This window comes from Cobetia sp. UCD-24C, assembly GCF_001306765.1.
GTDB lineage: Bacteria > Pseudomonadota > Gammaproteobacteria > Pseudomonadales > Halomonadaceae > Cobetia > Cobetia amphilecti.
Genome location: NZ_LJTD01000008.1, coordinates 1 through 115,343 on the forward strand (window position 1 = coordinate 1; position 115,343 = coordinate 115,343).

General features: G+C 61.9%; 97 protein-coding genes (1 of these 97 running past the window's edge). 44 read left to right on the forward strand and 53 right to left on the reverse strand.

Annotation, left to right across the window (positions count from 1 at the left end; translation table 11 throughout):
- On the forward strand, positions 1-1,220 hold a 1,220-nt coding region (locus AOG28_RS12065; RefSeq protein WP_054556572.1), incomplete at its 5' end, for an aminotransferase-like domain-containing protein.
- Positions 1,221-1,272: 52 nt separating this feature from the next.
- Here AOG28_RS12065 and AOG28_RS12070 read toward each other — a convergent pair.
- From AOG28_RS12070 to AOG28_RS12085, 4 genes are all read right to left on the reverse strand, one after another.
- Positions 1,273-2,358 (reverse strand): hypothetical protein, encoded by a 1,086-nt coding sequence (locus tag AOG28_RS12070; RefSeq protein WP_054556573.1) that lies wholly within the window; start codon positions 2,356-2,358, stop codon positions 1,273-1,275.
- A 213-nt stretch (positions 2,359-2,571) separates the two neighbouring features.
- On the reverse strand, positions 2,572-3,594 hold the full coding sequence (locus AOG28_RS12075; RefSeq protein WP_054556574.1) for a patatin-like phospholipase family protein: 1,023 nt from the start codon (positions 3,592-3,594) through the stop codon (positions 2,572-2,574).
- A gap of 306 nt (positions 3,595-3,900) precedes the next feature.
- Positions 3,901-4,755: an SDR family oxidoreductase gene (locus AOG28_RS12080; protein WP_054556575.1), complete on the reverse strand. Its 855-nt coding sequence runs from the start codon at positions 4,753-4,755 to the stop codon at positions 3,901-3,903.
- A gap of 200 nt (positions 4,756-4,955) precedes the next feature.
- Positions 4,956-5,309 (reverse strand): hypothetical protein, encoded by a 354-nt coding sequence (locus tag AOG28_RS12085; RefSeq protein ID WP_054556576.1) that lies wholly within the window; start codon positions 5,307-5,309, stop codon positions 4,956-4,958.
- A 443-nt stretch (positions 5,310-5,752) separates the two neighbouring features.
- Here AOG28_RS12085 and AOG28_RS12090 point away from each other — a divergent pair, with 443 nt between their 5' ends.
- Positions 5,753-6,562 (forward strand): hypothetical protein, encoded by an 810-nt coding sequence (locus AOG28_RS12090; protein ID WP_200906784.1) that lies wholly within the window; start codon positions 5,753-5,755, stop codon positions 6,560-6,562.
- A 228-nt stretch (positions 6,563-6,790) separates the two neighbouring features.
- On the opposite strand, the gene AOG28_RS12095 is transcribed toward AOG28_RS12090, so the two are convergent.
- Complete coding sequence (locus AOG28_RS12095) at positions 6,791-7,231, reverse strand: hemerythrin domain-containing protein (RefSeq protein ID WP_054556577.1); 441 nt, start codon at positions 7,229-7,231, stop codon at positions 6,791-6,793.
- A gap of 341 nt (positions 7,232-7,572) precedes the next feature.
- Between AOG28_RS12095 and AOG28_RS12100 the strand changes: the two genes are divergently transcribed.
- Complete coding sequence (locus AOG28_RS12100; protein ID WP_054556578.1) at positions 7,573-10,023, forward strand: FdhF/YdeP family oxidoreductase; 2,451 nt, start codon at positions 7,573-7,575, stop codon at positions 10,021-10,023.
- Positions 10,024-10,571: 548 nt separating this feature from the next.
- Positions 10,572-11,873: a cytosine permease gene (codB, locus tag AOG28_RS12105; protein ID WP_054556579.1), complete on the forward strand. Its 1,302-nt coding sequence runs from the start codon at positions 10,572-10,574 to the stop codon at positions 11,871-11,873.
- Between the two features lie 73 nt (positions 11,874-11,946).
- On the opposite strand, the gene AOG28_RS17810 is transcribed toward codB, so the two are convergent.
- Positions 11,947-13,518 carry an RNA-directed DNA polymerase gene (locus tag AOG28_RS17810; RefSeq protein WP_082388738.1) on the reverse strand — a complete coding sequence of 524 codons (1,572 nt, stop codon included), beginning with the start codon at positions 13,516-13,518 and terminating at the stop codon, positions 11,947-11,949.
- Positions 13,519-13,642: 124 nt separating this feature from the next.
- Here AOG28_RS17810 and AOG28_RS12110 point away from each other — a divergent pair, with 124 nt between their 5' ends.
- Positions 13,643-13,843: a HigA family addiction module antitoxin gene (locus tag AOG28_RS12110; protein ID WP_268750736.1), complete on the forward strand. Its 201-nt coding sequence runs from the start codon at positions 13,643-13,645 to the stop codon at positions 13,841-13,843.
- Positions 13,844-13,969: 126 nt separating this feature from the next.
- Here the strand turns inward: AOG28_RS12110 and AOG28_RS12115 are convergent, their stop codons facing one another.
- The 4 genes from AOG28_RS12115 to AOG28_RS12130 form a co-directional block, all read right to left on the reverse strand.
- Positions 13,970-14,950 (reverse strand): DMT family transporter, encoded by a 981-nt coding sequence (locus AOG28_RS12115; protein WP_054556580.1) that lies wholly within the window; start codon positions 14,948-14,950, stop codon positions 13,970-13,972.
- 186 nt (positions 14,951-15,136) lie between these two features.
- The gene (locus AOG28_RS12120) at positions 15,137-16,357 is read right to left on the reverse strand and encodes a DMT family transporter (protein WP_054556581.1); all 1,221 of its coding nucleotides are present in this window, start codon (positions 16,355-16,357) and stop codon (positions 15,137-15,139) included.
- A gap of 176 nt (positions 16,358-16,533) precedes the next feature.
- Positions 16,534-17,265, reverse strand: coding sequence for a helix-turn-helix domain-containing protein (locus AOG28_RS12125; RefSeq protein ID WP_054556582.1), 732 nt, complete (start codon positions 17,263-17,265; stop codon positions 16,534-16,536).
- 74 nt (positions 17,266-17,339) lie between these two features.
- Positions 17,340-17,804 (reverse strand): hypothetical protein, encoded by a 465-nt coding sequence (locus AOG28_RS12130; protein WP_054556583.1) that lies wholly within the window; start codon positions 17,802-17,804, stop codon positions 17,340-17,342.
- Between the two features lie 580 nt (positions 17,805-18,384).
- Here AOG28_RS12130 and AOG28_RS12135 point away from each other — a divergent pair.
- The 4 genes from AOG28_RS12135 (at position 18,385) to AOG28_RS12150 (ending at position 23,137) form a co-directional block, all read left to right on the forward strand.
- The gene (locus AOG28_RS12135; protein ID WP_082388740.1) at positions 18,385-18,933 is read left to right on the forward strand and encodes a sugar dehydrogenase complex small subunit; all 549 of its coding nucleotides are present in this window, start codon (positions 18,385-18,387) and stop codon (positions 18,931-18,933) included.
- Positions 18,934-19,089: 156 nt separating this feature from the next.
- A complete protein-coding gene (locus tag AOG28_RS12140) occupies positions 19,090-20,703 on the forward strand; it encodes a GMC family oxidoreductase (protein WP_054556585.1) in 1,614 nt (537 codons plus the stop codon).
- 2 nt (positions 20,704-20,705) lie between these two features.
- The gene (locus AOG28_RS12145) at positions 20,706-22,247 is read left to right on the forward strand and encodes a c-type cytochrome (RefSeq protein ID WP_054556586.1); all 1,542 of its coding nucleotides are present in this window, start codon (positions 20,706-20,708) and stop codon (positions 22,245-22,247) included.
- A gap of 356 nt (positions 22,248-22,603) precedes the next feature.
- The gene (locus AOG28_RS12150) at positions 22,604-23,137 is read left to right on the forward strand and encodes a hypothetical protein (protein ID WP_054556587.1); all 534 of its coding nucleotides are present in this window, start codon (positions 22,604-22,606) and stop codon (positions 23,135-23,137) included.
- 121 nt (positions 23,138-23,258) lie between these two features.
- Here AOG28_RS12150 and AOG28_RS12155 read toward each other — a convergent pair whose 3' ends face one another.
- From AOG28_RS12155 to rbsD, 8 genes are all read right to left on the reverse strand, one after another.
- The gene (locus AOG28_RS12155) at positions 23,259-24,305 is read right to left on the reverse strand and encodes a hypothetical protein (protein WP_152965412.1); all 1,047 of its coding nucleotides are present in this window, start codon (positions 24,303-24,305) and stop codon (positions 23,259-23,261) included.
- A 320-nt stretch (positions 24,306-24,625) separates the two neighbouring features.
- Entirely contained in the window at positions 24,626-25,837 is a 1,212-nt protein-coding gene (locus tag AOG28_RS12160) for a dicarboxylate/amino acid:cation symporter (RefSeq protein WP_054556589.1), read from the reverse strand.
- Between the two features lie 298 nt (positions 25,838-26,135).
- Positions 26,136-27,278 (reverse strand): MFS transporter, encoded by a 1,143-nt coding sequence (locus AOG28_RS12165; RefSeq protein ID WP_054556590.1) that lies wholly within the window; start codon positions 27,276-27,278, stop codon positions 26,136-26,138.
- Between the two features lie 299 nt (positions 27,279-27,577).
- Positions 27,578-28,693: a LacI family DNA-binding transcriptional regulator gene (locus AOG28_RS12170; protein ID WP_326998971.1), complete on the reverse strand. Its 1,116-nt coding sequence runs from the start codon at positions 28,691-28,693 to the stop codon at positions 27,578-27,580.
- Between the two features lie 93 nt (positions 28,694-28,786).
- Positions 28,787-29,689, reverse strand: coding sequence for a ribose ABC transporter substrate-binding protein RbsB (rbsB, locus tag AOG28_RS12175; protein WP_054556592.1), 903 nt, complete (start codon positions 29,687-29,689; stop codon positions 28,787-28,789).
- Between the two features lie 145 nt (positions 29,690-29,834).
- Positions 29,835-30,812 carry a ribose ABC transporter permease gene (rbsC, locus tag AOG28_RS12180; protein ID WP_054556593.1) on the reverse strand — a complete coding sequence of 326 codons (978 nt, stop codon included), beginning with the start codon at positions 30,810-30,812 and terminating at the stop codon, positions 29,835-29,837.
- Positions 30,812-32,443: a sugar ABC transporter ATP-binding protein gene (locus AOG28_RS12185; RefSeq protein ID WP_082388741.1), complete on the reverse strand. Its 1,632-nt coding sequence runs from the start codon at positions 32,441-32,443 to the stop codon at positions 30,812-30,814. The genes rbsC and AOG28_RS12185 overlap by 1 nt, the downstream gene beginning before the upstream one ends.
- A complete protein-coding gene (gene rbsD / locus AOG28_RS12190; RefSeq protein ID WP_054556594.1) occupies positions 32,443-32,862 on the reverse strand; it encodes a D-ribose pyranase in 420 nt (139 codons plus the stop codon). The genes AOG28_RS12185 and rbsD overlap by 1 nt, the downstream gene beginning before the upstream one ends.
- 389 nt (positions 32,863-33,251) lie before the next feature.
- On the opposite strand from rbsD, the gene fliD reads away from it, so the two are divergent.
- The 11 genes from fliD (at position 33,252) to AOG28_RS17815 (ending at position 46,184) form a co-directional block, all read left to right on the forward strand.
- Positions 33,252-34,694, forward strand: coding sequence for a flagellar filament capping protein FliD (fliD, locus tag AOG28_RS12195; RefSeq protein WP_054556595.1), 1,443 nt, complete (start codon positions 33,252-33,254; stop codon positions 34,692-34,694).
- A 193-nt stretch (positions 34,695-34,887) separates the two neighbouring features.
- Positions 34,888-35,289, forward strand: coding sequence for a flagellar export chaperone FliS (gene fliS / locus AOG28_RS12200; protein ID WP_054556596.1), 402 nt, complete (start codon positions 34,888-34,890; stop codon positions 35,287-35,289).
- Between the two features lie 2 nt (positions 35,290-35,291).
- On the forward strand, positions 35,292-35,657 hold the full coding sequence (locus tag AOG28_RS12205; protein WP_054556597.1) for a flagellar protein FliT: 366 nt from the start codon (positions 35,292-35,294) through the stop codon (positions 35,655-35,657).
- A gap of 176 nt (positions 35,658-35,833) precedes the next feature.
- On the forward strand, positions 35,834-37,753 hold the full coding sequence (locus tag AOG28_RS12210; protein ID WP_152965413.1) for a hypothetical protein: 1,920 nt from the start codon (positions 35,834-35,836) through the stop codon (positions 37,751-37,753).
- Between the two features lie 928 nt (positions 37,754-38,681).
- Positions 38,682-39,014 carry a flagellar transcriptional regulator FlhD gene (gene flhD / locus AOG28_RS12215; protein ID WP_054556599.1) on the forward strand — a complete coding sequence of 111 codons (333 nt, stop codon included), beginning with the start codon at positions 38,682-38,684 and terminating at the stop codon, positions 39,012-39,014.
- Positions 39,011-39,577 carry a flagellar transcriptional regulator FlhC gene (flhC, locus tag AOG28_RS12220; protein WP_054556600.1) on the forward strand — a complete coding sequence of 189 codons (567 nt, stop codon included), beginning with the start codon at positions 39,011-39,013 and terminating at the stop codon, positions 39,575-39,577. The genes flhD and flhC overlap by 4 nt, the downstream gene beginning before the upstream one ends.
- Before the next feature lie 269 nt (positions 39,578-39,846).
- Complete coding sequence (gene motA, locus AOG28_RS12225) at positions 39,847-40,716, forward strand: flagellar motor stator protein MotA (RefSeq protein WP_054556601.1); 870 nt, start codon at positions 39,847-39,849, stop codon at positions 40,714-40,716.
- 131 nt (positions 40,717-40,847) lie between these two features.
- The gene (gene motB, locus AOG28_RS12230) at positions 40,848-41,789 is read left to right on the forward strand and encodes a flagellar motor protein MotB (protein WP_054556602.1); all 942 of its coding nucleotides are present in this window, start codon (positions 40,848-40,850) and stop codon (positions 41,787-41,789) included.
- Between the two features lie 122 nt (positions 41,790-41,911).
- Positions 41,912-43,255 (forward strand): flagellar biosynthesis protein FlhB, encoded by a 1,344-nt coding sequence (gene flhB, locus AOG28_RS12235; RefSeq protein WP_082388743.1) that lies wholly within the window; start codon positions 41,912-41,914, stop codon positions 43,253-43,255.
- A 159-nt stretch (positions 43,256-43,414) separates the two neighbouring features.
- A complete protein-coding gene (gene flhA / locus AOG28_RS12240) occupies positions 43,415-45,511 on the forward strand; it encodes a flagellar biosynthesis protein FlhA (protein WP_054556603.1) in 2,097 nt (698 codons plus the stop codon).
- 232 nt (positions 45,512-45,743) lie between these two features.
- Entirely contained in the window at positions 45,744-46,184 is a 441-nt protein-coding gene (locus tag AOG28_RS17815) for a flagellar protein FlhE (RefSeq protein WP_054556604.1), read from the forward strand.
- Between the two features lie 251 nt (positions 46,185-46,435).
- On the opposite strand, the gene AOG28_RS12250 is transcribed toward AOG28_RS17815, so the two are convergent.
- From AOG28_RS12250 to flgA, 3 genes are all read right to left on the reverse strand, one after another.
- Positions 46,436-46,909: a flagella synthesis protein FlgN gene (locus AOG28_RS12250; RefSeq protein WP_054556605.1), complete on the reverse strand. Its 474-nt coding sequence runs from the start codon at positions 46,907-46,909 to the stop codon at positions 46,436-46,438.
- Positions 46,906-47,184 carry a flagellar biosynthesis anti-sigma factor FlgM gene (gene flgM / locus AOG28_RS12255; protein ID WP_054556606.1) on the reverse strand — a complete coding sequence of 93 codons (279 nt, stop codon included), beginning with the start codon at positions 47,182-47,184 and terminating at the stop codon, positions 46,906-46,908. Before flgM ends, AOG28_RS12250 begins: the two co-directional genes overlap by 4 nt.
- A gap of 305 nt (positions 47,185-47,489) precedes the next feature.
- Positions 47,490-48,119, reverse strand: coding sequence for a flagellar basal body P-ring formation chaperone FlgA (gene flgA / locus AOG28_RS12260; protein WP_054556607.1), 630 nt, complete (start codon positions 48,117-48,119; stop codon positions 47,490-47,492).
- Positions 48,120-48,753: 634 nt separating this feature from the next.
- Between flgA and flgB the strand changes: the two genes are divergently transcribed.
- From flgB to flgL, 11 genes are all read left to right on the forward strand, one after another.
- Positions 48,754-49,149 carry a flagellar basal body rod protein FlgB gene (gene flgB, locus AOG28_RS12265; protein WP_318833290.1) on the forward strand — a complete coding sequence of 132 codons (396 nt, stop codon included), beginning with the start codon at positions 48,754-48,756 and terminating at the stop codon, positions 49,147-49,149.
- Complete coding sequence (gene flgC, locus AOG28_RS12270) at positions 49,149-49,625, forward strand: flagellar basal body rod protein FlgC (protein WP_054556609.1); 477 nt, start codon at positions 49,149-49,151, stop codon at positions 49,623-49,625. The genes flgB and flgC overlap by 1 nt, the downstream gene beginning before the upstream one ends.
- A gap of 54 nt (positions 49,626-49,679) precedes the next feature.
- Positions 49,680-50,369 (forward strand): flagellar hook assembly protein FlgD, encoded by a 690-nt coding sequence (locus tag AOG28_RS12275; RefSeq protein WP_054556610.1) that lies wholly within the window; start codon positions 49,680-49,682, stop codon positions 50,367-50,369.
- A 132-nt stretch (positions 50,370-50,501) separates the two neighbouring features.
- Positions 50,502-51,764, forward strand: coding sequence for a flagellar hook protein FlgE (flgE, locus tag AOG28_RS12280; RefSeq protein WP_054556611.1), 1,263 nt, complete (start codon positions 50,502-50,504; stop codon positions 51,762-51,764).
- Between the two features lie 171 nt (positions 51,765-51,935).
- Positions 51,936-52,703, forward strand: coding sequence for a flagellar basal body rod protein FlgF (locus tag AOG28_RS12285; protein WP_054556612.1), 768 nt, complete (start codon positions 51,936-51,938; stop codon positions 52,701-52,703).
- A 26-nt stretch (positions 52,704-52,729) separates the two neighbouring features.
- On the forward strand, positions 52,730-53,512 hold the full coding sequence (gene flgG, locus AOG28_RS12290; protein ID WP_054556613.1) for a flagellar basal-body rod protein FlgG: 783 nt from the start codon (positions 52,730-52,732) through the stop codon (positions 53,510-53,512).
- 148 nt (positions 53,513-53,660) lie between these two features.
- Positions 53,661-54,311, forward strand: coding sequence for a flagellar basal body L-ring protein FlgH (locus AOG28_RS12295; protein WP_235507024.1), 651 nt, complete (start codon positions 53,661-53,663; stop codon positions 54,309-54,311).
- A 146-nt stretch (positions 54,312-54,457) separates the two neighbouring features.
- Positions 54,458-55,597, forward strand: a complete 1,140-nt coding sequence (locus tag AOG28_RS12300; RefSeq protein WP_054556615.1) for a flagellar basal body P-ring protein FlgI — start codon at positions 54,458-54,460, stop codon at positions 55,595-55,597.
- Positions 55,597-57,060: a flagellar assembly peptidoglycan hydrolase FlgJ gene (gene flgJ / locus AOG28_RS12305; RefSeq protein ID WP_054556616.1), complete on the forward strand. Its 1,464-nt coding sequence runs from the start codon at positions 55,597-55,599 to the stop codon at positions 57,058-57,060. The genes AOG28_RS12300 and flgJ overlap by 1 nt, the downstream gene beginning before the upstream one ends.
- A 158-nt stretch (positions 57,061-57,218) precedes the next feature.
- Positions 57,219-58,850 (forward strand): flagellar hook-associated protein FlgK, encoded by a 1,632-nt coding sequence (gene flgK / locus AOG28_RS12310; protein ID WP_054556617.1) that lies wholly within the window; start codon positions 57,219-57,221, stop codon positions 58,848-58,850.
- A 10-nt stretch (positions 58,851-58,860) separates the two neighbouring features.
- On the forward strand, positions 58,861-60,120 hold the full coding sequence (gene flgL, locus AOG28_RS12315) for a flagellar hook-associated protein FlgL (protein WP_054556618.1): 1,260 nt from the start codon (positions 58,861-58,863) through the stop codon (positions 60,118-60,120).
- 120 nt (positions 60,121-60,240) lie between these two features.
- On the opposite strand, the gene fliR is transcribed toward flgL, so the two are convergent.
- From fliR to fliF, 13 genes are all read right to left on the reverse strand, one after another.
- Positions 60,241-61,038, reverse strand: coding sequence for a flagellar biosynthetic protein FliR (gene fliR, locus AOG28_RS12320; RefSeq protein WP_054556619.1), 798 nt, complete (start codon positions 61,036-61,038; stop codon positions 60,241-60,243).
- A 60-nt stretch (positions 61,039-61,098) separates the two neighbouring features.
- On the reverse strand, positions 61,099-61,368 hold the full coding sequence (gene fliQ, locus AOG28_RS12325) for a flagellar biosynthesis protein FliQ (RefSeq protein ID WP_054556620.1): 270 nt from the start codon (positions 61,366-61,368) through the stop codon (positions 61,099-61,101).
- Between the two features lie 133 nt (positions 61,369-61,501).
- A complete protein-coding gene (fliP, locus tag AOG28_RS12330) occupies positions 61,502-62,299 on the reverse strand; it encodes a flagellar type III secretion system pore protein FliP (RefSeq protein ID WP_082388746.1) in 798 nt (265 codons plus the stop codon).
- Positions 62,296-62,907, reverse strand: coding sequence for a flagellar biosynthetic protein FliO (gene fliO / locus AOG28_RS17820; protein ID WP_082388747.1), 612 nt, complete (start codon positions 62,905-62,907; stop codon positions 62,296-62,298). The genes fliP and fliO overlap by 4 nt, the downstream gene beginning before the upstream one ends.
- Positions 62,908-62,920: 13 nt before the next feature.
- Positions 62,921-63,391, reverse strand: coding sequence for a flagellar motor switch protein FliN (fliN, locus tag AOG28_RS12340; protein WP_054556622.1), 471 nt, complete (start codon positions 63,389-63,391; stop codon positions 62,921-62,923).
- Positions 63,384-64,400 (reverse strand): flagellar motor switch protein FliM, encoded by a 1,017-nt coding sequence (fliM, locus tag AOG28_RS12345; RefSeq protein ID WP_054556623.1) that lies wholly within the window; start codon positions 64,398-64,400, stop codon positions 63,384-63,386. The genes fliN and fliM overlap by 8 nt, the downstream gene beginning before the upstream one ends.
- A gap of 6 nt (positions 64,401-64,406) precedes the next feature.
- The gene (gene fliL / locus AOG28_RS12350) at positions 64,407-64,895 is read right to left on the reverse strand and encodes a flagellar basal body-associated protein FliL (RefSeq protein WP_054556624.1); all 489 of its coding nucleotides are present in this window, start codon (positions 64,893-64,895) and stop codon (positions 64,407-64,409) included.
- Positions 64,896-65,073: 178 nt separating this feature from the next.
- Entirely contained in the window at positions 65,074-66,546 is a 1,473-nt protein-coding gene (locus tag AOG28_RS12355; RefSeq protein WP_054556625.1) for a flagellar hook-length control protein FliK, read from the reverse strand.
- 26 nt (positions 66,547-66,572) lie between these two features.
- Positions 66,573-67,022: a flagellar export protein FliJ gene (gene fliJ, locus AOG28_RS12360; protein WP_054556626.1), complete on the reverse strand. Its 450-nt coding sequence runs from the start codon at positions 67,020-67,022 to the stop codon at positions 66,573-66,575.
- A 40-nt stretch (positions 67,023-67,062) separates the two neighbouring features.
- Complete coding sequence (fliI, locus tag AOG28_RS12365; protein ID WP_054556627.1) at positions 67,063-68,421, reverse strand: flagellar protein export ATPase FliI; 1,359 nt, start codon at positions 68,419-68,421, stop codon at positions 67,063-67,065.
- Positions 68,422-68,431: 10 nt separating this feature from the next.
- Entirely contained in the window at positions 68,432-69,292 is an 861-nt protein-coding gene (locus AOG28_RS12370) for a FliH/SctL family protein (protein WP_054556628.1), read from the reverse strand.
- Positions 69,285-70,283 (reverse strand): flagellar motor switch protein FliG, encoded by a 999-nt coding sequence (gene fliG, locus AOG28_RS12375; protein WP_054556629.1) that lies wholly within the window; start codon positions 70,281-70,283, stop codon positions 69,285-69,287. The genes AOG28_RS12370 and fliG overlap by 8 nt, the downstream gene beginning before the upstream one ends.
- A complete protein-coding gene (fliF, locus tag AOG28_RS12380) occupies positions 70,276-72,174 on the reverse strand; it encodes a flagellar basal-body MS-ring/collar protein FliF (protein ID WP_082388748.1) in 1,899 nt (632 codons plus the stop codon). The genes fliG and fliF overlap by 8 nt, the downstream gene beginning before the upstream one ends.
- Positions 72,175-72,343: 169 nt before the next feature.
- On the opposite strand from fliF, the gene fliE reads away from it, so the two are divergent.
- Entirely contained in the window at positions 72,344-72,706 is a 363-nt protein-coding gene (fliE, locus tag AOG28_RS12385) for a flagellar hook-basal body complex protein FliE (protein WP_235507025.1), read from the forward strand.
- A 205-nt stretch (positions 72,707-72,911) separates the two neighbouring features.
- Here the strand turns inward: fliE and AOG28_RS12390 are convergent, their stop codons facing one another.
- On the reverse strand, positions 72,912-73,991 hold the full coding sequence (locus AOG28_RS12390) for a FliC/FljB family flagellin (protein WP_054556631.1): 1,080 nt from the start codon (positions 73,989-73,991) through the stop codon (positions 72,912-72,914).
- A gap of 423 nt (positions 73,992-74,414) precedes the next feature.
- Here AOG28_RS12390 and AOG28_RS12395 point away from each other — a divergent pair, with 423 nt between their 5' ends.
- Positions 74,415-75,173, forward strand: coding sequence for an RNA polymerase sigma factor FliA (locus AOG28_RS12395; protein WP_054556632.1), 759 nt, complete (start codon positions 74,415-74,417; stop codon positions 75,171-75,173).
- 200 nt (positions 75,174-75,373) lie between these two features.
- Here the strand turns inward: AOG28_RS12395 and AOG28_RS12400 are convergent, their stop codons facing one another.
- Entirely contained in the window at positions 75,374-76,975 is a 1,602-nt protein-coding gene (locus AOG28_RS12400) for an MFS transporter (protein ID WP_082388749.1), read from the reverse strand.
- Positions 76,976-77,714: 739 nt separating this feature from the next.
- On the opposite strand from AOG28_RS12400, the gene AOG28_RS12405 reads away from it, so the two are divergent.
- The 7 genes from AOG28_RS12405 (at position 77,715) to AOG28_RS12435 (ending at position 85,198) form a co-directional block, all read left to right on the forward strand.
- Positions 77,715-78,704 carry a DctP family TRAP transporter solute-binding subunit gene (locus AOG28_RS12405; RefSeq protein WP_054556721.1) on the forward strand — a complete coding sequence of 330 codons (990 nt, stop codon included), beginning with the start codon at positions 77,715-77,717 and terminating at the stop codon, positions 78,702-78,704.
- A 232-nt stretch (positions 78,705-78,936) separates the two neighbouring features.
- Positions 78,937-79,443 carry a TRAP transporter small permease gene (locus tag AOG28_RS12410; protein WP_234368177.1) on the forward strand — a complete coding sequence of 169 codons (507 nt, stop codon included), beginning with the start codon at positions 78,937-78,939 and terminating at the stop codon, positions 79,441-79,443.
- Complete coding sequence (locus tag AOG28_RS12415) at positions 79,433-80,728, forward strand: TRAP transporter large permease (protein WP_054556633.1); 1,296 nt, start codon at positions 79,433-79,435, stop codon at positions 80,726-80,728. The genes AOG28_RS12410 and AOG28_RS12415 overlap by 11 nt, the downstream gene beginning before the upstream one ends.
- 424 nt (positions 80,729-81,152) lie before the next feature.
- Positions 81,153-81,395: a DUF1656 domain-containing protein gene (locus AOG28_RS12420; protein WP_054556634.1), complete on the forward strand. Its 243-nt coding sequence runs from the start codon at positions 81,153-81,155 to the stop codon at positions 81,393-81,395.
- 105 nt (positions 81,396-81,500) lie between these two features.
- A complete protein-coding gene (locus AOG28_RS12425) occupies positions 81,501-82,481 on the forward strand; it encodes an efflux RND transporter periplasmic adaptor subunit (RefSeq protein WP_082388751.1) in 981 nt (326 codons plus the stop codon).
- A 3-nt stretch (positions 82,482-82,484) separates the two neighbouring features.
- Positions 82,485-84,734, forward strand: a complete 2,250-nt coding sequence (locus tag AOG28_RS12430; RefSeq protein ID WP_054556635.1) for an FUSC family protein — start codon at positions 82,485-82,487, stop codon at positions 84,732-84,734.
- Between the two features lie 140 nt (positions 84,735-84,874).
- A complete protein-coding gene (locus tag AOG28_RS12435; RefSeq protein WP_054556636.1) occupies positions 84,875-85,198 on the forward strand; it encodes a hypothetical protein in 324 nt (107 codons plus the stop codon).
- Between the two features lie 151 nt (positions 85,199-85,349).
- Here the strand turns inward: AOG28_RS12435 and AOG28_RS12440 are convergent, their stop codons facing one another.
- From AOG28_RS12440 to AOG28_RS12485, 10 genes are all read right to left on the reverse strand, one after another.
- Positions 85,350-86,549 carry a GntP family permease gene (locus tag AOG28_RS12440; RefSeq protein WP_054556637.1) on the reverse strand — a complete coding sequence of 400 codons (1,200 nt, stop codon included), beginning with the start codon at positions 86,547-86,549 and terminating at the stop codon, positions 85,350-85,352.
- Between the two features lie 535 nt (positions 86,550-87,084).
- A complete protein-coding gene (locus AOG28_RS12445) occupies positions 87,085-89,073 on the reverse strand; it encodes a beta-galactosidase (protein WP_054556638.1) in 1,989 nt (662 codons plus the stop codon).
- 70 nt (positions 89,074-89,143) lie between these two features.
- A complete protein-coding gene (locus AOG28_RS12450; protein WP_082388752.1) occupies positions 89,144-91,366 on the reverse strand; it encodes an alpha-galactosidase in 2,223 nt (740 codons plus the stop codon).
- A gap of 44 nt (positions 91,367-91,410) precedes the next feature.
- Positions 91,411-92,337, reverse strand: a complete 927-nt coding sequence (locus tag AOG28_RS12455) for an SMP-30/gluconolactonase/LRE family protein (protein WP_054556640.1) — start codon at positions 92,335-92,337, stop codon at positions 91,411-91,413.
- 104 nt (positions 92,338-92,441) lie between these two features.
- Entirely contained in the window at positions 92,442-93,074 is a 633-nt protein-coding gene (locus tag AOG28_RS12460) for a 2-dehydro-3-deoxy-6-phosphogalactonate aldolase (RefSeq protein ID WP_054556641.1), read from the reverse strand.
- A gap of 10 nt (positions 93,075-93,084) precedes the next feature.
- Positions 93,085-94,140, reverse strand: coding sequence for a 2-dehydro-3-deoxygalactonokinase (locus AOG28_RS12465; RefSeq protein ID WP_082388753.1), 1,056 nt, complete (start codon positions 94,138-94,140; stop codon positions 93,085-93,087).
- Positions 94,137-94,928, reverse strand: coding sequence for an SDR family NAD(P)-dependent oxidoreductase (locus tag AOG28_RS12470; RefSeq protein ID WP_054556642.1), 792 nt, complete (start codon positions 94,926-94,928; stop codon positions 94,137-94,139). Before AOG28_RS12470 ends, AOG28_RS12465 begins: the two co-directional genes overlap by 4 nt.
- Positions 94,929-95,024: 96 nt before the next feature.
- Positions 95,025-96,173: a galactonate dehydratase gene (gene dgoD, locus AOG28_RS12475; protein WP_054556643.1), complete on the reverse strand. Its 1,149-nt coding sequence runs from the start codon at positions 96,171-96,173 to the stop codon at positions 95,025-95,027.
- A gap of 97 nt (positions 96,174-96,270) precedes the next feature.
- Positions 96,271-97,068 carry a FadR/GntR family transcriptional regulator gene (locus tag AOG28_RS12480; protein WP_235507027.1) on the reverse strand — a complete coding sequence of 266 codons (798 nt, stop codon included), beginning with the start codon at positions 97,066-97,068 and terminating at the stop codon, positions 96,271-96,273.
- Positions 97,069-97,403: 335 nt separating this feature from the next.
- Positions 97,404-99,770, reverse strand: coding sequence for a cache domain-containing protein (locus AOG28_RS12485; protein WP_054556644.1), 2,367 nt, complete (start codon positions 99,768-99,770; stop codon positions 97,404-97,406).
- 464 nt (positions 99,771-100,234) lie between these two features.
- Here AOG28_RS12485 and AOG28_RS12490 point away from each other — a divergent pair, with 464 nt between their 5' ends.
- On the forward strand, positions 100,235-100,534 hold the full coding sequence (locus AOG28_RS12490; RefSeq protein WP_054556645.1) for a hypothetical protein: 300 nt from the start codon (positions 100,235-100,237) through the stop codon (positions 100,532-100,534).
- A gap of 351 nt (positions 100,535-100,885) precedes the next feature.
- Here the strand turns inward: AOG28_RS12490 and AOG28_RS12495 are convergent, their stop codons facing one another.
- Complete coding sequence (locus AOG28_RS12495; protein ID WP_054556646.1) at positions 100,886-101,245, reverse strand: hypothetical protein; 360 nt, start codon at positions 101,243-101,245, stop codon at positions 100,886-100,888.
- Between the two features lie 301 nt (positions 101,246-101,546).
- Between AOG28_RS12495 and AOG28_RS17825 the strand changes: the two genes are divergently transcribed.
- A complete protein-coding gene (locus AOG28_RS17825) occupies positions 101,547-101,720 on the forward strand; it encodes a DUF2970 domain-containing protein (RefSeq protein ID WP_082388754.1) in 174 nt (57 codons plus the stop codon).
- A gap of 189 nt (positions 101,721-101,909) precedes the next feature.
- Here the strand turns inward: AOG28_RS17825 and AOG28_RS12500 are convergent, their stop codons facing one another.
- From AOG28_RS12500 to metH, 6 genes are all read right to left on the reverse strand, one after another.
- Positions 101,910-102,461, reverse strand: coding sequence for a DUF934 domain-containing protein (locus AOG28_RS12500; RefSeq protein WP_082388755.1), 552 nt, complete (start codon positions 102,459-102,461; stop codon positions 101,910-101,912).
- A complete protein-coding gene (locus AOG28_RS12505; protein WP_054556647.1) occupies positions 102,454-104,106 on the reverse strand; it encodes a nitrite/sulfite reductase in 1,653 nt (550 codons plus the stop codon). Before AOG28_RS12505 ends, AOG28_RS12500 begins: the two co-directional genes overlap by 8 nt.
- Before the next feature lie 290 nt (positions 104,107-104,396).
- The gene (locus AOG28_RS12510; protein ID WP_054556648.1) at positions 104,397-106,841 is read right to left on the reverse strand and encodes a putative bifunctional diguanylate cyclase/phosphodiesterase; all 2,445 of its coding nucleotides are present in this window, start codon (positions 106,839-106,841) and stop codon (positions 104,397-104,399) included.
- A gap of 55 nt (positions 106,842-106,896) precedes the next feature.
- The gene (locus AOG28_RS12515) at positions 106,897-108,237 is read right to left on the reverse strand and encodes an ABC transporter substrate-binding protein (protein WP_082388756.1); all 1,341 of its coding nucleotides are present in this window, start codon (positions 108,235-108,237) and stop codon (positions 106,897-106,899) included.
- A 199-nt stretch (positions 108,238-108,436) separates the two neighbouring features.
- Positions 108,437-109,765 (reverse strand): MATE family efflux transporter, encoded by a 1,329-nt coding sequence (locus AOG28_RS12520; protein ID WP_054556650.1) that lies wholly within the window; start codon positions 109,763-109,765, stop codon positions 108,437-108,439.
- A gap of 363 nt (positions 109,766-110,128) precedes the next feature.
- Positions 110,129-113,854, reverse strand: coding sequence for a methionine synthase (metH, locus tag AOG28_RS12525; protein ID WP_054556651.1), 3,726 nt, complete (start codon positions 113,852-113,854; stop codon positions 110,129-110,131).
- Between the two features lie 391 nt (positions 113,855-114,245).
- On the opposite strand from metH, the gene nfuA reads away from it, so the two are divergent.
- Both nfuA and AOG28_RS12535 read left to right on the forward strand, forming a co-directional pair.
- Positions 114,246-114,836 carry a Fe-S biogenesis protein NfuA gene (gene nfuA, locus AOG28_RS12530; RefSeq protein WP_054556652.1) on the forward strand — a complete coding sequence of 197 codons (591 nt, stop codon included), beginning with the start codon at positions 114,246-114,248 and terminating at the stop codon, positions 114,834-114,836.
- 322 nt (positions 114,837-115,158) lie between these two features.
- Positions 115,159-115,343, forward strand: partial view of a sensor domain-containing diguanylate cyclase gene (locus tag AOG28_RS12535; RefSeq protein WP_054556653.1) — the start only. Its footprint extends 1,615 nt past the window's final position; the window shows 185 of its 1,800 coding nt (coding positions 1-185); its start codon is at positions 115,159-115,161; its stop codon lies off the right edge, out of view.

Sequence of the window (115,343 nt, forward strand, 5' to 3'; positions counted from 1 at the left end):
AGTCAGGGGGGGTCGCGGCGGGGGCAACACCGGCACCGCTGCCGTTGTCGGCGCGGGCCCGCAAGGTGCTGGGCGGGCAAGGGGCGAGTCTGATCCAGAGTGGCGCCTTCGTGCCGGGTATTCCGGACATCGCACGCTTTCCGATGCGCAAGTGGCGTCAGCTGTATGCCAGCGTGACGGTGCCGCACAACGCGCTGCTGCTGTCCTACTCCAGCGGCGGCTATGGTCCGCTCAAGCGTGAGATCCGCGATTTTCTGCGTCGTTGGCGCAATATCGATTGTGATACCCAGCAGATCATCATCACCGAGGGCACCCACCACGGCATCGAGCTGTGCGCGCTGGCGCTGGCGGATGCTGGGCAGCGGGTGGTGATGGAGTCACCCTGCTATTGGGGCGCGCGCAATGTCTTCCTGGCCGCAGGCCTCGAGACCCGCCAGATTCCGTGGCGGCCGGTGAGCGATACGACGAGTGATACGACAAGTGAGGCAGGACACGATCTCACCTCGCTTGCCGACGGGCCGGTGCAGATTGCCTACTTCACCGGCTCGCATCACTATCCGCTGAGTGTGCCCACCTCGCGGCGTGACAAGCAGAGGCTGTGCGAGGCCTGTCAGCCCGACTATATCCTCGAGGATGATTACGAGTTCAGCGGTGATGATCACGGTGAGCTGCTGTTTGATCCCGATTCCGGCAATCGCCTGCTGGTGGGCTCGTTCTCCAAGCTGATGTTCCCCGGGCTGCGGCTGGGCTATCTGGTGGTGCCGCGCGCGCTGGCTGGGCCGATGAACCGCCTGCGCAGCGAGGTGTTCCGCGAGGGGCGCATGCTGGATCAGGCGGTGCTGGCGCAGTTCATCGCCGATGGCGATCTGGATGCCTGGTATCAGCGCATCCAGCGCGATTATCTCGGTCGGCAGCAGGTGGTGCATGACCAGCTGTGTCAGGTGAAGGGCGTGATCAGCGTCTCGCCGCCGTCGCGCGGCATCAGCCTGTGCGTGCAGTTCGCCCCCGAGATCGACGACCAGCGCGTCGCGCAGCTGATGGTCAAGGAGCATCTGATCGTGCGGCCACTGAGCATGGTCTGCAGCCGCGAGGATTCACGACGTGGGCTGGTGCTGGGGGTCGGCATGCTGGCGGGCGAGAGCCTTGTCAGCGAGGTGGCGCGCCTGAGGCGCACGCTGGAGAGCATTCTGAGCATGCGGGATATTCGCCGCCACAACTGAAAACGCCTCCGCCGGCAGGGCGAAGGCGTGGTGTCGACACTGGTTGCGCGCGTTATTTTGCCTGCTGCATGCGCTCGGTCAGCTTGCGGAATTCCTCGCGCATGGCGCTGTTCTCGAAGCTGGTGGCGACCGGTACCTGCAGGCCGGCGAGGGTGTCGAAGGTCTTGACGCCCTGGCGGATCAGGTCGGCGACGTGGGCGCTGAGCTTGACGGTGCGATAGGTATTGGTTGCCACCGCAAGCTCGCGCTGACTCTTGGTCAGAGAGGTCGTGACGCGGTCACGCTGCTCGGTCACCAGCGAGCGATACAGGTTGATCGTCCTGAGCGTCAGCGCATTGGCGCGGATGTTGTTCTCCAGACTCTCGCGTGACCCGCCTTGCTTGATCAGCGTGCGAGCTTCGCGCGTGGTGGCCTCGGCTTCGTCGGCGAAGCCTTGCAGTTGCGGCAATACCTCATCATTCACGCGCGTGATGAAGTCCTGCTGCATGGTCACGATCATGCGGTGAAGCATGACGACCATGCCGTAATAACGCCGCGCATAGTCGAGGTTCTCGCCGCTGTCGCGGGTCAGCTCGGCGAGCTGCTGGGCCGCCGACTTGATGCTGGCGAACACGACACTCATGGTCAGCACATCATCGCCGACCACCGAGGACAGCCACACCTGGACCTGGTCCGGCGTCAGGGTGATGCCGATCTCCTCGAGTCGCGCGGCCAGCTTGCCTTCCAGCGTGGTCAGCTCGCCTTGATAGGCGGCGATGTTCTTCTCATGCGCGGCGATCAGCAGATCATAATCGCCGCGCGTGCTGGCGGTGAATTCGCGCAGGGTATCGGTGGGCGTGAGGCGCGTCAGCGTCGAGACATCAGTGTCCGGCGCGAGGATGCGCTTTTCCTTCAACTCGGAAATCTCGCTACGCGATTCGCGAATCTTGTCCTCGACCTGGCGATAGGTGCTGCGCAGTGTCGAGAGTTGTGGCACGTCGAGGGCCTGCATGGCTTCCTCGATCATCTCGTCCATATCGCTGCGCGCAGACGCTTGATCGCGGCTGATCCAGGCCTCTTCCGGCAAGGTATCCATTTCATCGAAATAGCTGACCGCCTTCTTCAGGGTGGCGAAGGCTTCCGGCTGGTCAAAGCGCATATCATCGTCTGACTGCGCTGTAGTGGGTACGAGAATCGCCAGAGATAAAGTGAGAGTTACCAGCATTCGCCATGTTGAGGTGGCGGGGCGAATGCGAGTGTCTTGCGGTGTGCCATATGTCATTAAATAAACTCGGGTCAGCGTGAAGCACGGCAGCGCAGAGTAGCAAAATCGCTGACAGACGTCTCCGAGTGCAATGTGTGAAAGGTTTGGTCAGTGCGGTTGATAGGCTTGCGGCCGGCCGGTGAGGGGGTCGATGCGATCCAGCGACGGGCCTTGATAGCGGTCGGTGATCAGGGCCACCACGGCGTCACCGTATTGCTCGAACCAGAAATCGCCCATGGCCTTCAGATGCTTGATGTTGGTGGTGCTGATGTCGTCCATCGCGTCATCAGGCGCCTTGAGCATGCCGGGCTGTGGGCGCATCTCGGCATTGACGCGGATGTAGCTGCCCGGCGGCGAGATGGTGATGGCCTGATAGCCGACCACCTTCTCATCGGAGAGCACGTCGATCAGGCTGCCTTCCAGTACCCACTGCACTGCGCCCCAGTGCTGGGAATCCGGGCCATTGATCTTGCGCGTGCGTGTTCCGGTGCCGATCGACAGCACGCGACGCGGCTCATGCGGCCACAGGCGACAGGCTTCGGCGATGGCGCACATGGTGGGATTGTTGGCGATGACGCCGCCATCGATCAGCCAGGTCTGCTCGTTGTCCGGCCCGAGCTTCATGTCGCGGGTCGGGAAGTAGGTCGGCGCCGCGCTGGAGGCGTCCGCGACCTGCCAGGCCAGCAGCTTGTGATGCTCGCGCTTGCTCGACTTCAAGACATGCGGGCGGCGTCGCTCGATGCCGTAGGTGACGACAAGTACCTGCTTGCCAGCGGGCACATCCCTGAGCTTGGCCTGACCGAGGTGCTTCTTGAGCATCGTGCTCTTGCCCTTGGCCTCGTACTTGGGCGCATTGATGCCATCGAGTTCGAACCAGCCGCGGTTGTCGGCGAAGATCTGTTTGGCGCTGGTCGCGCTGTAGAGCCCGCTTATGTCCTCGAGGCTCATGTTGGTGGTCGCCAGCGCCAGCGCGATCAGACTGCCGGTACTGGTGCCCGCATAGAAATCGACCCGCTCTCGCAGGCTGGTCTGGTGGTCATTTCTGAGTGTCGCGTCGACACGCATCAGAAACTGCGCGGTGGCCGCCCCGCGTATGCCGCCGCCATCCAGTGAAAGAATCAGCTTGGACATGCTTGCCTCCTGCAGAGCGGGTAACGCTCAGTCCTGTCCACAGGCAATGCCGGTGGCTGCTACCAGAATAGAGAGGCTATTGGCTTTCAGCCGACTGAAATGACTGATACGGACAAACAGCAGGGCCTGATACTGGCGGGGAGAGCAGAGGTGATGTGAACGCGGCACAAGCGCTGAGGCGCGGCGCGTCTTCCATGAGCAGACCTCTATGCGAAACAGGCCGCCCAAGATGGGGCGGCCTGTTTCGTATCGAGCATGTCGCATCACACCCGGCTTGCTACTTAGGTGTGTGCTGAAGGGCTGCGATCAGGTGTTGAGCACGACGCCACCATTGAGGTGAATCGTCTGGCCTGTCATGTAGCTTGAGTCTTCGCTGGCCAGATAGACGTAGGCCGGGCCCATTTCGCTTGGCTGGCCGGGGCGTTCCATCGGTACCTGCTGGCCGAAGTTGGCGACCTTTTCATCCTCGAAGCTGGCGGGGATCAAGGGAGTCCACACCGGGCCGGGCGCGACGGCATTGACGCGAATGCCGCGGTCCATCAGCGTGCCGGACAGTGAGCGTACCAGCCCCTGGATGGCGCCCTTGGTGGCGCTGTAATCGATTAGGCTGTCATTGCCCTTGAAGGCGTTGACGGACGAGGTGGCGATGATGGAATCACCTTTGGAGAGGTGCGGCACGGCGGCCTTGATCATGTAGAAGTGACTGAACAGATTGGTCTTGAAGGTGCGTTCGATCTGCTCGTCATCGATCTCGGTCACGTCATCCCAGTCGTACTGCTCAGCGGCATTGTTGACCAGAATATTGAGCTGTCCGAATTCTTCCATCGCGCCCTCGACGACCTTGCGGCAGAAGGCCGGGTCGCCGATATCCCCTGCGATGCGGCGTCCGCGTCTGCCTTCGGCTTCGATCAGACGGATGGTCTCCTGCGCATCGACTTCTTCACTGCCCAGGTGCGTGATCAGACAATCGGCACCTTCGCGTGCGAAGTGCACGGCGGCGGCGCGACCGATACCGCTGTCACCACCGGTGATGACTGCCACCTTGCCCAGCAGCTTGCCGCTGCCGCGATAGCTCTCGCGGATGTACTCGGGCTTGGGGTCCATGCGATGTTCATCGCCCGGTTGATGGTTCTGATGCTGTGGGGGCTGTTGCTGAGTCATGCCGTCACCTCCGGTTCGTTGATCGTGAATGCGCTGCTGCGCGTTCAGACGCTGAACGTCTACCCACAGATCTGTGGACGATCGTTGCGGATTAAACCCCCTTGATCATTATTTTCTTGTTTAGCGATATAAAAACGCCCAGCCCCGTGTGAACGGAGCTGGGCGTCAGAATGTCTCGTCATCGGCAAGCCTGACGGTTGTCAGGAGGCGATATCCTCATGCTTGTCATGCATGGTGGCTGGCGTACTGGCGCCCGCTGCCATGGCCTGCGCAAGCGGAACACGCGGCTCGCTTTTCTCGGTCTGTTCTATTCCGTGCAGGCTCGGCAGATTGGCAGGATCATGCCCGGGGCCGGTTTCGAGGCTGGGCAATGCCTTGCGAATGATGCTGGCGCACAGGGCACGGTGTGCATGCAGTGTCAGACCTTCCCGTTCGAGGAATTGCAGCAGCCGAGTGGCTGAGACCAACGCCACGATGGGATGGAGATCGCGAAAGTGTTCCTCGACCTGGCTGGCACTGATCGTCGCGAGTCGCTCCGGGTGGGTATGCGGCATCGAAATATCCTCTTTTCGGGTTCCGATGAGTCGGAATCTTGGGTGCTACTTCAGGTGTCACACTGCCTCGACGGCGGTGGGGCTTGCCCATCTGCCGGCGTGACCGCTGCGCTTTCCTTGGCGCAGCGGTCATCGGTCTTGCGGTGACAGCTCGTACTGAGAGTGTTCGTGCTGAGAGTCTTTGCTTTACGACGGTGTTGCGTTCTTCAAAAGCTAGTATTAGAGAATTCGCGAATATCTTCCAGCCTTGATGTGCGCATGCTCTCATTTTTATCGTGCTTTCGCGAAACTTCATGCCTTCGCGCAGGCGGATACCTGCCACGGGGTTCTGACTGTTAGACTAACGCTCTCCCATGTCGTACAGATGTCCGTCATGTTGAATATAGTCAGGATGGCCACGAAGCCACCTGACAGATGATCATTTTTCCTTCTATGGATGTGCCATGAAACGCTTTGTGCTGCTCGATACCGCGCCGATTCCCGGCACGACGGATTCGTTGTGTCTGTTCGAGTATGGCGAGGACTTCGTCATCAAGATCGAGAGCGGCAAGGGCGGGCAGCTAATGAATACCCGCATGCATGGTTCGGAAGATGCGCTGGCTGAGATTCCTGCCGGTCTGCTCAAGAGTCGCGGCACGGCCTCGGCGCCGCAGCGCGTTCTGATCGGCGGGTTGGGGATGGGCTTCACGCTGGCCGCCGCACTCAAGCACTTCAAGGCCGATGCCGAGGTGGTCGTCGCCGAGCTGGTGCCGGGAGTGGTGGCCTGGAATGACGGCCCGCTGGGGGCCAAGGCGGGCTACCCGATTCGGAATCCGCGCACGACAGTCGAGAATCGCGATGTGGCCGAGGTGCTGCGTGAAGCGCCCGGCGGCTTCGATGCCATCATGCTGGATGTGGACAATGGCCCGGAAGGCCTGACCGCGGATGACAACGACTGGCTCTACAGTGCTGAGGGGCTGGCGGTGTGTGCCAAGGCCTTGCGCCCGGCCGGCATTCTGGCGGTGTGGTCGGCCACGGCCGATGCGCGCTTCTCGCAGCGCCTGTCGCGAGCCGGTTTCAAGGCCGAGGCGCGTCAGGTCTACGCGCATGGCACCTCGGGGGCCAAGCACACGATCTGGATCGCGCGTTACGTAGGACGCTCCGAGGCACCTGATGCCAGGCCGAAGGCCGGGAAAGGCAATGGCAAGCGCTCAGGCAGTTCGAGCAGAAAGCCGGCATCGAAAGGTGCCGCACGCCCGCCGCGCCGCAAGTAGCTAAGTGTCTCGTTGCTGATGAGGTGATGGATGACTCTTCGCCTCATTTGCTATGACACACGCCTTGAGAGACGGCATCGCCTTCACCGCAGGGTGAACGCATGACAAAACGGGCTGGCCACATGATGTGGTCAGCCCGTTTTGGTGTGCCTCATCGGCGCTTATCGATAGCGTTCAGCCTGTCACAGCGCCAAGCGCTTTCAACTAGGCCCGATGCTGGATTCTGGCTCAGGCCGCTTCGCGTGCCTTCATGTCCTGGTGATATTCCTCGGCGAGGCGCTTCTTGGTGGCGTCATCGAAGACGCGGCCTGCCAGCTGGAAGACTTCCTGCTCTTCCTCATCCAGGTGGTGGGTCACCAGGTGCTCGAGCTGCTTGGCAGTGGCCAGCCAGCCCGGTGAGCTGTAGTCGGTCGCCTCGAGCTTCTCGACCAGCTCATCGATCTCATGGTGCTCGGCGACACTGTGACGCGCCTTCTCCTGCGTCATGTCGTGTTCCATCATCGGGATGTAGAGCGCACGCTCCTCAGCTCCCGCATGGTTGGTGAGCGATTCCTTGAGGCGCTTGAACAGGTCATCGCGAGGCTCGCTGTCACCTTCGGTCTTGAGCAGCATGTCCAGCAGGCGGCGCTGTTCGTCGTGGGTCTCGCGCAGGGCTTCAAATACGGTCATGTTCCAGCTCCTCATCATGTCTGGCGTGTTGAGTGGCTGGGCGAGACGCGTGGCCTGTCTCTCTTCTTGCCGGACTTTCAGCTTTCTAACTTCAAGCTTTGGAGTTCCAGCTTTCCAGAAGACGGCTCACGTCTGTCAGGGTCTCGCCGTGTCAGCGCATTTTCTCGAGCTCATTGTGTCAGGTATGTACAACTCTGGTGGCGGATCGAAAGAACTTCAAGGGCGCAACGCCGGATCCCCTTGAAAATCCCCCGCGCGAGAGCAAGAGATGAGGTATCGCTCATATCTCGCCTGCTACTTTCTCTTTCTTGATCGAGCACGCACCGCGCAGGAGTTCTGACATGTCACACGACGCGCCCACGTCCCGGCCCGCTTCTTCCAGCACCTTCGGCCACAAGGGTTCCCATGCGCCTGACCTTTCCCGCGAGCTTTCCGGCAGCCAGCTTGATCGTCCGCCGGGCGGCGGCTGGCCATCGCTCAAGGCAGTGGAGACCTTCCTCTGGCAGGAGCACCTGCCGATCGCCGGGCATGTCAGCCTGATGAAGATTAACAAGCCGGATGGCTTCATCTGTCCGAGCTGCGCCTGGCCGAATGGTGACAAGCCCAAGGGGGCCAATTTCTGCGAGAACGGTGCCAAGGCGCTCGCGTGGGAGGCGACGCGTGAGCGCGTCAGCGATGAACTCTTCGCTCAGAACACCGTGAGCCAGCTTCGCGAGTGGACGGATCATCATCTGGAGAAGGAAGGGCGCCTGACGCACCCGCTGCGCTACAACGCCGAGCAGGACCGTTACGAGGTCACCAGCTGGGAGGCGGCCTACGCCGAGATCGGTGAGCGTCTCAAGCAGTATGAGGACCCGAACCAGGTCGAGTTCTATACCTCGGGGCGCACCTCCAACGAGGCGGCCTTCCTGTTCTCGCTGTTCGGGCGCATGTACGGCACCAACAACTTCCCCGACTGCTCGAACATGTGTCACGAGACCACCTCGCGGGCACTGCCGGAATCCATCGGCATCGGCAAGGCCACGGTGAATCTCGAGGACTTCAAGCAGGCCGATGCCATTTTCATCTTCGGCCAGAACAGCGGCACCAACAGTCCCCGCATGCTGGGCGATCTCCACGAGGCGCGTGGCCGTGGTGCCGAGGTGGTGAGCTTCAATCCTCTGCGCGAGCGGGCGCTGGTGAGCTTTGCCGACCCGCAATCGCCCAGGGACATGCTGAGCGGCAAGGGCGTCGAGATCAGCACCCAGTACCATCAACTGCGCATCGGCGGGGATCTCGCTGCCGTGCAGGCGATGTGCAAGTACGTGATCGAGGCCGACGATGCGCTGCGTGAGCGCAATCCTCATGCGGTGGGGCTGCTGGATCATGACTTCATCGCCCAGCACACCCACGGCTTCGAGGCCTTCGCCGATCACTGCCGCAAGCTTGACTGGCAGGATTTGGTCGAGATGTCCGGCCTGTCACGGGAGTCACTGGAGCAGGCGGCGCAGACCTATCTTGAGGCCGAGCGCGTGATCTGTTGCTGGGGCATGGGCATCACTCAGCATGCGCGGGGTGGCGATACCATCCAGCAGATCGTCAATCTGTTGCTGTTGCGCGGCAATATCGGCAAGCCGGGCGCCGGGCCTTGTCCGGTGCGCGGCCACTCCAACGTGCAGGGCGATCGCACCGTCGGTATCGAGAACCTGCCCAACGGCGCGATGCTGGATGCCTTCGATCGCGTCTTCGACATCAAGTGTCCGCGCGAGAACGGCCATGATGTCGCTGAATGCTGCGAGGCGATTCTGCGCGGTGAGGTACGCGCCTTCATCGGCATGGGCGGCAACTTCTTTCGCGCGATTCCCGATCAGAAGCGCGTGGTCGAGAAGGTGCACGAGATGGACATGACGGTGCATATCGCCACCAAGCTCAATCGCAGCCACCTGCACCCCGGCAAGCATGGTTGGGTGCTGCCCACGATCGGCCATAGCGAGCGTGACCTGCAGGCCGGCGCCGATGGCAAGGGCGCGGAGCAGACCACCAGTGTCGAGGACGGCATGTGCAATGTCTCGCCCTCGCGCGGCGTGATGGCGCCGGCGGATGCCAGCCTGCACTCCGAGATCGCCATCACCTGTCAGCTGGCCAAGGCCACTCTGCCGGCGCATCCCACCCTGGACTGGGACTGGTTGCAGGCGGATTACGCGCGCATTCGCGACCGTATCGAACAGGTCTTCCCGCAGATCTTCCCGGACTACAATGCTCGCCTGGCGCAGGGTGGCTTCCACATCCGCATCGCGCCGCGCGAGCGCATCTGGCACACCGACTCCGGGCGCGCCAACTTCCTGTTCCCCGAGGGACTTGGCACCGATGAACAGGGCCTCGACAAGGTCACCCACGAGACGCTGGACATGGACAGTACCTTCCTGCTCAGCACCATGCGGGGCCATGACCAGTTCAACACCACCGTCTATTCCAATGATGACCGCTATCGGGACGTCTACGGGACGCGCATGGTGGTGATGATCAGCCCGCAGGATCTGGAAACGCTCGGCCTGTCCGAGGGCCAGCGCGTGCGTATGGAAACCGTGAGTGAGGATGGTGTCGAGCGCAGCATGGCCGGCTTCAAGCTCAAGGCCTACGATATCCCGAGCGGCTGTCTGGCAGCGTATTACCCGGAAACCAATGACCTGATTCCGCTGGATCACCGTGATGCGCGCAGCAATACGCCGGCCTCGAAATCGGTGCCTGTCAGATTGCGTCTGATGGACAGCGAAGAGGTCAATGCCAGTGAAGGAGTGCTGGCAAGCGCTTGAGGCCCCTCTGACCGGGAATGTCTGAAAAAAATTTGCATCCTGCACTCGGCGTCAGGTTATGACGTGAGGGAAGGACGATGCGATCAACGCCACGCGCTGCACTGAAAGAGTGCGCCGCGTGGCGTTTTTGTGGATCACTGCCATATTGAGGGCATCTTACGGGGATCTTGCGCCATCACCGGCCAAGTGACGCAAGCGATACGTCAGAGAGGGCATTGCTGCGCAAATGGCTGCCTCACACCCCCTCCAGCGCGGGATCCTGACGCCAAGGACAAGTTATGGTGCCGGGCAGTCCGCGGACAGGTACGCGGGCATCTCAAGGACTGGCGCGTTTCTTGCGTGGTGGTAGGGTGGCGACCGCCAGTCCCGCTCATCCGCACTTCGCCAGCGGTTGGCAGGCTCTCATCGACCGACGCGCTGCCCGTCAAGCGCAGCGTTCCATGAGAGCTACCTGCCAGGTGGCGAGAGAGCATGGCACCTTAACTCCGGCTGACACGGCCTCACACGAAGAGACTCGGCGCGATGCACGAGTCCGAGGGATACCCCGCATGGCAGATGACCGCTCATCAACTTCACAGACCTCACCGCTGGCTTCGGCCGCAGGCAATGACTATCCCTTGAGCGAAGTGCCCGCCTCGGCACGACGGGGACTGCTCTCCACCTCGATGGTGTTGCTCGGCTTCACCTTCTTTACCGCCACCATGTGGGCGGGTGGGTCACTGGGCGCGGCCTTCGAACTCAATGAGCTGATGTGGATCATCGTGATCGGCAATCTGTTGCTCGGCGGTTACGCCGCCGCCCTGGCCTATATCGCCTGCAAGAGTGGCCTCAACTCGGTATTGATGGGCCGGCTGTGCTTTGGCGAGAAGGGCAGCCGCCTGTCTGACTTCGTGCTCGGGTTCACCCAGATCGGCTGGTACGCCTGGGGCACCGCGACCATCGCCATCGTGCTGGTCAAGACGCTCGGCTTGCCGGAGTGGCTGACCACGCCGCTGATGGTCATCTTCGGTTTCGCCTTCTGTCTGACGGCGATGATCGGTTATCGCGGGCTGGACATGCTCTCGCGCATCGCCGTGCCGGCCATGCTGCTGTTCATCCTGTTCAGTCTCTACACCGGCATGGTCGATGTCGGTGGCGTGGCAGGCCTTGCGGCACTGACGCCGACGGATTCCATGAGCTGGACGGCCGCCATTACCGCGGTGATCGGCACCTTCATCAGTGGCGGCACCCAGGCGACCAACTGGAGCCGCTTCGCGCGCTCGCCGAAGATTGCCGTGATCGCCACGCTGGCGGCTTTCTTCGTCGGCAATGGTCTGATGGTGCTGACCGGTGCGCTCGGCGCGATGATCTATCAGCAGGCTGATATCGTCGATGTGATGATTGCCCAAGGGCTGGTCAGCCTCGCGGTGTTGATGCTGTTTCTCAATATCTGGACCACCCAGGACAACACCATCTACAACTTCGCCATCGCCGGCTGCAACCTGCTGCGCACACCGCATCGTCAGCGTGTCACCCTGGGCGGCGCGGCCATCGGCACGGTGCTGGCGGTACTCGGCATGTATGAGTGGCTGATTCCGTTCCTGATTCTGCTCGGCACCTTCATTCCACCGATCGGCGGCGTGATCATGGCCAACTTCTGGCTCGGCCACAGAGGCCAGTATCCGCGTCTCGCCGAGATGCCCAAGGTGGATTACCACTGGCCGGGCCTCGCCGCCTACGCCATCGCCTGCCTGTGTGCCTGGAGCTCCCCCTTCATGCCGCCGGTCGTGGGTGTCGTGGTCGCCTTCGTCGTCTACGGCGGGCTGATCAAGCTTGCCAAGGTCGAACTGGCCGACAAGACGGCGGCATAAAGTAAAAATTAATTTACAATTGCCACGAGATAGAATAACTCATGCCTATCTCGTGGCTTTGTTTAACGTTGGGCTAATACCAGAAAAAATCTCCTTCATTATCCTCTTCTTTATCTTTGTTTTTGAACAGTTTAAGGTGCTCTAATAAGCTCGTTTTTTCTCCAGATGATATGCTGTTTTCGAAGAGTATAAAGTCAGAATATTTTTCAAAAAGATGGTTTTTATTTTGTATGATGCATTTAGTAATCAAGTCATTTGTATGTAATTTTTTGACTTGTTTCTTCATCAATTTATTGCTTACTAAAAAATAGGCTAGCCAGGAAATTAAATAGTTGTTTTTATTGTGCTCGCGGGTAAGCTCCTCCAGATAGGAGTATAAATATTGAGTTATTTCTGTTGTCGGCACGCCTTGTGTTTGTTCTCTGTATATACTTTCAATAATCGCTATTATCTTGGGGAATGCTCTTGCTCTAAGGTTTCCTAGCATAAGGAGCATGCTTATTGTTTTTTTAGTGTTTCTATCATTTAGTTCAAGCTTAAGTTTGCCGTCAGGGTTGACTATATCGGATAGAAACTTATCGACAACTCCAGTATTAGGGTATTCCTTGTCGATGGATATTATTGATAAATAGGTTTCTCGAAATTCTAGCCAAGTATAATTTTCGTCTGCTATTTTTGTGGCTAAATGATATTTAGAGACCCATTGTCGGAATAAGCCAGATGGTAGAGATAAAAATTCTGTTTTCGCACCATTAAGCTCAAGTTGATAACTTCTCAAAGCTTCATATACTGTGCTGATAATAACTTTTCCATCAGCTTCGTTTTTGACTAAGAATCTATAATCATCTTTAAATCTCGCGGCTTTGTATGTAATATCATATTCTTTCAGTTTTTTAGATATTCCAATATCTATGGATGAGGCGATTAGTTCCGATATTATATCTGAAACTACTGGGCCAACCGGAATTCCATTTGTTTGTCCATCGCTAGCATGCTGAAATAATTTATCCAGTCTGTTGCCAAGAAAATTAAAATCATTTTTGTGGTTTTTTGAGAACTCTTTGTCATGAATAGCCCAAGCTATACTATGAGTATATATGGAGCCGTAAAAGTTTTTGATATCTAATTTTACAATACTTTTGAAATTGTATGCAGCAGATGTTAAGTCGTTTTCCGTCATTTCAAGGAATTTAAAAATCATACTCCCCGAGCGTGATTCTGATATGTTGGTTCCAAATGGCTCAGAAACTAGCGGAAGCGGGAAGCTATAGCTATAGATGTCACTATTTTCTGGTATTAGCCGATCTAATAAAGTGTCCCAGTTCGTAGCGATTTCTTGTGCTATATCGTGATGTATCTTGGGGTTTATGATACTGAATGTTCTATCTGAGTATTCATTTATAGGAAATTTTATATCTATACGCTCAACTGTGTCTAGATTATAGTGTGTCCCGTCAGCCTTAGGATTTTTGTATGGCTTAACTTTTTGTGGCTTTTTTTTCACTTTGAAACATGGAGGAAGTACATACTCTTCTGGAAAATACCCTGTAGTTAGGAGCCAGTCCAATAAAGTGTTGGGTGATAGTTCTTGGGCTAATTGTTTGGTTTTATTTTTGTGCTCTTCCATGGGCGAGATTTCGAACATGTGACTACTTCCTTAGCATATTTTTTATGAGTCGTAAATTATCAAGGTAAACTGTATGGAAAATTTTGTCATTCTATAATTTTAGCTAGTTTCTATTGCTGTTGCTTAGGGATTAGTTAACTGTATCGTACATGACAAGGGGACCTTGACGGCCCCGATGGCCATCAAGCTGGCGGCTTCGCTAGGCAATACGCCGGAGTTCTGGCTCAACATCCAGCATGCTGTGGAGCTTTGGGATGTGCGCCATCGTGCCTACGCGCAGGATGCCAAGGGCGTACGTCGCATAACGCCGCAAGTCGATGCCGCCGAGCTTGCCTCGCATTGACGTCGCGCGCTCTTCACGGCGAGTGATCGAGACGGCGTGAGGCCGAGAGCTCATGCCCAGTAACACAGAAAGCCCCAGCCTGATCCTCAGGCTGGGGCTTTCTGTTGTTCAGGCTCCAGGCATTCTTCAGATCGTTTTCGGCCTCACCTGAATCACCAGGCAGACGGCAATCAGTACCATGCCGAGCCAGCCGAGCGGGGCGATATGCTCGCCGACGATGGTGACGGCGAGCAGGGCAGCGACCAGCGGCTCGAACAGCGTGAGCAGGGTGGCCTTGCTGGCGGCGATGGTCTTGAGGCCGTAGCCGAAGGCGAGATAGCCGAGGAACATCGGTACCAGTGCCATGTAGAGTGCCACGCCTGCGTTGCCGGGGGTGGCGAACAGGCGCGGGTCTGTTACCAGCATGCTGAGGCCAAGGCCTGCGATCAGCGCGATGCCGGCGACGCCAAACAGGCTGCCCATGGCCGCGCGAGCGTGGATACCACCTTCCATCATGCGCCGTGCGATCAGCGAGTAGGCGGCGTAAGTCACCCCGGCGATGATGCCCAGCGCGATACCCGCCAGGCGCGCCAGTTCATCAGTGAAGGCAAGGCGACCGTCAGCACTCTGCCCCGCGGCGAGGGGCGTCGGCATGCCCTGATGGCCCGTTTCGCCCAATGCCATCATCACCACCCCGGCGATGCCCAGCGCGAGGCTGAGATACCAGCTTGGCGTGAGTCGATGGTGGCCGAACAGGCGCTCCAGTATCGCGGCCGCCAGGGGTGCCGTGGCGATGGTGATCACCGTGCCGATGGCAACGCCGGCCAGGTGCATCGAGGAGTAGAAGGCCAGCGGGTAGATGACGACACATACGGCGCCGAGCAATACCCGGCACTTCTGCGCCATCAAAAGGCCCAGGCAGCCCAAGATATTGGGCCGTGCGATCACTGCCTGAAGCAGGCCACCAACGCCCATGGCGAAGGCACCGGTCGCCAGCGGACTGACGTCCTGATTGAAGTGGGCCGCCGTGCCGGTGGTGCCCCACAGCAGCGCCGCAAACAGCACCGCCAGGCTGCCCAGCACTCCCGACTTCGAGGGTTGGGTAGTCAGAGGAGAGATCGTTGTCATCCAGGTATTCCTTTGGCGTGGGAGGTGCGCTCTTTCTCGTCGGCTCGCCATGCATGCCGCGAGCACGCAGAGTGTGCTGAAACCACTTTCTGTCATGATCACGACAACGCGGCGAGTCACTGCGGTATGCGCCCCGTCGTCAGCTCAGTGCAACCGGCTCAGTGAGGCCAGTTCAGTGAGATCCGTTCAACGTGGTGTCCTGTCGCCGGACTCCACTGCCGCATGGGACCAGCCGTGCTGGCTCTCTGTGGGGTAGTCGAGCATTGCGACGCTTTCGCAAACGGACTCCTGCCCGCTATCGCTGCCAGTCCAGAGCCCCGTCGCCAGGTCAATCTCCAGATCAGACGCCCGCTCTGCCTCAAGGTCAGGGCGTCGTGATGCGTGGGAGGCCCTTGCCCATGCGGTGGGCGCTGGCTGCGGACTGGCCGTCGGGGTCCTGGGGGCACGGGAGCGAAGCTGCAGCATCAGGCAGGTCATGATCAACAGCATGCCGATCGCCCCCATCATGGTGAACTGCTCGCCGACCACCACGACCGCCAGAACGCCTGCCACCAGCGGCTCGAACATGGTCAGCATGGTGACGCGACTGATGGGCACGCTGGCCAGTCCACGCCCGAATACCAGGCTGGCCAGCAGCATGGGAATCAGCGCCATGTAGATGGCGACACTGGCATTCACCGGCGTGGCGAACAGGCGCGGGTCGTGGATGAGGCTGGCGGCTCCGAGGCCGAGCAGCAGCACCACACCGGCGGTGCCGAACAGGCAGCCCATCGCCGCACGCCCGTGGGTGCCTTGCAACATCATGCGTCTGGCGAGCAGCGAATAGGTGGCGTAGCTTGCGCCGGCCACGATCCCCAGGATGATGCCGATGAGCTTGCGCTCATCCATTAGCATTGCCTCCTCGCCACGCGCTTCCAGCAGTGGCGTGGCCTCAGGCAACGCGGTCTCGCCGATGGCCATCAGCGCGACGCCGATCATTCCCAGCGTCAGTGCGACATACCAGCTGGCAGTGACCTTCTTGCGGTCCAGCAGATATTCCAGTGCGGCGGCTGCCAAGGGGGCCGTGGCAATGGTGATGACGGTGCCCATCGCGACACCGGTGTATTCCATGGCCGAGTAGAAGGCCAGGGGATAGCAGATGATGAACAGAGCGCCCCAGGCCACCAGATGTTTCTGTGCGAGCAGCTTGTGTGCCTCGGCGCGAAGGTGGCGGCGTGACAGGATGGCCTGGAGTACGCCGCCCACCCCCATGGCGAAGGCGCCAGTGGCCAGCGGGCTCACACCCTGATTGAAGTGGGCGGCCGTGCCGGTGGTTCCCCACAGGCAGGCAGCCAGCAGTACGCACAGGTTGCCGGTCTGACGTTGGAGCAGCGGGGAGAGCGAAGCGTTCGCGATGCGGTGTTGCATGGTTGATGGCTCGCAATGAAAGGTGATTCGGTGACCACGAGATTACGCTTCATTGCGAATCGATATTGTGCTGAAACTACGCTTCGTTCTGCTGGAGACAGCCAAGTGAGCCAGCAGGCGTCTGAAACGCCGTGACAAGGGCGGGAGAGGTGCTGAAGAAGGTCAGGGGAAGACGCTCAGCTGGAGATGGTCAGGCTGGAGTACTGGCGAGTCATCTCGCGCGGCGTCATGCCGAAATGGTGAGAGAAGCGCCGCGTGAAGGCCGACAGGTTCTGATAGCCCACTGCCTCGGCGACCTGCTGGACACTGAGGTCGGAATGGATCAACTGCGCACGGGCGCGCTCCATGCGCCGGGCTGTCAGGTACTGTTTGACGCTGACGCCCAGGTTGTCACGAAAGATCTTGTGGAACTGGGTAGGACTCAGATGCGCCAGGGCCGCCAATGATGCCACGTCATGCGGATGATCCAGCTGCTCGTTCATGACATCCAGCACTCTGAGCAGACGCCGATCGACACGCTTGTCGCAGGTCTGCCGCTCCAGCAGGCCCAGAAACAGCTCGATGGCCAGACGGTCGATCTGGGCATCGACCTTGCCCTGGAGCTGGGCTTCGAGAAACAGCAGATAGTTCATCAGCAGGGTACTGATGGAGAACACCACGCGCCGAGTAGCGGCGAGATTGTCGGGCAGGTAGTCCAGGTCCGCGACGATGAAGCGTGCCGCGTCATGGGCCTGGAACTGATGGGTCTCGCCCGAGCGGATGATCACGCATTCGCCGGTGACCACGGTACCGGTGTAGCCGCCGACCTGGATGTCGAGATGGCCCCGGATCGGCAGCACCAGCTGCGGATATTCGTGATCATGCACATCGGCGCGTGGCGTGTAGGAACGTAACGAGAGTGCCGTCATGGTGTCGTGGTCATTCGTCGATCATCCCTCAGGGTGGCAGGCCTGGGGCTCGCGGGAGTCTGGGCTCAGCACGCTCAGCGGCTCAGTTCGATATTGCGTGTCTGACCACGCCCGACCTGCACCTGGCTCAGGATGAGCGGGCTGCGGGTGCCATCGGGCAGTTTGATGACGCCGGCGACATAGAAGGTGCCGGCGGGCAGGCCGGTGGCATTGAAGTAGCCATTGCTGTCGGTGCGCACGATATGGGTATAGGCCTGGGCACGCGGGTCGGCGCGCTCTGCCGTCTTGCCGGCCAGTGCCAGTTCCGCGGCTTCCGCGGAGTAGGTGGTGACGGGGGCAATGGAGATGCCGGCCCGGTTGGCATGGATCGTCTGACCCTGCCAGTCATAGGACATGCGGCCCTTGATGACCGAGGTTCCCGTCTTGTCGAGCTTGGCGTACTCCGCCTCCGGAAAGGCCACTGTCCGCTTGACGCGCTGATCATCGTTCTCGGAGGCAGTGGTGCTGCCGAAGTCCGGAAGGGAAATGCTGTCGGCCATGCGCGAGGCGCTTTCACACCCGGCAAGAACGGCGGTACACATGAATAGAGCAAGCGGAGTACGCAAGTGACGAAGCATGGCGAGTCTTCCCTGAAGTCGAGTGATGGGCGGCGCGGGCGTCGGCTCGTGAGCGAGCCAGTCTGGCCACAGCTACTGCCTTTGCCCCACATCCTACTGCGACAAGCACAGTCAGGGAACTGTCGGCGAGCGGGAGACAGGCGCGGGTGACTCTTCCGTCAGGCATCGGCATCCGTGGGCATCCGCTGGTAACTCTCGCGGTTTCGACCGACCCTTGTCAGTAGGCCAGCAGCAAGCGTTTACCCGTGAGTGGGCTGGGTTGCGCGAAGCATGCCTCTGGAGTTGCTTAAACAGGAACTTCTTGTTCATTATACGTTTGTCTATAACGTGATGGCGCTTGTTACCATGCTGTTCATCAAACCCTGTGCAAGGGCTGCGCAAGAGCTGTTCAAAACCGCTCGAGGTCTGCTTGTGTGCTGTTCGAGTGCAGCTCAGATGGCATTACCGCCTAGCGCGCGGTGCGCTGGCGTCGGGTGAACCATTCATTGTCCGGGAGGGCCGCATGTCGACATCCCAGAGCGCTACTGATCCTTCACGTCGCCAGCTATTGAAGTTGGGGCTCGGTGGGGCAGGCATTGCCGTGTTCGGCGGCCTGTCCCTTCAGGCCCTGGCCGAGACGGTCGCTGACGAGCAACAGACGCAGGATGACAGTGCCTTCGCGACGTTCATGGTCCTGTCGCGCTGGTTGCTCAGCGACAAGACCCTGGATGAGCGGCTGGGCCAGCGCTACTTCGAGGCGCTGGCGAGAATTCCGGCCGAGGGAGTGCCCGGTGTCGGCAGCTTGCCGGCCCTCAAGAGCCGCTTGCTGGCCTTGGGCGAGTCGCGAGAGTACGTGAAAAAGGAAGACCTGAGTGACGGCGAGATGGCGCTGGTGCGCCGTCTGCTGCAGGCCTGGATGCTGGGCACGGTCGGCAGGTCGATCAGTGACCCCGCCGCCGAGGTCATCGCCTTCGAGCGCGCTGGCATGTATGCCGGGCCGCGCGATGTGCAGGTGGTGCGTACCTATTGCCCCAATCGCCCGGGGTTCTGGGCAGAGGCACCCAAGGCCTGAGTGGGCACGCTTTCTCCCCAGGCTTGCGCGTGGCGGATGGTCGGGCCTTGAGTCCGTGCTTAGACCTCAGCTCCTGACATCGCCTGCATGCCAGACCTTCTAGGGGCGTCTTGACCGCCCCTGTTGCTGTTCCCAATTTCCCGAGGAGAATCCTGCATGGCCGAGGAATCCCGTGCGTATGATGCCGATGTGATCGTGGTCGGGTCTGGTGTCGCCGGTGCCCTGATCGCACATCGCCTGGCCGAGGCCGGCAAGTCGGTCATCATGCTGGAAGCAGGCCCGCGCATGCAGCGCTGGCAGATCGTCGAGCGCTTCCGCAACCAGGCCAACAAGATGGACTTCATGGGGCCCTATCCTGCCAGCAAGGCAGCGCCCCATCCGATGCTCTACGGCGAGAATGCCGACTATCTGGTGCAGAAGGGCGAGCAGGCCTACGACGCCCAGTACATTCGCGCGGTCGGTGGCACTACCTGGCACTGGGCGGCGTCTTCCTGGCGTTTCCTGCCCAGTGATTTCGTGCTCAAGAGCGAGTATGGCGTCGGGCGCGACTGGCCGATCGGCTATGACGACCTGGAAGACTATTACTTCCGGGCCGAGGTCGCGCTGGGTGTCTGGGGGCCGAATGATGTCGATCTGGGCAGCCCGCGCAGCGCCGAGTATCCGATGGCACCTCTGCCGCTGTCGTGGAACGAGCGGCGGGTCAGCGAGCGCATCAGTCCCCACGGCTTTGACATGGTCACCGAGCCGGTGGCGCGCAACAGCCGCCCCTATGATGAGCGCCCGACCTGCTGCGGCAACAACAACTGCATGCCTATCTGCCCGATCGGCGCGATGTATTCCGGCATCATCCATGTCGAGAAGGCCGAACGTGCCGGTGCCAGACTGATCGACAATGCCATCGTCCATCACCTGGAAAGCGACGCCAGCGGCAAGATTCGCGAGGTGCGTTATCTGGACCCCGACGGCAAGCAGCATCGCCTGAGCGCGGCGCGGGTGGTGCTGGCGGCCAATGGCATCGAGACCCCCAAGCTGATGCAGATGTCGGTCAACGCCCATACCCCCGATGGGGTGGGTAACCAGAACGACATGGTCGGTCGGCATCTTATGGACCATCCCGGCACCGGGGTGAGCTTTCTGGCCGATGAGCCGCTGTGGGCCGGGCGTGGCCCTCAGGAGATGACCTCGATCATCACCTGGCGCGACGGCGACTTCCGCAAGGACTTCGCGTCCAAGAAGCTGCACCTGTCCAACATTGCCCGCACGCAGCAGATGACCACGGAGGTACTGTCGGAAACACCGCTCAGGCTCGGCGCGGATCTGCAGGCGCAGATCGATAACCGCGCCAGTCGCTATGTGCAGTTCGACAGCTTCCACGAGCTGTTGCCAGAGGCCGCCAATCGCATCACGCCGTCAAAAAAACGTGACGCTCTCGGCCTGCCGCGCCCGGAATTCCGTTATGCTATCGATGATTACGTCAAGCGCAGCGCCGCGCATACCCGTGAACAATATGCGCGTATCGCTCAGCTGATGGGAGGCACCGACATCGCGTTTCGTGATGAGTTCTCCAACAACCAGCATATCTGCGGTACGACCCTGATGGGAGACAACCCCAAAGACTCCGTGGTGGATCGCGATTGCCGAGTGCATGGCCATGACAATCTGTTTGTCGCCAGCTCCGGCAGCATGCCCACCGTCGGGTCGGTCAATTGCACCCTGACCATCGCGGCGTTGTCTCTGCGTATTGCCGATCTGCTCGAACAGGAAATATAAGCATGGTCCCGCACGTCCGTACTGCTGGCACCCGTGATGCCATTGATGAGAAAGGTCGCGGTGCCCGCCCGATCCTTCGCCCCGCACGCCTGACCCGTGCCGTCCGCCTGGCCGCCATTGCGGGCACCAGCGCCTTGTTGCTCAGCGCCTGTGGTAGCGGCGAGGACGAGCACGCCAGCCAGGTGGAAGCTGACAAGGCCGCCACCAATGACCCCGCGCTGATCGAGAAGGGGCTGTACATGGCGCGCGCCAGCGATTGCGCGGCCTGTCACAGCACCGAGGACGGCGATGAATACGCCGGTGGCCTCGGCTTCGAGACCCCGGTGGGCGAGATCTACGCCACCAACATCACCCCGGACACCGAGCACGGCATCGGCAACTACACCCTCGAGGAGTACACCCGTGTGCTGCGCGAGGGCGAGGCCGCCGACGGCCACAACCTCTATCCGGCGATGCCGTTCCCGTCCTATGCCCGTCTGACGGATGAGGACATCAAGGCGCTCTACGCCTGGAACATGCATGAGGTGACGCCGAGCAGCACGCCCAACCGCGAAAGCGAGATTCCCTTCCCGCTGAACATGCGCTGGCCGATGGCGCTGTGGGAAGAGATCTTCTCACCGCTGGAGCCGTGGCAGGACCACGACGACAAGAGTGCCGACTGGAACCGTGGCGCCTATCTCGTCCAGGGGCCGGGCCACTGTGGCAGCTGTCACACCGAGCGTGGCTTCGCCTTCCAGGAAACGGCACTGACCGGTGATGAAGAAGGCTATCTCGGTGGTGCGATGATCGAAGGCTGGCGCGCCTTCAACCTGACGCCGGACATGCAGGATGGTCTGGGCAGCTGGAGTGAGCAGGATATCCAGACCTACCTCGCCACCGGCAATCTCAAGGGCAAGGCGCAGGCCGGCGGCCCGATGGCGGATGTCGTCACGCACTCCATGCGTCACATGAGCGAAGATGATCTGCGTGCCATTGCCGTCTATCTGAAGTCCATCCCGGCCGTGAATGGCAAGGGTGAGCAGGGCGAGGCGATCAATGATGGCGATCGCCAGGCGGAAGCCGAGCAGGCCAGCGAGCCTCAGGTCGCCACGCGCTTCAGTCAGGGCGCACCGGCCGATGACGTGCTGTTGCTGCGCGGTCAGCCGCTGGACAAGCGCCCCGATGATGAAGACCTGATCGGTCAGCTGACCGACGCCACGCCGGGCGTGCGTCTGTATCTGGGTCATTGCGCCATGTGTCACGGCGCGGATGGCGCCGGCACCCAGGATGGCTACTATCCGTCGCTGTTCCACAACAGCGTGACCGGCAGTGTCTATCCGGACAATCTGGCTCAGGCGATCCTCAATGGTGTGCAGCGTGAGAACAATGGCCACAGTGTCTTCATGCCGGCCTTTGATGACAGCCTGACCGATGATGAGCTGATCAACCTGATGGACTATCTCGAGAATCGCTTCGGGGAAGGTCATCACTCCGAGACGCTGGCATCCCCCGACACGCGTCGTCAGCAGCTGAGCGACAAGCTCGAGGACTGGCGCAAGCACTGAGTCCGGTGCAGGCCTGAGTCCGGTGCAGGCGCTGAGGTCTGTGCTGACAGGCCTGCGCAAGTGCTGGGTAACCGCGAAAAAAAGACAGCCCATGAAAGCGGGCTGTCTTTTCCGTGACCTGCGCCATGGTGCCGATAGTGCGGTTGTCGTGTGCGTTCAGGCCGTCTCATCCCGTGTTCAGTGTCATCAGTGACTGGCGATGTCACACAGTTGGGGTAATATTGCCCCATGCAGGACCCCCGATTCACATTCATCCCGCTCGGGTTGCGCTCAAATGCAGCACAAACTGAAGAACTGCGGTAGAATGTGCGCCCAGACTTTAGCTCTTTATCAATTATTCGAGGCAACATAGCAGTATGACCGACGCTAATCTTGACGACCAGCTTGCATCCCTGTTTCAGGAGCAGGACACCAAGCAGGACCAGAACGCCCGCATCAAGGAGCTGGAGCGTCAGCTGCGTGAAGCCAGCAAAGAAGCCGACAAGCTCCGTAATGCCCGTGACAAGGCAAAGAAGGAAGTCGAAGACCTGCGCGCTCGCAACGAACGCCTGAGCGAGAAAGCCGCAGCCTCTGACAAGCACCGCAAGCAGGTCGAACACGAGTTCAACCAGAAGCTGGTGCAGTACAAGGCACGTCTGGCACGCGAACAGGCCATCGCCCAGTCTCGCATGATGCCGATGGGCGCAGCCGTCGAGGAAGCGACCGAAGAAGCCGATGCGGCCTCTCTGGAAGACCTCGGCCTCAACGCTGCCGCTATCCGTGCCCTGACTGACGCTGGCTACGACGACGTCGCCAAGGTTCGCAAGGCGCACGCTGATGGCGTGATCTCTGAAGTCAAGGGCATCGGCCCGAAGGCTCAGTCCCAGATCGCTGAAGCCCTCGACGCCTGATCGTTGCCGTTGATCGAAAAAACCCGCCAATCGGCGGGTTTTTTTGTGTCTGTGATTCGCCCTGTGGCGGGCGTGACTGCTGGGCCTGCGGCCGGGTCTACACCTGGGCTTACTTCTGGGTCTACTGCTGAATAGCAGGCCAGCTGACCGCTGACTGCTGCTCGCCCAGCCAGTCCTCGAGGGCGGTGCGCATGTCGGCGGTCGGGAGCGAGCGTCCGTTCAGTGCATGCACCACCCTGGGCAGGCTCGGGGCCTCACCGGCATCCGCCGGCCAGGCCTGCTTGAGCGTGAAGGCAAGCTTCATCGGCTCCTCGCCGTGCAGGTTCTGCTGCATGCGGGCGTGTTCCACGGCCAGCGACTCGAGCTCGGCCTCAAGGCTCGCATCCTCGAGATCGGCGCGGCTGACCAGCAGCATGCGCGGCAGGTCGAGCATGTCGGCGCGCGGCAGCCAGTCCTTGGACAGCGGATGCAGCGCCACCAGACGCGTTGCGTCATCGCCGTTGAGGAAGGCGGCGTGCATCTTGCGGCTGTTGATCAGCGCCTGGGGCGCATCGCCGACATATTCATCGCCTTCGAGTTCTTCCAGCGAGCGTGGGCTGACCAGCTGCATGCTGGAGCCGACCTTGACCTCGACCCACTGCTTCAAGGCCAGATGCGAGCGTGCATCGTCATCGCTCATCACCACTCGCACCGCACGCGTGGTGTCGTTGAGGAAGCGGATCAGCAGCTCCTGCGGCTCGAACAATTCGGTGTAGCGGATCAGCTCGTCACGCGCGACCAGGCTGACATCGTCGAGATCCGCGCCGTCCAGCACTCGCAGTGACATGCCGCCTTCGGCCAGTGCCTTGAGCATCTGCGGCGTCAGGTAGGCGGCGTCGAGGCTACCATCGCTCAGCCCTTGCTCCACGGCCTCGTGGCTTGAGAACTGCTTGAGCATCAGCGGGCTGCTCAGTTGCTCATCGAGGGTGCCCTCGGCTTCAAGCATCACGGCAGGACTGACGCTGACACCGCCATCGGCGGGCATACCGATCTCCAGCGCGCTGGCGTGCTGGGCAAGGGTCAGGCTGGCAGTGGTGAGCGACAGGGTGGCGAACATGCGTGCCAGACGCGGGCGAGATATCGGTAGTGATATCGAAGGACAGAACAGTGCAGGGGGAAGCAGGGACATCTGGCACTCCGGCAACGGTAATAGGGTGATGGCGTACGGCAGCGATGACAGCGCTCGCGCGTGGGCGCCAATGGTAGCCGTTTGGCCTGTGGGTGTCAGGCACGGCGCGGCGTCATGTCTCACCTCGCCGCCGACGCGCCATCCTGCGGGGTGGTTGAGAGGAAGACTGTGAAGATGATCGTATGGATGACCGCGGGTATTAAAAAGCCCCGTCTCCGAAGGGAGGCGGGGCTTTTGACGGCTGTCAGCGCAGGTGGCTCAGCTCACTTCTTGCACGGCTCAGAGCATGCGACAGCTCACGGCTCAGCACATACGGCAGCTCACGGCTGTGAGCGTGCCACCGGTGCTTCGCCGGTCGCGGCATCCGGCTCCGGCGTAGCCACCACACCATCGCGGCGCGCGAAGTGATCGACCCACAGCGCGATCACGCCATCGCCGGTGACGTTGGTGGCGGTACCGAAGCTGTCCTGGGCCAGATACAGCGCGATCATCAGGCCAAGTTCCGCCTCGCCAAAGCCAAGCATGCTGCCCAGCACGCCAAGCGCCGCCATCACCGCGCCACCCGGTGCCCCGGGCGCGGCGATCATGGTCAGGCCCAGCATGATCAAAAACGGAATCACTTCGCCGAGGCTTGCGAGTGCCAGGTTGTGGCTCATCATCATCACGGCAGTGGCGCAGGTGACGATGGTGATGGTGGAACCGGACAGGTGGATGGTGGCGCACAGCGGCACGCTGAAGTTGGCCACTTCATCGCTGACGCCATTGGCCTTGGTCTGACGCAGGCTGACCGGGATGGTCGCCGCCGACGACATGGTGCCCAGCGCCGTCAGGTAGGCCGGCAGCATGTTGCGCAAGAGGCCCAGCGGAGAACGACGTTGGATCAGGCCGGTGATCAGGTAGGCTGTGCTCAGCCATATCCAGTGCATCACGATCGCCAGCACCAGCACCTTCCAGAAGGTATCCAGTGTCGACAGCGCCTTGCCCTCGTAGGCCATCTCGGCAAAGGTGCCGGCGATGAACAGGGGCAGCAGCGGGATGATGACGCGATTGAGGAACACCTCGACCACTTCACGCGATTCGAAGACGGCGCTTTTCAGGGTCGGCAGTTCGCGGCGGCTGATGACCACGCCGAACACGAAGGCCAGCACCAAGGCCGTCATCACCGGCAGTGCCGCGGGGATTTCGAGATCGAGAAAGGGAGTCAGGGCATCGCGGCCTTCAGCGACCGGCGCCATGCCGGACAGCATGCCGGGCAGCAGGTTGCTGGCCACCAGGAAGGCGAAGATGCCGGCCAGAATCGTCGACCCGTAGGCCATGCCGACGGTGCGACCCAGCATGGCGCCGGAATTCTTCGGCAGCGACGCGATGCCGCTCATGACGTAGAACAGGATGATCAACGGGATGGTGAAGTTGATCAGCTGGCCGATGATGACCTTGGCGGTCAGCGCGGCACGTACGAGGGCATCCGGGGCCATCAGGCCGATCAGCAGGCCGGCAATGATGCCGAGGATAAGTTTGACGATGAGCTTCATGTGGATCTCGAGGGTTTGACGGGTTCTTGCCCCGATAACGGGTCGTGAATCGCGTACCACCTCGGCGACGCACCGAAATGGCGCGCAGAGTTTACCTGAATTGCGCCACCATTTCAGGCGCCTGGCCAGCTGCCGTGGCATGGGGTGTGGATGCCCATGACTCGACATGCTGACCAGGCGCCATCTCAGGTTCTCAGCCGTTCATCGCTTCGCTTTCATCACTTTCGCGCTTTCTCTCTTTCGCGCCTCGCTTGCCCACCCAGCGCTTCGCTTGCGCTCTCGTCTCACTGTCTTGATCTTACTGTGTTGAAGAAGCCGAGCGACGCTGCTTCACACCATGATGAACCAGTGCCACCGCTGCCAGTGCCAGCCCGAACAGTGACATGCCCTGCCAGCCATACACGCTCATCATCTTGACGCCGATGGCGGAACCGGCTGCCGCACCGAGGTAGTAGCACAGCATGTAGACGGCGTTCATGCGGCTCTGGGCCTTGGGGTCGATCGAGAACACGCGCACCTGGTTGGGAATCTGGGCCGCGAAGACGCCCAGGTCCAGCAGGATGATGCCGACGATCAGTCCGGCCAGGCTGTCACCCCACGCGGCGAGCACCGCGAAGGACGCCAGCACCATCACCAAGGCGAAGCTGATCAGGCGACCCGCGCCGACACGATTGACCAGTCGGCCCGCCGCCTTGGCACCGAAGATGCCCGCCAGCCCGATGATGCCGAACATCCCCGCCTGCTGGACGCTGTAGTCAAACGGCGCATCGGTGACGTGAATGGCCAGCGTCGCCCACATGGCATTGAAGGCCGCGAACCACAGCGCGCCGGTCAGCGCGGATTCCCGCAGCAGGGCATGTTGCTTGAACAGCGTACCCATCGAGGCGATCAGTCTGGGGTAGGCCATTTGCACGGCAGGCGCGCGGCTGGGCAGATGACGATGCAGCAGCACACCGATGATGACGGTGATGATGGCCGCGATCAGGAAGACGCTGCGCCAGCCCCAGTATTCGCCGATGCTGCCGCTCAGGGTACGTGACAGCAGTATGCCGATGGTCAGCCCCGTCATCAGGGTGGCGATGTTCTTGCCGCGCGCGTCGGGGGTGGACAGCGAGGCGGCCAGCGGGATCAGCTGCTGGGTGATGTTGGCGCCCAGCCCGGCCACGAAGCTTGCCAGCAACAGTGGCCAGAAGCTGGGGGCCAGGAAGATGCCCAGTGAGGCCAGTGACAGGGTGATGGACAGATTGCGGATCAGCTGGCGTCTGTCCATGGTGTCGCCCAGCGGCGAGATCAGCAGGATGGCGGCGGCATACCCGAATTGAGTTGCGGAGGGGATCAGGCCGATCATGCCTTGGCTCACGCCCAGTGAGCCGGCCATCTCCGCCAGCAGCGGCTGGTTGTAGTACAGATTGGCGGCGGTCGCAGCGACCGCGATCGCCATCAGCAACAATAACCCGCGGCCAATGGCGGGCGTGCTGTCGACGTCTGGTGTCGATGTCGGCGAGGCTGTGCCTGACGGGCCAGTATCTGATCGCGCAGTGTCCGATGGGGAAGTGCTTGAAGAAGTGCCTGTCACCTGGGTGTCCTCATGTCCGTGCTGCCAAGCGTGGCAGCGGTGATTCACGAGGGGCAGAGTAGGTAGTGTTCACCTATAAGAGAAATGTTGTTGTTTGATATGTTTGATGCTCATCCGCTATAGATCTTGTGATCTGCCTTGGAGGCGTTAAATCCTGGCTGCGCTCAAGCCTGGCTGTGCTTAAACGTTGTCTGGAGGCACTGGCCTGGCCGCGCGACACTGTCGCGTTCCACCAGCCTCGGGGCCAGTTGGGTCTGGCCCGGGAAGGGAGTGCCTTCCAGACGCGCGATCAACTGATCGACAGCCGTGGTGCCCAGCTCATAGATTGGCTGCCGGATGGTGGTCAGAGCAGGAGAGAGGTAGGCACTGATCTCGATATCGTCGTAGCCGATGATCGAGAGTTGCTGCGGTACCTTGATCTCAAGATCTTGGGCGGCGCGTAGGCAACCTAGCGCCAACAGATCATTGAAGGCGAAGATGGCATCCGGCCTGTCGGCCGGATTGGCCAGTAGTAGGTGAGCTGCGCGGTGGCCGTCGGCCAGCATCAACTGGGTCGCAATCTGCCAGTCCTCGGCGAGGCCCAGGCCAGCGGCGTACAGTGCTTCCAGTGCTCCACCCAGGCGCTCGCGGGAACGCGCATGATCACGAGGCCCGGTCAGCAGGGCAATGCGCTCGATTCCCTGCGCCAGCAGATGTTCGATAGCGAGCCTGCCCCCGAGGTATGAATCATCATTGACCACCGTCATGTCCCAGCCGGGCTGGGGCTCGGCGTCCATCATCACCGTCGGCAGTGGCAGGGCGCTGAGCGCCTCGAGAAAGCCGGCGCCGTTCTCAGCGGTCATTACCACCAGGCCATCGATGCGTCGGTCGCGCAGTGTCTCAAGGTAACTGAGCTGCTTGGCATCGATATCGTCACTGTTGCATAGAATCAGGCTGTACCCCGCCTGGTAGCAGCGATCCTCGACGCCGCGGATCACCTCGGCGAAGAAGGGGTTATGTGCGTTCGTGACGATCATACCCAGGGTGCGACTGCGGTTGGACTTCAGTGCTCGGGCAACACTGTCCGGTCGATAGCCAAGTGTGGCAATCGACTCGCGTACGCGCGCTTCAGTCGCGCTGGCCACCGGGCGGGTGGCATTTACGACATGCGACACCGTGGTTACCGAAACTCCAGCGTGTGCCGCCACATCCTTGAGTCGAATCACTTTTCTATCCCTGGTGGTGAGCCTGATGGTGAAAGTCGAGCGGGCGTCACTGGCCCTGCGAGGCGAGCAAGACACGCCATTGATGGAAAGACGCAAAAAGACGAAAAAACGCCGGCCATTGGCCGGCGTCCTGTCCCGCGATGCAGGCTGCGTGAGGCGTGTGATCGCTTATTCGGTGATCAGCTTGAGCGGCACGGAGATGGTCTTCTCGACGTCTTCGTCCTTGAGCAGCTTGTCGGCGGTGTCGACGCCGAGGCTGCCGATCAGTGCCGGTTGCTGGGCGACGGTGGCGTCCATCTTGCCGGCCTGCACGGCCTTGATGCCTTCATCGGTGCCATCGAAGCCGACCAGCAGGATGTCCTTGCCGGTGGCCTGCAGGGCACGCTGGGCGCCGAGCGCCATTTCATCGTTCTGGGCAAAGACGGCATTCACGCCCGGATGCGCCTGCAGCAGGTTCTCCATCACGTTCAGGCCCTGGGTGCGGTTGAAGTTGGCCGGCTGCGTGGCCACCAGGCTGAGGCCTGACTGGCCGTCGATGGCCTTCATGAAGCCTTCACCGCGATCGCGCGTGGCCGAGGCGCCGGCGACGCCTTCCAGCTGCACGATCTCACCCTTGCCTGCGAGTTTTTCGGCGATGAAATTGCCCGCCAGTTCGCCACCGGCGACGTTGTCGGAGGCAACGTGCGCCGCGACACGACCGCCATTGGCGCTGCGATCCAGTGTCACCACCGGCACATTGCGGCCATTGGCGGTGCGCACGCTGGAGACCACGGCATCGGAATCGGTCGGGTTGATCAGCAGCAGATCGACGCCGCGGGACAGGGCGTCTTCGACGTTGGACAGCTCTCGCGCGGCGTCATCGCCGGAATCCAGCACGATCAGCTCGTGGCCCAGTTCCTCGGCCTTGTCCTTGGCGCCCTGCTGGAGGCTGACGAAGAACGGGTTGTTCAGCGTCGAGACCACCAGCGCGATCTTGTCGGCCATGGCGGATTGCACCGGCATCAAGCTCAGGCCTGCGGCAGTGATGGCGGTGGTCAGCGTGGAGGTGAGCAGTTTTCCGTTCTTCTTCATGGCGATGGTCCTTTCGTTGTTGTCGGCGACCCGCTGGAGGGCCCCCATGGTTGGCGCACGGGGGCGAGGGTCTTCGATACTGCCGGGAATGAAATCGTGCTGTGTTTTACGGGCTTACTGTTGTTTGCTGCCTGGTACTCGCAGGCTATTTCTGCGCGCGGCTGTCGATCAGTACCGCGAGCAGTATGACGGCGCCCTTGGCGATCATCTGGTAGTAGCTGGAGACGCCCATGATGTTCAGCGCATTGTTGAGTACGCCGATCACCAGCGCACCGATCAAGGTGCCGAAGATGCGCCCACGGCCACCCATCAGGCTAGTGCCGCCGATGACGACTGCCGCGATGGCGTCCAGCTCGTAACCGGTGCCGGCATTCGGTTGTGCCGAGCCCAGGCGCGCGGCGAGGATGGCACCGGCCAGTGCCGCGAAGGCACCCGCGATGGCATAGACGCTGATCTTGATGCGATTGACGTTGATGCCGGACAGACGCGCGACCTTCTCACCACCGCCGACCGCATAGACGTGACGCCCGAAGCGGGTGTGATGCAGCATGCCCCAGCACAGCACGTAGACGAAGAACATCATGTAGATCGGGATCGGCACGCTGAGCCAGTAACCGCCGCCCAGATTCCAGAAGCTGTCGGCGGCTTCGCTGACGCCGATGGAGACCGGACGGCCATCGGTGTAGACGAGCGTAGCACCGCGCAACACCGTCATTGCCACCAGCGTGACGATGAAGGCCTGGATGCGACCGAAGGCGACGAACAGACCGGAAATGGCGCCCAGGCCGGCACCGGCGATGATGGTGCCCGGCACGCTCAGCCAGGGGGAAAGGCCGGCGGCGGTCATCGAGGCCGCGAAGGCGCCGGTCAGCGCAAGTACCGCGCCAACGGACAGATCGATGCCCGCGGTGAGGATGACGAAGGTCACGCCCATGGCGATGATGGCATTGATGCTGGTCTGGCGGAGCACGTTGAGCAGGTTGTCGGACGACAGGAAATTGTCGGACAGGCCGGCGCTTACGGCGATCAGCAGAGCCAGCGCGATCAGTGCCTTGTTGTCGACCAGCAGGCGCATGACGTCGAGGCGGCGGCCGCTGGCGGCAGAGGAAGAAGGAGTAGACATCAGTTCGGCATCTCGTGGCGGGAAGCGGAGGAATCGGGGGGAGAAGACGGGCGTGCGGTAGAGCGTGATGCAGCGTTTGTCGATGAAGTGCTGGTTTTCGAAGTGCTATCGCCGCTGAGCGGGCTCTCGAGGCCCGAGGCCGCGGTCATGATCGCTTCCTGAGTCGCGTTCTCACGGCTGAACTCGCCGGAGATGCGCCCATCGGCGACCACCAGAATGCGATCGGCCAGGCCGAGCAGTTCAGGCATTTCGGAGGAGATCAGCAGCACGCACTTGCCCTGGCGCTTTAGCTCATTGATCAGCAGGTAGATCTCGCGCTTGGCGCCGACATCCACGCCACGGGTCGGTTCATCGAGAATCACCAGCTCCGGCGCCGGCATCAGTGCCTTGGCCAGCGACACCTTCTGCTGGTTGCCGCCGGACAGCGTATCGACCGGCTGGTCGGTATTGCTGACCTTGATCTGCATGCTCTTGACGAAGCTTTCGACGGCGGCGGCTTCCTCGCCATGACGAATGCGCCCGAACGCGCCACAGAAACTCGGCAGGGCGCTCAATGACATGTTGCTGGCCACCGAATGGGCCAGAATCAGGCCCGCCTGCTTGCGGTCTTCCGGCACGTACACCAGGCCCGAGGCCAATGCCTCGGCCGGCGAGGCGAAACGCATCGGCTGACCATGCAGCTGCACGCTGCCGGCGCTGATACGGGTATCGCCGCACAGGGCGCGGGCCAGTTCGGTGCGCCCGGCGCCCATCAGGCCGCCAAAGCCGAGCACTTCTCCGCGGCGGGCAGAGAAGCTGATGCCCTTGACGCCCGGCGCCTCGAGGTCCTTCACCTCGAGCATCACCTCGCCATCAGGGCTGGCGGGCGTGTAAGGGTAGCGTTCTGCCAGCTCGCGACCGACCATCAGCCGAATCAGGCCGTCCTCATCCAGCTCCGCCGTCGGCCCCTGGTGGATCATCTGGCCATCGCGCAGCACGGCGACTTCATCGCACATGCTGAAGATCTCGTTCAGGCGGTGGGTGATCAGGACCAGCGAGCGGCCTTCGGCGCGCAGCTCCGCGACGACCTCGGCGAGAATCTCGGTCTCGATGTCGGTCAGCGCGTCGGTGGGCTCATCCATGATGATGATCTCGGCGTCCAGCGACAGCGCACGCGCGATCTCGACCATCTGCTGCTGACCGATGCTCAGCTCGCTGACGGCGGTGCGCGAATCCAGCGATTGGCGCAGGCGGTCGAGCAGCTGGCGGGCATCACGGTGCAGCCGCTTCCAGTCGACGGTGCCCAGCGCGGTGCGTGGCTCACGGCCGAGGAAGATGTTCTCGCCGGCAGACAGGCCCGGCACCAGATTGAGTTCCTGGTGGATGATGGCAATGCGACTGTCCATCGCCTGACGCGGGGTGGTGAAGACCACTTCCTCGTCACGTAGCCACAGCGTGCCGGCATCATAGCGATAGACGCCGGAGAGAATCTTCATCAGCGTCGACTTGCCGGCGCCATTCTCGCCGGCCAGCGCATGCACGCGCCCCGCGCGCAGGGTCAGGTCGACACCCTTGAGCACGCTGACCCCGGAGAAGCCCTTGTCGATGCCCTTGAGTGCCATCAGCACCCGTGGTTGTGCATGGCTCTGCATCAGAAGGGCACTCCACAGTGCAGGATCACGTTGGCGTACGGCGTGCACTCGCCCGTGCGCACGATGACGCTCGCCTCGGGCAGCGCCGCCTTGAAGGCTTCATGACTGAGCTGCTGGCGGCCGATCGGTGCGAGTGATAGGCGGTCCAGGGTGTCCAGACGTTCGACGATGGCGTCATGGAAGGAGGGGCTCTTGACCGGCAGTTCCTCGGCCAGGGTCGTGGCCTCGATGCACAGCTCGGCCAGCAGGGCGTCCAGCACCGGCAGCAGGGCGGGCAGGCCGGGAACCACCGCGAGATCGACACAGGGCACGCCCTCGGGAATCGGCAGGCCGGCGTCGGCGATCACCACGGTATGGGTATGGCCGAGACGGGCGAGGTGGCCACTGAGAGGTCCGTTCAAGATGCCGTGTCGTTTCACGTCGCAGTCCTTGGGTAAAGCAGGAATGAGTCGATCCAGTGTCTAAATCCGCTGGTTCACAATGGCGCCAATTATGAACCGCAAACGTTTGCGGTGCGGTAAGCGATACGTCGTAGGCGCTGTAGGGTGACTACCTTTCTGTAGTCTGAGGTCCAATGCGGGGTGCGCTCGGGAGGTGATCAACAAGGAAGGCGATCGAAAAAGAAGGTGGTCGCAAGAAGAAGTCACTCACACAAAAAACGTCTGCACAAGAAAGCCCTCAAGTTCACGAACCCTTTGCCGATAGTCCCAACACTCAGACAGACAAATACGCCCGGTATGCGTGCTTTTTCGCCTGATGGCGGTTCAGCGGGCATGTGAAAATACCTTCACCCTATCGAGAGGTGCATATGGCGACGATTTCATCGCTGGGGATTGGCTCTGGGCTCGACCTCAACAGTCTGCTGACCGATCTGGAGACGGCAGAGCGTCAGAAGCTCACACCGATCGAGACCCAGCAGGCAAGTTACGAGGCCGAGTTGTCGGCCTGGGGCACGATTCAAAGTCGCCTGGAATCCCTGGATACCGCCGCCGCGGCGCTGGCCGATGCCGAGACCTATACCGGCATGACCACCACTGCCAGTGGCTCGGGCGTCAGCGCCACGGCAACCTCGGAAGTGAGTGCGGGCAGTTATTCGGTGGCTGTCACCCAGCTGGCGCAGGCGCAGAGTCTGGCGACGACGGGGCAGGCCAGCCGCGATGAAGCCATCGGTGATGGCACCGCGACCACGCTGACGCTGTCATTGGGCACGTTGGCCAGTGACGGCAGCTATGCGGCGGATGCCGAGCGCAGCGCCAGCATCGTCATCGACGAGAGCAACAACACGCTGGAAGGCATTCGCGATGCCATCAATGAGGCGGGTCTCGGGGTCACGGCCTCGATCGTCAATGATGGCTCCGACACGCCGTATCGCCTGGTGATGACCTCGGACGAGACGGGCAACGAGGCGGTGATGAGCCTCTCGACCAGCGGCGAGGTGGCAGAGCTCGATAGCCTGCTCAGCCATGACCCAGCAAGCAGTGACCCGGCCGCCGGCGGGATGGAGGAAGTCGTCGCGGCGCGCAATGCCGAGTTCAGCGTCAACGGCATCAGCATGCAAGCCACCTCCAATGTCATCGATGATGCCGTGGATGGCTTGACCCTGACGCTGAGCGAGACGAACACGACTGCGAGCGTGGTCACCGTCAAGGAGAACGCCGAGTCGGTAAGCAAGGCGATGGAAACCTTCGTCAATGCCTACAACGATCTTCAGGACACCATCGACAATTACACCGCCTTCAATGCTGATGAAGGGACAGCGGGGGAATTGCTGGGCGATTCGACGCTGCGCACCATCGAGAGTCGCCTGACCTCGGCGCTGAATTTCACCAGTGAGGGCGATTTCTATGCGCTCTCCTCGCTGGGAGTGAGCCGTACCAACGATGGCAAGCTCGAATTCGACAGCGCCGTGATCGAGGCTGCCGACAGTGAGCAGCTGGCGGCGATGTCGGGGTTCTTCATCTCCGATGATGAGGCGGGCACCAGCGGTTTCGCCAGCCAGATGTCCAGTCTGCTGGAAGAGGTGGTCGGGGAAGACGGCACGCTGGAAAGCACCACGGAAGGCATCGAGGGGTCGCTGGAGAGTCTCGCCAGTCAGTATGAGCAGACCGAAGACACCATCGAGGCCACCATCGAGCGTTATCGGGAGCAGTTCACGGAACTCGACATCCTGGTGGCCAACCTGACATCCACCAGTGACTACCTGACCAGTCAGCTGGAAACGCTGGAAAATAGCTGGGACATGACGGGCTGATCGGTGGCTGATGCTCTGAGACATTGGTCATTGGTCATTGGTTACTGACCCAGGCCCAGGCCCAGGCCATCCGCCATGCGCTTGCGAGATTCGATGCGTCCGGCAATGCCCGCAGTCGAGACGTCATGCCGACGACGGCTACATATCTGACAGAGATACTGACAAACGCCATGAACAAGGGAACCCAATCACCATGAGTCGCTATCGTGGCGCCAATGCCTATGCCCGTGTCGGCGTGGAATCCGGTGTGCTTTCCGCCAGCCCACACCAGTTGATCGTGATGTTGTTCGAGGGAGCAGACCGTGCGCTGGCGGCGGCGCGTCTGCAGATGGAGGCCGGCGACGTGGCCGCCAAGGGACAGTCGCTGGCCAAGGCGACCAGCATCGTCACCGAAGGTCTGCGTGCCTGTCTGGATCATGAGCAGGGCAATGAGGTCGCGACCAACCTTGATCGCATGTATGACTACATCGCGCGCCTGATCATGCAGGCCAACCTGGGCAACAGCCCGGAAAAGCTCGACGAGGCGCGTCGCCTGCTCAACGAGCTGGGAGACGCCTGGCGTCAGATTGCCGTACACGACAAGGGATTGGATTGACCATGGACAGCACTGCACTGCTCGCCGATGACACCTTCCAGCAATGCGATGAGCTGCTGGAGCAGATGAATGCCATGCTGCGCTCGGCACGCCTGGGTGACTGGCCCGCGGTACTCGGCGGGCAAGCCAGCTATATCGAGAAGATGCAGCAACTGCGCATGCCGCGAGGTGGCAACGCCGAGACGCGCAAGGCGCTGGAACAACGTCTGCGCACGCTGACTACGCTGGAATCAGAGCTGACCGTCCAGCTCAAGGCGCGCCAGAGCCAGTTGCAGGAAGTGCTCGGGGATGTGGGTACGCGCCGCAAGCTGGCACGCAGCTATGGCCAGGGCAATTATGGCCAGGGCAGTTACGGTCAGAATAGCTGAGGTCACAGTAGCCAAGGCCAGAACAGCCAAGACCAAAACAGCCAAGATCAGGCAAGTTACGATCAGGGCGGCCAGGCTCAGCAGAGCAAGGCTTGATCGGACACGGGGAGAGCTGAGCCTCCAGGGCTTCGCGCATGACTCCCTGACGGCCTCCCTGGCAATGAGGATTGCACGACATGAGCGGCATCAATCCCTTGATCGATAGTCTGCTCCATCAGGTATTGGGGAGGACGGCACAACGCCCGCCGCCGGCGGACTCCGGTGTCGTCTTCCCGACCTCCGCTCTCCAGTCGCGCCAGGGGCTGGGGGCGGAAGATGGCAAGGGCAGTGGTGGCCAGAATGGCGCCAATCCGCTCTTCCAGACGGGAACTGGTACAGGCTCAGGCGCAAGGCCTGCGGCCCCGTCATTGAATGCCAGCGCAGCGTTGCTGACAGCCTCGCAAGCCTCCACTTCTCCCACTGGCGCCCTCGCGTCAGCTTCCTCCTCCCTCCCACCGTCCGGTGCTTCCGTCGAGCTGACGACGCAGACGCAGACGATGTCGCGTTTGCTCGATGCCCTGTCACAGCTGGTGGCCAGCGGCTCGCCGTCCGCGCGGGTCGGGTTGGCGCTGCCGGAAGGGCAGTCGCTGGTTTCTCTGTTGGCGCGCGGCCAGCCCTTGCCCGGTCTTCTGGCGCCCATGGCGTTGTCCAGCGCATCACTTCTCAGTCTGTCGGCGGCCTTGAGCCAGCAGATTCACCAGAGCGGGCTCTTCTACGAGGCGGACCTGCTCGCCTGGGTCGAGAATCGGCTGGGATTGGCCGACCTCGCCGGTCATCCGCAGCTCGCCAATGCCAGATTGGAGGCTCTGTTGGCCTGGCGGCAATGGCCGGTGCTGGCGGAGGCGCGCTTCATCCCCTGGGAGGCGACACGCGAGGACGCCTTTGTCTGGCGCATGCGAGACATGCGAGCAGAGCTGCGCCGTGAGTCGCGCCCGGGCATGGCACGGCCGAGCGGTGACAGCTTGTTGCCGCCGGGTGGCATTGACGCGGCCCGACATGGCGCCAGCGCCCATGAGGCCAGTGCGCTGGGTGCCTATCGCGCCAACATGCCATTGGGCGTCGCTCAACCTGCCGCCTCTGATGTGTCTCGCCAGGCGATTGGCTCAGACGCCCTTGCCAGCGGGCTAGTACAGCAACAGCTGTTGTTGATTCTAGGTCAGCCCTTCCATTGGCAGGGCCTGTTGATTCCCGGCCTGCATGCCTTCTTCAGCCTCTATTTCCCGGGGCCGCCTTATCGGCATCGCTCGCGGGATGAGGAGGAGCGACGTACAGCGCCATTGGTCGTGACGCCCGTGGCTGCGCATGACGCCACACCTGACAGTCGCCGCAGTGATCACGGCGAGGCTCAGCAGTGGAAGATGTCGCTGACCTTGGTGGCAGGAGACAGCGATGGCGAGGAGGGCAGCGATCGCAAGCCACAGGTGACTTCCGAGTCGGAGGATCTTGCCGCGAAGGAAAATGCAGAACAGGGCGAAGGGCAGGCGCCAGCGCCCGGTAGTGTGGAAAGTGCGGAAAGTGCGGGTGGTGAGAAAAGCAGGAGCAGTGAGAGCGGGGAGACTGCCGCGCGGGCAACGCTTGCACTGAACCTGACCTGGTATCAGCTCGCTGCGCCTGTGGCATTGGTGGTCGAGATAGAGCGACTGACGCAACCCTCCAGCAATGCAGGCGAGCGTGATGCGGCCTTGCGCGAACTGCAGCATGCGCTCGCGCAAGGTCTGGCCGGGATGGCGCCCCGGGTGCACGTACGCCCCGTCGATGCAGTGCCTGATCATGAGGCGCCCGCGTCTTCTGATGGCGCATCTGTCGATGCCCCTCGGGCCACGGCAGAGCAAGCGACGGATTTCATGCATACCCAGGGTGAGAGGCTGGGGCAGCGCATCCAGCAGCGGGCCAATTCGCTGGGTCTGAGCGTGCATGAAATGCCCGAGCTGGTCGAAATGCTGGCCACCGGCCTGCCGGCACGCAAGGAATTGCCCACAGCCTTGATGCAGGTCGTCGTCAAGATCGCCGAGCTATGGGCAGAGAGGCATCGCTCACAGAAGGCGCCTTGCGAGTAAAATCCTCGAATGGCCCGCTCTGCAGGATGATGTTTCATCCTTGTACGATTCTTGCTCATTGAGCCCTGACGAATGTTTTTATGGCATGCCACTGCATGGCGACTGTGGAGGTGTGAAGTGACACTTCAGGCGTCACGCTACAGGCCAGGATATCGAGAAATATAATTTATTTATAATATTTAAATAAAGCGTCACTCAGGCGAACTGCTTGCGTGGATACGGTATTGAAACTCCGCCGAGGGTCGCCCTGTAAATGCAGCTAGATTCTGCATGTTGTTTGTGCCAGAACCCTCATATGCAGTGTTTTATTGTGTTGAAGCGGCGAGATAAGCCCATTTGGGCGAGCCGCTGGCGGGTCCTCTCACAGCGTTGAAATAGCAGATAGCCCATTCTGGACAAGTGCTGACATTGCGTTATTCCTCGCCTTTACGCAGGGGTAACTTGCTGCCTGTTGGCGGCCCGTTCGGGGCAATTGCTCGATATTGTACAAGGCATGCCCCGGGTGGCGGGAAAGGGTCAGGCCTGCCTTTCACGAAAATGCAACACTCTGTGCGCACCATCCGCTTGCTATTGCTTTGTATGACAAATCTGGTGCATCGTGATTATGCAAGTCGTCTTGAAGACAAGATTGAGGGCTTTTCTGACACACCTTGCTGCCATTTCGGCGGCTTGATGCAGCTTTTGTGCATATAGCGTAGTGGTATGTAAAAAAATGTTGATGAAGAGTCTGGTCCATTACGTGATTAAGTATTAGAATCGCCATCTTAAAGTGGGTGGCTCATTTGGTCATGAAGCCGCAAGCCCGCATGGCGCCACTGGTCCGGCGCCATTGAGTATTTCGTTTCATTACATCAAAACCATAAGGAATGACGGTCGAGCGCCAGGGTTGGCGGTAGCTCGGGACGATCAGACCACTCAGGGAATCATGATGTCCTCACTGCTCAATGATATACAGAGTGTCAATCTGTCGTATCTTCTGCTTGTGCAGCGCTTGTTGGTCGAAGATACGGAAATGGCGCTGGTACGCCTGGGTCTCGATCAAGAGATGGCGGATCTTTTGTCTGGCATGAGTGTCAGTCAGCTGGTGTCGTTGTCGTCCTGCAATCAACTGCTGTGCGAGCTGGCGTTGGATGATGCCTCGCAGCTCAAGGGAGTCTTGCAGGGTGGTCGCGACCAGGATTTCAGCGCGATGCACACTGCCATGCTGCTGAATGCGCGCCAGAACGATGCTGGACTTCGCCAGGGGGGAATCAGTGGATGACCCAGAAAAGTCTCGTCGATGAACTGCAACAGCTGCAGTTGGCAGTAGAGTTGATCGAACTGGGGGCCCGCCTGCAGGTGCTCGAGACGGAAACGGAGATCAGCCGCGCGCGCCTGGTCAAGCTGTACAAGGAAGTTCGGGGTGTCTCGCCGCCCAAGGGCATGCTGCCGTTTTCCACCGACTGGTTCATGACCTGGCAGCCCAATCTGCATGCATCGCTGTTCCACGGTTTCTACCGTCGGCTCAAGGCGCAGGGCGCGTCGCGCATGAATGCCTTCGTCAAGGCATATCGCTTCTACCTGGAGCATGTCGGCGAAGACGAGCCGGTGCTGGCGCTCACGCGCGCCTGGACACTGGTGCGCTTTTTCGAAAGTGATCTGCTGGAAGTGGCCAGCTGCAAGACCTGCAGTGGCCATTTCGTGGTGCACGCCCACACGCCATCACACGATTACGTGTGTGGCATCTGTCAGCCGCCATCGCGTGCCGGCAAGACGGCAGCACGCCGCAAGGCCCGTGAAGAACTGGCACTGGAGCAGTCGGCAGCCGTCGCCAGCCTCGGATGATAGCTGTCTCGTGTCAGTGAAGGCGCCAGGATTGCGCCAGGCGATCGAGCAAGACGAGCGTGCAAAGACCAGAAGGCTTGCCCATCCCCGGGCAAGCCTTCTTGCGTTGTGCACCATTGATCGCCCGCCTGGCTCAATGCCGACTGTTCGACCATGGCTCATTCGACAACGACAGCCTCAACGAATATTCCGCCGTGACCCTAAAGACATGCTCAGCGACGCCGATAGTCAGATTCATGCGACGTTGACCGAATGCCAAGGGGGTTATTGTGTTGTTGTTCATAGGCTATCTAGTGGTCATCGCGTCCACCCTGGGCGGGTATCTGATGGTGGGCGGGCACCTGGCGGTGCTGATGCAGCCCGCGGAATTGCTCATCATCTGTGGCTCTGCCGTCGGTGCATTTCTGGCCGGCAACAACGGCAAGGCCATCAAGGCCACCGGCAAGGCGTTCTCGAAGTTGAAGCGCACGCGTGGCTACAACAAGTCCCTGTATATGGAAGTCATCGGGCTGCTGTATCTGCTGCTGTCGCGTGCCCGTCAGCAGGGCATGCTGGCGATCGAGCAGGACATCGACAATCCGCAGGAAAGCGCATTGTTCGCCGAGTATCCGCGCCTGCTCTCCGACCCCATTCTGATGAATTTCATCACCGACTACCTGCGCCTGATGGTCAGCGGCAACATGGACCCCTTCGAGCTCGAGTCGCTGATGGAACACGAGATCGAGACCTTCAAGCACGAGACCGAGATTCCGGTGCATTCCCTCTCGGCGGTGGCAGATGGCCTGCCGGCCTTCGGGATCGTCGCCGCCGTGATGGGGGTGGTGCATGCGCTGGCCTCGGCAGACCAGGGTGCCGCCCAGCTGGGCGTGTTGATCGCCAATGCCATGGTCGGCACCTTCCTCGGCATCCTGCTGGCCTATGGGTTCGTCACGCCGGTCGCCAACAAGATCCAGCACGAGGTGCACGAGGCCGTGAAGATGATGCAGTGCATTCGCGTCATCCTGATGGCCTCGCTCAATGGCTACGCTCCGCAGGTCGCGGTGGAATTCGGCCGCAAGGCGTTGTTCACCGCCGAGCGTCCTAGCTTCAACGAGCTGGAAGAGCATGTACGCGAGATCAAGAACAAGGGTGCGGGCTGATATGGCGTTGCTGTCTCTCGCAAGTGCGTCAGTCGCAAGCGTGTCCGTCACCTGCGTGTCAGTGACACAGGTATCGCTGGCTGTCGAGGTCGAGGCAGTGGGTGTCTCTGGACTGAAGCTCGGAGGTCTCGATGAGTGAAGAGCGCAGACCCATCGTCATCAAGCGGCCGCGTATCGTCAAAGGACATCATGGCGGTGGTTGGAAGATCGCCTACGCCGACTTCATGACCGCGATGATGGCCTTCTTCCTGGTGATGTGGGTGATCTCGAATGCCTCGGATGACGACCTGCGGGAAATCTCCGACTACTTCGGTGCGCCGCTGGAAGTCTCGCTGCTGGGGGGCGATCGCAATTCGGCCTCCAGCAGCGCCATTCCCGGTGGCGGCTTCATGGCCGAGCAGACCCAGGGCGAGAAGGGCGCTGATCTGCAACGCCTGCAGCGCCAGGCGCTGGCCGATGATTCCCGCATGGCCGCCATTCGCGACGAGATCGACACCACCATGACGCAGCGCATGGCCGATGACGCGGACCTGGCCGAACTGCGTGAGCAGCTGCAGATCGAGCTGACCTCCGAAGGCCTGCGCATCCAGATCACCGATAGCGACCAGCACCCGATGTTCGCGTTGGGCAGCAAGCAACCCTCGCCACAGTTGTCGCAGCTGCTTGGCTTGCTGGCGCCGATTCTCAAGCGGCTGCCCAATCATCTGAGCATCACCGGGCATACCGACAATCGTCCCTTTGTCGGTGAAGGCGGCTACGGCAACTGGGAGCTCTCCACCGATCGCGCCAATGCCGCGCGCCGCGTGCTGGGCAACAGTGGGCTGCCCTATGAGCGCATCGTGCGTGTGGTCGGCATGGGCTCGCGCATCAGCCTCGACAGCCAGAACCCCGAGGCCGCCATCAATCGTCGCATCAGCCTGATGGTGCTCAGTCAGTCGGCCTATCGCGATATCACCGACAGCAACGGCGTCAACCCCCGGCCCGCCGAGGACATCAACAGCCTGCGCGAGCGTCTCGAGCAGCTGGCAAGCCCGAGCGAGGTGCGTCATCGCCAAGCCGGGCTCAAAGGCTAGCGACTTACTCTTTAAGTCCTAGCCTATTTCTCGCGTTATTCCCCGCTTTGATCCTGACATCGGGAGGCACAATGGTCAGATGATATCCGGGCGTTGGTCGCCTAATGCAAGCGGAGTAGCCGGTGGCTGACGAGCAGAGCAGCGACGACAAGACAGAAGACGCCACGCCCCACCGAATACAGAAGGCCCGCGAGGAAGGGCAGGTGCCCCGCTCGCGGGAGCTTGCGACCTTTCTGTTGCTGGGCGGAGGTGCGGCAGGCCTGTGGCTGTTGGCCGGGCCGCTTGGCGACACCCTGGAGCGAGTACTGGGCGCCTCGTTCGGCTTCGATCGCGCTCAGGCACTCGACAGTCGCGTGATGCTGGCCAATGCCTTGATGCTGGGCCAGGAGGCCTTGCTGGCACTGTTGCCGTTGTTCGCCCTGCTGATGGTGCTGGCGCTGGTCGGCCCGGTGTTGCTGGGCGGCTGGATGTTCTCCACCAAGTCGCTGGCGCCGTCGCTGGGCAAGCTCAATCCCGTCAAGGGGCTGGGCAGAATGGTGTCCTCCCAGGCGCTGGCCGAGCTGCTCAAGACCATCGCCAAGTCGATACTGGTCGGTGGCGTGGTGGTGATGTATCTGCATGCCCAGCGCCAGGAATTGATGGCCTTGATGATGATGCCACTGGGCAACGCCATGGCGGATGCGCTGGCGATCGTGGCGCGCTGTACGGCGCTGGCGATATTGATGCTGATCGTGCCGACGCTGATGGATGTGCCGTACCAGCTGTGGAGTCACGCCAAGAAGCTGCGCATGAGCCTCGAGGAGATCAAGCGCGAGCACAAGGAAACGGATGGCGACCCGCAGATCAAGGCGCGCATCCGTCAGCAGCAACAGGCCATGGCGCGTGCGCGCATGATGAGCGCCGTTCCCACTGCCGATGTCATCGTCAACAACCCGACGCACTACTCGGTGGCGCTGGTCTATCACGAGGGCGACATGCGCGCACCGCGGGTGGTGGCCAAGGGGCGTGATGAGGTGGCGTTGCGCATTCGCGAAGTGGGCGAGGCGAACGGGGTGCCGATGCTGAGTGCGCCGCCCCTGGCGCGTGCCCTGCACACCCATGTCGATCTCGAGCAGGAAATTCCCATTGCGCTCTACCAGGTGATCGCCGAGGTGCTGGCCTGGGCGATGCGACTCAAGCGGGCGCGCCAGCAGGGTGGCCTGCGCCCGAGTCTGCCGGCAGATCTGTCCGTTCCTGATGAGTATCAGGTGCCCGAGGAGGCGCAAGGGACGGCTGAGGAGGCTGACCCGCCAGGCGCCGAGCGTGATGGCGGGGAGTCGACAGCCGAAGCTGACGCGTTAGCCTCAGGCGCACCGCCCTCTGACACGACATCCTCTGATGACGCCGATGCCGGGGCGGTGTTCCAGCCCAGCGCCAAACCCGGGCCGGACGGTGACGCAACGACGGATCCTCGTGTCGGAAGTTGATGATCGAAGTTGATGATCGAAGTTGAGGCCCGAACTTGATAACCGTCCTGCTGGCTGATGCTGCTGCCCGAACCCCATGACTGACCGCCATTTGTGCTCCCCAAGCCCAGGCCGCTGCGCCGCACGCGCAACGCCCTTCACGATCGATGAGCCGCTTGCATGAATACCTTGCTGACACTGTTTGACCGCGTGGGGCTCAACACCTCCAGCCAGCTGAAGGTGCTGGCCGGGCCGCTGCTGATTATGATGATCCTGTCGATGATGGTGTTGCCGCTGGCGTCCTTCATCCTCGATCTGCTGTTCACCTTCAATATTGCGCTGTCGATCATGATCCTGATGGTCAGCATGTTTGCGCAGAAGCCGCTGGATTTCTCGGCCTTCCCCGCGGTGCTGCTGTTCTCGACCTTGCTGCGTCTGTCGCTCAATGTCGCCTCGACGCGGGTGGTGCTGCTGGAAGGTCACAACGGCGGTGACTCGGCGGGCAAGGTCATCGAGGCCTTCGGCCAGTTTCTGGTCGGCGGCAACTTCGCCGTCGGCCTGGTGGTGTTCTCGATTCTGGTCATCATCAACTTCATGGTCATCACCAAGGGCGCCGGGCGTATTGCCGAGGTCGGCGCACGCTTCACGCTGGACGCCATGCCCGGCAAGCAGATGGCGATCGATGCCGACCTCAACGCCGGCCTGATCGGCGAAGACCAGGCGCGCGAGCGCCGCCGGGAAGTGTCGCAGGAATCCGATTTCTTCGGCTCGATGGACGGTGCCAGCAAGTTCGTGCGCGGCGATGCGGTGGCGGGGCTGGTGATCATGGTGGTCAATATCATCGGCGGGCTGATCATCGGGGTCGGGCAGCACGACCTGAGCATGTCCGATGCGGCGCGCACCTATACGCTGCTGACCATCGGCGATGGCCTGGTGGCCCAGATTCCGTCGCTGGTCATCTCGACCGCCGCGGGCGTGATGGTGTCGCGGGTCAACACCAATGAAGACGTCGGTCAGCAGATGATCGGCCAACTGTTCAAGAGCTCGCAGGTACTGTGGTTGGCGGCTGGCGTGATGGGCTTGCTGGGCCTGGTGCCGGGCATGCCCAACATGGTCTTCATTCTCTTCACCTTGCTGCTGGCGGGGTTTGGGTGGTGGGCCTCCCTGCGCGAGAAGGAGGTCAGCAGCGAGGCGAAGGAAGAGGCGGTGCCCGCGCCTGCGGCGGCCGTGCAGGAGGTCAGCGAGGCCAGCTGGGATGACGTGCGACTGGTGGAGCCGCTGGCGATGGAGGTCGGTCATCGCCTGATCGCGATGGTCGACATGCGTCAGGGCGGTGAGTTGCTGGCGCGCATCAAGGGGGTGCGTCGCAAGTACGCCCAGGAGATCGGGTTCCTGCCGCCGGTGGTACATATCCGCGACAACCTCGAGCTCGGGCCCAATCAGTATGTCATCAGCCTGAAAGGCGCCGAGGTCGGGCGGGGCGAAGCCTATCCGGGCCGCTGGCTGGCGATCAATCCGGGCAAGGTGTCCGGCAAGCTGCCGGGCGTGGCCACCACCGAGCCGGCCTTCGGCCTGGCCGCCACCTGGATCGAGCCGGAAACCCGCGAGCAGGCCCAGGTCTATGGCTACACGGTGGTCGACACCCCGACCGTGATCACGACCCACCTCAATCATCTGATGACCCGCCATGCCGATCAGCTGCTCGGGCGCAGTGAGGTCAGCAAGCTGCTCGAGAAGCTGGGCCCGCAGGATGGTGGCCTGGTGGAGGAGGTGGTGCCGGCCTTGATCAGTCAGGGCACCCTGCAGCGTATCCTGCACAACCTGCTGGATGAGGAAGTCTCGATTCGCGACATGCGTACCATCCTCGAGGCGCTTGCGGAGCATGCACCGCACAGCAAGGACCCCAACGACCTGACTGCCATGGTGCGCGTCGCCCTCGGGCGAGCCATTACCCAGTACTGGTTCGGCGCCGAACGCGTCTTGCGCGTGATCGGTCTGGAGGCGCAGCTCGAGCAGGTGCTGATGCAGGCCTTGAGCAGCGGCAATGCGCTGGAACCCGGCCTTGCCGATACCTTGATGCAGCATGCCGAGAATGCCGTCGCTGCGCAGGACGCCAATGGCGAGCCCAGCGTTCTGGTGGTTGGGCATGCGCTGCGACCCTTGGTGGGGCGCTTCCTGCGTCGTCGCTTCAAGAGTCTGGCGGTGCTGTCCCAGGCAGAGATTCCCGATGACCGCGAGCTGCGGGTCACCCAGATGATCGGGGGGCGTGCGGCGTGACGCCAGGGCAGCGCGACTCACCACCGAGCAAGACAACAACATGCCGCAAAGACAGATAAGTGCGACAGGGAAGGCGCCGGCAAGGGGTGTGTCGAGCGTCTGCAGCAAGACGGATCTGAAGGAGTCAGCGGTGCAGAGAAGAAAGCGAGTGGTGACAGGGCGCAGTACGGCCTGGGCGGGTGTGGTGTCGAGAGCGAAGCTGAGTGCGAAGCCTAAAAGCAGGATGGCACCGATGGCGGCCTTGATGACGGCAGCAGCTCTGTGGGCCGCGACGCTGGCCACGCCGGTGCAGGCCGCCAGCGCGGCGGTGATGATGTCCGTCGAGTCGCTGACCATCGCTCAGCGGGGGCATTGGTATATGCGCCCTCTGGCAGTGGCAGATGCCGTGCGTGATTCAGGTCTGATGGCGCCTGACAGGACGCGCGTCACCGCGATTCATTGGCGCTATTCGCTCACGAGTGCACCGGGGGAGTGGCAGGTCATGCTCTGCCTGGAGGAGCGCTGCGCCATGCTCGCGGCGAGGCGTGGCAAGTTGACCCTGCCCACCCGAGAGCTGGCGACGGCGCCATTCTCGCTGAAGGTCTATCGCAATGGACGTGGCGTACTCAAGCCGGCGACACATCTGGATGACATCCAGCTGGTGATCGACGTCGAAAGCCTGGAAGGTGCGTGACTGGCGGCGTTGTCAGCGAAAGGGGACTGGCTTTGTGTGACTGACGATGAATGACTGATTGGCTGGCGAGTGGAATGAATCAGCTGTATCTGGAGGCTCGGCAGAATGCCGGGCCTCGCGTGTTTCTGGGTCTCGAGTATTTCTGGGTCTAACGTGTCTCTAGGTCAGCAGGGGCGGCGTTGCAGTCTGGGTGGGCAGCCCGCGGGCCTCACGCCTGAGGTATTCAAGTCAGGACACTCAGGCCAGGACAGTCAGGCCGAGACGTTCAGGCGTGAGGCCCCCGCTGCCGGACGCCCATCGGCGCCGTAATGGCCGGGCGCACGTTGATGCAGGCTGTCGAGAATCTTGCTGTGCAGTGCCATGCGCTGACCGATCAGTTCACCATTCAGACGATTGCGTGCCTGGGCGCGGCGCGTCAGCGTCACCAGATGCCACCACTGGGTGGCCAGTACCGGCTGGCTGGCGAGCACCGTATGCAGTTCCAGTGGGTCATTGGTAAGCCCTGCGTTGCTCAGCCAGCTGCGCCGGCGGCTCTCCAGCGCTTCCAGGCGGGCGGCGTTGGCCAGCTTGGCTTCGCGCGAGGCCTCAAGGTCTGCCGCGCTCGGCAGGCGTTGGCCCAGCAGGCGCTGTTCTTCCTCAAGCAGGGCGATGAAGTCATTCAGCTCCTGCTCGAGGCCGGAAAAGATCTCGCCCAGCAAGGCTGTCGAGGGGTCATCGAGTGTCATGCGTCACCTTCGAAGGCATCGATCAGCCCTTGTGCGATGCGGTCGACATCGATCTTGATGCTGCCATCGGCGATGGCCTGCTTGAGACTGTCGACGCGCGCCTGGTCGATGTCCTGGCCTGCATCGATCGCGCTGCTGGAAAGCTCGACCTGGGTGGAGTCGGCCGTGGAGGTCGCCGCCGTGGTGGCGGTGGTGTCCTTGGCCGTCTCGGGACGCAGTTCGCGCGGGGCTTGGGTATCGCTGCGCTGTATCGGGCCGCCATGTTCAATCTTCATTGACTGTCCTCTCTGGCCGTCGGGCCGTGCTCGACGACGAGCCTGTCATGGATGGGTTGCGTGCGTCATCTGCGCGCTTGAATCGACTATCGGCCATGCCAGCACAAGCTTTACCCCACACAGTCAATATGGTCCCTCGGGAATGAGGTATCTCGTGCGGGTGGCGGCTTGTCAGTATCAAGCATTTCGGCCTTTGAGCGTCAGCGTCTCGTTCCGGTGCGTCAGCGTGTCGTAGCTGGACGTGCGCAGTCAACAGGATGATTCGAGTTGGCTCGGCGCGACTCATCTCAACTCAACTGAAGTCATCATGGCGCTACCCGCCGCGGCCCGATGACGCGGGCGCGCACCCAGTCGCCCGGAGCGAGTTCGATGCGAATGCGCTCATCGAGCCCCCCAGCCTCAAGTGCCCGCGCACTGCGCTGCATGCTGAAGCCTGTGCCGCTGACCTGATAGGTCACGGTATCGCCGAAGTTTACCAGCGGGATGGCGCGCACGCTGTTACGGGTGATGACTTCGCCGGCGCGTAGGCGGCGGCGTACCTCGTAGCCTGACAGTGCCGCGGCGCTCTCGAAACCATTGCCACGCAACTTGCCCAGTGGCGTCAGTACCGGCGTCAATCTCGCGGGTGCCAGTGGGGTGCCGCTCGCAAGTGGCTGTGGCGTGCTCTGGCGCCAGGCGAAGCGTTCCATGCGAACGCTGACGATATGTCGCTGGCCGTTGGCGCACAGCAGCTGCAGGCGTTTGAGGCCCGGTGCATGGCGGTCACTGCGCGCGGCATTGAGGCTCATCTGGGGCGCCGAGCATTCTTTCAGGCGGGCGGGCAGGCGACGCAGCTCGAGTTGTACTGAGGCCTCGCTGGGCGCGCCCAGTGGCGGCTCGCCGGGCATGCGCACCCTGACGGGGCCGCTGTCCTCGGCGGTGAAGAAGTCGTTCAATTGCCAGCGCAGGGCCTCGACGGCGCGTGTCTGCGCGTCTTTGACTGAAGGCGCTGTTGTTGAGGCTATTGATGAGGCTGTTGCTGTTGCTGATGCCTGGGCGGCAGACGGCTGAATGGCAGAGCCGATCGTGTCTGAGGTGTTGGCATGCACAGCGGCCCCCGCGGGCAGCAGGACCAATAGTCCGGTGCTGGCGATGGTGCGCCACAGGCCTTTTGCCGCCGTCAGGCCTTTTGTCACAAACAGTCCTTTTGCAACAGACAGTCCTCTAGCCACAGACAGGCCTTTCGCTACGCTGATTTTCGGCATGCTGTCTCTCATCGCGAGTGGCGTCCGGGGCGGAAGGCGGGGTCAAGCGCCCCTGGTTCAGGGCACAAGGTTCAGGGCACAAGGTTCAGGGCGCTGGATCAGTGCCGCGAGAGATTGTAATCCGCCCCTGATACCGGCATGGCCAGAAATAGCCGCGATAAAGTGGCTTGTTCTTACCTTCATCCTGGCGCTGGCTGACTATTCTCAGTCCTGCTTTCCGTCATGCTCCCCTACGCGTGAGCTGATCGATGGATGTTCCCTCGCTCACATCAGGGCGAGGTGCCGACAGCGGGGCACTTCCATGTTTGATCGACTTGATTCCCTCATGAGCTTTCACCAGCAGGCGCTGGGCCTTCGCGCTGAGCGTCAGCAGGTGCTGGCCACCAATATCGCCAATGCCGACACGCCGGGCTATCTGGCGCGCGATATCGACTTCTCCGCCACCTTGGCCAAGGCGACGGCGGGCAATGCCGCGCCGGGGCCGCTTGCGCTGAACACGACCCAGGCCGGCCACCAGGCTGCCAGCGGGGCGGGTCTCTCGCTGGGCGCGGACCTGCTCTATCGCGTGCCCACACAGCCGAGTCTGGACGGCAATACCGTCGACATGGATGTGGAGCGGGTCAATTTCGCGGACAACAGTCTGCATTACGAGGCCAGCCTTGAGCTTCTGACCGGCAAGATCCAGGGTCTGCGTCTGGCCATGCAATCGGAGAACAGTTGATGGCAGCGTTCAGCATCTTCAACGTCGCGGGTTCCGCGATGGCGGCCCAGTCGCAGCGCATCAATGCCGTGGCCAGCAACATGGCCAACGCCGACAGCGTGGCGGGCCCAGATGGCAAGCCCTATCAGGCGCGTCAGGTGGTGTTCGAATACGCGCCCCTCGCGCGTCAGGCCAATGCCTCGCTGGCGACGGCCAACCTGGCCGGTGGCGGTCTGGCGACACAGATGGCGTCGCGTAGTGCAGGCCTCGGTGGTGTCAGGGTCAGCTCGGTGGAGCTGAGCGATGCTCCGGCGCGCCAGGAGTATCGCCCCGATCATCCCCTCGCCGACGAGCAGGGTTATGTGACCTTCTCCAATGTCGATCCGGTCGCCGAGATGGTCGACATGATCGCGGCCTCCAAGTCCTACGAGGCCAATGTCGAGGTCTTCAATACCTCCAAGTCCCTGCTGCGCAAGACATTGACGCTGGGGGAATGACCCTCGCTCAGGGCTTTGGCCTTCTGACCGCTTCTTCTGATTTCGGGTAACCGCATGGCGACGCTAGACACCAGTGTGCTCAACAGCATCAACCAGACCACCACGACCTCCGGTGTCACCGACAGCACGCAGTCGGTGAGCAGTACCGAGGAGCTCAATGATCAGTTCATGACCCTGCTGGTGGCGCAGATGCAGAACCAGGACCCGATGGACCCGGTGTCGAATTCCGACCTGACCGCGCAGCTGGCCCAGATCAGCACCGTCAGTGGTATCGAAGAACTCAACACCACCCTTGAGGGCATCACGGCGCAGATTTCCAGCAGTGAAGCGCTGCATGCGGCCAGTCTGCTCGATCAGGGCGTGCTGGTCGGCGGCAATGCGGTGCTGGTGGGCAACGCGACCTCGACACCCTTCGGCCTTGAGTTGGCCGACGATGTCGACAATGCCACCGTCGAGGTGCTGGGCGCGGATGGCAGTGTGGTCAAGACCTTCGAGTTGGGCGCATTGGAGGCGGGTATTCATGGCTTCGTCTGGGACGGTTTGCTGGATGATGGCACTGAAGCCGCCGATGGCTCCTACCAGCTGGCCGTGACGGCCGAGCGGGCAGGCGAGAGCTATGACGACCTGCAGACGCTGAGTTATGGCGTGGTCAGTGGCGTCAATCAGACCGACAGCGGTGCTCAGCTGGACCTGGGTCCGGTGTTGGGTGTCGTCAGTCTGGACGCCGTGCGTCAGGTGCTTTGACCTGAGCCCATGGCGCCGGGATAGCGCCAGCGAGCCCGCCGGACGGGCCACCAGTTTCAGGCCGTTTGGCCGCCCCCGAGCTCGCTGACAGGTCTCGGGCTTTCATCTTCATCGCGATCAAAGGGACAGACCATGGCGTTTTCACAGGCATTGAGCGGCTTGAGTGCGGCTTCTACCAATCTGGATGTGATCGGCAACAACATCGCCAACTCGGAAACGGTGGGTTTCAAATCCTCTGAGGCGCAATTCTCCGACATCTATGCCGGCTCACAGGCGGCGGGGATCGGGGTGCAATTGGCATCCGTTGCCCAGGACTTCACTTCCGGCTCGCTGGAATCCACCGGACGCGATCTCGATCTGGCGATTTCCGGAGATGGCTTCCTGCGTTTCTCGGACACCAGTGGTCAGATCGTCTATTCGCGCAACGGCCAGCTCAACATCGATGCCGAGGGCTATATCGTCACGGCCCAGGGTGCCCAGTTGACAGGCTATTCCGGTGAAGGTGTCACCGGGGAACCCGTGGTATTGCAGATTCCGACAGCCCCTCTGGCGGCAAAAGCGACGCAGGACAACATCGCTCTCGAGGTCTATGGCGCTGAAGTCGCGCTCAATCTGGATGCCGCGGACCTTGTGCCGGCCACTGCCGATTTTGATCCGACGGATGCCGCGACCTACAACTACGCCTCGGCGATGACGGTGTATGACAGTCTTGGCGATGAACATGTCGTGACGTCCTTTTATGCCAAGACAGAAAACAACACCTGGAACGTCCATCACGTGATGGACTTTTCCAGCAAGGCTGCGGAATTGCAGGAACAGATCGACGAAGGCGTTGCTGACCCTTCTGTCGACTTTGATCCTCAGACAGAGGTGATCACCTTCGGGGCAGGCGGTCAGCTCCTTGATTACAGTCAGACGGCTCAAACCTACGCCCTGGCCAATGGCGCGAGTGATCTTAGTTTCAGTATCGACTTCACCGGCAGCACCCAATATGCCAACGATTTTGAAGTCATCACCCTGTCCCAGAATGGTTATACCTCCGGCAGTCTTGTCGGCGTGTCCTTCGAGGAAGATGGCCGCGTGATCGGCAGTTACTCCAATGAGCTCAAGCAGACACTGGGCACCATCGCGCTGGCCAACTTTGCCAATGAGCAGGGTCTGCAGCCCAATGGCGACAACGGCTGGGTCGCCACCGCTTCCTCGGGTGTTCCGCTGGTCGGTGTGCCGGGTGAGGGCGTCTTCGGTGAGGTCCAGTCTGGGGTCGTCGAGGCCTCCAACGTCGACCTGACCACCGAGCTGGTCGATCTGATCATCGCTCAGCGCAACTATCAGTCCAACGCCCAGACCATCAAGGTCCAGGACGAGGTCCAGCAAAGCGTCATCAACATGCGCTAATGCCACTCCTGACATGTGACGCGGTTCGTCTTCTGCAATGAAAACAGCAGAGATGTCGAGGCGAACCGGGTCATCTCGAGCGTCAGTACTAAGCGACGAACCAGCGCATCAAGAGCGGGCGTTGAGGGTCGGGCGCTGACGGCAACACGGCAAGGTGTGAGGGAATAGCGGATGGACAGAATGCTCTACACCGCCATGAGCGGCGCCCAGCGAAGCCTGGCGGCTCAGGATGTCGCCAGTCATAACCTGGCCAACCTCTCGACCACCGGCTTTCGCGAGATGCTGACGCTGTCGCGGGCGGTGGATGTGCAGGGCGAAGGGCTGGCGACACGCGTCTCCAGTCAGCTGACCACTGCGGGGGCCTCGATGGCCCAGGGCACGATCCAGACCACGGATCGCTCGCTGGATGTCGCGCTGGACGGCCCCGGCATGCTGGCCGTGCAGGGCGCGAATGGTGAGGAGCTCTACACCCGCAACGGCGCGCTGCAGATCGATGCCGATGGTGTCCTGACCTCCGGCGGCTTGCCGGTGCTGGGTGATGGCGGGCCGATCGAGCTGCCGCTCAACGCCATCGTGCATATCTCCGCCGATGGCAGCGTGAGTGCGCGCTCGGCGGCGGATGCGCCTGACACCATGGTGCTGCAGGCCCAGCTCAAGCTGGTCAATCCCGAGGCCATTCCCGGCAGTCCGGCGCTTGTGCGCGGCGAGGACGGCTATTTCCGTCAGCCGCCGACTTCGGCGGGAGAGGCCGCGCCACCACTGGCTGCCGACCCGCTGGTGCGGGTCGTCTCCGGCGCCCTGGAGAGCAGCAACGTCTCGGCGACCGACGCGATGGTCGCCATGATCAACAACGCGCGCAGTTTCGAGATGCAGATGAAGAGCATCGATACGGCAGAGCGCATGGCCGAGCGTGGCAACAGCCTGCTTGGTACCGACTGACCCCGTAATCACGGCGGAGCCCCCTGATGATTCGTGCCCTATGGACAGCCAAGAGCGGCCTTGAAGCTCAGCAGATGCAGATGGACGTCACGGCCAACAACCTGGCCAACGTCTCGACCAATGGTTTCAAGCAGTCGCGTGCGGTGTTTGAAGATCTGCTCTACCAGAACATGCGCCAGCCCGGCGCTGCCTCCTCCGCCACCACCGAGCTGCCCTCGGGGCTGCAGGTGGGCACCGGGGTGCGCACCGTGGCCACCGAGCGTCTGCACATCCAGGGCAATCTGGAGCAGACCGAGAACTCCAAGGATGTCGCGATCAATGGTCAGGGCTTCTTCGCGGTGATGCTGCCGGATGGCACCAATGCCTATACCCGCGATGGCTCCTTCCAGCTCGACAGTACCGGCCAGATGGTCACCGCCAGTGGCTACCCGCTGGACCCGGCGATCGTCATTCCGGCCAATGCCCTGAGTGTCGATATCGCCTCCGATGGCGTGGTCAGCGTCACCCAGCCCGGTTCCACCAACAGCACCGAGGTGGGTCAGCTGCAGCTGTCCACCTTCATCAACCCGACGGGGCTGTTCAGTCGTGGCGAGAATCTGTATTCCGAGACCGATGCCTCCGGGCCGCGCAGTGACAATGTGCCGGGCTTCAATGGTGCGGGCACTCTCTATCAGGGCTTCGTCGAGACCTCCAACGTCAACGTGGTGGAAGAGATGGTGGGCATGATCCAGAACCAGCGTGCCTACGAGATCAATTCCAAGGCCGTGACCACCACCGATCAGATGCTGGAGCGTCTGGTCCAGATGTAAGGGTTGTCGCATGTCGCTTTCGCGTGATCTCCCGGTGGTGGCACTGCCATCCCTGTCAGCTGTTTGCCCACGCCAGAATGGCTTGGCGATGCCTGGATTGGCGTTGCCTGGCTGGCGTCGCATGCGCCGCGCGCTGGTCGGATTGGCGATGCTGGCCATAACGCTGGTAGGCGCCGGGTGTGCCCATATCCCCAGCGAGCCGCTGGTCGATACCACGCCAATGGAATCGACGATGCAGCCGCGCCCGGAACCGATGGCCAATGGCGCCATCTTCCAGCCGCTGTATGGCAACCAGCCGCTGTTCGAGGATCGCCGCCCGCGTGCCATCGGCGACATCATCACCATCCTGCTCGACGAGAATGTCAGCGCCAGCAAGAGCTCGGCCAGCAATGCCAGCCGCGACGGCAGCCTCGGTTTCTCGCTGACCGCCATCCCCGATTTCATGACGGGGCTGCTGGATGGCACCGATGCCGATATCGAGGGCGAGAATGATTTCACCGGCAGTGGTGGCTCGAATGCCAACAACAGTTTCACCGGCACCATCACCGTGACGGTCAGTCAGGTGCAACCCAACGGCAATCTGGAGGTGCGCGGCGAGAAGCGCATCGCGATCAATCAGGGCACCGAGTCGATTCGCTTCTCCGGAGTGGTCAATCCGCGCACGATTTCCTCGGCCAATACGGTGCAGTCCACCCAGGTGGCCAGCGCACGCATCGAATATGTCGGTGATGGCTATATCAACGAGGCGCAGAACATGGGCTGGATGCAGCGCTTCTTCCTCAATCTGGCGCCGTTCTGAGCCTGGCGTGGCGATTGCCGTGCAATGTTCTGTAGAGAATTGTTCTGCAGAGGCTTGTTCTGCGAAGAATTGTGCCGCGAATTGCCTCGCCCTGAATGGCCCCTCCCGATTTCTCACCACGCTGTCCCATCATGAGTCGCTATCCGATGCCTGAGATGCTCCCTTATCCACGCTGGCGCGCTGCGCTGGCCGCCTGCCTGATGCTGGTGAGCTGCCTGACCTTGACGCTGCAATCGGCACAGGCCGATCGCATCAAGGACCTCGCCCAGGTGCGCGGCGTGCGCGACAACCCACTGGTCGGCTACGGCCTGGTGGTGGGGCTGGATGGCAGTGGGGACCAGACCACCCAGGCGCCGTTCACCGGCCAGAGTCTGACCAACATGCTCTCCCAGCTGGGCGTGACGGTGCCATCGGGCACCAACATGCAGCTCAAGAACGTGGCGGCGGTCATGGTCACCGCCAGCCTGCCGGCCTTTGCAAGCTCCGGTCAGCCCATCGATGTCGTGGTGTCGTCGCTGGGCAATGCCAAGAGTCTGCGCGGTGGCACCCTGTTGATGACGCCGCTCAAGGGCGTGGATGGCCAGGTCTATGCGCTGGCGCAGGGCAATCTGATCATCGGTGGCGCCGGTGCCCAGGCCGGCGGTTCCAGCGTGCAGGTCAACCAGCTGACCGCCGGGCGCATTCCCAGTGGCGCAACGGTGGAGCGCGGCGTGCCGACGCGTCTCGGGGATGAGAATGGCGTGATCCATCTCGATCTGTTCGAGGGCGATTTCAATCATGCCCAGAACGTCGCCAGCGCCATCAATCGCAATTTCGGCGGCTCGCTGGCCTCGCCACTCAGCAGCCGCGATATCGTGGTGCAGGCGCCGCGTGACCTCAGTCAGCGTGTCGGGTTCATCGCCAGGCTCGAGAACATCGAGGTCGCCCTGGGCGTGCCGCGTGCGCGTGTGGTGGTCAATGCGCGGACCGGCTCGGTGGTGATGAACTCCGAAGTGCGCCTGGCGCGCGCCGCGGTCACCCACGGCAACCTGTCGGTGGTGATCGACGCCAATCCGGTGATCAGCCAGCCTGCGCCGCTGTCCCAGGGGCAGACGGCAGTGGTCAATGACCCCGATATCAGCGTGAATCAGCAGGGCGGTGCGCTGCGCATGGTCGAGGGGACTGCCAGCCTGCAGGAGGTCGTCGATGGCCTGAATGCGCTGGGCGCCACGCCGCAGGACCTGGTCTCGATTCTGGAAGCGCTCAAGGCAGCCGGTGCGCTGCGTGCTGATCTCGAGGTGATCTGATGAGTGTGCTTGGTAGCGGTGCCAACGTGGATGCCGGTCGTCTGGCCTTCGACACCCAGGGTCTGGCGAGCCTCAAGGGGGCGGCCAGCAGTGGCGGCGAGCGTCAGCAGGAGGCGCTGGAAGAGAGTGCGCGTCAATTCGAGGCCTTGATGCTCAACATGATGCTCAAGCAGATGCGCTCGGCCACCGAGAATTCAGCGCTGACCGGCTCCCAGCAGCAAGAGATGATGACCTCGATGCTTGACCAGCAGCTCTCCCAGCAACTGGCCAGTGTCGGTGACGGTATCGGCCTGTCGAAGATCCTGATTCAGCAGTTGTCCTCCAGCACGGCGACGGGCACGGACACGAAGATGAGCACTGACAGCAACACGACGCTTCCTGGGGCAATCTCCCCCAGCGAAGCAGCCGATGGGAAGTCGGTCGCTGAACAGGGGGCCGACGGCTGGTTGCCGGCGGTGGGTCTGACCCTGGAGGGGGGCGCGGCTCGCGAAGGTGACTGGCAGGCGGCGGTGGAGACACGCGCCGCAGATGAGGTGGCCGGCTTCATGGCGATGCTCGATACGCTGGCGCCCGGCGACACGGCGCGAGGCATCTACGCCGAGCTGCCGATGGCGACGACAGGCAAGGATGATATGTCTGACACCGTCAGCCCGGTGACAGTGACCGACATGGCAGCGCTCAGCGAGCAACAACGTCGTCAGCCCGAGAATGTGCAGCGCTTCGTGGCGGAATTTGGCCCCGCCGCTCAGGCGGCCAGCCGTGAAAGCGGGCTGCCCGCAGAATTGATTCTGGCGCAGGCCGCGCTGGAGACGGGCTGGGGTCAGCGCCGCATTCACACCGAGGCCGGCACCGACAGCCATAACCTGTTCGGCATCAAGGCCGGCAGCAGCTGGCAGGGCGACAGCACCACGGTGCTGACCACCGAATACCGCGATGGGCGCCGCATGCGTCTCGAAGACAGCTTCCGCGTCTATCCCGATCAGGCCAGTGCGCTGCGCGATCATGCCGCGCTGCTGACCGGCGCCCAGCGTTATGCCCACGTGACCCGGTCGCCGGACGCCGAGAGTGCGGCGCGTGCCTTGCAGGAGGCGGGCTACGCCACTGACCCGCACTATGCCGACAAGCTGATCTCGATCATGAGTCGTGTCGGCCCGCTGGAGGCCAGCGGCCATCCCGAGACAGCGGAGACCCGCCTGGCGTCGCGCGATGCCGTGCCTGCGTCATCTTCTGTCGCAACCGCCAACTCAGGCTCCCCGCGCGGGCTGCTTGAGGCCTCCGCGCCGCTGTTTGCCCTCGATGCGCGCGATGCTCAGCCGCTGGTCGAGCTGGCGTCTGCGACGGGTGTGGCGTCTGCGACGGATATGGCGCCTGCGGCGGATAAAGAGATCGGTACTGGCAGTGAAGGCGCTGCATCAGGGGCCATCCAGTTGGCGATGGGTCGTTCAGAGCCGCTGATCCGCTAGAGCCGCTGATGACGATTCACTGTTGATGCATTGCCGGCAACTATTGCTGCCTGCGGCCTCAAGTTGGCGTCTGATGCGCCGATAATCACAGCATCCGTACGCCGGTGTGGCGTCATTCACCTTCTCCCTTTTCCCATTGTTCCTTTCAGGTAAACGCCATGGCCAGCAGCATGTTGAGTATCGGTGTCAGTGGTCTGCAAGCCGCCCAGACGGCGCTTGCCACCAACAGCAACAACATCGCCAACGTCTACACGCCGGGCTATAGCCGTGAAACGGTCGAGTTGAATGGCAACATTGGTGGCGGTGTCAGCGTGGCGTCGATCAGCCGTCAGACCGACAGCTATCTCTCGGCCCAGCTGGACAGCGCCATGAGCGCCAGCACGGCGCTTGAGACCCACGAAGCCAACATCAGTCAGATCGACAATCTGCTCGCCGATGACGAGGCGGGCCTGGCGCCGTTGATGCAGGAGTTCTTCGGCGCCATCGAAGGCGTGGCCAGTCAGCCGAGTGATCCGGCGGCGCGCGAGAGCCTGCTGGGCAGCGCCGAGAGCCTGGCAGGGCAGTTCAATGCCTTCTCCGCCTATCTGGATGACATGGATTCTGCGGTCAATTCACAGCTCGGTGATGTGGTCGGCGATATCAACACTGCCACCAGCCAGATCGCCTCGCTCAACGAGCAGATTTCCCTGACGCGTGCGCGTACCGGCGAAGAACCACTGGGCCTGCTGGACCAGCGCGATCAGGCGGTGACCGACCTGCAGACGCTGGTCGGCGTCGAGGTGCAGGAGCAGGATGGTCGGCTGAGCGTCAGCCTCGGCAATGGCCAGCTGCTGGTCAACGGCAGCAGCAATTACGAACTGGCCGTGGAGCCCGACCCGCAGGACATGAGCCGTTCGGTGGTCACCTACAGCGTGGCGCCGGGCGTGACCAGTGCCATCGATGAGGCGCAGCTCGAAGGCGGCACCCTGGGCGGGCTGTTGAGCTTCCGCGCCGACAGCCTCGAGCCGACCCAGAATCAGCTCGGCCAGTTGGCCGCGGGTCTGGCGTTGACCTTCAATGCCCAGCACGCCGACGGTGTCGACGCCAATGGCAACGCGGGGGGCGACTTCTTCACCCTCGGCGATCCGGAAGTGCTGCCGGCCAGCGGCAATGCCGCCGGAGCGGACCTTGAGGTGACATTCGCCCCCGCCACCCAGCAGGACGGTGACGATTTCTACAGTGTCGCGCTGACCGGCGATGACTACCGCCTGAGTCTTGAGGGCGGCACCTATCAGCTGGAAAACCTCAGCAGCGGCGCCGTGCAGACCCTGACCCCGGACAGCGAAGGCGTGATGCGGCAGGATGGCCTGGTGTTCACCGCCACCGGCATGGCGGACGGTGACAGCTTCACCATCCAGCCGACGCGCAATATCGCCGACACCTTCTGGGTCGCGATCGACGAGGGCGCCGAGATCGCCGCGGGCTCAAGCGATGCCAGCCTCGACAACCGCAACATTCTCGCCCTGCAGTCACTGCAGAGCAGCGACGCCCTGGGCAGCGCCGGCAGCTTCAATGATCACTACGCGTCACTGGTCAGCCAGGTCGGCAACCAGACCCGTCAGGTGCAGGTCAACCTGGAGGCTCAGCAGGGCCTGACTGAGCAGCTGTCGGTGGCAGACCAGTCGATCTCGGGGGTCAATCTGGATGAAGAGGCCGCGGACCTGATCCGTTATCAGCAGTATTACCAGGCCAACGCCCAGGTCATCCAGACCGCGTCGACGGTGCTGGATACCATTCTGAACATCCGCTAACGAGGCCGTGATGCGCATCAGTACCCAAACCCTCTATGCCCAGGGCGTCACCTCGATGCTGGATCAGCAGGCGGCGTTCTCCAAGGTGTCCGAGCAGCTGGCCACCGGCAAGCGCGTGGTCAATCCCTCGGATGACCCGAGTGCGGCCAGCCAGGCGGTGACGATCTCGCAGTCCCAGGCTGTCAATGAGCAGTTCAGTGACAGCCGCACCACGGCGCGCAACAACCTGTCCATCGAGGAGAGCGCGCTCAATCAGGTCACCGACACCATCACGCGTGTCCAGAGCCTGATCGTGCAGGCGGGCAACGGCACCCTCAGTGACAGTGACCGTGATGCGCTGGCCACCGAGCTTGAAGGCAGCCGTGAAGTGCTGCTGGGACTGGCCAACAGCACCGACGGCAACGGCAACTATCTGTTCGGCGGCATGAGCGGTGACACGGCGCCCTTTGGCGAAGATGGCAGCTATCGCGGCGATGATGAGCAGCGCCAGCAACGCGTCGACAGCTCGCGCCTGATGGAGGTCAATCATACCGGCAGCCAGATCTTTGGCGGCGTGGCATCCGGCAATCAGCAGCTGGCCCGCCAGACCAGCGATAGCGAGTCGTCACTGCCGATCACCTTCAAGGGGCCGGAAGTCGTCGATGCCGCGGCGCGGGTCGATGGTGCGGCCTACAGCGTCAGCATTGATGCCGCTGGCGTCACGATCAGCGGTACCGATGCCGATGGCAATGATCTCCAGGTCCTGGATGACGAAGGCAACCCGCTGCCATCGCCCGTGGCGTTCAGCGATGGCATGACGCTTGCGTTCAATGGCCTGTCGATGACGCTGTCCGGTGATGAACAGCAGGTGTCTGAGGCCCAGACCTCCGGCAAGGCAACGCAGCTGGTGGTCGAGGAGGGTGAGGCCAGCGCCGATCTGTTCGCCAATCTGGATGGCCTGATCAGCGCGCTGAGCACGCCGATCGAGAGCGAGGCCGACCAGGCCGCCTTCAACAACGCCATCTCGACCGCCAGTCGCCAGTTCAGCAACAGTCTCGACAATGTGCTGACGGTGCGTGCCGATGTCGGCACCAAGCTCAACGAGCTGGATTCACTGGATATCATCGGGGATGACCGTGAGCTCAACTATGCCTCGACCCGCTCCGACCTGATCGATCTGGATTACAACGAGGCGATCTCCGACTACTCGCTGACACAGGTGGGGCTGCAGGCTTCCCAGCAGGCGTTCTCGGATATCTCGGGCATGTCGTTGTTCGACTATCTGCGCTGAGTGATGGCGTGACCGCGTTCGAGAAATGATGAAAAAGCCGCACTGGATACTCGCTCTCGCGATGGCATTCGGTGCGGCTCTTGCGTCTTGGTCTTTGCTTTTCAGATCAGTGCTTGCGTGTCATGGCATCGTGCCCAGGCCTTCATGCACGGCCTGGAAGGCACCCAGCGCCTGACGGAACAACAGCGACAGCCAGTCCGTCATGCCCGGCATCATCAGCCACAGCATCGCGATGCCCAGCAGCAGGGTCAGTGGGAAGCCGATTGAGAACACCGACAGCTGCGGTGCCGAGCGGTTGAGTACGCCCATCGCGAGGTTGATCGTCAGCAGCGAGGCCACCAGCGGCAAGGCCAGCAGCAGGCCGGCGCTGAACAGGCTGGCGCTCCACAGCAACAGATTCTCGAGCCCGACGGGGCCCATGCGGCGCAGGTCGAGGGGAATCTCGTGGAAGTGGGTGACCAGGATTTCCAGTACCAGCAGATGGCCATTGAAGGCCAGAAACAGCAGCATGGCCAGCATGCCCAGCAGACGCGACAGCACCTGGGTATTGGTGCCGGTGTCGGCCGAGAAGAAGCTGGCGAAGGCCAGCCCCATCTGCAAGCCGATGAATTCCCCGGCCGCCTCGACGATGGCGAAGGTGATGCGCATCACCAGGCCCAGTGCCAGGCCGACGCCCATCTGCAATGCCAGCTGCCAGACGGCGGCCGGGCCGAGCACATCCACCGGGGGCGGGCTCTCGACCAGCGGCGCGATGATCAGCGCCAGGCCAAAGGCCATCAACAGGCGCACCGGCGTGGGCAGGCTGCGGTGACCAAACAGCGGCGCGCTGATCATGAAGCCGGACAGGCGCGCGAAGGGCCACATCACGCTCAGCAACAGGGCCTGGAGATGCTCGTGGGACAGCAGGTCATTCGGCAAGGGGGCATCCTCCCGCCGGGCTTGCGTCGGGTCTGTTGGCGATGCTCATGCAGGCGTCGCTCATCCGATCAGGTGCGGGAAGCCGGTGAAGACGCTGCGCGTGAAGTCCATCAGCGTCTCCAGCAACCAGGGGCCGGCCAGTACCAGGGTGCCGAACACGCCGAGAATCTTGGGGATGAAGGACAGGGTCATCTCGTTGATCTGGGTTGCGGCCTGGAACAGGCTGACGATCAGGCCGATGAACAGGGCGCTGGCCAGCAGCGGGCTAGCCACCAACAGGGTGATGTACATGGCATGCGAGGCCAGGCTGGTGATGACTTCAGGTGTCATGGCGGCGCGTTCTCGATGGGCAGATGGGAGGTGTCGAGGCTGGCAATGCATGGTTGCGCGTCACGACTAGAAAGCCCGGTGACGGCGTGATGTCAGGGCTGGCTCAGTAGATGCTCCCTCAGTAGAAGTTCTCTCAATAAAAGCTCTCGGCCAGCGACCCCAGCAGCAGCTGCCAGCCATCGACCATCACGAACAGCATCAACTTGAAGGGCAGCGAGATGGTGGCGGGTGGCACCATCATCATCCCCAGCGCCATCAGCACACTTGCCACCACCAGATCGATGATCAGGAAGGGCACGAACAGGCTGAAGCCGATCTGGAAGGCGGTCTTCAGCTCGCTGGTGACGAAGGCCGGCAGCAGCACCCGCCACGGCACGTCCTGCGGGGTCTGGATTTCCTCGACCTTGGCCAGGCGCGCGAACAGCGCGATATCCGGCTCACGCACCTGACCGAGCATGAATTCGCGCAGCGGATCGCCGCCGCGTTCGATGGCTTCCTGCAGGCTGATGGCCTGGCTGTCATAGGGTTGCCAGGCCTCGTCGTAGATGCGCTCCAGCACCGGCGACATCACGAAGAAGGTCAGAAACAGCGCGATGCCGACCAGCACCTGATTGGGCGGCGCAGACGCGGTACCCAGCGCGGTGCGCAGCAGGCCCAACACGATGATGATGCGCGTGAAGGCGCTCATCATCAGCAGGGCCGCCGGCAGCAGGGCGAGGCCACTGAGCAGGATCAGCGTCTGGATATTCAGCGACCAGGACTCGCCGCCGTCCGGCAGTGGCTGGCTGGTCAGCCCGCTGAGCACATCGGCGTGCGTCGATTGGCTGGTCAGCAGGCATGCCGACAATGCGATCAATAACCCTGTCAGCAGCTCTCTTGTCTTCAGCCCGCTTGCTTTCAAGCCCGGCGACAGCCTCACCAGCCCCGTCATGAGCGTGGCTCCGCATCATCTGTCTTGTCTGACGTACCACGCTTGGGCGTAACAGAAGGTGCATCAGCCGGCGAGCGCCTGGCAAGACGATCGCGCAGCAGCTCGGCAAAGCCGGCTGCGGCTCCGCTCCCGTCAGTTGCGGAGGCAGGCGAGGCCAGCGATGCGTCGTTCGGAGAGCTGCCATCGTCTGCGCGTACCAGGCCGCCATTCTCGGCCGTCAGCTCACCGAGGGAGGTGATGCCCGCCGGCCCGACGCCCAGCAGCAATTGCTGGTTGCCAACCGCTACCACCACCAGGCTCTGCTTGTGACCCAGCGCCAGCCGCGCCAGCGGGCGCAGGGCAATGCGATTGCCGCGCAGTGTCTGGGCACCCCCGAGCGTCTTCATCAGCCATGCCAGCAGCAGGATCACGCCGATCACGGCGGCAAGCGCCAGCCCGGTATTGACCAGGCTGGCCGCGCCCAATGGTGAGTCGTGGCCTGTGTCGGCAGTCAGGCTTGCGTCGCTACCGAGAAAGGCCGGTGACGGCGCCTGAGTGCTGGCGCTGGTGTTGGTATTGGGGCTGGCATCCGGCAGCAAGATCGCGCCGTCAGGGGCATCGGAGGTCATGACAGGAACAGCCTTAGCGGTTGAGCTTCTGTACCCGCTCATTGGGGGTGATGATTTCCGTGATGCGGATACCGTACTTGTCCTCGACCACGACCACCTCGCCCTGGGCGATCAGATAGCCGTTGATCAGGATGTCCATCGGCTCACCGGCCAGGCCATCCAGCTCGATCACCGAGCCCTGCGACAGCTCCAGCAGCTGCTTGATGGTCAGGCGCGTGCGCCCCAGCTCCACGGTCATCTTGACCGGGATGTCCATGATCATGTCCAGCTCGCGCGGACGTGCGCCGCCACCGCTGCCATCGAGGGGCTCGAAGATATCGCCGCCCTGGGGGGCAGCCTCGCTCTGCTGTTCTTCCAGCGCCTTGGCCCACTCGTCGCCCATCTGCTCGGTCATCGTATCGGCCCAGGGGTCGTCAGTGCCGGATGTCGGGGAATTCGGGGTGGCCTTGGGCGCGGGCGCGTCTGGCGAATTGGGCTCACTCATCGCCGCTGTCCTCGCTGGCAGTGTTGATCGGATGATTGATGATGCGGGTCACGCGCAGGGCGCGGTGGCCATTGGCGCGACCGAAACCGGCTTCGAGCACCGGCACATTGTTGACGTAGGCATTGACGCGCTCAGGCTTCTCGATGGGCAGCACATCGCCCACGGCAAGTTCGGCCAATGCGCCCAGCGTGGTGGTGATGCTGGCAAAGTCGGCGTGCAGCTCGACATCGGTGGCGCGCACTTCCTTGCGCAGGCGCTCGCCCCAACGGCTGTCGCCCTCGGCGCTGGTTTCCTGCAGCGGGCTCGAGAGCAGCTCGCGGTGCGGCTCGATCATCGAGTAGGGCAGGCAGATCTGGAAGTCGCTGCTGTGATTGCCGACCTCCAGATGGAAGCTGGTGCACACCACGATCTCGTTGGGCGAACTGGTGATATTGGCGAACTTGACCTGCATCTCGCTGCGCAGATAGTCGGTTTCCACGGCATAGACCGCCGACCAGGCGTCGCGGTAGGCATTCAAGGCCAGCTGCATCAGGCGCTGGATGACGCGTTGTTCGGTACGCGTGAATTCGCGACCCTCTGACTTGGTCACGAAGCGACCGTCACCGCCGAACAGGCTATCGACCACCATGAACACGAGGCTGGGCGGAAACACCAGCATCGAGGTACCGCGTAGCGGCTTCATGGTGAACAGGTTGATGTTGGTCGGCACTGGCACGTTGCGGGAAAATTCGTTGTAGCTCAGGAACTGCACCGGCCCGGCGGTGATATCGGCGCCGCGGCGGATCAGGTTGAACAGCCCCATGCGGAACTGGCGACTGAAACGCGAGTTGATGATATCCAGGGCATGCAGGCGATCCCGGATGATGCGGTGCTGGCTCGCCGGGTCGAAGGGGCGAATGCGCGCTTCGCCGGGCGTGCTCGAGGCGTCAGACGTTGCACCGCTGTCACCGTTCACGCCGGAGAGCAGAGCATCGATTTCGTCCTGTGACAGCAGATCGTCTTGAGCCATGGCCAGTTATTGCACGATGAAGTCGTTGTACAGCACGCCGGAGATGGCCAGTGGCTGGCCGCCTTCACTGTAGGGGCGCGAAAGCGCCTCGGTCAGGGTGCTCTGCAGTGTCTGCTTGCCGGCCTGGGTGATCAGCTCATCCGGGCTCTGGCCCGACAGCAACAGCAGTAGACGGCTCTTGAGTTCGGGCTTGAGTTCTTCCACACGCGCCACCGCGTCCTGATCGGCCATCTTGAGCGTGATCCCGATATAGAGCAGGCGATTGCCGCGCGGGCTTTCCAAATTGACCGTGAAGGGTGCCAGCGGCATGAAGACCGGCGGTGGCACGACCACGACTTCCGGCTCGGCGTCCTGTGCGGCCTTCTGATCACTGAGCATCGGCAGTGCGAAATAGACGGCCACTAGCGCCGCGATCACGGCACTCATCAGGCTGATGACCCCGATCAGCAGCCAGGAGCGACGCTGACTGGCGGGGGTGGTGATAATCGTTGACATCGTGGTGCGGTGTCCCTGGAGTCGGTGGCGGGGCCAGTATGACCGAAGGCGTGGTTATCGAACGGCGGAATAACGCCACGTGCGAGCGCTTACTTGAATGATGACGCGCCAGGCGGGCTCATCTGACAGCCACCTGACGGGAGCCGCTGACACAAGCACCTGGCAAGCGCCAGGCCCGTCATGCCTGCCATTCACGCCGTCCCCAGGCTGCCTGGGATGCACTTGCAAGATTGCTTGTGAGATTGCCCGCGGCGAGGCTTCCCTCCATGGCGTCAGCGCTTGTGCTGGCATTACTCGCCGGCTGGCCCTCTAGGTGCTGGGCGAACTGACCCTGATTGGCCGAGTTGTCCGCCGCCCCGTCCGGTGTGTCGTCCTGAGCACTGAAGCTGATCGCCGTCAGCTCGTGCCCCCGGGATTCCAGCGCCTGACGCAGCTCGCTCAAGGATGACTCGACAGCCGAGCGCACCTGTTGGTGGCCCGCGACGAAGTGTGCACTGGTGCCCTGTTCGCCGATGTTGAGGCGAATGGTCAGCTTGCCCAGGTTGGCCGGATTGAGCGCGATCTCGGCCTGTGGCGACTTGCTCAGCTGCATGCGTACCACCTGCTCGCTGAGTGCCTGTTGCCAGGCCTGAGTGCCGACGCTTGCGGGGATCAAGGCTCCCGCCTGTGATGCCATGCCCGCTGGATTGCCCGAGCCATTGAGCATGGCGGTGCTGCCTGCAGCGGTCGAACTCGACGCGCCGGCTGACACGCCGGCAGATGACGCACCCGAGAGCAGGGACTGATCGACACCGCTACGTGAAGAATTGGCATCAAGCAGGGCGCCGTCGGCCTTGGCGGTGACGCCTTCAATGGCCTCCTCGGTCAGCGGGCCCAGCGCGCCATCCGTCAGCGAGGAGGGCGCATCCGTGCTCAGGCTGCCTGCCGCTGTCGCGGAGCTCCTGTTGCTGGGCGACTGATCCGCAATCGCGCCGTCCAGTCCCGCTGCCGCAGGGTTGCGCAGCGCGGCGAGCCAGTCACCTTGCAGTGCCGTGCTGCCTGACGTGTTGCCTACTGTAGAGAGCGCCTGCGTGCCAGCGAGCGTTGCCGTTCCTGCTGTTGTAGAAAATGTCGCGGCAGATGTCGTGTTCAGCGCTTCATCGCCGCCGCCAGAAGCGTCTTGACCGCCTTGCGTGAGTTGCTGCAGCTGTTGCATGCGCGAGATGCCGCGCTCGACGCTGCTATCCAGCCGTGAGGCCGCAAGTGGCTGCGCTGATGGCTGTCCTGTTGTCTGGCTTGCCGATGAGGGCTGGGCAGGCGGGAGGTTGCCATTCTGGAGGGCGGCAGCGGCGGGGTCCGGAGTGGGCGATGTCTCTGACGACGCTGCCTGAGCCTGCTCGAGGTGCTGGGCATGCTTGTCTTCGGCGGCCTCGCGATGCTCGATACGCTGCTGCTGTGCGTCTTGCGCTTGCGTCTGCACCTGCACCGCTTGCCTGTCCTGCTGGCGATCCTCACGCTGGGCGCGTGACAGATGTGCCTCGAAGGCGCTCTCTGCGGAAGCTGAGCTGATGTCGTCGCGCGAGCGAGCCTCCTCAGAGGAGGCCTTGGCGCTGGCCGGCACCCTGGTTGGCGAGGTGGCCGACAACATCGAGATGCGTGCAGTGTCCGTCATGGTGTCACTCCTTTGACTGGTCGTCTTCAGCCATTGGCACGGCGTAACCAGGCCTGGGTGGCTTGTTCATCGCTCTGACGTTGCTCGGCGGTGCGCGCCTGCAGCGCGGCGCTCAGACTGGCGCGATCCGCCAGGCCCTGCCAGGCCGCGTGGGTCTGCTGTTCCTTCACCAGCCGCTGATGCTGATGGTGCGTCTGGGTCTGTTCCTGGGCCACCCGCATGCGACATTGGGCAATCGCCTTGTCCAGCGAGGCGATGAAGGCCTGATAGTTGTGCCAGCTGGCCGGGTCCAGCCCCTGGGTCAGGCGTGCCTGCATCTGCTGGCAGTAGTCGAGACGGTATTGCTCAAGGGTGACCAGTTGCTGGGCGGCGGTTTCCTGACGCTGACGCTGGCTGGTGAGCTGGCGAGCAGCGCCATCACGCCGGCGCTCGCTCAGCTGGGTCAGGGTGTCGAAACGTGACGATGAGATGGCCATTCAGTGAGAATTCCCGATCAATGACAGGTGAAGGCGGCCATCATGGCTGGGCCAGCAATTGTTCGAGCATGTTCGTACTATCGGCAAGACTTGCGTGCTGTGTAGTGCCTTGTTGCAGGAAACGTCCCATCGGCTCGTGCAGGCGCACCGCGGCGTCGAGCACCTTGTCGTTGCCGGGCTGGTAGGCGCCGATGGCGATCAGGTCCTGATTGCGCTGATAACTGGAATAGAACTGCTTGAAGCGACGGGCGCGGGTAAGCTGCCGCTCCGGCGCCACCGCCGACATGGCACGGCTGATCGAGGCTTCGATATCGATGGCCGGGTAGTGGCCGCTTTCCGCGATACGCCGCGACAGCACGATATGCCCATCCAGAATCGCCCGGGCACTGTCGGCGATGGGGTCCTGCTGGTCATCGCCTTCGGTCAGCACGGTATAGAAGGCGGTGATCGACCCGCCGCCACGCCGGCCGTTGCCGGTGCGTTCCACCAGCGCCGGCAGCTTGGCGAAGACCGAAGGCGGATAGCCCTTGGTGGCTGGTGGCTCGCCGATGGCCAGGGCGATCTCGCGCTGGGCCATCGCGTAGCGGGTCAGTGAGTCCATGATCAGCAGCACATTCTGGCCATTGTCGCGCAGGGACTCGGCGATGCGCGTCGCGTAGCTGGCGCCCTTGAGGCGATGCAGCGGTGTCATGTCGGCCGGCGTGGCCACGACCACGGCACGCTTGAGGCCCTGTTCGCCGAGAATGTTCTCGATGAATTCCTGCACCTCGCGCCCACGCTCGCCGATCAGGCCGACCACGATCACATCGGCATCGGTGAAGCGCGCCATCATGCCCAGCAGCACACTCTTGCCGACGCCAGAGCCGGCGAACAGTCCCATGCGCTGGCCACGGCCGACGCTCAGCAAGGCATTGATGGCGCGAATGCCGACATCCAGTGGCGTGTCGATGGGCGCACGCTCCAGTGGATTGAGCGGTCGGCTCTCCAGCGGCGCATGTTCGACATCTTCCAGCGGGCCGAGGCCATCCAGCGGGCGGCCCACGCCGTCGACGACCCGCCCGAGCAGCGCTTCGCCGACCGGATAGCGTCGCTCGCCGACATTGCCATGCCCGAGGGGAAACACCCGTGCGCCCGGTGCGACGCCGCTGAGCGGGTCGATGGGCATCAGGTAGAGGGTCTGATCGGCGAAGCCGACCACCTCGGCCTCGGCCGGCGGCAGATTCGCACCCAGCTCGACCAGACAGCTGGCACCCACCGGCAGGCGCAGGCCGACCGCTTCCAGCACCAGGCCGGTCGCGCGTACCAGGCGACCATTGCTGCGCTGGGGCTCGAGGCTCTCGACGCGCTCACGAATGGCGCCCAGCGCGCTGCGCCATTGCTGTGCGGAAGAGGGGCTCATGGCGTGTCACTCATGTGCGATCTCCTGCCAGCTCAGTGCGTATCTGCTCTGGCTGTGCATGTTCTGACGACTGGCGCTGCACGATGCGCGAGCCGCTGGCCTCGTCCTTGCCATGCAGGCTACCGTCGGCGCTGCCGCGATGGCGCAGCTGGCGAGACAGCATCTCCAGGCGACTCTCGAGGCTGGCATCGTGACAGCCGCTGTCGGCTTCGGCGCGACATCCGCCGAGGCTCAGGCTGGCGTCCGGCAGACATTGCCAGCCCAGCTTGGCGAGCTGTTCGCCCATCGCCTGCTCGACGCGCGGCAGGTCGTCCGGATTCAGGTAAAGACGCGGACGGCCGATCAGCGGCGGATCCGCCGCCAGCAGGCTGCGTACGCTGTCGATGATGTGCTCCGGGTGGGCACGAAATGCCTCACGGGCCAGATGCTGACCGACGCTGATGGCCAGTGCTGCCAACTCATCGCTGATCTGCTCATCCAGGCACGCCAGTGACTGCTGCAGGTTCTCGATCAGCGGAGCCAGCTGCGCGGCCTGTTGTTCGAGCGCCTGCTGGGCGGCCTCGGCCTGACGCGCCGCCTGCTCGGCGGCTTCCTGCCTTGCACGCGCCAGACCCGCTTCATAACCGGCTTTCTCGCCCGCGGCATAGCCCTCGTCACGCGCCGCCTGTTGCTGCTGTAGCGTCTCCTGCTCGAACGTCGAACGGGCACGCTGCGCCATGCGCCGAATCAGGCCGACATCCGGCGCCGCAGTGTGCGGCATGCCGGCTTGAAAGCCGCCACCCGATTGAGACGATGCGGGCTTGCCATCCAGCGCGTCGAGTTCCAGCGGTTGCCATTCGCTGTCGGTATGGTCAGAAGCGTGATCAGACATAGGCTTCGGCGCTTGTGTTGACTACGATCTCTCCGCTGTCCATCAGGCGGCGTACGACATCCAGTATTGCCTTTTGTTCTGCCTCGACCTGGGTAACACGTACAGGGCCCCGCGCCTCCATATCGTCCGTGAGCATCTCTGCAGCGCGCTGCGACATGTTCTGCAGGAATTTCTGCACGATGGCTTCCTTGGCGCCCTTGAGTGCTATTACCAAGGTCTCGTTATCCACTTCATTGAGTAGTAGCTGAATGGCACGGTCTTCCAGGTCGGCCAGGTTCTCGAATACGAAGATTTCGTTGACCACAAGATTGGCAAGGTTTTCGTCGTGCTCGCGGATTGCCTCGAGCACTTTTTCTTCGTGTTGCTTTGGCAGGAGGTTGAGGATTTCGGCAGTGACTCGTATTCCGCCTGTTCTGCTGCGCTTGAGGTTCTGCCCCTCGAGCAGGCTGGCCAATACCTCGTTCAACTCCTGCAAAGCAACTGGTTGGATGTCGGAGAGGGTCGCAATCCTCAGTAGGATGTCGTGGCGTAGGGTTTCCTCGAAGTGTTCCAGGATCTGTGACGCTTGATGGCGCTCCAGATGCGCCATGATAGTGGCGATGATCTGTGGATGCTCGTTGCAGATCACCTCGGCCGCCAGTGCGGGCTCAAGAAGATTCAGAGTTTCCAGGCCATTGCTTTGCTCTTTACTGGCAAAGATATCCTCGAATAGCGAACTGGCACGATCCTGGCCGAGTGCCTTGATCAGAACGGACCGGATATGGTCCCTCGAGAGTGTGTTGACAGCACTGAATTGCTGGCTATCGGCATGGAAATCCACGAGTAGTTCCGCCATCTGCTGTTGAGACACCTGAGGAAGGTGGGTCATGGTCGCGCTCAGTTTCTGGATCTCCGAGGTGGTGAAGAACTTGAAGACCTCTGCCGCGCTATCCTGGTCAAGGCTCATCAACAAGGCTGCGCTACGTTCCAGGTTGCTCAGGGGCTTACTCATGGTGACTCATCCAATTCTTGAGAATCATGGCCACCAGGCGAGGATCTTCACGGGCCATGTCTTGTGCTTTCTTCAGATTGTGCTGATGGTTGGAGCCATCATCTGGCGCGCCAAGCCCGCTTGACGGCATTGGGATGCCTGCCGGGTCATTTGTCGCAGGGGGCTCACCTGCCCGAAGGCCGGAGGCGAGATGAGCATCTCCAAGGGTCGCGCTGGGTTGCCCGATGGGCAGTGAGCTGCTTTGCAGACTCTGTTGAGGTAGCAGCAGCGGCTTGAGCAACTTGCGATACAGAATCCATGCCACGATCAGGATAAGCAGATAGCGCCCAAGTTCGATGGCAAGTGTCTGGAATACCGGGGTTTGCCACCAGTCACGAATGTCATCCGATACCTCTGCGGTACGGGCAGTCGCGACAAAGGGCACACTGACAACACTGAGGCTATCGCCGCGTTGCTCGTTGTAGCCCATGGCTTGGCGGACCAGTGTCTTGATCTGCTCTAGGGTCTGCTCATCCAATGATCGTGAGACGATGTTGCCGTTGGTGTCTGTCACGCCTTGATGGTTCACGACCACCGCGACCGATAGCTTGTCCAGCCTGCCGAGCCGTTCGCGGGTGTGGCGCACGACCTTGTCCAGCTCGTAGTTGATAATCGAGTTGTGTTGATAATTGCCACCGGTTGAGGCAGCAGTGTCCTGGTCGGCGGGGCCATCGTCTTGCTGGCTCTCGGCATTGAGGGGAGAAACGGCATTGCCAGGCGGCGTGTTGGACAGCGCCCCAGGGACGCCGCCGATTCTTGCTATCTCACCGACGCCGACATTGTTGAGCTGGGTGCTGCGAATGGCGGCGGAACCTGAGGCCTGGTTAGGGCTGTAGAGCTCTTCAGTCTGCTCCGAGTGAGAGAAGTCCAGTTGGGCACTGACTTCGGCCCGAAAATTGTCGCGACCGAGTATTGGAGCCAGTAAGGCATTGATGCGCGATTGGTAGCGTTTCTCCAATTCTTGAGCGTACTCCAGTGCACTTCCGTCAAGATTCAGTGTATCGCCTGGCGGACGTGAAAGCGGATTGCCGTCTTGATCGACGACAGTAATGTCCTCGCTGGCCAGCCCCTGCACACTGCCTGCCACCAAGTGTTGAATAGCCTGAATTTGACGGTCCTTGAGTCGTTGTCCGCGGTGTAGTTCGACCACTACGGACGCCGTAGCAGGGCGGCGCTCGCGTACGAAGACGGAATCTTCCGGCAGTGCCAGATGCACGCGGGCGCTGGAGACCGGCTCGAGACTGGCGATGGTGCGCGACAGTTCGCCAGAGAGGGCGCGCTGGTAATTGACGTGTTCGGTGAACTGACTGATACCGAAAGCCTGGGTGTCCATCAGTTCGAAACCGGTACTTCCTCGGCTCGGCAGGCCCTGTTGCGCCATTGTCAGACGCAGGCGGTAGACCTGCTCAGCTGGGACTTCCAGCGTGGCGCCTTGATCGCTGAGTCGATAGGGCACGCCGGCCTGTTCCAGCTGGGTGACGATCTCACCACCGTCTTCAGCCGGCAGATCGCGATAGAGCACACTCCACTGCGGCTGGTTACCCCATAGCAGCAATGCCACGATAACGGCCACGCAGAAAGCCGCCGCCATGATCAAGGGCAGGCGGGGCAATGCCGCCAGACGAGCCTTGAGGTCATTGGTGGTGTGGCTGCCGTTGCTTGCAGGGCGCTGATTGGCCCCCTCGGGCGCTGTCTGGCTGGATGTACTCATGCAGATGTCCGATAAGCGCCGTGGTCTGAACTCGCAGCGAAGGATTCCCGCAAGCAGGGCGAGAGCTGAAGGCAGGGCGACAATGTCTATGTCGCATTGCCCATGCCGCATTCGCAGCGCCTTCTTGCGTAGGCTGGCCATTATCGAAGCTGTGCGCACATCCAATCAGACGAATAGCGTCGCAAAACAGGGGTATTAGTCACTTTCAGCCGCTCGACTGACTGATAGTCTGTGCTCCACTGATGGGACTACTAGCTTGCCCACTGGCGAAAGCTGATGATGTTGAGGGTATCGAGAAAGGAGAGGCGAGATGGCAATTGAAGCAGTCGGCGCGGCGATGTCATCTGCGATGATGGGCAGTCTGCAGCAGCTCGATCAGATGGCGGCGCAGGCGGCCGGGAGCAACGCTCAGTCGGTAGGCGCATTATCTGAGGCCAGCGGCACGGATTCACAAGGCTTTGCCGGCATGCTCAAGGAATCGCTGGCGCGCGTCAGCCAGTCACAGCAGGTCGCGGCGGGGCAGGCCAGGGCCTTCGAACTGGGCAGCCCGGATGTCAGCCTCGATCAGGTCATGGTGGCAGGCCAGAAGGCCTCACTGGAATTCGAGATGACCGTGCAGGTGCGCAACAAGTTGCTCAGCGCCTACAAGGAAATCATGAATATGGCGGTGTGATTTATGTCCGCATTCTAACAAAAAAGGGCAGACGCGATGCGTCTGCCCTTTTTTGTTTACTACTGCTTGATATCGCTGGCGGAGGTTGAAATGCAAGAGCGCTGTTGACTACAAGGACCAAGATCAACAAGGCCACTATCCTCTGCCAGCGACGGGCATGCCACTCTGTCTGAGTGACAGGCCTATGCAGCAAGCGAGCCAGGGATCAGCCCAGCAGTGACAGCACGTTCTGCGGCACCTGGTTGGCCTGGGTCAGCATGGAAGTCCCCGCCTGCTGCAGGATCTGTGCAGTGGTCATGCTGGAGACTTCTTCCGCGTAATCGGCATCCTGAATACGCGACTGGGCAGAGGCCAGGTTGGTTTCAGTGGTTGCCAGGTTGGTGATGGCAGAATCGAAACGGTTCTGCACCGCACCGAGGTCCGAGCGCATGTTGTCAACCATGGCTAAAGCATCGTCTATTGTTTGAAGTGGATCAGGTGTAGTCTCGGCAATGGGACCATTAGCAACATCCACAACATAATCGACTGTTGGGTTTGCCGGATCTGTGGTGTCGTCTATTTCAACATCAGATACTGCGTAATTTTCAGTACCATCGGTAGCATAATAATCACCATTGTCATCTTGCTTCAATGTATAAGTTGACGCGACATCATTGCCTTCTGTATCCACTACAGTACTATCTGCTACTGTTACTAAGTTGCCTGAACCATCATCACCTGCTTGGACATCAGTCAATGTTCCGCTTGGCGAGCTTTTGACATTGAATCCATCCATACCTAAGTCAGTGGCTCCCATGCTTTGTAATTTTATAGAAATCGACTCGCCATCGTTTGCACCGACTTGGATACTAATTTCGGTCTTCGAACCATCAAGGACGTTCGTACCGTTAAAATTGGTTTGCTCAGAAATCCGGTTGATTTCTTCCATTCGAGCAGTTATTTCATCCTGAATAGAAGACAAATCAGATTCGCTGTTAGTTCCATTCTGAGCTTGGACAGTCAGTTCACGAACTCGCAGCAAGTTATCATTGACTTGATTCAAAGCCCCTTCAGTCGTCTGTGCAAGTGAAATACCATCATTGGCGTTACGCTGCGCCTGGGACAGGCCAGTGATCTGAGCGTCCATGCGGTTGGCGATGGCCTGGCCGGCGCTGTCGTCCTTGGCGCTGTTGATACGCAGTCCGGTGGACAGACGCTCCATTGAGGCGCTCAGGGCGTTCTGGGACTGATTCAGGTTCTGCTGAGTCACCATGGAAAGGGTGTTGGTATTGATCACTGAAGCCATGTGTCACTTCCTGTCGTAATGGGGAGATAGATGGCGTGTCGCCAGTAACGACTCCTGTGCCGTTGCTTCAGTTATCGTCGCGGCGCGACAGAACTTTAGAAATTTTTTGCGGCCTTTCGACGTTTCTCATTCCGACTGAGTTTCTGGCTCGCCCCGCGAGATGCTCGCGGCATTCTGTCGACCGGCTGGTGGGCGTTGTGCGTGTCTCGTCTTCCCTCACTGTCTCTTCACGTCTGGCTTCATTTTCGCCTCCCCGAGGCGGAGTTGCGGCGTAAAGCAGGAAAGCCGTCGCTGAGGGTAGCTATTCGAGCGAATGGTTTGTGGCGGGGGCGCGACAATACGCTGGGAACAGGAGTCCCGAGGATGGGGGCGCGACCCTGAGTCAAACGACCCCGAGGGATGCAAGCGAGGACCAGGACGCCGATGTATACCGCCAATGGGCGCATGGCCCAGCAGGATATCTACACCGAGTATCAGCCGCTGGTGCGCCGTATCGCGCTGCAGCTGCAGGTGCGCTTGCCAGCGAGTGTCGATCTCGAGGATCTGATTCAGGCCGGCATGTTGGGGCTGTGTGAATGCGTGGGCCGCTATGAGCAGGGTCACGGCGCCAGCTTTGCCACCTATGCCAGTCAGCGCATCCGTGGCGCGATGCTCGATGAGCTGCGCTCGCGTGACTGGTTGCCGCGCAGTGTGCGCCGGGCCGGGCGCGAGCTTGAGAGCGTGATCCAGCAGCTGGAGCAGAGCCTGGGCTATCCGCCCGAGGAGACCCAGATCGCCGCCGCCATGGGGCTTGAGCTGGAGGACTACCGCCGCCTGCTGCTGGACACCAACAACGGCATGGTGATGTCGCTGGACGAGATGAGGGATGAGGAAGGCGGGCTGGCGGGCGGTTATGCCTCGCCTGAAGCGACGCCTTTCACCACGCCGTTTGCCTTGCCGCATGATGCGCTGGAAGAAGCCGATACGCGGCGGGCCTTGAACGAGGCCATCGCGCGGCTGCCGGAGCGCGAGAAGCTGTTGATGGCGCTCTATTATCAGGAGAAGCTCAACCTCAAGGAGATCGGCGCGGTACTCGATGTCACTGAATCGCGTGTCTCGCAGCTGCATTCCCAGGCCGTGCGCCGGCTGCAGGGTGTGCTGGCACCGCATCTGGTGGCGCGGGCGGGCAAGCGTCGCCGCTGAGCCTCTATCCTGAGTCTCTATCGTTGTGAGCCTTCTTCGTTTCCCCGAACTTTATCCTCTCGCTGAACCGTCTTGCTGTTACGCCTGCCTTCTTTCTGCTGTCTCAGTTTCTGCTGTCTCAGTTTCGCCCGCCCCAAACAAGAACACCGCCCTGAGAGGCGGTGTTCTTGTCTATCACTCCAGCATGTCGTCAGAGGTGATCAGTAGCTCTCACGCTCCGGCTCCGACTTGACGCGGCGTTCCTCTTCGCTGAGGTGCTGGGCCTGCTCATCGATCTGGCCATCCAGATGCCAGTCGTCTTCCATGCCGGTGACGCGGTCGTTCATCACGCCTTCCTCATTGTCGACCTGCTGCACGACGCCTTCCTCTGCTTCAGCGGCGGCTTCCTGTTGCTGGGCAGCGAGCTCTTCCTCGCTCAACTCCGGCTCAGGTTCGGCATCGAAGTCGAATTCCAGCTGACCGGTTTCCGGCTCGGTGATGGCTTCCTCGACCCAGGCGGCGCTCAGCGGACTGGTGGTGGAGGGCGCTACCACATAGTGGCCGGGGTGATCGCCTTCCTCGGCATCCAGTTCCTGCCGTGGCTTGCTGGTGACACTGGCGGCCAGAATCACGATCAGCACGTGAATGGCGGTCAGGGTATAGAGGAAGCCGACGGCCCCGAAGCGCTCCATCAGCAGGCCCGCGGTGAGCGGGCCCAGAATCGCGCCCGCGCCATGCATCAGCACCAGCGTGCCGCTGGCGGAGATGATCTGTGGCGTGGTCAGCAGGTTGTTGGCCGCCGCGAGGAACAGCGAGTACTGGGTCAGGATCAACCCGCCGAGGCCTGCACCCAGCAGCGCCATGGTCAGCATGCTGCCACCACTGAACGGCACGCCGCCGATGGACAGCGCAATCGCCCCGAGACTGCAGCCCAGAATCACCTTCTTGGCCGACAGCTTGTCTGAGAGCTTGCCCAGCGGCCATTGCAGCAGGGCGGCCCCCAGAATGAAGGCGCCCATGAACCAGGAGACTTCCTGCACCGGCAGGCCGGCGCGGTCGGCATACACCGCGCCCATGCCGAAGACAGTGCCGTTGGCGATACCGGTGGCGAAGCCGCCCAGGGTGCCCAGCGGTGCCAGGCGCAGCAGACGAACGATCCCCATCGCCTCCGGCTGCGCGCCTTCCGGTTGTGGTGAGGCGGACAGCAGCATCGGCACCAATGCCAGTGACATGATCACCGACACCAGGATGAACAGCAGATAGGTGTCCGGGTTGGCGACGTTGAGCAGCAACTGGCCGCCGCCCATGCCCAGATAGGTGATCACCATGTAGATGGCCAGCAGACGGCCACGCATCTGGTTGGTCGCTTGGCTGTTGAGCCAGCTCTCCGCGACCACGTAGAGGCCGGCGAAGGCGAAGCCGGTGATGAAGCGCATGGCGATCCACACCTCGGGCACCACATAGAGTGCGTGGATCAGGATGCACACCGAGGTGATGGAGGCCAGCGCCGCGAAGGTGCGCACATGGCCGACCCGGCGCAGCTTGCGGGGTGCAAGCGTCGAGCCGAGCAGGAAGCCGGCGAAGTACGCCGACATGATGATGCCCGTCATGGTGTTGCTGAAGCCTTCCGAGGAGGCGCGAATCCCCAACAGACTGCCCTGCAGTCCATTGGCCAGCATCAGCATCCCCATTCCCAGCAGCAGCGACCACAGAACGACCGCTGCGCCGAGACTGCTGGTCGGCTGCAGTCGTTTGCGCGAGGTGTCGAGCGGCTCGGTCTCGAAGGTGGGAGTGGGTATGGCTTCCTGCTGGGGGTTCGGCATGGAAGGGGGCCTCATCAGTCAGGGTCGGGACCGTGGGAGCGGTGCCGACGAGATGTCAGGTACGACACTTGCGTGCGTGATGTTGGTCAGTCGTGGTCGGTCCTTGCGGGAACGGCGCTCAGTCTACCGACCGAATCCGGAGTCTGCGACCCGTGGTGCGCCATTGTGTGGTTGAAAGGCGACATATCGTGAAATTTGTCTCAAGGATGTAATGGGGTGGATAGATATACAGTGCCTCATGAAATCATGACCCGATACGGACTCGGGACACGCTGGCGCTGTAAAAGCCCGGCATCCTGCAAAGGGCAATATCGTCAAACTCCCTGTTGGCGGGGCCTGCGCGAGGGTTGGCCCTCTGGCATCGCTGGATGCACTCCTTGGCAACACACGCTGATGACACCACATTGTCGAGCGTTTCGTACGCAAGAGGTCTCGGAAAACCCGATGGGTGGATGCATATACAGTAATCGGTAATGCAGCGAGATAGCATGTGAGCGTCGAAAAAGCGCCGATCTGTCGCATGGTCGAATGGTCAGCGACCAAAGTAGATGCGAATCTGCCTCTGGACACACTCAACAACATCATAATCAAGAGGTTATTCATGACCCTGACCGCTGCACACGCCAACGCTGGCCCCGCCTCTCGTCACCTGCGTCACCGCTCTTCGGATCATTCTCCAGCTCTTTCTCAAAGCCATACCGCGCGCCCGCGTGTCGCTGCCACGGGTCGCTCTGCCCTGATGGCCGGCGTGCTTGGCCTGGCCTTGCTGTCACCGCTGATGGCCAGTGATGCCGAGGCGCGTGAGCTGTCCGTCTCCACCGTGCTGTCGGATGCCTTCCCATGGGGCCAGGCGGCCGAGAAGTGGGCGGAGCTGGTTGAGGAGCGCTCCGGTGGTGAGCTCACCTTGCGCGTCTATCCGAATGCCCAGCTGGTGGCGGGGGACCAGACCAAGGAGTTCTCTGCCATGCGTCAGGGGCTGATCGATCTCGCGGTGGGCTCGACCATCAACTGGTCGCCCCAGGTGCCGGAGCTCAATCTGTTCTCGCTGCCATTCCTGATGCCGGACCACGCCGCCATTGATGCGCTGACCCAGGGCGAGTCGGGCAAGCAGGTCTTCGCCGCCATCGAGTCCAAGGGCATCAAGCCGCTGGCGTGGGGCGAGAACGGCTTCCGTGAGGTGTCCAACTCCTCGAAATCGATCACCTCGCCGGATGACCTGAAGGGTCTGAAGATTCGTGTAGTGGGCTCACCGCTGTTCCAGGACACCTTCACGGCGCTGGGCGCCAACCCGACCCAGATGAGCTGGGCGGATGCCAAGCCGGCACTGACCACCGGCGCGGTGGATGGGCAGGAGAACCCGCTGTCGGTGTTCGATGTCGCGCGCATCGATCAGGTCGGTCAGACCCACCTGACCCTCTGGCACTACATGGCAGACCCGCTGATCTTCGCCGCCAACCAGCGGGTGTGGAAGTCGCTCAGTGATGAGGAGCGCACTTTGCTGACCGAGACCGCCAGGGAAGCGGGTGCCTGGGAGATCGCCATGAGTCGTGAGGGCAATGCGCAGCGGCTGGCGGACATCGAGGCGCGCGGCGTGAATGTCGTCAAGCTCGATGACGATGCGATGCAGACCTTCCGTGACGCCACCCAGTCGGTCTACGCCAGCTGGACGCCCAGGATCGGCGAGTCGCTGGTCGAGACGGCACGTGCCGAGGTCGAGGCCTCGCGCTGAGTCGGCCAGGGCCATCATCGCCGCTGCTCAGTGAGCAGATGACATCGGGAATAATGCGGTCTGTGCGCGTTATTGAGTGAAGAACCACGCCGGGGCCTGCCAGCCTCGGCGTTCGTGTGGATCGCGTGTCATGTCGCAAAAGTCGCAACAAACCTCTCAACAAGCATCACCGCAAACCTTGCAAGACGCCACCAACGGAGCGCCTGCTCCCACAGACAGGCCATCGCCACGCGTGCGGCCGGAATCGTGGCTGGCGGCGTTGGCGCTGGGGCTGATCGGTATCATCAGTCTGGCCAATGTGGTGGTGCGCTACGCCACCGATGCCTCCTTTGCCTTTACCGAGGAATTCTCGGTCTTCCTGCTGGTGTTGTTGACGCTGGCGGGCGCCTCGGTGGCGATTCGCCGTCAGGCACATATTCGTATCGCATTGCTGGAAGACGTGTTGCCGTTGCCGCTCTGGCGACTGGTCGTGATAGTGCAGACCCTGGCGGTGCTGGTCGTACTGGGACTGGTGGTGTGGTTCGGGGGTACCTTCGCGTTGGAGGAGTATCAGTGGGACTCGCTGTCACCGGGACTGGGCCTGCCCAACTGGTGGTACGTGATCTGGCTGCCGATATTGGCGCTGGCGATGGCCTGGCGTCAGCTGCAGCAGTGTGTCGAGCGTCTTGTACAAGGGCCTGGGCAGGGACCCGGCCAGAATGCGTCGCCGGAGCACAAGGAGTCAGATAATGAGTCCTGATCTCTGGTTGCTCGCAAGCTTTGCCGCCCTGTTGATACTCGGCGTGCCGGTGGCCTTCGCGCTGGGGCTCTCGGGGGCGGTGGGGATCGTCGCGGGGCTGCCGGTCAGCATGCTGGCTACCCTCGGCACCAATACCTACAACAGCATCGCCAAGTATCCGCTGATCGCCATTCCGCTGTTCATCCTGACCGGCCTGGTGTTCGAGCGTGCCGGAGTAGCGGCGCGGCTGGTGCGCTTCGCCCAGGCGCTGATCGGTCCGCGGCATGGCGGTCTCGCGCTGGTGGCGGTGCTGGTGTGTCTGATCATGGGGGGCATGAGTGGTTCCGGCCCGGCGGATGCCGCTGCGGTGGCGATGGTGATGATCCCCAGCATGACACGGGCGGGCTATCCCAAGGCGTTCTCGGCGACGCTGATTGCGGCCTCGGCCTCCACGGCGATCCTGATCCCGCCGTCCATCGCGCTGATCCTTTACTCCATCGTGGTACCGGGGGTGGATCTGCGCGCGCTGTTTGCCGCGGGTCTGATTCCGGGGTTGCTGGTGGGCGTGGCCTTGCTGCTGCCGGCCTGGTTCCTCTCGCGTCGCTATCGCTGGGAAGACCCGACTCAGGTCGAGCGTATCACGCTGGGTCCGGCGTTTCGTTCAGCGATCCCGGCCCTGCTGGCGCCAGTGATCATCCTCGGCGGGCTGCGTTCAGGCCTCTTCACGCCCACTGAAGCGGCGGTGGTCGCAGCTGCCTATGGGTTGTGTGTCGGGCTCTTCATCACTCGCGAGCTCAAGCTCTCTCAGGTGTGGGAGCTGCTCAGGGAGGCGGCCGTCATCTCCGGTGTGGTGATGCTGATCATCGCGCTCGCGGGCATATTCGCCTGGGCGGGCACCATGCTGGGTACCTTCCGGCATCTCGCCGAATGGCTGATCACGCTGTCAGATAGCGGAACGACGTTGCTGATACTGGTGATGGTGGCGGTGCTGATCGCCGGGATGCTGCTGGATGCGGTCTCCATCTACCTGATCCTGATGCCGGTGCTGATTCCGGTGATGCAGCACTTCGGTTGGCATCCGGTGTGGTTCGGTATCCTGCTGGCGATGAATATCGCGATCGGGCAGTTCACCCCGCCAGTGGCGGTCAACCTGATGGTCACCAGTAGTGTGGCCGGGGTCCGGCTCGAGAAGACAGTCGGGTGGGCGATGGTCTTCGTGGTGGCGATGCTGGCGGCGTTGGCGGTAGTGATGCTGTTCCCTGAGCTCGCCTTGTGGCTGCCACGCGTGCTCGGCTACGCGGTGTAGTCGACCCTCACGATCATCACTTTTGGTCTTCACTGTGCGAAATGAAACGGCTTGCCCTATGGGTAAGCCGTTTTGCGTCTCAGGCCTCCTTGGGGGCTGCTACCACCTGAATGCCTGGTGACCATTCCGGTTGTGCCGGTTAGCGCGCAGCCAAATGGAGCGCGGTTTCTGGTCGTGCGCTATGCAAGGAATGGGGTGATTCTTCTCACGCAACGGTGCACGCTGGCGAAAAATGTTAGCCTGCATATATTCTCAGCGATGACGCTGCCCTCAAGATTCGCGCAGTGGAACAGTTCACCCGTGGGCCTTGAATGCACGCCAGGCTGCCACCATCGTTGAACGCTGATTGCACGCATGGCAGTCGGGTCTCAGATCTCGCATAAAGTAAGCCAGCTCTCGCACAACGCAAGTCAAGGACATCTCGATGAAGGAAATCGCCGCAGGCAATGATGTTACGTCTGGCTTCAATGCGCTGCATGAAATGGTGGTCGGGGAATTCCTGATCAGCCCGATGCTGGTCTATGCGCTGGTCGCCTTGCTGGCGGCGGGGCTCATTCGCACGCTGCTGCATCGTCTGCTGGCCAATCACGAGCTCTGGTTCGAGGCCTGGTTCGATATCTCGCTGTTTGTCATCTGTCTGGCGGCGGTGGTTGCCCTCGTGACGTGATGTACGTCATTGCCCCAGCGTCTCGTTATTCGTCATCCCGATTTCCCCGCGAACCCTTTCGCGGCACCCATTTCCTCCAGCCCCTCTATCCCCCAAGGAAACCGCATGCGCAACCTGCGACAGAAAGCCGTCAAATGGATCATCACTCTATGTCTGGTGGCGGCTGCAGCCTGGTGTGCGGTGTGGCTGTGGAATACCTACATGTACAGCCCCTGGACGCGTGACGCTCGGGTGCGCGCCGAGGTGATCACGCTGAGCCCGGATGTCTCCGGCTGGGTGCGTGAGCTGAACGTGGCGGATACCACGCGGGTCAAGGAGGGGGATGTCATCCTTCAGGTCGATCGTGCGCGCTATGAGGCGGCGCTTGCCAAGGCCAAGGCCAGTCTCGCCAGTGCCAAGGCGACCCTGAGCCTGAAGGAGCATGAATCCAATCGTCGTGGTCGCTTGACCAATCGTGCCATCAGCGAGGAAGAGCGCGACAGTGCGCGTCTCGAAGCCGAGGTTGCCCGCGCTGACGTGCAACAGGCTGAAGCCGCGGTGCAATCCGCGCAGCTGGATCTCGATCGTACGCGTCTGGTGGCACCCGCCGATGGTAGCATCCTCAACATGCACCTCAGTCAGGGCAATTACGTCACGGCAGGCACGGCGGTGATGGCGCTGATCAAGGACGACTCCTTCTACCTGAGCGCCTACTTCCAGGAGACCAAGCTGCAGCATGTGCGTCCGGGCGATCCGGTCCAGATCACGCTGATGAGCGGCAATGAAGACTTCAAGGGGCGGGTCGTGGGGATAGGCCAGGGCATTGCCGATGACAATACCGCGACCAATGCCCAGCAGCTGCCTCAGGTGAGCGCCACCTTCAGTTGGGTGCGTCTGGCGCAGCGCATTCCGGTGCGGGTGGAATTCGATGATATCGAGGCGGTGCGTGCCTCAGGTGTCAATCTTGCCGCCGGCATGACGGCGAGTGTCAGGCTGATCACTGCTGAGGATGGCAATGATGAGGCGACGCAGGCCAAGGCGGCACCTGTCGAGGCGGAACCGGTCGAGACAGCTCAGGCTGTCCAAGACGAAGACGGGAAGCACTGATCCATGTCTCCCGCTCTGGCCGCCTTCCTCAGGCCTTCGCCGTTCGCGCTCAAGTTCGCCACCAAGGGTGTGCTGGCGATGGCGCTGGCCCTCTACGCCGCCTTCTTCTTTGATCTCGATCGACCCTATTGGGCGCTGATCTCGGCGGCGTTTCTGCAGACACGTCCGATGTCGGGCATGGTGGTCGAGAAGGGCATCTGTCAGATCACGGGTACCTTCGTCGGGACCTGTGTGGCCGTGGTGATCATGGGTTGCTTTGCCCAGGTGCCGGAACTGGCGCTGGGTTCGGTCACGCTGTGGATCGGGCTATGCATCTATGGCGCCTCGTTGACGCACAACAATCTGTCCTATGGCTGTGTGATGGCGGCGGTGGCCTGCATGATCATCGTGGTGCTGACGTCTTCGGCGCCGGATGACTTCTTCTCGGTGGCGCTGGCACGTCTCAGCGAGCTGAGTCTCGGCGCGCTGTGTGCTGTCGTCGTGAGTGCGCTGGTCTGGCCGATACGCGTGCGGGATCATCTCGGCCAGCTTTCGGACACGGCGGTGAATGCTACCTTCCGTTATATGGCGCTGGCCTTCTCGATGCCGCTCGAGGCGGACAGGGCTGGGAGCCGAGACACTGCCGGTCAGACACAAGCTCAGTCACAAGACCTGTCACAAGCTCAGCAACGCGAACGCATGGCGATGCTCGAGCAGATGATGACCGGGCTGGATGCGCTCAACAATCTCGAGATCGATGCCCACTCGGCGCGTTATGAAGGCCCCCAGGGCAAGGGGCGCATTCGCGGCGTACACCTGCTGACGCGGCGAAGCATGCGTCTCTACGCGACCCTCAAGGCTCTGCACCAGCTGCGTCATCCCGAGTTCTTTGTGCCTTCACAGCGCGATGACGGTGAGGCGATGGCACCGACAGGTGAGCTGAACCAGACCCAGGGTCAGGAAGCTGAACGTTTCAGTCAGCCGACGCAGGACCTGATGCAACTCCTGGGCGCGGCCTTTCAGAGCATGGCCGACAATCAGGGCACGGCTCAGGCTCGCAAGACGCTCAAGGAGCTGCGCGGGGAATGTCTGCGCCTGTCTCGCGGTCAGCGCAGCATCACCGCGCTGGAAGCCAGGTTGCTGTTCAGTCTGCGTGAGGTGCTGGGGCATGCGCTGGTCATCCTGCAGGCACGCGAGGTCATCAATCATCCCGGCCGTCATCAGCTACGTCAGCCGAGCATGAGTTGGCACCGCGATCATGGTCGTGCCGCCATCGATGCGCTGCGCGCGATGGCCATCTTCAGTGCCACGGCGATCTTCTGGCTTGCGACGGCGTGGGACAACGGCGCGGTGGCCATGCTGCTGGGTACGCTGTTCTCGGGCATCTTCGTCAGTCGCGGTGATCCGGCACCGATCATTCCGATGGTGCTCAAGGGCTTGCTGCTGGCGGTGCCGAGCGTATTGCTGTTCGGCAATGTCATGCTCAGTCACGCCCAGCACTTCGTGCCATTCGTGATCATCTTCAGCATCCCTCTGTTCCTTGGCCTGATGGGCTCCGTCGTGCCTGCGCTGGCGGGGATCGCCTTGCCCTTCGTGGTGTTCAACATTCTGCTGGTGATGCCGGACAACGGCATGACCTTCGATGTCGCCTACACCCTCAATCGGAGCCTGGCGGCCGGGATCGGTCTGATCGTGACCATCATCGGTTTCCGCCTGATTCCTGTGCCGGGGGCCGGCTGGGACAAGCGCCAGCTGATTCGCGCTACGGCGAGTGATATTCGTGAGCTGGCGGAACGCTCCACCGAGCGCCTGGATAGCTGGTTCGGCGGGCGCATGGGCGACAGGCTGCTGCGTCTCGCCCGGCATGAACAGACTCGCAGTCGTGAACAGGAAGCGCGTCGCAGTGGCGAGAATGCAAGTGGTCAGCCCGATGATGCACAGCAGCAAGTGCTCGGCATGCCGCTTCTGACGCTGGGGCTGACAGGGATGGATATCGGACGCGGAATAGGCTTCGTGCGGCGGGAATTGGGCAACGATGTGCCACGCCCGGTACAGCACGCCTTGCGCGAATTGATCCATGCGCTGGCGGATGATTATCAGCGCTGTGCCCGAGGAGAGAGTCCCACCAGGATGCGGGCGGCCGGCGACCGATTATGCGAAGTGATCGAGCAACATCGCACCATGAGTCGGCATAAGCAGGCGCTGCTGGCGGGCTGGCTGACGCGAGTTCAGCTAACCTTGCAAAGTGATGCCCTGCGCCAACAACGCAGCTGATATTGCGTTAATGAGAGTTACTTGCAGTTTCCAACAAAATGTTCTTATAAACCGGCCCGCAGCATATCTTCTGCGCTATGATAAGAAGGTCGGCTCAAAAATGAGCGAAATGTATTAGCGCCTTACTGTAGGAGAGAGCCATGGCTTTCATGAACGATATCAGCAACAGTGGGCGCAATGTTCCCGAGCGTTTTCGGCGCGTGACCTTCACGACGCAATATCTGCATGAGTTGAATCTCTATGTATTGCCGGCAAGCGAGGTATTGTTGCGCATCTCCCAGGCGGGCGAGGACCTCATGCTGCTGCAGTTCGACGACGAGTTTCATGCCGAATTCATTGCCTCGCGTATCGTCGAGTGGGTCGCCGAGAATCCCGGCGCTGACCGCGATGACCTGACGCTGTGGATCAAGACGCGGGCACGCCATGAGACGCTGGACCCGAAGCGGGCTCACCACGTCTATTGAGGTGTCAGCGCGTCGCTGGCCAGCGTGATTGCTCAACAAGAAGGCCACCCGAATGGGTGGCCTTCTTGTCATTGGCCTTATTGTCATTGGCCTGGCGTCATTTTGCTCCACTCATGTTCAAAAACTTCCCACAGTTGTGGAGCTTCAGGGCTCAGAAGCTGCCGACCAGGCTGCCCAGAGTCACGACGGCAATCAGGGCCAGCATCGGGAAGGCGACCGTCATCATGAACATCTGGCCGTAGGACTGGCGGTGAGTCAGCTTGCAGATCGCCAGCAGGGTGATGACCGCGCCGGAATGCGGCAAGGTGTCCATGCTGCCCGCCGCCAGCGCCGCCACGCGGTGCATCAGCTCCAGGTCGATGCCGGCATTGACGGCCATCTCGCGGTAGGTCTCACCCAGAGGCAGCATGGCGCCGAAGCAGCCATTGTTGACGGTGGTCTTCAGGTCGGCCCACTGCTTCCAGCGTGAAATGACCAGCCAGGTGGAGGCGAAGGCCAGCGCGATCAGGATCGACCACATGCCGGTGGCGCCCGCCGGATCAAGCTCCGGGAAAGCCTCGCTCAGGTAGGAGAAATCGATGCGCGGGAAGACGAGATAGGTCAGCAGGGCATTCAGGCCGATGACCATCACCAGCGGAATCAGCGCCGTGATCATGCCCATCTGTGCGGCGGGCGCGGGGGATTCCTCAAGCGCTTCGTCCTTGTGGACCCCGTAGCCTTCCCCCTGTGCCTGAGCCTTGCTGGCACGTCCCTTCAGCCACCAGGTACCCAGCCCCAGCATGATCAGGCCCGCGATGATGCCAAGCCCCGGCGCTGCAAAGCTGTTGGTCTGGAAGTAGGGGATCGGAATGGCGTTCTGGATGGCAGGTGTGCCGGGGAGTGCCGTCATGGTGAAGGTGAAGGAGCCGAGGGCGATGGCCGCGGGCAGCAGTCGCTTGGGCGTGCCGGTGCGCTGGAAGAGCTGGGCGCCAATCGGATAGACGGCGAAGGCGACCACGAACAGCGAGACGCCCCCATAGGTGAGCAGAGCACAGGCCAGCACCACGGTCAGGATCACATGGCGTGTCCCCAGGCGTTTGACCAGACCTTCGGAGATGGCATGCGCGGCCCCGGAATCGGCCATCAGTTGACCGAACAGGGCACCGAGGATGAACAGCGGGAAGAACTTGGCCAGATAGCCGCCCAGCTGTCTCATGAAGGTCACGGTGTAGCTGGGCAGCAGGGCGGCTGCATCTCCTGACAGGACGACGGCGAGGGCGGCCATCAGAGGGGCGAGCAAGAGAACGGTGATACCGCGGTAGGCCAGGAACATCAGCAGCCCGAGCGATATCAGAATGGCAAGAATACTCATGGGGGTATCTCGTAGTTGGCGTTATCGTAGTCGTGGGTCGTCTGCCATTGACGACGGTTGTCCTGTCTACAGGTGCGTGGCCTGTTGTTTTTGCTATTTATTGGCTTATATACAGAGACATCCAGCACACTAGAGATTGTCTGACATGAGAACAATGCGCCTTAAGTGGCAGCGCTGTGCGGTCAGTGAGCACTCAAGGGAAAACTCCCTCTGGCCTTGCGCAGCGAAAAGAGAGGTCGTTTTACATTAAAAAATATACCGTTATCTTCTGTCTGTTTTATTCCGGCGATATGGCAACCTCAGTCATCCGGTAAGCAGGGCAGTTGTTTCAGCACGCTGTTGTAGTCACTCATGAAGCCTGGGCAGGTGACATGGATGCCCAGAATAGCTGTCCAGAATAGCTGTACAAAAAAGCGGCGCCCGAAGGCGCCGCGGCAAGTGATCGAACAGTCTGCCGGTCGCGAAATCCGAGAGATGTCCTGCTTTCAAGCAAAGTCGATTTTCGCGTTGAATGAGTGGGCAGGAGCCGCCGCACTCAGGGGCGCTTTTCGTCACTGAACCAGATACAGACGTCAGCGGGTGCCAGCACCCGGCTACCGGCCAGCAGCCCGCTGTCATTGACGAGGCCTTCCGGCAGCCAGCGCGGCTCGGGGGCATAGTTGAAGGCGAAGCAGAGCGGCCCGCGCCGCCGCAGACGCACGCCGTCGGGCAGCGCATGGGTGGTGATGCCGCAGGCCTGACACTCCGCCTGCAGAATCGCCACCAGACTGTCTTCACTCAACCAGGCGGTCAGATAGCTGACACCGCGCTGATGCAGGATGGCGGGTTCGCCATCCTCGAAGCGCGTTACCACCTGTGCGCGGGTGCGCTGATGATCGAGTAGGTCGCGCCAGCGCAGGGCGTGACCGCGTGCGCCGTTGCTCAGGGTGACGGCCGGCTCGGCGCCTGGCCGCAGGCCATCGACTCGATCGACCGTGACGCCCGTCAGCTCGCTGAGTGCGCCGGGTGCCAGCTGCGCGGGTATCTGAAACTCCGGCGTACGCGAGCCGGAGCGTGCACCGACCACCACGCGACTGCCTGAATCGCGCGCCGCGCTCAGACGCGCCGCCAGTGCCTCATCGGCGATCACCTGACAGGGCAGCACGATCAACGAATAGCCACTGAGCGCGTCGCGCGGTGAGACGATATCGACATCAAGCCCGAGTCGCCGCAGCGCGCTGTACCAGCTCAGGTACAGCTCGAGCGGGTTGAAGTTCTCGGCGTGGGGCTGGATCTGACAGGCCCAGATGGAGGCGTAATCGAACATCAGGGCGACGGGCGCCTGCTGGGCAGTCGTCGTGTCATGTTCCGCGAGTGTCGCCAGCTCATCGCGCAGCTGCAAAAGCTCCGGCCAGGCCGAGGCGGGCGAGCCATCCGGGCGCAGCAGGCCAGCGTGCATCTGCTCCTGGGCGAAGGGTGCCTGACGCCAGCGGAAGTAGGAAACGACTTCGGCGCCATGCGCGAAGGCTTCGTGGCTCCACAGTCGCACCATGCCGGGCAAGGGCGCGGCGTTGCTGATCGCCCAGTTGACCGGGCCGGGCTGCTGCTCCATCACCCACCAGCGGCCCTTGCACATGGCGCGGTAGAGGTCGTGATGAAAGCCGGCAAAGTCCGGATGGCCTTGCTGGCGATACTGGGCCTTGGTGGCATCATCGTGGGCACCGCGCTCCAGAAAGCCCAGCGGGTAGCTGTCCCAGCTGGCGATATCCAGATCACGGGCGACATCGAAGTGATCGAATTCGGTGAACAGGCCCATGAAGTTGTGCACGATATCGCCGCTGACACCCGCGGCACGCAGGGTCTCCACCTGCAGGCGGTTGTATTCGACCACCATGTCGGAGCAGAAGCGTCGATAATCGAGCACGATGGCCGGATGCGGTTCGGTCACGGTGCCGACGGGCGCCTCGACCTGGGAGAACTCGCTGACTTCCATGCTCCAGAACACCGTGCCCCAGGCCTCATTGAGGGCCTCGACCGTGCCATAACGCGCCTCGAGCCATGCGGGGAAGCGGGCGCGGGCGGCCGCGGAGTAGCTGAGGATGGTGTCATGGCAGCCGTACTCGTTGTCGGTCTGCCAGGCGATGATCGCGGGATGGCGCGCGTAGCGCTCGCCCATCAGGCGCACGATGCGCTCGCTCAAGGTACGAAACGTCGGCGAAGAGAAGCAGTAATGACGACGCGAGCCATAGCCACGCGTGTCGCCATTCTCATCGACGGCCAGAATGTCCGGGTGGGCATCCACCAGCCACTTGGGCGGTGTCGCCGTGGGCGTGCCCATCACGATCTTGAGACCCGCCGCCGCCAGAACCTCGACGGCCTCATCCAGCCATTCGAAGCGCAGATCGCCCGCGCTGGGTTCCAGGCGACTCCAGGCGAATTCACCGATACGCACGACACGAATGCCGGCTTCCATCATGTCGCGAGCATCCTGTGGCCAGCGATCACGTGGCCAGTGTTCCGGGTAGTAACAGACACCGAGCTGCATGGGATTCATCCTGGATGCTGAAAATGGGGAGCGAGCGCAGTGCACGCAATCACGGCCTGCGCGGCACGGGTCATGCCGCCACCGCCTGAAGGTGAATCAGAATCGCCTGGTCGGGGTCCAGCACCGGCAGGGCAAGGCCTTCACGCATCAGGTACTCACCGGAGACGACGACCGACTCGCCGGCCTGTTGTCGGCTGATCCAGGCGGGTAGCTGCTTCATGCGTCGCTCCGGGTACTCCGGCAGTTCCAGCAGCTCGAGCCGGTAGGCCGTGTCGGCTTGCAGGCCGGTCAGCGGCTGGGCGGCGGGCACGGCGTGACGTGGCATGGCCAGCTGGCTGATGCTGAAAAGGGCCTGCTGGCCATCCTGACTGACCACGCCATGGGCATGCTGATTGTCATCCAGGCAATCCAGACGCCAGCTGACACCGTTGTGCATCAGGCCACGCAGCGCCTTGTAACGCGCTATCCAGCCGCGCAGTTCACTGCGCTCCGCCTGATCGAGCTGGCTGACATCCAGCTCCAGCCCCAGATGACCGAACAGCGCCGTGGAGGCACGGAAGGCGAGCGTCGTGCGTCGCGAGGTAGTGTGAGCGTGTTGCGGCCCGATATGCGCGCCTAGAAGCTCCGGTGGCAATACCCGACTGGCCCCGCGCTGGATATGCGTGCGCTCGTGGGGGTCGTTGCAGTCAGACGTCCAGACGCGATGGGTGTGCCGCAGAATGCCGTGATCGGTGCGCGCGCCACCCGAGGCGCAGCTCTCGATTTCGACGCCGGGATGCGCCTTTCGCAGGCGGGCCAGAAGTGAGTAGAGTGCGCTGACCTGAGCATGTGCGGCAGGCTTGCCACGTCCTTCCTCCGACTGGCCCCCCGCGTGAGTGAGATCGCGATTCATGTCCCATTTCAGATACTTGATCGGGTATTCGCTGAGCAGCGCATCGAGGCGCGCAAACAGGTAGTCACACACCTCGCGGCGGGTCAGGTCCAGCACGCATTGATAGCGTCCCAGCGGCTGCTCACGCCCCTCCAGCCCGAGAATCCAGTCCGGATGGGTGCGGAAGAGTTCACTGTCCGGATTGACCATCTCGGGCTCGACCCACAGGCCGAATTCCATGCCGTGCGCGTGTACTGACTCGATCAGTGGCCCCAGTCCCTGCGGGTACTTGCCGGCATCCAGATACCAGTCGCCCAGGGCGGCGCGCTCGCCATCCCGGCCGACGAACCAGCCATCGTCGAGCACGAAACGCTCGGCACCCACCTCACCGGCGGCAACGACCAACTCTTGGAGGCGCTTCGCATCGTGATCGAAGTAGAGCGCTTCCCAGGTGTTGACGTGAACCGGACGCGGCTTGTCGGCCACCGGCCAGTCAAGGCGCGCGCGCAGGGTGCGATGCATGCGCTGGCTGGCGCCATTGATGCCCGTATCCGACCAGGCCATCACCACTTCCGGGGTGGTCACGCTGTCGCCGGCGGCCAGCATCTGCTCGCCGGGCAGCAGCAGGGCGCCCATCTGCAATTGGGTGCTGCCATCGAACTGCCGCTCGATCAGGGCGCGATGGTTGCCGCTCCACGCCAGATGCGCGGTGATGACTTCGCCACGCTGCTCGCTGAAGCCTGGCGTGCCGGTGATCAGCGTCGGCACGCGTTGATGCGAGCTGCGCCCACGACGGTTCTCGAGCGTGAAGGTGCCTTCGCTGAGACGATGACGTGTCTCGGTGAATTCCTGCACCCAGCGGCCACCGAAACTCAGGCAATCCTCGAAGCGGACCGGCAGCGGCAGGCAGGCAGCCGCCAGCCATTCGAGCCGGTAGGGCGCTGATGACTGATTGCTCAGGGTCGTCTGCTGACGCAATACGCCCTCGCGGGTGACGGTCAGCGCCAGCAGCACTTCCAGCTCACTCAGGCTGTCGCGAAGCGTCAGGCGTGCGTGGGCGCCGGTGGCATCCGTCGAGCAGGCCACATCGCTCAGGCGCATCGCCGTCAGCCAGTCGCGGCCTTCGCGGTCACCGATCAGCGCCGGATAGCCGGCAAAGCCGAGTCCGGCATCATTGAACAGGGTGTTGGGCGGCAGCTGATCCAGGCTCGCCTGGGGCGTGGCGGCAGCGCTCATCAGGCGGTGCTGAGCCGGATTGATGGGCGCGATGCGCCCGAAATGGGCCAGCTTGAGCAGGCCATCGGCGAGATCCAGCTGCAGCTGGATGCCATCGGCACTCAGGCTCAACCACTGTTGATCGCTTGACCAGGTCGCGTCAGGCGCAGCCGACGGTCGGGAAGATGGGGCGTCTGCGGTCATCATGAGAGGTCCAGAAATAAAGAAAGATCAGAGACGGAATGGCAGTGTCAGCCCAGCACCAGCGGTGGCTCTGCCAGTCCCTTGAAACCGTGTGCTGACAGGTCCAGCGCGAAGAGGTCGCCGTCACCCGCCGCATGATCCGGCGTGGTCATGCCTTCATGCGCCGTGGTGATGTACAGCGTGCTCAGCCCCTCGCCACCGAACAGCGGGCACGAAGGCTGGCTGACCGGCAGCGCCACATGGGCGATTTCCTTGCCGTCGTGGTCCAGCCTGGCCACGCGGCCGGCTCCCCAGAGCGCGATCCACATATGGCCATCGGCATCGATCACGGCGCCATCCGGGCCACCACCGGCATCCCGCAGATCGGCCCACACTTCGGGGGCGTTGTATTCGCCTGCCGACGTCAGTGGCCAGCCATCGGCGTCCAGCTGCCAGCGCATCACCTGACCGCTGACGGTGTCGGTGAAATAGGCGAAGCGGCCCTCCGGCGAGAAGCACAGGGCATTGGGGATGCTCAGCCCCTCGAGCACGCGGGTCAGCTCACCGCGATGCAGCCGATAGAGGCTACCGGCGCCGGACTCGGCGTTGCAGCCCATGCTCGACAACCACAGACTGCCATGACGATCGACCCGCGCGTCATTGCTGCGCGTGTGCGGCGTCGTGTCCGCCTCGAAGGGCATGACATCTTCCACGGCGCCGGTCTCGGGATTGAAGCGCGAGAGCATCCCCTGCGCGACCAGCAGGTAATCGCCGTCTTGGGTAACGGCTGCGTAGGAGGTGCGGCGCGCAAGCTGAGTGATGACGTGATCACTGCCGTTGGCGGCGGCGTGATGCAGCTCGCCGGCGAGAATGTTCAGCCAGCGCACCCGCGCAGGCAGGGCCTTGGTCGCGGGCGTCCAGCCCGGTCCTTCGCCCAGCTCGCAGCCACTGGCGACGAGGCGCCTGGCAGTGCCAAGGCATGGTGATGACGTCATCTGCTGCTCCTTTGCGATATCCGTGGTCGCTTATACCCATGGGCTATTGGCGCGCTCTCGTCACTCTTGCAGCGACGTGGCTTGTCGCCATCCGTGTGTGGCTGTCAGTTGGCCGCCTGCCATGCCGCGACCAGCGTGCGGGCACGTTCGCCCACTTCGGCGGCGCTCAGGCCGGGCGTGTAGATGGCCGTGCCGAGGCCAGCGCCGTGGACACCCGCCGCGCGCCATTCTGCGAAGTTGTCACTGCCGATGCCGCCGACGGCATAAAGCTCGGTGTCCTTGGGCAGCACGGCCAGCATGGCCTTCATGTTGACGATGCCGACCTGAGTCGCCGGGAACAGCTTGAGACCCGAGGCGCCGGCAGCGAGTGCGGCGAAGGCTTCCGTCGGCGTGACGATGCCGGGCAGCGAGACCATCTCCAGCCGGCGACTTTCGCGGATGACATCGACATCGGCATTGGGCGAGACGATCAGACGGCCGCCCGCGGCGTGCACATCGCGCACCTGCTGCGGGGTCAGCACGGTGCCGGCACCGATCAGGATCTTGCCGCCATGCGCGCGCTCGCAGTGCTCGACCAGCGCGGCGATGCTCTCCAGCGGTTGAGGGGAGTTGAGCGGGACTTCGATGCGGGTGATGCCGGCGGCGATGATCTCGAAAGGGGCTGTTTGAAGAGGAGCTCTTTGAATAAGGGCTGTGTGAAGTGAGGAGTGACGTGGCTCACTGACTGGCAATGCCATCAGCGCTGAATCAATGGCTCACAGAGGCGCGATCCGATGACGACGCACGGGCCGAGGACGATCCACGGTCTGATGACGATGCCTGCGCGGCTGATCGTGCACGCTGGATGCGTCCGAGCCCTGCCAGAATCATGTCGGCGTTGGCTGCAGTGGTGACGTGATAGCCCAGATGTTCCAGCGCGACCTGATAGCGCTGGCACAGCACGGCGTCGCCGATCAGGGTGATGGTGGCGTGATCCGAAAGCTCCGCAGTGGCGCCCGCCAGCTCAAGACCCAGCACCAGGCCTGACAGGCGTGCGCCGAGTACCGCCTTGCGGGCATCACCTTGAGGCAGAGCCGTATCAAGCAGATCACGGGCACGAATGCCGAACAGCTGTGCGGTGGTGCGCTCCGGGGCGGCAAGCGCCGTGTCGATGCCCTCCAGATAGGCACCGCGCTGGGCGGCGTCGCTGAGATCTCCCGCGGCGACGGAGTGTTTGAGCACCGAATCCTGACTGAGCAGCTTGTAGAGTTCGCCGCTCATGAAGGTGCTGAAGCCGGTGATGGCGCCACTGGCGAGATGTGCCCACTTGGCGTGGGTGCCGGGCAGACACACCGCACCGCTATAGTCCGGTTGGGCGGCGACCAGGCCCGCCAGCTGGGTCTCCTCGCCACGCATGACATCGTAGGTCGGCTGCTGCTGGCAGAGGCCCGGCACGATGGCGACGGCAAGGCGGCTGTCGCGTGTCGTGACATGGGTGAGCCGCTCACCGAGGGCGGCAAGCACATCATGGGAAGGCGTCTTCTCCGTGGGCAGCGGCAGGTAAGCCGCCTCCTGCCAGCCCTGACGCGCGCCGGCCATGCCACAGATCAGCACCGGCATGGGTGAAGTCGTATCGTCGGGCAGCCAGTCATTGATCAGCACGCGCAGCACATCCTCGAACTCATCCGCCGCAAGCCCCAGCATGCCGCGGGCACTGCTGGCCTGGGCGATGACTGCATCGTCGTCATTGACGGCCCAGGCGCGCAGATTGCTGGAACCCCAGTCGACGGCGATCCAGGCCGGCGTGACGCTGACGGCGCTCACACTCGGCCTCCGTCAACCACCATCGGCTGGCCGGTCATCATTCGCGAGGCGCTGGAGGCCAGGAACAGGCACGGATTGATCATGTCCTCGACCGGAATGGCCTCTTTCAGACACTGCTGATCAATGCACTCGTTCAGGTCCTTGTCGTTGACCCACAGCTCGCGCTGACGCTCCGTCATCACCCAGCCCGGAATCAGGCAGTTGACGCGAATGGCGTCCGGGCCCAGCTCGCGCGCCAGTGCCTTGGTCATGCCCATGATGCCGGCCTTGGCGGTAACGTAGGTCGGGTAGCCGCCCAGTCCCAGCATGTAGCTGTTGGAGGACAGATTGATGATGGCGCCGCCACCCAGCGCGCGCATGTCGGGGGCGACGGCCTGGGCGGTGAAGAATTGCGGGCGCAGGTTGGTGGCGATGGATTCATCCCACTGTTCCACCGTCCACTCATCCAGCGTATGACGGGTGTCACGCGCGGCGTTGTTGACCAGCACGTTGATCAGGCCGTGGGCCTCACGCGCCTGAGCGACGGCGGCCTGCAGCGCCTCGATATCCTGGATGTTGCAGCGGATGAACAGCGGACGATTGGCGTAGCGAGCTTCCAAGGCGTCACAGAATTCGCTGGCATCGGACAGGCCGACGAAGGCGACCTTGGCGCCCTGGGCGAGGAAGCCTTCGGTCAGCGCGGCGCCGATGCCGGAGCCACCGCCGGTGATGAAGACGCTGGCACCTTCGAGGTCCGGGTAGCGAAAGTCGGCGAAGGCGGGGCGTTCGGATGATGCGGTACGAGTCATGTCGAATCCTTCCTTGAGCGTGACAGGCCTTCGGCGGAAGGCCTGTCCTGGCATGGCGTCTGTGTTGTCAGTGTGTGCGTTGCGGCTTGCTCGGCATTACCACTCGGCGACGGAGCCGTCTTCGTGGGTCCACAGCGGGTTGCGCCAGCGATGGCCGACCTTGGCACGCTCCTCGACGAAGGCTTCGTCGATCTCGACGCCCAGCCCAGGGCCCTGCGGAATGGCGCAGAAGCCGTCCTTGATCGCCAGCGCATCCTTGTCGACCAGGTAATCCAGTACGTCGTTGTCCTTGTTGTAGTGGATGCCCATGCTCTGTTCCTGGATGAAGGCGTTGTGACACACCGCGTCCAGTTGCAGCGAGGCCGCCAGCGTCAGCGGGCCGAGCGGGCAGTGTGGAGCCAGCGCCACATCGTAGGCCGAGGCCAGGGTGGCGATCTTCAGGCCTTCGCTGATGCCGCCACAGTGGGAGAGATCCGGCTGGATGATGTCGACCATGCCGTCCGCCAGCAGATCGCGGAACTGGAAGCGGGTGTGCAGGCGCTCGCCGGTGGCGATGGGCGTCGCGATGCCTTCGGCGATGTGCTTGAGCGACGGCAGGTGCTCAGGCGCGACCGGCTCCTCGATGAACATCGGGTGGAACTGCTCCAGCTCACGCAGCAACGCCTTGGCCATCGGGCGATGCACGCGACCATGGAAGTCGATGCCGATGCCGACATCCGGACCGACCGCATCACGGGCCTCGGCGACACGCGCCACGGCGTCATCGATCTTCTTGTGCGAATCGACGATCTGCATCTCCGGCGTGCCATTCATCTTGAAGGCGGTGAAGCCCTGATCGACCAGCGCCTTGGCGCCTGCGCCGACATCTGACGGGCGGTCACCGCCGGTCCAGGCATACATGCGCATCTTGTCGCGCACCGGGCCGCCGAGCAGCTGGTGCACGGGCACTCCCAGATCACGGCCCTTCAGGTCCCACAGCGCCTGATCGATGCCGGCGATGGCAGACATCAGGATCGGGCCGCCACGGTAGAAGCCCGCGCGGTACATCACGTTCCACAGGTGCTCGATATTGCGCGGGTCCTGACCGACCAGATAATCGGACAGCTCGTGCACGGCGGCCTCGACGGTCGCGGCGCGGCCCTCGATGACCGGCTCGCCCCAGCCATAGCAGCCTTCATCGGTCTCGATCTTGAGGAACAGCCATCGCGGCGGAACTTGCCAGGTCTTGAGTCGGGTGATTTTCACGGATGCATCCTTGTTGAGAATGGGCGTTTGAACGAGGCTCAGCGCCAGGCGACGCGGGTGGTGGGATCGGTCGCCATCAGCTGACGCCCGATCAGCATCAGAAGCGGCGGTGGCCCAGCTGCGGGTGGTCCGGTGAGAAGCCGAGATCGCGCGCTGCGGTCTCCAGTACCCGCTCGGCACAGGTGCGTGCCATCTCGGGCTGGCGCAGGCGAATGGCCTCCATCACCGCGCGGTGACGATCGAGGCTGGCGCGATGATGGCTGTGATCATGCTGCTGCGCGGACTGCTGGGTACTGTGGATCAGCTGGCTGATGGAAGGCCGCAGCAGGCTGCCAAGCTGTGTCCACACCAGATTGTGGGTGGCGTGGTAGATGGCTTCGTGGAAGGCGACGTCGTGCTCGGCATGCGCCTCGCGTGAGCTGTCATTGGCGGTATTGACCATGCCTTCGAAGGCGCGCTCCAGGCGCGCGAGGTCCTGGGCATTGGCCTTCATCGCGGCCAGCGCACTGACGTAGGGCTCGACGGAGAGGCGGAAGGCGTAGATCTCGCGCATCAGGTCCGGGTTGATAGCGTCGAGGCCGCTGACCCAATGGCTCATCAGCGGGTCCAGCAGCTGCCATTCGCTCATCTCGCGCACGATGGTGCCACGCCCGGCGGTGCGCTCCAGCAGCCCAGCGCTCACCAGCTGAGCCAGGGCGTTGCGAACACGATTGCGGCTGGCGTCGAAGCGCTGGCAGAGGTCCAGTTCACGCGGAAAACTGTCACCGGGGCCGAAGCTGCCCGCGAGGATTTCCCGCGCCATGCAGGTGGCGATGGCCTCCATGCTGCGCGGGGTCGCGTCGTCCGCCGAAGCGCTGTCAGTGGCGAGCGAGGCTGTCGCCAGAGAGTCGGTCATTGAGTGGCCTGTCATGAGGTGATGGTCAGGAGAGTCACTGCATCGCACCATCTTCGAGCGCGGCGCTGACGCATGAGATTCCGAGCATCAGAATAAATGTCTGAACACACATTAATAAATGTCGGACATTTCAACAAGGGACAGACACTTCAACTTTGGTCGCGCGAGAAGTTCGCCCGACACAGCAACAAGGGCGCAATCAACAAGGTGGCGTGTCACAGGGGAGGAGTAACAAGGAGTGCATCCACAACGACAGAGGCCAGACGCGATGCCTGGCCTCTGTCACGCCTTTTGGGATTGGGAAGGCGGGTCACATGGAAAACGCCATGGCCGGATCAAGCCGATGGTGGGTAGCGAGCCAGGTGGCCATTGAGGGTCAATTGCCATTCCTTGAGGGTCTGGGCACAGGAGAGATCGAGCAGCGTGATCTCCAGGGTCGCGGTGTCCTCCAGCGATGACAGCAGCGATGCCAGGGAATCGGCGGTGGGCGGCGAGGCAGTGCCATTGGCTGGCGCCTCGAACAATGGCTCATTGCCTTCAGGGCGGCGAGTCACTTTCTGCGCAGGCGAGATATCCCGACATTGATGGCCCATCACGATGAAGTTGCCCTCGCTGACGCGGAAGACACGCAACGGATGGAAGCAGGCATTCAGGTGCGGGCCAAGCTGAGCATCGAGTGGCGCAAGTTGCCTGTCGCCAGCGTCGCGTCGCGCGCCTCCCTTCCGGCTCAGGCGAAGATGGCACAGCGTGATGTGCTGCCCCATGGCGTCCTGACACTCACGGGACAGTGCTTCGAGAGCGGCATCCAGCAGTGCGCGGGTGAAGCAGCCACTGTGGCTGTCGCGCCACCGGTTCGGGTCACGTTCAATCTGCTGCGGGCAGAGTCGATGCAGGGTGGGCGCCGGCGGTATCGGTTGCTCCGTCAGCACTTCACGCGCCGCATGCAGCAATTCTGGCGGTAGATGGCCATGACGATGCTCGATATCGCACAGCGCCTGGGCCTCACTGACACCGGTGTGTCGCACCAACTCGATGACCTGCACGACCAGCGCCAGAGTGCTGGCAGCGAGCGAGGTCGCTGCAATATTGGCCGAGGCTTGCTCAGCCTGTGGGACGTCTGCATGAGGAGGGGCACCGAGCATGAACTGCTGGCTGGCACGCAACAGGTCAGCTTCGGCGGGCGCCATCAGGGCATCTTCCATCATGCGTGCACCGATCTCGACATGGCGACGCAGCAAGTGATATTGATCGAAATGGAGTTCATCGCGTGGCCGCAGCAGTGAGTCGGGCAGTGCCAGCTTGCCGATATCATGCAGCATGGCAACGCGCTCCAGCGTGGCGATTTCCTGGCGGTCCATCCCGAGTCGCGTCGCCATGGCGCTGACAAGATTGGCGGCCAGCCAGTCTTCTCCCGAGCGCTCGGGGCAGCGTTCCTCGCGGATCATGCGCATCACCGACCCGAGCCTGTCTTCGCCGCGCTGCTCAAGCTCATGTTCCAGTTGATTCATGCGCTGGCGCATCTGCAGCTGTCGCTCACGATACTGGCGCAGGAAGGCGTAGCCAAAGGCCAGGCAGAGTATCAAAGTTACTAGCAGCGTGATAAGGAAGTGCCAACGCTCTAGCGCGTGCTTCTTCTTCATCAAGTCTTCGTGCGCCTGGAAGGCGGCTTCACTGATGTCATCGAGATAGACACCACTGGCGATGATCCACTGGAAGGGGGGATACAGGGCGGCGTAGGCGGTCTTGTCGACCTGCTCGGCGCCCGGGCGCTTGGGGAAGCGGTAATCGAAGTAGATGCCACTGCCGTTCAAGACACCCTCGAGCTCGGTGCGATACGGGAAGCGGCCACTGCTGTCCTGGTACTCCGTCGACAGCAACTTGCCTTCGGTGGCCGGCAGCAGAGGATGGATCAAGCGGCGGGCATAGCCCTCGCCGCCGGCCGGGTCCAGGATCTCGTTGATCCAGACATATCGGCTTTCCTCGCGCTCGATACTCGCGTGCAGTGACTGTCTCAGCTCATTGGCGACCAGAAAGGCCACCATCTTCGGGTCGATATGCACCAGCGCCCAGGGGGCAGGCTGCTGTCGACGATCAAGGCGCACGGCGCCGGGGCTGTCTTCCTCTTGCCCCAGAGGCACGGCAAACACCAGTCCGGCATCCGTGCCGCGCAGGAATTGTGCCTTGCGCATGCCCGCGTTGAGGCGCTGATTCAGCTCCTGATTCCACCAGTCAGGGTGGAGCGTGGTGGGGAGCTGCACGATGTCGATCCAGTCCGGGTTGATGCGCAGGTCCGGGAACTGACGCAATAGTTCGGTGCTGACGAAGGAGCGATCACGGCCACTCAGATGGCTGATGCCCAGTGACGGGGAGCGCATGGTGGTGATCAGAAGACGTTGCAGACGATGCTCGTAATCGCGATGTCGCGAGGCGATCATGCCCAGTGTCTGCTCCACCATAAGGCTGGCCTGTTGACGCCGCTCCCTGGCGACCAGCATCTGGGTCGCCTGGGCCTGCAGAATGTCCTGCTCGCGACTCTGCGATTCTTGAAATACCAGCAGGCCGCCAAGCGAGATACAGGAGAGTGCGGTCAACCCCAGCCACAGGCGCAAAGGTTTGCCGAACGGACGCTGTCTGTCCGGTGAGCGAAGATCGGGCGGGCCGGTATCTGGCCCATGTCGAGAGAGATCACTATCCTTGATCATCGAGTCACGTCATCCATGAGTGATGCGGTGGCGCTGGGAAGGGCGATAATGGCACTGTTTCGAGCATAGCGCCTAGTGCAGGGCTCGGGAGATGTCGTTTCAGGCCTCGATGTCATTCAGCCAACGTTACGATGTTGCCGTCCAGATGCCAAGAGAGGGCGCTCAACACTCCGCGAGGCCCCAGTTCAGGGCACTTGCGCACTTGGCGTAGCGTGCGATGTCTTGCGAGCAGGCGTTGAAAGGGGCATGATGAAGCTAGTTTTCTGTATGGCTTTCAAGAAGATATCTGTCATTTGTCAATGGCTGTCCAGAAGAGGCTCGCTAACATCTTGATTTGAGGCGCGCCGATCGAGTGTTGAAGGTGTCGTGCATAAGTTGCAAGTCAAATTGTCGCTCATCGTCCTGCAGTAGACTCATAGCGTTGTCTTCTTGCTGTCGACAAGATCAAAAGTGGAAAATCGTGCATGAACCGACATGATGAAAAGATCATTGCCAGTGCTCGCAAGCAGCGTGCTCTCTTTGATGAGCTCGAAAAGGCGTTGGCGGAAGAGCTGAATGCGCTGGATCGCTCTTCTCAGCCCGCGCCCGCCGCTGAGTCGAACCAGGAGGCTGACGACGCGCGCGCGCAGCAGCGTGAAGCGGAGTTCGTGTCACGGCTCGAGAGCCTGATCGCGGAATTCGATCTCGATCGCGAGGCCGCCCAGACATGGCTGCGTGAGCTTGAGGCCTTCAAGGGAGACGCGGAGTCAGAGGAGTCAGCGTAAGCCTCAGTCTTGGCTGACGTCTTCTGCACTCTGCCTTGAGCAAGCCCTGAACTATCACTTGAGCTATGACCTGAGCTATGCAGTTATGACTATGCGTGTCGCGATGGTCTGATTAGGCCTGCAAGAACAACGCCCAGCACTTCTTCCTGAAGGCTGGGCGTTGTGCGTTTCTCGCTTGGTGCATCTGGATCCAATGGATTATCTAGCCCGATAGATTTTCTGACGTCTTGTTATTGGCTTACCTGCTTAGCGAAATATTGGCTTGCCGGCTCATCTACGAGACCGCTTGCCTGTTTGACGGCAAGCTCCATTTGGCAAGGTACCCACCAGTCCTCGGCCTACGACTGTGGCCTAGATTTCCTCCCAGATGGCTTCCTTCAGTTCATCTGTCAGGCCTTGCAGGCGTTGCAGGCGCTTGACGGTATGTTCCTGCACATCACTGACAATGTCCGTCAGGCACTCCTTCGACTCGAGAGGGTCAACGAACCCGGTCGATAGCAGGCACTGGCCCATTTCCATGCTCTTGGTCTGCCACATGCGAATAAACTCGATTTCCTGCTCATATGCCTTGAGGCTCAGGGTCCACCATACCTGCTGACAACGCATCAAGGGAGCGAGGGGATGCACGAGGTCGTCGGGGCGATTCATCCAGGGCAGTGGGGTGCTGAACATGGCAGCGAAAGGCTGCATCGGTTGATTGGCGACTGGCATTCTGGACTCCTGTCTCATGGTATCTGATAGCTGATGAGTGCAAACCTTGGGGGAAATACCTGCGGGGCGGCTGGTGTTTGGCGTTATTGTGACCAATAGTGATAGTGGCTGGTGTTCGGTGGCACAGGCTTCGCAACCTGAGCTGAGTTGAGCATAGCTCCCTCTGCTGGAATGCGCGCGAGCATCCTGTGCTGTCCCCAGTCAACTCTGTCTTCAACAACTCTGTCTTCAACAACCCTGTCCTCAGACAACCCTGTGCCCAGATGATGAATTGCGTGAGGTCACCGACTAGGAGGCGATCATGATCAATGAAGTCAAATCCGTACTGGCAGCATTCTTTGGTGTCCAGAAGGAGGCCAATCGCAAGCGTGATTTCGAGCACGGCCATGCGCTGGACTTTCTGGTGGTGGGACTGGTGATGGCCGCACTGCTGGTAGGAGGGATGGCATTGCTGTCCACGGTCGTCGCCGGCTGATGAGCCGCTCAGGTGACAGAGACGAAACGTCAGACAAGACGCTTCAGTTACGAAACATCCGGAACGAAAAAAGCCCCCGCCCAGGAGAGCATCCTGGACGGGGGCTTTTGCTTGGTTCACTCGGCTGCGATTGCCTTCTATCCCGCGTCTGTTCGCAGGCAGAAGCAGTGAGTGATCAAGAGCGGGCGATCAACGACGCGCGAACAGCGGCGTCTTCTGGTCGACACCGGTCTGGTAGCTGACGCTGAACGAGCTCAGCGCATGCAAGGCATCTTCCACGTACTGATCGTCACGCAGGGCGAAAGCACTGATGCCGCAACGGCTCATGTAGTGGAGTTGATCCACCAGCACGTCACCGATGGCGCGAATCTCACCCTGATAGCCGAAGCGCTCGCGCATCAGGCGGGCGATGGTGTAACCGCGGCCATCATTGAAGTTCGGGAAGTCGACCGCCAGCAGCGGTGCGTCCGCCAGTGCCTTGCCCAGTTCCGGCGTGAGCTCGGTGTCACTGGCAAGCCAGGGCGCCAGATGATCAGAGCCTTCGCCGGCGGCGACCAGCGCCTGCCATTCTGCCAGCGGCAGCAGGGCGGGTTGCTGATAGCTCGGCAGATTGCCGTCTTCATCCAGACGCACGACCTGCCAGGCATCTTCGCTCACCAGCTGATTCTGACGGATGACGCCACCCTGGCGCTGATCGGTCAATTCACGTGCTGATGTCATTTCTGCAGTCACCTCAGGCATAGACCCGCTCCTTGAACGGCTTCATGCCGATGCGGTGGTAGGTATCGACGAAGACTTCATCTTCCAGACGCTGCTCGACGTACACCTGCAGCACCTTTTCGATGACGTTCGGCATGTCTTCGGCATTGAAGGACGGGCCGAGGATCTTGCCGAGCGTGGCGTTGTCGTCGCTGCGTCCGCCCAGCGAGACCTGGTAGAACTCCTGGCCTTTCTTGTCGACACCGAGGATACCGATGTTGCCGACGTGGTGATGGCCACAGGCGTTCATGCAGCCCGAGATGTTCAGGTCCAGCGGGCCGAGGTCGTACAGGAAGTCGAGGTCTTCGAAGCGGTCCTGCAGTGCCTGAGCGATGGGAATCGACTTGGCATTGGCCAGCGAGCAGAAATCGCCACCCGGGCAGCAGATCATGTCCGCCAGCGTGCCCACGGTCGGGTTGGCCATGCCGAGTTCTTCCAGCGCCTTCCAGAGTGTCTCGAGTTCATCGACCGGCACGTCAGACAGCACCAGGTTCTGCTCGTGTGTCACGCGCAGTTCGCCGAAGCCATACTGCTCCGCGAGGTCAGCCACGGCGTCCATCTGGTCGGCAGTGACGTCACCCGGGGCCAGTTCACGACGCTTGAGCGACAGGGTGACGGCCTTGTAGCCCGGCACCTTGTGGCCGACGACGTTGTTGGTCACGAAACGCGCGAAGGCACGGTTCTTGCGGCGCAGGGTCTCATAGGCCTCGATGGCCTCGGCGCTGACTTCACGGCGCTCAGGCTCGGGGAAGTAGCTGGTCGCCTTGGTGACGGCGGAGTCGGTGAGGGTTTCCGGGCCATCCTTGAGGTGGGCCCATTCTTCCTCGACGCGACGACGGAATTCCTCGATTCCCAGTGCCTTGACCAGGATCTTGATGCGCGCCTTGTACTTGTTGTCGCGACGGCCCCACTGGTTGTAGACACGCACGATGGCGTCCAGATAGGTCAGCAGGTGCTGCCAGTCGAGGTCTTCGCGCACGATGTCGCCGACCATCGGCGTACGGCCGAGACCGCCACCCGCCAGGATGGTGGCCTTGACACTGCCATCGTCGGCGCGGTTGAGACGAATGCCGATATCGTGGACCTGGATGGCAGCACGGTCGGCGCTGGCACCGGTGACGGCAATCTTGAACTTGCGCGGCAGATAGGCAAATTCCGGGTGAAGCGTGGACCACTGACGGATCAGCTCACACCAGGGACGCGGATCGACGGTCTCGTCTTCCGCGATACCGGCGAACTGGTCAGTCGTGGTATTGCGGATGCAGTTGCCGCTGGTCTGGATCGCATGCATCTCGACCTGAGCCAGTTCGGCGAGAATCGCCGGGACATCTTCCAGCTTCGGCCAGTTGAGCTGCAGATTCTGGCGAGTCGTGAAGTGTCCATAGGAACGGTCATAACGACGACTGATGGCCGCCATGGCGCGCAGCTGGACAGCGCTCAGCATGCCGTAGGGAATGGCGATACGCAGCATCGGGGCATGACGCTGGATGTAGAGGCCGTTCTGCAGGCGCAGAGGGCGGAATTCTTCATCTCCCAGACGGCCCGCCAGATAGCGATCCATCTGGTCCTTGAACTGAGCTACCCGCTCGTCGACCAGTGTCTGGTCGTAGGTGTCATAGCGATACATGTCAGGGGTGTCCTGCGGTCGGGCATCAGATGATCGTCCACTGATGCGAATCTTGTTGATGCTGAAGCCACCATACCTTCTATTCTTTATTCTTTAAAAGAATAAATCCTCATAGTTTTCGACGATGGCGTTATTAAGAAGGCGCGTTGAGTTTGCCTACCAGCAGCGAAAAAGAAAAGACCAGCCGCCGGAGGGTAAGGCGTCTGGCCATGTTGCCCGGGGTCTCACGACAGGCACGGGCCTGCCGCGTTCCGCGCTTGCGCAAAACGGACGGCCTCAGTCAGACGCCATCATCCCAGGTCATTGCCTGTGCCTGGTGCGCGCCTGACAGGTTTCAGCAGACTGACACGCGCATCCGCGTTGGCGTGAAAGCGCGTCTCGAAGGCCTGCTGCGGCATAGGGCGACCGAAGAGATAGCCCTGGAAGGCGTGGACACCCATGGCCTGGAAGATTTCGGCTTGCCCCCGCTCCTCGACCCCCTCGACAACGACCTGCATGCCGAGTGATTGGCCCATCGCGACGATGACCCGCGCCAGCTCCCTGTCCCGGCGACTGGTCTCGACATTCATGACGAAGGAGCGATCGACCTTCAGGATGCCGAAAGGCAGATCATGCAGATAGGAGAGGCATGAGAAGCCTGTCCCGAAATCATCCAGCGAGAGGTTGACGCCCAGTCTGCGTATTGCCTGCAGTTGATAACGCAGGCTGTCTTTGCTGTCGAGCATCAGGTTCTCGGTGACCTCGACCACCAGCTGCGAGGGATGAATCGGGTAGCGCTCGAGCAGTGACTCGAGCTGGTGCAGAATACCTTGATCCCTGAACTGGATGACGGAGGCATTGACGGACAGATAGCGCTCCTCGATCCCGAGTCGTCGCCATTCGCACAGAATGACAGCAGCCTCTTCCAATACCCAGTTGCCGATCTCGACGATCTGTCCGGTCTTTTCTGCCGCTGCAATGAACTCATCGGGGGGCACCAGGCCGAGATCAGGGTGCTCAAGGCGGATCAGTGCCTCCGCGCCGAGCAGTTCCGGAGCCTCCAGGTCCGCGTTGGCCGCCCGGAAGATGGGCTGTAGATAAAGGCGGAACCAGCCCATGGTCAAGGCTTCGCGAATCATGCGCTCCTTCAGGAACAACGGCTCACCGTCTTCCAGCGCGCTATCGCGGACGCAGGTGCGGTATTGATTGCCCCCCTTGTGCTTGATGTCCACCACGGTAAGTTCCAGTAGGCGCATCAGGCGGCTGGGGCTCTCGTCATCTGCCTGCGCCTGCAGGCCCGCCATGCTCAGGCTTAGATGGATGGGTTCACCAGCCTTGAGCAGCGGATGGGAGAAAGCGATTTGAATCCGGTGGACAAGTGGGCGCAAGTCATTGATATCACAGGTCATGACGAATTCATCACCCCCAGTACGTCCGATCCAGTCGGGGTCACACTCCTTGAGCCGTGCGCCAACCTCTTTCAACAGCAGATCGCCGTCCATCGGCCCCAGGTGGTGATTGATGCTGTGGAATCGATCGATATTGACCAGCAGCAAACCAAAGACAGCGTCACGTGCGATCAACTGTTGGACATGCTGATTGAGCGACAGCCGGTTGGGTAACTGCGTCAAGGGGTCAATCAGCTCATGCTCCAACAGCCGTTGCTGGGTCCTGGTCAGTTCGGTGATGTCCGTCAGCAGCATCATCGTGCCCCGGGCCTGGCTGCCATTGGCGGCGGGAATGACCACCTGAACCTGACGGTCTTCCTGGTGTTGGCAGTTCAATGTCATCACCAGGTCGTTGCAGGCATTGCCCAGTCGCAAGGCTGTGCTGATGCGATGGATGTGCTTGCCATTCTGACTGCTGATGAGTGCATGGAAGGGCATGCCGACAAGATGTTCACGAGCCCAGCCGGTCACCTCCAGCATTTGCTCGCTGGCATCCTGCACAGTGCCCTTGTCGTCGATCACCAACAGCAACGCGGGGGTATCACGGTAGAAGTGTTGATAGCGCTCTTCGTTGTCACGCAGCGCTTCCATCATGTTGAAGATTCGCCCCCCCAGCTTGTTCAGCTCCACGATGACCTTGTTGATCTCGCGCGAGTGAACGGGGGGAATGCGTTGGAAGGTGGCATGCTGGCCCTCCAGCTGCCGCATGCGCCTCACGGCCTTGCTCAAGGGGTCCATCACATAGCGCTTCAACTGCCAGGAAAGCATCAGCAGGATCGACAGAATGATGGTCAGGGCGATCCCGAACAGCACAGCTCCACCCTGGTAACGGGCGGTAAGCAACGGGGCGTTGGTGCTCTCCAGTTCAAGCCTGCCAACGGCCTGCTTGACCAGTGAGTTCTGATAGACAAGTGGCTTCGAATGCGTGACGGGATCCAATGCTGTGCCGCTCTTGGCAATCTCCTCGACAAGCTCCCCCTCGTGATTGAAGTAGCGCACGGCATGAACACTGGCGTGGTGACTGAGAGTCTCGAGGTAGGCATGGATTCTCTCATCGTCGAAGTTCCATATGGCGTCCGGCATCGACAGCGCCACGATATCCATCATTTCCTGATGGTCATCATGCATGTGCTCGACGGCCTCGATGGCATACAGGTAATAACTCACGGCTCCACTGATGGCACAGATGGTGAATACCAGCGGTGCAAGTATCCGCAGTATTCGCCATCTGAGCGGTGACGCATGCTCGCCATCACTCTCGGGCGCCGTACCGGGGGCCTTGGCGAGTTTCTGACCATCATTGATCACGCTGTTCTCCCTCGGTGGCGATGGAAGTCGCCCTGCGAGCTCTCCTTGCGCCTCCTCATTGAGGGGCGTCCATGGGCGCGCTGGAACGTGCAGTCTTCTTCTGGGTGGCAGTAGCTTGAGGGGAGGATCCGGATGTCGAGGCCTGTTGGTCAAGCATCTGCGTCAATACCCTCATAGGATCAAACCCATAGTCATCCCACGATGCCTGCAAGCCGAAGGCGGCGAAATCTGCAGCTTCCCAGTCAGGGTTCTTCAGAAGCGGGCCATATCGCGCCACATTGTCATGCGTGATCGGGCTCATCGGGAAGTTGACGGTTCTGGGGGACCAGTCCTCGATATCGGCATGATCTCTTGCCATCACCATCGCCCAGGCTCCCGCCATGAAATGCCCGCCGTCCGTCAACAGCATGCGTTGGTCCTTGACCATGCTGATACCTTCCGGTGACCAGTTGAGCCCTGCCACCAGCACATCCACGCCGGGCGTGAGGCCCGCTGACTCGAGCGCAAGAATGGCCCCCTCGGCCATGGCATCATTCGCCGCCCAGATCAGATCATTCTGACCGCTCGAGCGGCTGACCCACTTGAGATATTGCGCAGTAAGATGTTCGGCATCCTGAGTATTCCAGCGCGCCTCGAGTATGCGGTCTATCTGGACGTCCTGGTCCTGGGAAAAGCCGACCACCATGCCGGTATTACGGGCAATCGAGGCAGGGGTTCGGGTATCGCCGATCAAGGCGAGTCCATGCAGTTGGCCGGTGGGCGAGCCTTCTCGCGCCATCTTGATCAGCTGGGTCGCCATGCGTTTGCCCGCAGTGTGGTTGTCGGGGATGACGCTGCCGATCCAGGAGGGGTGGAGGGACCCCGGGGTGCCATGGGTCAGCGCCTCTTCGCGGGTCAGTCCGTTCAATAGCATCACGACATGGGTGTCGTGGCCATCCGCAATCGTCAACAACTCGGAGGCCGCCTGCTCTTCATTGACCAGCAGGAGGTAATCCGGAGCGGCAGGGCTTTCCAAAGCCTGAATCGCGAGTTTCTTGAGCAGGTAGGGATTGCGCTCGGCGTAGACGACTTCCAGTGAGATATTCAGGTCCAGGGCGGCCGCTTGCATGGTGTCGGTCACCATGTCCCAGAAGCGTTCGCCACGCAGTCCGGGGTTCACAAAGGTGGCGGTCAGCGGGCGCCCAGGCATCGCCTCCTGTGCACCACGCGCCCTCGATTGGCCTGAAGGGTAGGCAGGGGCTTGAGTGTTTTCAGAGGCTCGAGGCGTGAGATCGGAGGAATAAGAGCCAGAGGATGAGGCATCGACCAGCCCGCTGAGGGCAAGGCAACCACACAGGACGATCAGCCTTGGCAAGCCAGGTTGTGCTCGTCCTGTCCTGATGGTGGCAGCGGACATGGCGTTCTCCCTAGTGCATTTACTTTTGTTTCTATCAGGGTACGCGACTGGGCAAGCTGGGTATGGACTTCAACAAGACTGCCATTTACCAAGCTTCAACGATTGAACGACATATATCATTATCTCTTGATGTATTCCATGGGGGCTACAGGCGCGAGTGGCAGCAGGGGCTGCTGGCTGGCTGCACCAGAGAACATATTCAAAGGCGCAAGGTTTGCCACGCTCTGCGTTGCCAGATAAGCCCGAAGACGAGCGAGTTGAGCAGGCGATAAGCGAGCTGTATCGCCCAGATGGCGACAAGGCCACCTTCCTGATGGACGCCCCACCACCAGGCCGCGGGCAGAAAGATCAGCCATTGCAAGCTCAAGGTGGCAAGCATCACGGTGCGATGGGCACCGGCGCCCAGCAGTGCCTGGGCCAGCACGATGGCGGTGCAGTCGAGCACAATCATGGCGGCTGTCATCTGCAGCGGCAGCAGGCCAAGCTCGATCAATGGCGGGCGATGCAGGAACAGCCCGAGCACGCTCTGGGGCGCGACCCACAGCGGCAAACCCAGCAACAGCAGACACGGCAGTGCCACGCGCACGGTGTCCCACCCCCAGCGATGGGCCTCTTCATGCTCGCCGCTGCCCAGGGCCTGGCCCACCAGACTCATGGCGGCAAGCCCAAGCCCGACCCCGGGCAATATCAGCAGCAGGGAGAGATTCACCAGCACATGGCCGACCGCGACACTGGCTGCATCGATCTGACCGAGTATCCAGAACAGCATCGCGTAGCCCGCCGCGAACCATAGCTGCTGAAAGGAGTGGGGCACCGCCAGCTTGAGCAGCGTCAGGTAATGCGTCATCGGCGGCCAGGCATGCAGGACACCGTGCAGACTGCGCTCGCCCAGCGTCGCCTTGATCCACAGCGCCAGTGCGACCAGCAGGGACAGCGTCGTACCGGCCCCGGCGCCATCGGCGCCCATCTGCGGGGCGCCGAACAGACCGTGAATCAGAATGACGCTGAGCACGACATTGACTGCCTGGGTGATCAACATGATGCGCAGATAGATGCCGGTGCGCTGCAGGCCATTCCAGAAGCCTCGGAAGCAGAACGCCATGGCGACCGGGATCAGCCCCAGCACCCGCCATTGGAAATACGAGGCGGCGGTTTCATGCACGCCGGGCTGGTCATTGATCAGCGACAGCAGCGGCTCGGCCCAGTGATGGCAGGCGAGGGTGACGGGGATGCCGATCGATAACGCCAGCACGAGACCTGCATTCAGGCCTTCGCCACAACGCTCAGGCGCTTCCTCGCCCAGGCGCCGCGAGGTCTGGGCCTGGACGGCGGAGGACAGCCCGAAGATCAGCGCCGTGACCATGAACATGGCATAGCCACCGATCCCCACACCCGCCAGCGCCGTCTCGCCCAGACTGCCGACCAGTGCCGCGTCGATCAGGTTGAGCAGACTCTGCGACAGCATCGCCCCGATGATCGGCAGCGCCAGCTTCAGAATTCGTGTGTTGCGCGCAAGATCCCCCAGCATCAGACGCTCCCACGCGGGGAGTCGGAAAGGTGATAGGAGCAGGAGGGGGCAAAAGCCTCGAAGGCGGCTGACAAGCGGGAAACCAGGGAACTGGGCTGCGATGAACAGAAAAGCGATAAACCGAACAGAGACAAACAGGACAGTGATAGACAGAGCAGAGACAAACAGAGCAGTGATAAACAAAGCAGTGACAACGGCAGCACGGGCGACTCACGACAGCAGATAAGGAAGAGCGCCATGATAGCGCGCTCGGCAAACTGAAGACATCGCCTCTCAGACGTCAGCGCGCCCCACCGCCTGAGAGGTGAGGCGCGCTGAGCTGTCATTGGCTGCATCAACCGGCGGGGCGGCTGATGGAGGGGATCAATCGGCGTCGGGATCGTAGCTCAGCACCGGCGACAGCCAGCGCTCCATCTCGGAAAGCTCCATTGCCTTGCGGCTCGCCAGTGACTGCACCTGATCGCGGGTGATCTTGCCGGTGGAGAAGTATTTCGACTCCGGGTGCGCGAAGTACCAGCCAGAGACGGCGGCCGCCGGCCACATGGCAAAGCTCTCGGTCAACACCATGCCGGCATGCGTCTCCGGTTCGAGCATGCGGAACAGCGTGGCCTTCTCGGTGTGATCCGGACAGGCCGGATAGCCGGGCGCCGGACGGATGCCGCGATACTTCTCGGCGATCAATGCCTCGTTGTCGAGCACTTCCTGGCTATCGTAGCCCCAGAACTCCTTGCGTACGCGCTCGTGCAGGCGCTCGGCAAAGGCTTCGGCGAGGCGGTCCGCCAGCGCCTTGACCATGATGGCGTTGTAATCATCGCCCGCCGCCTCGTACTCCCTGGCCAGTTCATCCGCGCCATGTCCGGTGGTCACGGCGAAGCCACCGATCCAGTCCGGCTTGCCACTGTCACGCGGGGCGATGAAGTCGGCAAGACTGTGACAGACGCCATCACGATTCTTGGTCATCTGCTGACGGATGTGATGCAGGCGCTCGACCACCTGGGTGCGTGATTCATCGGCGTAGACTTCCAGGGTGTCGTCGTCGACACAGTTGGCCGGCCAGAAGCCGATCACGCCACGCGCCAACAGCACCTTGTCATCGATCAGCTTGCGCAGCATCACCCTGGCATCGGCAAACAGCGAACGCGCCGCTTCTCCGACCGTCTCATCCTGCAGAATCTTCGGGTACTTGCCCGCCAGCTGCCAGCTCATGAAGAAGGGCGTCCAGTCGATGCGCTCGACCAGTTCATTCAGATCGTAGTCATCGAAGACCTTGAGGCCGGTGAAGCTGGGGGCCGGCGGGGTGTAATGCTCCCAGTCCGGCTGGAAACGACGCTTGCGCGCCTCGCGGTAGTCGAGGTCCGCGGCCTTGGGGCGGCGCTTGGCGTTGCGCTCGCGCACCACGGCGTACTCGGTGCGAATCTGATCGACATAGGCTGCCTTGAGTTCCGGCGACAGCAGGCGCGAGGCCACCCCCACCGCGCGCGAGGCGTCGGTGACATAGATGACCGGCTGCTCATACTGCGGTTCGATCTTGACTGCGGTATGTGCCTTGGACGTGGTCGCACCACCGATCAGCAGCGGCAACTCGAAGCCACGGCGCTGCATCTCCCTGGCGACATTGACCATCTCGTCCAGCGACGGCGTGATCAGCCCGGAAAGCCCGATGATGTCGGCCTTCTCGTCGATGGCGGTCTGCAGGATCTTCTCCGCCGGCACCATCACGCCCAGGTCGATCACCTCATAGTTGTTGCACTGAAGCACCACGCCGACGATGTTCTTGCCGATGTCGTGGACATCGCCCTTGACGGTTGCCATGACGATCTTGCCCTTGGCCTGGGTCTCGCCGCTCTTCTCTGCCTCGATGAAGGGGATCAGGTGGGCGACCGCCTGCTTCATGACGCGCGCCGACTTCACCACCTGGGGCAGGAACATCTTGCCCGCGCCGAACAGGTCACCGACCACATTCATGCCGTCCATCAACGGCCCTTCGATGACCTCGATGGGTCGGGCTGCCTGCAGGCGCGCCTCTTCGGTATCTTCCTCGATATGGACGGTGATGCCCTTGACCAGCGCGTGCTCGATGCGCTTGTTGACTGACCAGCTGCGCCATTCGAGGTCTTCCTTCTTCTCGCCGCTGCTGCCATCGCCCTTGTGCTTGTCGGCGATGTCGAGCAGGCGCTCGGTGCTGTCATCGCGGCGGTTGAGTACCACGTCCTCGACGGCGTCGCGCAGTTCCCGGGGCAGGTCATCGTAGAGCGCCAGCTGGCCGGCGTTGACGATGCCCATGCTCAGGCCCGCCTGGATGGCGTGATAGAGGAATACCGAGTGGATCGCTTCGCGGACCGGATTGTTGCCGCGGAACGAGAAGGACACGTTGGAGACGCCACCGGAAATCATCGCGTGGGGCAGGTTGTCATGAATCCAGCGCGTGGCCTCGATGAAATCGACCCCGTAGTTGTCGTGCTCCTCGATGCCGGTGGCGATGGCGAAGATGTTGGGGTCGAAGATGATGTCCTCGGCCGGGAAGCCGATGTCATCGACCAGCATCCGGTAGGCACGCTCGCAGATCTCGATCTTGCGCTGATAGGTATCGGCCTGGCCGACATCATCGAAGGCCATGACCACCACGGCGGCGCCGTGACGGCGACAGATCTGAGCCTGCTGCCGGAAGCTTTCCTCGCCTTCCTTGAGCGAGATGGAATTGACCACCGCCTTGCCCTGGATGCACTTGAGCCCCGCCTCGATGATGTCCCACTTCGAGGAGTCGACCATGATCGGCACGCGCGAGATGTCCGGCTCCGAGGCGATCAGGTTCAGGAAGCGCACCATGGCTTCCTGTGACTCCAGCATGCCCTCATCCATGTTGACGTCGATGACCTGGGCGCCGTTCTCGACCTGCTCGAGGGCGACTTCCAGCGCGGTGGTGTAGTCCTCCTCCTTGATCAGGCGACGAAAGCGCGCGGAGCCGGTGACGTTGGTACGCTCACCGACATTGACGAACAGCGAGTCCGGCTGGATGTTGAAGGGCTCAAGCCCCGACAGGCGGCAGGCCGGCGCGATCTTTGGCACCTTGCGCGGCGGGTACTGGGCCACCACACGCTTGACCGCCTGGATGTGCTCTGGGGTGGAGCCACAGCAGCCGCCGATGATGTTGAGCAGGCCCGCCGCGGCGAAGGAACCGATGATCTCGGCCATCTCGTCCGGGGTCTGGTCGTACTCGCCGAATTCGTTGGGCAGGCCGGCGTTGGGGTGCGCGGAGACGAAGGTATCGGCCTTCTCGGACAGCTCACGCAGATAGGGGCGCAGCTCCTCGGCGCCTAGCGCGCAGTTGAGACCGATGCTCAGCGGGCGCGCGTGACGCACCGAGTTCCAGAAGGCTTCGGTGGTCTGGCCGGACAGCGTACGTCCCGAGGCATCGGTGATGGTGCCGGAGATCATCACCGGCAGCCGCGGATGGCCTTCGTCGAACAGCTCCTCGAGGGCGTAGATCGCCGCCTTGGCATTCAGGGTGTCGAATATGGTCTCGATCAGGATCAGGTCCGCGCCACCCTCGAAGAGCGCCAATGCGGCCTCGCGGTAGTTGTCGCGCAGGATATCGAAGGTGACGTTGCGCTTGGCGGGGTCATTCACGTCCGGCGAGATGGAGCAGGTGCGGCTGGTCGGGCCGAGCACCCCCGCGACGAAGCGCGGGATGCCGGTCTCGGCGGCTACGGCGTCCGCCGTCTTGCGCGCCAGGCGTGCCGATTCGAGATTGATCTCGTGGACCAGCGCCTGCATGCCGTAATCGGACTGCGACAGCTGAGTGGCGTTGAAGGTGTTGGTCTCGACGATGTCGGCGCCGGCCTCGAAATAGGCGCGGTGGATCGCCTCGACGATGTCCGGCCGGGTCAGCGCCAGCAGGTCGTTGTTGCCCTTGATGTCGCTGGGCCAGTCGGCGAAGCGCTCGCCACGGAAGTCTTCCTCCTCCAGCCCGTAGCTCTGCAACATGGTGCCCATGCCGCCATCGAGGATCAGGATGCGTTCCTGCAGCGCCTGGCTCAGCGCGTCGGGCAGGGGCAGAGAATAGGGAACAGGGGATAGGGCTTGCGCCATGACGGACTCCAGCGTGCGTGACCTGTCGCGTTGTCTCCCGAACGTGTAACTCTCTTTACCAGGCCAGTACTTTGCCAAGCCAGTACCTTCTGAGCCAGTACCTTGCCGAGAAAGTCACACGCCACAGGCGCGAACTCATTGCTATTGAGAGGCGCTGGCGAGGGATCCGTTCACGAAATCCCCGCCTGGCCAGTTTGGGATATCGTATCAGACTGCAGAATCGTCACGATGAGCATGATTCATGCGCAACATGAGTCAGTCAGGAGTGCCCACAAGGGAGTGGCTGCGCACAGGGCGCCAAACCCGAGTGATTTGCTCAGGATTGCGAGTGCAGCAGGTTTTCCTTAACATGGAGCCATTAGTCACCTGACATCAAGAGAGTCTCTGCGCCATGAGTGAGAGCATCCAGATTACCGATAGCGCCCAGGAGTATCTTGCCGAGCTGCTCGAGAAGCAGAACGTCGAAGGTATCGGCGTGCGCATCTTCATCACCCAGCCGGGCACGCCGTATGCCGAGACCTGTCTCGCCTACTGCCGCCCGGGCGAGGAAGAGCCGACGGATGAGATCCTGGATCTGCCGAAGCTGAAGGTCTATCTCGACACGCACAGCGTGCCGTTCCTGGAAGAAGCGACCGTCGACTTCAATGCCGATCGCATGGGGGGGCAGCTGACCATCAAGGCGCCAAACGCCAAGATGCCCAAGGTCAACGCGGACAGCCCACTGGAAGACCGCATCAACTACCTGCTCTACAGCGAGATCAACCCGGGCCTGGCGGCTCACGGTGGCGAGATCAAGCTGGTGCAGCTGACCGAAGAGCAGGTCGCCGTGCTGCAGTTCGGTGGCGGTTGCCAGGGCTGCTCCGCCGTCGATCTGACGCTGAAGGATGGTGTCGAGAAGACGCTGATGGAGCGTATCCCGGAACTGACCGGTGTGCGTGACGTCACTGACCACACCGACACGACCAACGCCTACTATAGCTGATGTCGGGTCTGGCTTCGGGCCCGAAGACAGGGTCGAAGCCAGGCACAGGCCAGAAATGCAATCTCCCATCGATTTTCGGTGGGAGATTTTTTTATGGGCGCGACGTCAGCCTGTCAGGGGCTGAGGCAATCTGACGCGAGCCTGTGACATCCAGACCCTGGCATACAGCGTATGAAGGGAGGTTCGGGGAAGTTGCTGCGTCAAGTATTAGTTTTATCTGGTATCGTAGCAGTATCTTTTTCATGCTGGCCGCGCCCATCGGCTGGCCGGCGTGACGCGTTTTTCGTCGAACGTTTCCTCCCATCGTCAAGAGATAGCCTTCATGAGTCTGGCCAACCTGCGCTTTCGCACCATCAACATCATCATCTGTGCGCTTTCCGCCTTGGCGGGACTGGTGTTGCTGGTCGTGTTGGCATTCATTACCCACAACGTGTCCGATCTGCAGCGCGACTGGCAGGAATATCAGCAGGCACGCTCCGACAAGCCGCGCCTGGAAGGTCAGCTGAC

Coding starts and splice junctions, on each gene's coding strand:
- AOG28_RS12070 (WP_054556573.1), bottom strand. CDS start 2,358: ATGCGCTTTGACCAGCCGGAAGCCTTCGCCACCCTGAAGAAGGCGGTC.
- AOG28_RS12075 (WP_054556574.1), bottom strand. CDS start 3,594: ATGTCCAAGCTGATTCTTTCACTGGATGGCGGCGGCATACGCGGGGCG.
- AOG28_RS12080 (WP_054556575.1), bottom strand. CDS start 4,755: ATGACTCAGCAACAGCCCCCACAGCATCAGAACCATCAACCGGGCGAT.
- AOG28_RS12085 (WP_054556576.1), bottom strand. CDS start 5,309: ATGCCGCATACCCACCCGGAGCGACTCGCGACGATCAGTGCCAGCCAG.
- AOG28_RS12090 (WP_200906784.1), top strand. CDS start 5,753: ATGAAACGCTTTGTGCTGCTCGATACCGCGCCGATTCCCGGCACGACG.
- AOG28_RS12095 (WP_054556577.1), bottom strand. CDS start 7,231: ATGACCGTATTTGAAGCCCTGCGCGAGACCCACGACGAACAGCGCCGC.
- AOG28_RS12100 (WP_054556578.1), top strand. CDS start 7,573: ATGTCACACGACGCGCCCACGTCCCGGCCCGCTTCTTCCAGCACCTTC.
- codB (WP_054556579.1), top strand. CDS start 10,572: ATGGCAGATGACCGCTCATCAACTTCACAGACCTCACCGCTGGCTTCG.
- AOG28_RS17810 (WP_082388738.1), bottom strand. CDS start 13,518: ATGTTCGAAATCTCGCCCATGGAAGAGCACAAAAATAAAACCAAACAA.
- AOG28_RS12115 (WP_054556580.1), bottom strand. CDS start 14,950: ATGACAACGATCTCTCCTCTGACTACCCAACCCTCGAAGTCGGGAGTG.
- AOG28_RS12120 (WP_054556581.1), bottom strand. CDS start 16,357: ATGCAACACCGCATCGCGAACGCTTCGCTCTCCCCGCTGCTCCAACGT.
- AOG28_RS12125 (WP_054556582.1), bottom strand. CDS start 17,265: ATGACGGCACTCTCGTTACGTTCCTACACGCCACGCGCCGATGTGCAT.
- AOG28_RS12130 (WP_054556583.1), bottom strand. CDS start 17,804: ATGGCCGACAGCATTTCCCTTCCGGACTTCGGCAGCACCACTGCCTCC.
- AOG28_RS12135 (WP_082388740.1), top strand. CDS start 18,385: ATGTCGACATCCCAGAGCGCTACTGATCCTTCACGTCGCCAGCTATTG.
- AOG28_RS12140 (WP_054556585.1), top strand. CDS start 19,090: ATGGCCGAGGAATCCCGTGCGTATGATGCCGATGTGATCGTGGTCGGG.
- AOG28_RS12145 (WP_054556586.1), top strand. CDS start 20,706: ATGGTCCCGCACGTCCGTACTGCTGGCACCCGTGATGCCATTGATGAG.
- AOG28_RS12150 (WP_054556587.1), top strand. CDS start 22,604: ATGACCGACGCTAATCTTGACGACCAGCTTGCATCCCTGTTTCAGGAG.
- AOG28_RS12155 (WP_152965412.1), bottom strand. CDS start 24,305: ATGTCCCTGCTTCCCCCTGCACTGTTCTGTCCTTCGATATCACTACCG.
- AOG28_RS12160 (WP_054556589.1), bottom strand. CDS start 25,837: ATGAAGCTCATCGTCAAACTTATCCTCGGCATCATTGCCGGCCTGCTG.
- AOG28_RS12165 (WP_054556590.1), bottom strand. CDS start 27,278: ATGGCGATCGCGGTCGCTGCGACCGCCGCCAATCTGTACTACAACCAG.
- rbsB (WP_054556592.1), bottom strand. CDS start 29,689: ATGAAGAAGAACGGAAAACTGCTCACCTCCACGCTGACCACCGCCATC.
- rbsC (WP_054556593.1), bottom strand. CDS start 30,812: ATGTCTACTCCTTCTTCCTCTGCCGCCAGCGGCCGCCGCCTCGACGTC.
- AOG28_RS12185 (WP_082388741.1), bottom strand. CDS start 32,443: ATGCAGAGCCATGCACAACCACGGGTGCTGATGGCACTCAAGGGCATC.
- fliD (WP_054556595.1), top strand. CDS start 33,252: ATGGCGACGATTTCATCGCTGGGGATTGGCTCTGGGCTCGACCTCAAC.
- fliS (WP_054556596.1), top strand. CDS start 34,888: ATGAGTCGCTATCGTGGCGCCAATGCCTATGCCCGTGTCGGCGTGGAA.
- AOG28_RS12205 (WP_054556597.1), top strand. CDS start 35,292: ATGGACAGCACTGCACTGCTCGCCGATGACACCTTCCAGCAATGCGAT.
- AOG28_RS12210 (WP_152965413.1), top strand. CDS start 35,834: ATGAGCGGCATCAATCCCTTGATCGATAGTCTGCTCCATCAGGTATTG.
- flhD (WP_054556599.1), top strand. CDS start 38,682: ATGTCCTCACTGCTCAATGATATACAGAGTGTCAATCTGTCGTATCTT.
- flhC (WP_054556600.1), top strand. CDS start 39,011: ATGACCCAGAAAAGTCTCGTCGATGAACTGCAACAGCTGCAGTTGGCA.
- motB (WP_054556602.1), top strand. CDS start 40,848: ATGAGTGAAGAGCGCAGACCCATCGTCATCAAGCGGCCGCGTATCGTC.
- flhA (WP_054556603.1), top strand. CDS start 43,415: ATGAATACCTTGCTGACACTGTTTGACCGCGTGGGGCTCAACACCTCC.
- AOG28_RS17815 (WP_054556604.1), top strand. CDS start 45,744: ATGGCGGCCTTGATGACGGCAGCAGCTCTGTGGGCCGCGACGCTGGCC.
- AOG28_RS12250 (WP_054556605.1), bottom strand. CDS start 46,909: ATGACACTCGATGACCCCTCGACAGCCTTGCTGGGCGAGATCTTTTCC.
- flgM (WP_054556606.1), bottom strand. CDS start 47,184: ATGAAGATTGAACATGGCGGCCCGATACAGCGCAGCGATACCCAAGCC.
- flgB (WP_318833290.1), top strand. CDS start 48,754: ATGAGCTTTCACCAGCAGGCGCTGGGCCTTCGCGCTGAGCGTCAGCAG.
- flgC (WP_054556609.1), top strand. CDS start 49,149: ATGGCAGCGTTCAGCATCTTCAACGTCGCGGGTTCCGCGATGGCGGCC.
- AOG28_RS12275 (WP_054556610.1), top strand. CDS start 49,680: ATGGCGACGCTAGACACCAGTGTGCTCAACAGCATCAACCAGACCACC.
- flgE (WP_054556611.1), top strand. CDS start 50,502: ATGGCGTTTTCACAGGCATTGAGCGGCTTGAGTGCGGCTTCTACCAAT.
- AOG28_RS12285 (WP_054556612.1), top strand. CDS start 51,936: ATGGACAGAATGCTCTACACCGCCATGAGCGGCGCCCAGCGAAGCCTG.
- flgG (WP_054556613.1), top strand. CDS start 52,730: ATGATTCGTGCCCTATGGACAGCCAAGAGCGGCCTTGAAGCTCAGCAG.
- AOG28_RS12295 (WP_235507024.1), top strand. CDS start 53,661: ATGCTGGCCATAACGCTGGTAGGCGCCGGGTGTGCCCATATCCCCAGC.
- AOG28_RS12300 (WP_054556615.1), top strand. CDS start 54,458: ATGCCTGAGATGCTCCCTTATCCACGCTGGCGCGCTGCGCTGGCCGCC.
- flgJ (WP_054556616.1), top strand. CDS start 55,597: ATGAGTGTGCTTGGTAGCGGTGCCAACGTGGATGCCGGTCGTCTGGCC.
- flgK (WP_054556617.1), top strand. CDS start 57,219: ATGGCCAGCAGCATGTTGAGTATCGGTGTCAGTGGTCTGCAAGCCGCC.
- flgL (WP_054556618.1), top strand. CDS start 58,861: ATGCGCATCAGTACCCAAACCCTCTATGCCCAGGGCGTCACCTCGATG.
- fliQ (WP_054556620.1), bottom strand. CDS start 61,368: ATGACACCTGAAGTCATCACCAGCCTGGCCTCGCATGCCATGTACATC.
- fliP (WP_082388746.1), bottom strand. CDS start 62,299: ATGACGGGGCTGGTGAGGCTGTCGCCGGGCTTGAAAGCAAGCGGGCTG.
- fliO (WP_082388747.1), bottom strand. CDS start 62,907: ATGACCTCCGATGCCCCTGACGGCGCGATCTTGCTGCCGGATGCCAGC.
- fliN (WP_054556622.1), bottom strand. CDS start 63,391: ATGAGTGAGCCCAATTCGCCAGACGCGCCCGCGCCCAAGGCCACCCCG.
- fliM (WP_054556623.1), bottom strand. CDS start 64,400: ATGGCTCAAGACGATCTGCTGTCACAGGACGAAATCGATGCTCTGCTC.
- fliL (WP_054556624.1), bottom strand. CDS start 64,895: ATGTCAACGATTATCACCACCCCCGCCAGTCAGCGTCGCTCCTGGCTG.
- AOG28_RS12355 (WP_054556625.1), bottom strand. CDS start 66,546: ATGACGGACACTGCACGCATCTCGATGTTGTCGGCCACCTCGCCAACC.
- fliJ (WP_054556626.1), bottom strand. CDS start 67,022: ATGGCCATCTCATCGTCACGTTTCGACACCCTGACCCAGCTGAGCGAG.
- fliI (WP_054556627.1), bottom strand. CDS start 68,421: ATGAGCCCCTCTTCCGCACAGCAATGGCGCAGCGCGCTGGGCGCCATT.
- AOG28_RS12370 (WP_054556628.1), bottom strand. CDS start 69,292: ATGTCTGATCACGCTTCTGACCATACCGACAGCGAATGGCAACCGCTG.
- fliG (WP_054556629.1), bottom strand. CDS start 70,283: ATGAGTAAGCCCCTGAGCAACCTGGAACGTAGCGCAGCCTTGTTGATG.
- fliF (WP_082388748.1), bottom strand. CDS start 72,174: ATGGCCAGCCTACGCAAGAAGGCGCTGCGAATGCGGCATGGGCAATGC.
- fliE (WP_235507025.1), top strand. CDS start 72,344: ATGGCAATTGAAGCAGTCGGCGCGGCGATGTCATCTGCGATGATGGGC.
- AOG28_RS12390 (WP_054556631.1), bottom strand. CDS start 73,991: ATGGCTTCAGTGATCAATACCAACACCCTTTCCATGGTGACTCAGCAG.
- AOG28_RS12395 (WP_054556632.1), top strand. CDS start 74,415: ATGTATACCGCCAATGGGCGCATGGCCCAGCAGGATATCTACACCGAG.
- AOG28_RS12400 (WP_082388749.1), bottom strand. CDS start 76,975: ATGCCGAACCCCCAGCAGGAAGCCATACCCACTCCCACCTTCGAGACC.
- AOG28_RS12405 (WP_054556721.1), top strand. CDS start 77,715: ATGGCCGGCGTGCTTGGCCTGGCCTTGCTGTCACCGCTGATGGCCAGT.
- AOG28_RS12415 (WP_054556633.1), top strand. CDS start 79,433: ATGAGTCCTGATCTCTGGTTGCTCGCAAGCTTTGCCGCCCTGTTGATA.
- AOG28_RS12420 (WP_054556634.1), top strand. CDS start 81,153: ATGAAGGAAATCGCCGCAGGCAATGATGTTACGTCTGGCTTCAATGCG.
- AOG28_RS12425 (WP_082388751.1), top strand. CDS start 81,501: ATGCGCAACCTGCGACAGAAAGCCGTCAAATGGATCATCACTCTATGT.
- AOG28_RS12430 (WP_054556635.1), top strand. CDS start 82,485: ATGTCTCCCGCTCTGGCCGCCTTCCTCAGGCCTTCGCCGTTCGCGCTC.
- AOG28_RS12435 (WP_054556636.1), top strand. CDS start 84,875: ATGGCTTTCATGAACGATATCAGCAACAGTGGGCGCAATGTTCCCGAG.
- AOG28_RS12440 (WP_054556637.1), bottom strand. CDS start 86,549: ATGAGTATTCTTGCCATTCTGATATCGCTCGGGCTGCTGATGTTCCTG.
- AOG28_RS12445 (WP_054556638.1), bottom strand. CDS start 89,073: ATGCAGCTCGGTGTCTGTTACTACCCGGAACACTGGCCACGTGATCGC.
- AOG28_RS12450 (WP_082388752.1), bottom strand. CDS start 91,366: ATGATGACCGCAGACGCCCCATCTTCCCGACCGTCGGCTGCGCCTGAC.
- AOG28_RS12455 (WP_054556640.1), bottom strand. CDS start 92,337: ATGACGTCATCACCATGCCTTGGCACTGCCAGGCGCCTCGTCGCCAGT.
- AOG28_RS12460 (WP_054556641.1), bottom strand. CDS start 93,074: ATGGCATTGCCAGTCAGTGAGCCACGTCACTCCTCACTTCACACAGCC.
- AOG28_RS12470 (WP_054556642.1), bottom strand. CDS start 94,928: ATGACTCGTACCGCATCATCCGAACGCCCCGCCTTCGCCGACTTTCGC.
- AOG28_RS12480 (WP_235507027.1), bottom strand. CDS start 97,068: ATGACCGACTCTCTGGCGACAGCCTCGCTCGCCACTGACAGCGCTTCG.
- AOG28_RS12485 (WP_054556644.1), bottom strand. CDS start 99,770: ATGATCAAGGATAGTGATCTCTCTCGACATGGGCCAGATACCGGCCCG.
- AOG28_RS12490 (WP_054556645.1), top strand. CDS start 100,235: ATGAACCGACATGATGAAAAGATCATTGCCAGTGCTCGCAAGCAGCGT.
- AOG28_RS12495 (WP_054556646.1), bottom strand. CDS start 101,245: ATGCCAGTCGCCAATCAACCGATGCAGCCTTTCGCTGCCATGTTCAGC.
- AOG28_RS17825 (WP_082388754.1), top strand. CDS start 101,547: ATGATCAATGAAGTCAAATCCGTACTGGCAGCATTCTTTGGTGTCCAG.
- AOG28_RS12500 (WP_082388755.1), bottom strand. CDS start 102,461: ATGCCTGAGGTGACTGCAGAAATGACATCAGCACGTGAATTGACCGAT.
- AOG28_RS12505 (WP_054556647.1), bottom strand. CDS start 104,106: ATGTATCGCTATGACACCTACGACCAGACACTGGTCGACGAGCGGGTA.
- AOG28_RS12515 (WP_082388756.1), bottom strand. CDS start 108,237: ATGTCCGCTGCCACCATCAGGACAGGACGAGCACAACCTGGCTTGCCA.
- AOG28_RS12520 (WP_054556650.1), bottom strand. CDS start 109,765: ATGCTGGGGGATCTTGCGCGCAACACACGAATTCTGAAGCTGGCGCTG.
- metH (WP_054556651.1), bottom strand. CDS start 113,854: ATGGCGCAAGCCCTATCCCCTGTTCCCTATTCTCTGCCCCTGCCCGAC.
- nfuA (WP_054556652.1), top strand. CDS start 114,246: ATGAGTGAGAGCATCCAGATTACCGATAGCGCCCAGGAGTATCTTGCC.